The sequence below is a fragment of the Pseudomonas sp. P179 genome (genome assembly GCF_000478485.2).
GTDB lineage: Bacteria > Pseudomonadota > Gammaproteobacteria > Pseudomonadales > Pseudomonadaceae > Pseudomonas > Pseudomonas aeruginosa.
The window spans coordinates 4,064,718-4,174,793 of sequence record NZ_KI517354.1; the positions used below are offsets into that span (position 1 = coordinate 4,064,718).

General features: G+C 67.0%; 104 protein-coding genes, 3 tRNA genes and 2 pseudogenes (2 of these 109 running past the window's edge). 69 read left to right on the plus strand and 40 right to left on the minus strand.

Going from position 1 to position 110,076, the window contains the following annotated elements; all coding sequences use genetic code 11:
* The 4 genes in view from cntO to cntI are tightly spaced (at most 29 nt apart) and all read left to right on the plus strand, a layout consistent with a single transcriptional unit that may run on beyond the window.
* On the plus strand, window positions 1–980 hold the final stretch of the coding sequence (gene cntO, locus HMPREF1224_RS31140; protein WP_010793725.1) for a pseudopaline transport outer membrane protein CntO. 1,147 nt of this gene lie to the left of the window's left edge; only the last 980 of its 2,127 coding nucleotides appear in the window; the start codon falls outside the window, past its left edge; its stop codon occupies window positions 978–980.
* Window positions 981–1,009: 29 nt separating this feature from the next.
* Window positions 1,010–1,801, plus strand: coding sequence for a pseudopaline biosynthesis protein CntL (gene cntL, locus HMPREF1224_RS31145; protein ID WP_003104339.1), 792 nt, complete (start codon window positions 1,010–1,012; stop codon window positions 1,799–1,801).
* Window positions 1,798–3,099, plus strand: a complete 1,302-nt coding sequence (cntM, locus tag HMPREF1224_RS31150; RefSeq protein WP_003161329.1) for a pseudopaline biosynthesis dehydrogenase CntM — start codon at window positions 1,798–1,800, stop codon at window positions 3,097–3,099. The genes cntL and cntM overlap by 4 nt, the downstream gene beginning before the upstream one ends.
* Window positions 3,081–3,935, plus strand: coding sequence for a pseudopaline transport inner membrane protein CntI (gene cntI / locus HMPREF1224_RS31155; RefSeq protein ID WP_003104336.1), 855 nt, complete (start codon window positions 3,081–3,083; stop codon window positions 3,933–3,935). Before cntM ends, cntI begins: the two co-directional genes overlap by 19 nt.
* A 44-nt stretch (window positions 3,936–3,979) precedes the next feature.
* Here cntI and HMPREF1224_RS31160 read toward each other — a convergent pair whose 3' ends face one another.
* Window positions 3,980–4,597: a PAQR family membrane homeostasis protein TrhA gene (locus tag HMPREF1224_RS31160; protein WP_003095352.1), complete on the minus strand. Its 618-nt coding sequence runs from the start codon at window positions 4,595–4,597 to the stop codon at window positions 3,980–3,982.
* Between the two features lie 230 nt (window positions 4,598–4,827).
* Here HMPREF1224_RS31160 and HMPREF1224_RS31165 point away from each other — a divergent pair, with 230 nt between their 5' ends.
* On the plus strand, window positions 4,828–5,625 hold the full coding sequence (locus HMPREF1224_RS31165; RefSeq protein ID WP_003095350.1) for an SDR family NAD(P)-dependent oxidoreductase: 798 nt from the start codon (window positions 4,828–4,830) through the stop codon (window positions 5,623–5,625).
* Window positions 5,626–5,629: 4 nt separating this feature from the next.
* Here the strand turns inward: HMPREF1224_RS31165 and HMPREF1224_RS31170 are convergent, their stop codons facing one another.
* Together HMPREF1224_RS31170 and HMPREF1224_RS31175 are read right to left on the minus strand one after the other, a co-directional pair.
* Window positions 5,630–6,190, minus strand: coding sequence for a TetR/AcrR family transcriptional regulator (locus HMPREF1224_RS31170; protein ID WP_003095348.1), 561 nt, complete (start codon window positions 6,188–6,190; stop codon window positions 5,630–5,632).
* Window positions 6,191–6,257: 67 nt separating this feature from the next.
* Entirely contained in the window at window positions 6,258–6,797 is a 540-nt protein-coding gene (locus HMPREF1224_RS31175) for a PaaI family thioesterase (protein ID WP_003095346.1), read from the minus strand.
* 172 nt (window positions 6,798–6,969) lie between these two features.
* On the opposite strand from HMPREF1224_RS31175, the gene lpdA reads away from it, so the two are divergent.
* Window positions 6,970–8,373 carry a dihydrolipoyl dehydrogenase gene (gene lpdA / locus HMPREF1224_RS31180; protein ID WP_003095344.1) on the plus strand — a complete coding sequence of 468 codons (1,404 nt, stop codon included), beginning with the start codon at window positions 6,970–6,972 and terminating at the stop codon, window positions 8,371–8,373.
* Between the two features lie 4 nt (window positions 8,374–8,377).
* Here the strand turns inward: lpdA and HMPREF1224_RS31185 are convergent, their stop codons facing one another.
* Window positions 8,378–8,833 carry a DUF2214 family protein gene (locus HMPREF1224_RS31185; RefSeq protein ID WP_003095342.1) on the minus strand — a complete coding sequence of 152 codons (456 nt, stop codon included), beginning with the start codon at window positions 8,831–8,833 and terminating at the stop codon, window positions 8,378–8,380.
* Between the two features lie 124 nt (window positions 8,834–8,957).
* Here HMPREF1224_RS31185 and HMPREF1224_RS31190 point away from each other — a divergent pair, with 124 nt between their 5' ends.
* From HMPREF1224_RS31190 to HMPREF1224_RS31220, 7 genes are all read left to right on the plus strand, one after another.
* Window positions 8,958–9,797 (plus strand): arylamine N-acetyltransferase family protein, encoded by an 840-nt coding sequence (locus HMPREF1224_RS31190; RefSeq protein WP_003110506.1) that lies wholly within the window; start codon window positions 8,958–8,960, stop codon window positions 9,795–9,797.
* A gap of 329 nt (window positions 9,798–10,126) precedes the next feature.
* Window positions 10,127–10,345 carry a hypothetical protein gene (locus HMPREF1224_RS31195; protein ID WP_003095337.1) on the plus strand — a complete coding sequence of 73 codons (219 nt, stop codon included), beginning with the start codon at window positions 10,127–10,129 and terminating at the stop codon, window positions 10,343–10,345.
* 226 nt (window positions 10,346–10,571) lie between these two features.
* Window positions 10,572–13,283: a magnesium-translocating P-type ATPase gene (gene mgtA / locus HMPREF1224_RS31200; protein ID WP_003095335.1), complete on the plus strand. Its 2,712-nt coding sequence runs from the start codon at window positions 10,572–10,574 to the stop codon at window positions 13,281–13,283.
* Window positions 13,284–13,380: 97 nt separating this feature from the next.
* On the plus strand, window positions 13,381–14,157 hold the full coding sequence (locus HMPREF1224_RS31205; protein WP_003095332.1) for a hypothetical protein: 777 nt from the start codon (window positions 13,381–13,383) through the stop codon (window positions 14,155–14,157).
* 50 nt (window positions 14,158–14,207) lie between these two features.
* Window positions 14,208–14,417 (plus strand): hypothetical protein, encoded by a 210-nt coding sequence (locus HMPREF1224_RS31210; protein ID WP_003104324.1) that lies wholly within the window; start codon window positions 14,208–14,210, stop codon window positions 14,415–14,417.
* A 42-nt stretch (window positions 14,418–14,459) separates the two neighbouring features.
* The gene (locus HMPREF1224_RS31215; RefSeq protein ID WP_010793726.1) at window positions 14,460–16,127 is read left to right on the plus strand and encodes a Na/Pi cotransporter family protein; all 1,668 of its coding nucleotides are present in this window, start codon (window positions 14,460–14,462) and stop codon (window positions 16,125–16,127) included.
* Window positions 16,115–16,483, plus strand: coding sequence for an SLOG family protein (locus HMPREF1224_RS31220; RefSeq protein WP_003161331.1), 369 nt, complete (start codon window positions 16,115–16,117; stop codon window positions 16,481–16,483). Before HMPREF1224_RS31215 ends, HMPREF1224_RS31220 begins: the two co-directional genes overlap by 13 nt.
* On the opposite strand, the gene HMPREF1224_RS31225 is transcribed toward HMPREF1224_RS31220, so the two are convergent.
* A complete protein-coding gene (locus HMPREF1224_RS31225) occupies window positions 16,459–17,820 on the minus strand; it encodes an MATE family efflux transporter (protein ID WP_003095327.1) in 1,362 nt (453 codons plus the stop codon). The genes HMPREF1224_RS31220 and HMPREF1224_RS31225 overlap by 25 nt on opposite strands.
* 236 nt (window positions 17,821–18,056) lie before the next feature.
* Here HMPREF1224_RS31225 and HMPREF1224_RS31230 point away from each other — a divergent pair, with 236 nt between their 5' ends.
* From HMPREF1224_RS31230 to HMPREF1224_RS31240, 3 genes are read left to right on the plus strand one after another with little or no spacing between them, the layout of a single operon-like run.
* Entirely contained in the window at window positions 18,057–18,419 is a 363-nt protein-coding gene (locus HMPREF1224_RS31230) for a GtrA family protein (RefSeq protein ID WP_003116095.1), read from the plus strand.
* The gene (locus HMPREF1224_RS31235) at window positions 18,416–19,390 is read left to right on the plus strand and encodes a glycosyltransferase family 2 protein (protein ID WP_010793727.1); all 975 of its coding nucleotides are present in this window, start codon (window positions 18,416–18,418) and stop codon (window positions 19,388–19,390) included. The genes HMPREF1224_RS31230 and HMPREF1224_RS31235 overlap by 4 nt, the downstream gene beginning before the upstream one ends.
* Window positions 19,387–20,823, plus strand: coding sequence for an ArnT family glycosyltransferase (locus HMPREF1224_RS31240; RefSeq protein WP_003162670.1), 1,437 nt, complete (start codon window positions 19,387–19,389; stop codon window positions 20,821–20,823). The genes HMPREF1224_RS31235 and HMPREF1224_RS31240 overlap by 4 nt, the downstream gene beginning before the upstream one ends.
* A gap of 2 nt (window positions 20,824–20,825) precedes the next feature.
* On the opposite strand, the pseudogene HMPREF1224_RS31245 reads toward HMPREF1224_RS31240, so the two are convergent.
* From HMPREF1224_RS31245 to HMPREF1224_RS31260, 4 genes and pseudogenes are all read right to left on the minus strand, one after another.
* Window positions 20,826–21,319: pseudogene (locus tag HMPREF1224_RS31245) on the minus strand (YkgJ family cysteine cluster protein).
* The gene (locus tag HMPREF1224_RS31250; RefSeq protein ID WP_010793728.1) at window positions 21,295–22,530 is read right to left on the minus strand and encodes a DUF1835 domain-containing protein; all 1,236 of its coding nucleotides are present in this window, start codon (window positions 22,528–22,530) and stop codon (window positions 21,295–21,297) included. Before HMPREF1224_RS31250 ends, HMPREF1224_RS31245 begins: the two are co-directional and overlap by 25 nt.
* 156 nt (window positions 22,531–22,686) lie before the next feature.
* Window positions 22,687–23,136 (minus strand): DMT family transporter, encoded by a 450-nt coding sequence (locus HMPREF1224_RS31255; RefSeq protein ID WP_003095321.1) that lies wholly within the window; start codon window positions 23,134–23,136, stop codon window positions 22,687–22,689.
* Between the two features lie 208 nt (window positions 23,137–23,344).
* Complete coding sequence (locus HMPREF1224_RS31260) at window positions 23,345–25,390, minus strand: NADPH-dependent 2,4-dienoyl-CoA reductase (protein ID WP_003116092.1); 2,046 nt, start codon at window positions 25,388–25,390, stop codon at window positions 23,345–23,347.
* Between the two features lie 359 nt (window positions 25,391–25,749).
* Between HMPREF1224_RS31260 and lipC the strand changes: the two genes are divergently transcribed.
* The 7 genes from lipC to selB all read left to right on the plus strand — a co-directional run bounded on the left by lipC (window position 25,750) and on the right by selB (window position 36,172).
* Complete coding sequence (lipC, locus tag HMPREF1224_RS31265) at window positions 25,750–26,679, plus strand: lipase LipC (protein WP_003095318.1); 930 nt, start codon at window positions 25,750–25,752, stop codon at window positions 26,677–26,679.
* A 307-nt stretch (window positions 26,680–26,986) separates the two neighbouring features.
* On the plus strand, window positions 26,987–30,067 hold the full coding sequence (gene fdnG, locus HMPREF1224_RS31275) for a formate dehydrogenase-N subunit alpha (protein WP_078451210.1): 3,081 nt from the start codon (window positions 26,987–26,989) through the stop codon (window positions 30,065–30,067).
* Window positions 30,068–30,075: 8 nt separating this feature from the next.
* Window positions 30,076–31,005 carry a formate dehydrogenase subunit beta gene (gene fdxH / locus HMPREF1224_RS31280; protein ID WP_003106793.1) on the plus strand — a complete coding sequence of 310 codons (930 nt, stop codon included), beginning with the start codon at window positions 30,076–30,078 and terminating at the stop codon, window positions 31,003–31,005.
* Window positions 31,006–31,076: 71 nt separating this feature from the next.
* The gene (locus HMPREF1224_RS31285; RefSeq protein WP_003095316.1) at window positions 31,077–31,703 is read left to right on the plus strand and encodes a formate dehydrogenase subunit gamma; all 627 of its coding nucleotides are present in this window, start codon (window positions 31,077–31,079) and stop codon (window positions 31,701–31,703) included.
* A 132-nt stretch (window positions 31,704–31,835) separates the two neighbouring features.
* Complete coding sequence (gene fdhE, locus HMPREF1224_RS31290) at window positions 31,836–32,765, plus strand: formate dehydrogenase accessory protein FdhE (RefSeq protein WP_010793730.1); 930 nt, start codon at window positions 31,836–31,838, stop codon at window positions 32,763–32,765.
* Window positions 32,766–32,843: 78 nt separating this feature from the next.
* Window positions 32,844–34,250, plus strand: a complete 1,407-nt coding sequence (gene selA, locus HMPREF1224_RS31295) for an L-seryl-tRNA(Sec) selenium transferase (RefSeq protein WP_010793731.1) — start codon at window positions 32,844–32,846, stop codon at window positions 34,248–34,250.
* The gene (selB, locus tag HMPREF1224_RS31300; RefSeq protein WP_003102294.1) at window positions 34,247–36,172 is read left to right on the plus strand and encodes a selenocysteine-specific translation elongation factor; all 1,926 of its coding nucleotides are present in this window, start codon (window positions 34,247–34,249) and stop codon (window positions 36,170–36,172) included. Before selA ends, selB begins: the two co-directional genes overlap by 4 nt.
* A gap of 3 nt (window positions 36,173–36,175) precedes the next feature.
* Here the strand turns inward: selB and HMPREF1224_RS31305 are convergent, their stop codons facing one another.
* Window positions 36,176–36,859, minus strand: a complete 684-nt coding sequence (locus tag HMPREF1224_RS31305) for a helix-turn-helix transcriptional regulator (RefSeq protein ID WP_003123516.1) — start codon at window positions 36,857–36,859, stop codon at window positions 36,176–36,178.
* A 281-nt stretch (window positions 36,860–37,140) separates the two neighbouring features.
* On the opposite strand from HMPREF1224_RS31305, the gene HMPREF1224_RS31310 reads away from it, so the two are divergent.
* The 4 genes from HMPREF1224_RS31310 to HMPREF1224_RS31325 all read left to right on the plus strand — a co-directional run bounded on the left by HMPREF1224_RS31310 (window position 37,141) and on the right by HMPREF1224_RS31325 (window position 40,932).
* Window positions 37,141–38,547, plus strand: a complete 1,407-nt coding sequence (locus HMPREF1224_RS31310) for an aminotransferase (RefSeq protein ID WP_003111398.1) — start codon at window positions 37,141–37,143, stop codon at window positions 38,545–38,547.
* A gap of 48 nt (window positions 38,548–38,595) precedes the next feature.
* Window positions 38,596–39,993, plus strand: a complete 1,398-nt coding sequence (locus tag HMPREF1224_RS31315) for an APC family permease (RefSeq protein WP_010793732.1) — start codon at window positions 38,596–38,598, stop codon at window positions 39,991–39,993.
* Between the two features lie 94 nt (window positions 39,994–40,087).
* Window positions 40,088–40,705 (plus strand): class I SAM-dependent methyltransferase, encoded by a 618-nt coding sequence (locus HMPREF1224_RS31320; RefSeq protein ID WP_003095305.1) that lies wholly within the window; start codon window positions 40,088–40,090, stop codon window positions 40,703–40,705.
* A gap of 131 nt (window positions 40,706–40,836) precedes the next feature.
* Window positions 40,837–40,932 (plus strand) — tRNA-Sec (locus tag HMPREF1224_RS31325).
* A gap of 40 nt (window positions 40,933–40,972) precedes the next feature.
* Here HMPREF1224_RS31325 and HMPREF1224_RS31330 read toward each other — a convergent pair.
* Window positions 40,973–41,695: a carbon-nitrogen hydrolase family protein gene (locus tag HMPREF1224_RS31330; RefSeq protein ID WP_003102286.1), complete on the minus strand. Its 723-nt coding sequence runs from the start codon at window positions 41,693–41,695 to the stop codon at window positions 40,973–40,975.
* Window positions 41,696–41,957: 262 nt separating this feature from the next.
* On the opposite strand from HMPREF1224_RS31330, the gene HMPREF1224_RS31335 reads away from it, so the two are divergent.
* The 3 genes from HMPREF1224_RS31335 to HMPREF1224_RS31345 all read left to right on the plus strand — a co-directional run bounded on the left by HMPREF1224_RS31335 (window position 41,958) and on the right by HMPREF1224_RS31345 (window position 43,997).
* The gene (locus HMPREF1224_RS31335) at window positions 41,958–42,326 is read left to right on the plus strand and encodes a hypothetical protein (RefSeq protein ID WP_003114628.1); all 369 of its coding nucleotides are present in this window, start codon (window positions 41,958–41,960) and stop codon (window positions 42,324–42,326) included.
* A gap of 295 nt (window positions 42,327–42,621) precedes the next feature.
* Entirely contained in the window at window positions 42,622–43,422 is an 801-nt protein-coding gene (locus tag HMPREF1224_RS31340) for a class I SAM-dependent methyltransferase (protein ID WP_010793733.1), read from the plus strand.
* Entirely contained in the window at window positions 43,392–43,997 is a 606-nt protein-coding gene (locus tag HMPREF1224_RS31345) for a P-loop NTPase family protein (protein ID WP_196495816.1), read from the plus strand. Before HMPREF1224_RS31340 ends, HMPREF1224_RS31345 begins: the two co-directional genes overlap by 31 nt.
* Before the next feature lie 22 nt (window positions 43,998–44,019).
* Here the strand turns inward: HMPREF1224_RS31345 and HMPREF1224_RS31350 are convergent.
* The 5 genes and pseudogenes from HMPREF1224_RS31350 to HMPREF1224_RS31370 all read right to left on the minus strand — a co-directional run bounded on the left by HMPREF1224_RS31350 (window position 44,020) and on the right by HMPREF1224_RS31370 (window position 46,742).
* Window positions 44,020–44,747 (minus strand): annotated as a pseudogene (locus HMPREF1224_RS31350) (GrpB family protein).
* A 116-nt stretch (window positions 44,748–44,863) separates the two neighbouring features.
* Complete coding sequence (locus HMPREF1224_RS31355) at window positions 44,864–45,331, minus strand: glycine cleavage system protein H (RefSeq protein WP_003102267.1); 468 nt, start codon at window positions 45,329–45,331, stop codon at window positions 44,864–44,866.
* Window positions 45,328–45,705 (minus strand): DsrE family protein, encoded by a 378-nt coding sequence (locus tag HMPREF1224_RS31360; RefSeq protein WP_003095286.1) that lies wholly within the window; start codon window positions 45,703–45,705, stop codon window positions 45,328–45,330. The genes HMPREF1224_RS31355 and HMPREF1224_RS31360 overlap by 4 nt, the downstream gene beginning before the upstream one ends.
* Entirely contained in the window at window positions 45,695–46,177 is a 483-nt protein-coding gene (locus tag HMPREF1224_RS31365; RefSeq protein ID WP_003111411.1) for a GNAT family N-acetyltransferase, read from the minus strand. The genes HMPREF1224_RS31360 and HMPREF1224_RS31365 overlap by 11 nt, the downstream gene beginning before the upstream one ends.
* Before the next feature lies 1 nt (window position 46,178).
* A complete protein-coding gene (locus HMPREF1224_RS31370) occupies window positions 46,179–46,742 on the minus strand; it encodes a DUF4136 domain-containing protein (RefSeq protein ID WP_003095282.1) in 564 nt (187 codons plus the stop codon).
* A 131-nt stretch (window positions 46,743–46,873) separates the two neighbouring features.
* Here HMPREF1224_RS31370 and HMPREF1224_RS31375 point away from each other — a divergent pair, with 131 nt between their 5' ends.
* On the plus strand, window positions 46,874–47,809 hold the full coding sequence (locus tag HMPREF1224_RS31375) for a glycerophosphodiester phosphodiesterase family protein (RefSeq protein WP_003102260.1): 936 nt from the start codon (window positions 46,874–46,876) through the stop codon (window positions 47,807–47,809).
* On the opposite strand, the gene HMPREF1224_RS31380 is transcribed toward HMPREF1224_RS31375, so the two are convergent.
* The 4 genes from HMPREF1224_RS31380 to HMPREF1224_RS31395 all read right to left on the minus strand — a co-directional run bounded on the left by HMPREF1224_RS31380 (window position 47,794) and on the right by HMPREF1224_RS31395 (window position 50,470).
* Window positions 47,794–48,414, minus strand: a complete 621-nt coding sequence (locus tag HMPREF1224_RS31380) for a DUF4136 domain-containing protein (protein WP_003102259.1) — start codon at window positions 48,412–48,414, stop codon at window positions 47,794–47,796. The two genes, HMPREF1224_RS31375 and HMPREF1224_RS31380, sit on opposite strands and share 16 nt — an antisense overlap.
* A 65-nt stretch (window positions 48,415–48,479) precedes the next feature.
* Window positions 48,480–49,229 (minus strand): methyltransferase, encoded by a 750-nt coding sequence (locus tag HMPREF1224_RS31385; RefSeq protein ID WP_003111303.1) that lies wholly within the window; start codon window positions 49,227–49,229, stop codon window positions 48,480–48,482.
* Window positions 49,226–49,531: a nucleotide pyrophosphohydrolase gene (locus HMPREF1224_RS31390; protein ID WP_003102255.1), complete on the minus strand. Its 306-nt coding sequence runs from the start codon at window positions 49,529–49,531 to the stop codon at window positions 49,226–49,228. The genes HMPREF1224_RS31385 and HMPREF1224_RS31390 overlap by 4 nt, the downstream gene beginning before the upstream one ends.
* Window positions 49,532–49,612: 81 nt before the next feature.
* Window positions 49,613–50,470, minus strand: a complete 858-nt coding sequence (locus tag HMPREF1224_RS31395) for a MaoC family dehydratase (RefSeq protein WP_010793737.1) — start codon at window positions 50,468–50,470, stop codon at window positions 49,613–49,615.
* 260 nt (window positions 50,471–50,730) lie between these two features.
* Here HMPREF1224_RS31395 and HMPREF1224_RS31400 point away from each other — a divergent pair, with 260 nt between their 5' ends.
* Window positions 50,731–51,732 carry an AraC family transcriptional regulator gene (locus HMPREF1224_RS31400; RefSeq protein WP_003095270.1) on the plus strand — a complete coding sequence of 334 codons (1,002 nt, stop codon included), beginning with the start codon at window positions 50,731–50,733 and terminating at the stop codon, window positions 51,730–51,732.
* 74 nt (window positions 51,733–51,806) lie between these two features.
* Here the strand turns inward: HMPREF1224_RS31400 and HMPREF1224_RS31405 are convergent, their stop codons facing one another.
* Window positions 51,807–53,162: a 3-oxoacyl-ACP reductase gene (locus HMPREF1224_RS31405; RefSeq protein ID WP_003146159.1), complete on the minus strand. Its 1,356-nt coding sequence runs from the start codon at window positions 53,160–53,162 to the stop codon at window positions 51,807–51,809.
* A 254-nt stretch (window positions 53,163–53,416) separates the two neighbouring features.
* On the opposite strand from HMPREF1224_RS31405, the gene HMPREF1224_RS31410 reads away from it, so the two are divergent.
* Entirely contained in the window at window positions 53,417–54,694 is a 1,278-nt protein-coding gene (locus HMPREF1224_RS31410) for an acetyl-CoA C-acetyltransferase (RefSeq protein ID WP_003102247.1), read from the plus strand.
* Between the two features lie 168 nt (window positions 54,695–54,862).
* On the opposite strand, the gene HMPREF1224_RS31415 is transcribed toward HMPREF1224_RS31410, so the two are convergent.
* Window positions 54,863–55,330, minus strand: a complete 468-nt coding sequence (locus tag HMPREF1224_RS31415) for an Lrp/AsnC family transcriptional regulator (RefSeq protein WP_003095262.1) — start codon at window positions 55,328–55,330, stop codon at window positions 54,863–54,865.
* A gap of 154 nt (window positions 55,331–55,484) precedes the next feature.
* Between HMPREF1224_RS31415 and yedA the strand changes: the two genes are divergently transcribed.
* The 6 genes from yedA to HMPREF1224_RS31445 all read left to right on the plus strand — a co-directional run bounded on the left by yedA (window position 55,485) and on the right by HMPREF1224_RS31445 (window position 60,506).
* Entirely contained in the window at window positions 55,485–56,375 is an 891-nt protein-coding gene (yedA, locus tag HMPREF1224_RS31420) for a drug/metabolite exporter YedA (RefSeq protein WP_003102245.1), read from the plus strand.
* A gap of 33 nt (window positions 56,376–56,408) precedes the next feature.
* Window positions 56,409–56,654 (plus strand): hypothetical protein, encoded by a 246-nt coding sequence (locus HMPREF1224_RS31425; RefSeq protein WP_003102243.1) that lies wholly within the window; start codon window positions 56,409–56,411, stop codon window positions 56,652–56,654.
* A 107-nt stretch (window positions 56,655–56,761) separates the two neighbouring features.
* Window positions 56,762–57,943 (plus strand): cyclic di-GMP phosphodiesterase, encoded by a 1,182-nt coding sequence (locus HMPREF1224_RS31430; protein WP_003102241.1) that lies wholly within the window; start codon window positions 56,762–56,764, stop codon window positions 57,941–57,943.
* 123 nt (window positions 57,944–58,066) lie between these two features.
* The gene (locus tag HMPREF1224_RS31435) at window positions 58,067–58,960 is read left to right on the plus strand and encodes a PA4780 family RIO1-like protein kinase (RefSeq protein ID WP_003095255.1); all 894 of its coding nucleotides are present in this window, start codon (window positions 58,067–58,069) and stop codon (window positions 58,958–58,960) included.
* Between the two features lie 89 nt (window positions 58,961–59,049).
* On the plus strand, window positions 59,050–59,943 hold the full coding sequence (locus HMPREF1224_RS31440) for an EamA family transporter (protein ID WP_003161352.1): 894 nt from the start codon (window positions 59,050–59,052) through the stop codon (window positions 59,941–59,943).
* Window positions 59,940–60,506 carry a nucleotidyltransferase family protein gene (locus HMPREF1224_RS31445; protein WP_010793738.1) on the plus strand — a complete coding sequence of 189 codons (567 nt, stop codon included), beginning with the start codon at window positions 59,940–59,942 and terminating at the stop codon, window positions 60,504–60,506. Before HMPREF1224_RS31440 ends, HMPREF1224_RS31445 begins: the two co-directional genes overlap by 4 nt.
* Here the strand turns inward: HMPREF1224_RS31445 and cueR are convergent.
* The 9 genes from cueR to HMPREF1224_RS31485 form a co-directional block, all read right to left on the minus strand.
* Window positions 60,475–60,873 (minus strand): Cu(I)-responsive transcriptional regulator, encoded by a 399-nt coding sequence (cueR, locus tag HMPREF1224_RS31450; protein ID WP_003095248.1) that lies wholly within the window; start codon window positions 60,871–60,873, stop codon window positions 60,475–60,477. The two genes, HMPREF1224_RS31445 and cueR, sit on opposite strands and share 32 nt — an antisense overlap.
* 63 nt (window positions 60,874–60,936) lie before the next feature.
* A complete protein-coding gene (pmrB, locus tag HMPREF1224_RS31455; protein ID WP_003112923.1) occupies window positions 60,937–62,370 on the minus strand; it encodes a two-component system sensor histidine kinase PmrB in 1,434 nt (477 codons plus the stop codon).
* Between the two features lie 23 nt (window positions 62,371–62,393).
* A complete protein-coding gene (pmrA, locus tag HMPREF1224_RS31460; RefSeq protein ID WP_003095244.1) occupies window positions 62,394–63,059 on the minus strand; it encodes a two-component system response regulator PrmA in 666 nt (221 codons plus the stop codon).
* A 12-nt stretch (window positions 63,060–63,071) separates the two neighbouring features.
* The gene (locus HMPREF1224_RS31465; protein ID WP_003102235.1) at window positions 63,072–63,932 is read right to left on the minus strand and encodes an RMD1 family protein; all 861 of its coding nucleotides are present in this window, start codon (window positions 63,930–63,932) and stop codon (window positions 63,072–63,074) included.
* Window positions 63,933–63,934: 2 nt separating this feature from the next.
* On the minus strand, window positions 63,935–65,062 hold the full coding sequence (locus tag HMPREF1224_RS0112305) for a fused MFS/spermidine synthase (RefSeq protein WP_003102234.1): 1,128 nt from the start codon (window positions 65,060–65,062) through the stop codon (window positions 63,935–63,937).
* Window positions 65,062–65,544 carry an adenosylmethionine decarboxylase gene (gene speD, locus HMPREF1224_RS31470; RefSeq protein ID WP_003095236.1) on the minus strand — a complete coding sequence of 161 codons (483 nt, stop codon included), beginning with the start codon at window positions 65,542–65,544 and terminating at the stop codon, window positions 65,062–65,064. Before speD ends, HMPREF1224_RS0112305 begins: the two co-directional genes overlap by 1 nt.
* Window positions 65,545–65,871: 327 nt before the next feature.
* Window positions 65,872–68,688, minus strand: coding sequence for an FAD-binding and (Fe-S)-binding domain-containing protein (locus HMPREF1224_RS31475; RefSeq protein WP_003123510.1), 2,817 nt, complete (start codon window positions 68,686–68,688; stop codon window positions 65,872–65,874).
* Window positions 68,689–68,754: 66 nt separating this feature from the next.
* Window positions 68,755–69,900 (minus strand): FMN-dependent L-lactate dehydrogenase LldD, encoded by a 1,146-nt coding sequence (gene lldD / locus HMPREF1224_RS31480; RefSeq protein ID WP_003100494.1) that lies wholly within the window; start codon window positions 69,898–69,900, stop codon window positions 68,755–68,757.
* A gap of 154 nt (window positions 69,901–70,054) precedes the next feature.
* Window positions 70,055–71,737: a lactate permease LctP family transporter gene (locus HMPREF1224_RS31485; RefSeq protein ID WP_003163444.1), complete on the minus strand. Its 1,683-nt coding sequence runs from the start codon at window positions 71,735–71,737 to the stop codon at window positions 70,055–70,057.
* A 328-nt stretch (window positions 71,738–72,065) separates the two neighbouring features.
* On the opposite strand from HMPREF1224_RS31485, the gene HMPREF1224_RS31490 reads away from it, so the two are divergent.
* Window positions 72,066–72,839, plus strand: coding sequence for an FCD domain-containing protein (locus HMPREF1224_RS31490; protein WP_003095221.1), 774 nt, complete (start codon window positions 72,066–72,068; stop codon window positions 72,837–72,839).
* 22 nt (window positions 72,840–72,861) lie between these two features.
* Here HMPREF1224_RS31490 and smpB read toward each other — a convergent pair whose 3' ends face one another.
* Window positions 72,862–73,341, minus strand: a complete 480-nt coding sequence (gene smpB, locus HMPREF1224_RS31495) for an SsrA-binding protein SmpB (protein WP_003100496.1) — start codon at window positions 73,339–73,341, stop codon at window positions 72,862–72,864.
* Between the two features lie 275 nt (window positions 73,342–73,616).
* Between smpB and HMPREF1224_RS31500 the strand changes: the two genes are divergently transcribed.
* Complete coding sequence (locus tag HMPREF1224_RS31500; RefSeq protein WP_003100497.1) at window positions 73,617–74,051, plus strand: type II toxin-antitoxin system RatA family toxin; 435 nt, start codon at window positions 73,617–73,619, stop codon at window positions 74,049–74,051.
* Window positions 74,044–74,349, plus strand: coding sequence for an RnfH family protein (locus HMPREF1224_RS31505; RefSeq protein ID WP_003095218.1), 306 nt, complete (start codon window positions 74,044–74,046; stop codon window positions 74,347–74,349). Before HMPREF1224_RS31500 ends, HMPREF1224_RS31505 begins: the two co-directional genes overlap by 8 nt.
* Window positions 74,350–74,416: 67 nt before the next feature.
* Here the strand turns inward: HMPREF1224_RS31505 and HMPREF1224_RS31510 are convergent, their stop codons facing one another.
* Window positions 74,417–74,947, minus strand: a complete 531-nt coding sequence (locus tag HMPREF1224_RS31510) for an outer membrane protein assembly factor BamE (RefSeq protein WP_003109323.1) — start codon at window positions 74,945–74,947, stop codon at window positions 74,417–74,419.
* A 97-nt stretch (window positions 74,948–75,044) separates the two neighbouring features.
* Between HMPREF1224_RS31510 and fur the strand changes: the two genes are divergently transcribed.
* Window positions 75,045–75,449: a ferric iron uptake transcriptional regulator gene (gene fur, locus HMPREF1224_RS31515; RefSeq protein ID WP_003095216.1), complete on the plus strand. Its 405-nt coding sequence runs from the start codon at window positions 75,045–75,047 to the stop codon at window positions 75,447–75,449.
* A 69-nt stretch (window positions 75,450–75,518) separates the two neighbouring features.
* Here fur and recN read toward each other — a convergent pair whose 3' ends face one another.
* On the minus strand, window positions 75,519–77,195 hold the full coding sequence (gene recN / locus HMPREF1224_RS31520) for a DNA repair protein RecN (RefSeq protein ID WP_003100507.1): 1,677 nt from the start codon (window positions 77,193–77,195) through the stop codon (window positions 75,519–75,521).
* A 167-nt stretch (window positions 77,196–77,362) separates the two neighbouring features.
* On the opposite strand from recN, the gene grpE reads away from it, so the two are divergent.
* The 9 genes from grpE to HMPREF1224_RS31565 all read left to right on the plus strand — a co-directional run bounded on the left by grpE (window position 77,363) and on the right by HMPREF1224_RS31565 (window position 88,151).
* Window positions 77,363–77,923 (plus strand): nucleotide exchange factor GrpE, encoded by a 561-nt coding sequence (grpE, locus tag HMPREF1224_RS31525; RefSeq protein WP_003095213.1) that lies wholly within the window; start codon window positions 77,363–77,365, stop codon window positions 77,921–77,923.
* Between the two features lie 89 nt (window positions 77,924–78,012).
* Window positions 78,013–79,926 (plus strand): molecular chaperone DnaK, encoded by a 1,914-nt coding sequence (dnaK, locus tag HMPREF1224_RS31530; protein ID WP_003095212.1) that lies wholly within the window; start codon window positions 78,013–78,015, stop codon window positions 79,924–79,926.
* A gap of 115 nt (window positions 79,927–80,041) precedes the next feature.
* On the plus strand, window positions 80,042–81,175 hold the full coding sequence (gene dnaJ / locus HMPREF1224_RS31535) for a molecular chaperone DnaJ (RefSeq protein ID WP_003095211.1): 1,134 nt from the start codon (window positions 80,042–80,044) through the stop codon (window positions 81,173–81,175).
* Between the two features lie 56 nt (window positions 81,176–81,231).
* The gene (dapB, locus tag HMPREF1224_RS31540) at window positions 81,232–82,038 is read left to right on the plus strand and encodes a 4-hydroxy-tetrahydrodipicolinate reductase (protein ID WP_003095210.1); all 807 of its coding nucleotides are present in this window, start codon (window positions 81,232–81,234) and stop codon (window positions 82,036–82,038) included.
* A gap of 182 nt (window positions 82,039–82,220) precedes the next feature.
* On the plus strand, window positions 82,221–83,357 hold the full coding sequence (gene carA / locus HMPREF1224_RS31545) for a glutamine-hydrolyzing carbamoyl-phosphate synthase small subunit (protein ID WP_003095209.1): 1,137 nt from the start codon (window positions 82,221–82,223) through the stop codon (window positions 83,355–83,357).
* A gap of 11 nt (window positions 83,358–83,368) precedes the next feature.
* Window positions 83,369–84,019, plus strand: coding sequence for a leucine efflux protein LeuE (gene leuE / locus HMPREF1224_RS31550; protein ID WP_003095208.1), 651 nt, complete (start codon window positions 83,369–83,371; stop codon window positions 84,017–84,019).
* Window positions 84,020–84,038: 19 nt separating this feature from the next.
* Window positions 84,039–87,260 carry a carbamoyl-phosphate synthase large subunit gene (gene carB, locus HMPREF1224_RS31555; protein WP_003095207.1) on the plus strand — a complete coding sequence of 1,074 codons (3,222 nt, stop codon included), beginning with the start codon at window positions 84,039–84,041 and terminating at the stop codon, window positions 87,258–87,260.
* Complete coding sequence (greA, locus tag HMPREF1224_RS31560; protein WP_003095206.1) at window positions 87,257–87,733, plus strand: transcription elongation factor GreA; 477 nt, start codon at window positions 87,257–87,259, stop codon at window positions 87,731–87,733. Before carB ends, greA begins: the two co-directional genes overlap by 4 nt.
* A 10-nt stretch (window positions 87,734–87,743) precedes the next feature.
* Complete coding sequence (locus HMPREF1224_RS31565) at window positions 87,744–88,151, plus strand: DUF4149 domain-containing protein (RefSeq protein WP_003109321.1); 408 nt, start codon at window positions 87,744–87,746, stop codon at window positions 88,149–88,151.
* A gap of 40 nt (window positions 88,152–88,191) precedes the next feature.
* Here the strand turns inward: HMPREF1224_RS31565 and yhbY are convergent, their stop codons facing one another.
* Complete coding sequence (gene yhbY / locus HMPREF1224_RS31570; RefSeq protein ID WP_003095204.1) at window positions 88,192–88,506, minus strand: ribosome assembly RNA-binding protein YhbY; 315 nt, start codon at window positions 88,504–88,506, stop codon at window positions 88,192–88,194.
* Window positions 88,507–88,600: 94 nt separating this feature from the next.
* Here yhbY and rlmE point away from each other — a divergent pair, with 94 nt between their 5' ends.
* The 17 genes from rlmE (at window position 88,601) to HMPREF1224_RS31650 (ending at window position 104,614) form a co-directional block, all read left to right on the plus strand.
* The gene (rlmE, locus tag HMPREF1224_RS31575; protein ID WP_003095202.1) at window positions 88,601–89,224 is read left to right on the plus strand and encodes a 23S rRNA (uridine(2552)-2'-O)-methyltransferase RlmE; all 624 of its coding nucleotides are present in this window, start codon (window positions 88,601–88,603) and stop codon (window positions 89,222–89,224) included.
* A gap of 198 nt (window positions 89,225–89,422) precedes the next feature.
* The gene (gene ftsH / locus HMPREF1224_RS31580) at window positions 89,423–91,342 is read left to right on the plus strand and encodes an ATP-dependent zinc metalloprotease FtsH (protein ID WP_003095200.1); all 1,920 of its coding nucleotides are present in this window, start codon (window positions 89,423–89,425) and stop codon (window positions 91,340–91,342) included.
* Window positions 91,343–91,351: 9 nt separating this feature from the next.
* Window positions 91,352–92,203, plus strand: a complete 852-nt coding sequence (gene folP / locus HMPREF1224_RS31585) for a dihydropteroate synthase (RefSeq protein ID WP_003121077.1) — start codon at window positions 91,352–91,354, stop codon at window positions 92,201–92,203.
* 16 nt (window positions 92,204–92,219) lie between these two features.
* The gene (glmM, locus tag HMPREF1224_RS31590) at window positions 92,220–93,557 is read left to right on the plus strand and encodes a phosphoglucosamine mutase (RefSeq protein ID WP_003116076.1); all 1,338 of its coding nucleotides are present in this window, start codon (window positions 92,220–92,222) and stop codon (window positions 93,555–93,557) included.
* Window positions 93,558–93,622: 65 nt separating this feature from the next.
* Window positions 93,623–94,378 carry a triose-phosphate isomerase gene (tpiA, locus tag HMPREF1224_RS31595; RefSeq protein WP_003100513.1) on the plus strand — a complete coding sequence of 252 codons (756 nt, stop codon included), beginning with the start codon at window positions 93,623–93,625 and terminating at the stop codon, window positions 94,376–94,378.
* 2 nt (window positions 94,379–94,380) lie between these two features.
* Window positions 94,381–94,770, plus strand: a complete 390-nt coding sequence (gene secG, locus HMPREF1224_RS0112310) for a preprotein translocase subunit SecG (RefSeq protein WP_003095194.1) — start codon at window positions 94,381–94,383, stop codon at window positions 94,768–94,770.
* Window positions 94,771–94,783: 13 nt separating this feature from the next.
* Window positions 94,784–94,869, plus strand: a tRNA-Leu gene (locus HMPREF1224_RS31600).
* 90 nt (window positions 94,870–94,959) lie between these two features.
* Window positions 94,960–95,036, plus strand: a tRNA-Met gene (locus tag HMPREF1224_RS31605).
* Between the two features lie 126 nt (window positions 95,037–95,162).
* Window positions 95,163–95,621, plus strand: coding sequence for a ribosome maturation factor RimP (gene rimP / locus HMPREF1224_RS31610; RefSeq protein ID WP_003095193.1), 459 nt, complete (start codon window positions 95,163–95,165; stop codon window positions 95,619–95,621).
* A 44-nt stretch (window positions 95,622–95,665) separates the two neighbouring features.
* Window positions 95,666–97,147 (plus strand): transcription termination factor NusA, encoded by a 1,482-nt coding sequence (nusA, locus tag HMPREF1224_RS31615; RefSeq protein WP_003095192.1) that lies wholly within the window; start codon window positions 95,666–95,668, stop codon window positions 97,145–97,147.
* A gap of 27 nt (window positions 97,148–97,174) precedes the next feature.
* Entirely contained in the window at window positions 97,175–99,697 is a 2,523-nt protein-coding gene (infB, locus tag HMPREF1224_RS31620; protein ID WP_003113908.1) for a translation initiation factor IF-2, read from the plus strand.
* A gap of 102 nt (window positions 99,698–99,799) precedes the next feature.
* Window positions 99,800–100,189, plus strand: a complete 390-nt coding sequence (gene rbfA, locus HMPREF1224_RS31625) for a 30S ribosome-binding factor RbfA (RefSeq protein WP_003095188.1) — start codon at window positions 99,800–99,802, stop codon at window positions 100,187–100,189.
* Between the two features lie 2 nt (window positions 100,190–100,191).
* Window positions 100,192–101,106: a tRNA pseudouridine(55) synthase TruB gene (truB, locus tag HMPREF1224_RS31630; protein WP_003100522.1), complete on the plus strand. Its 915-nt coding sequence runs from the start codon at window positions 100,192–100,194 to the stop codon at window positions 101,104–101,106.
* Between the two features lie 95 nt (window positions 101,107–101,201).
* The gene (gene rpsO / locus HMPREF1224_RS31635; protein WP_003095184.1) at window positions 101,202–101,471 is read left to right on the plus strand and encodes a 30S ribosomal protein S15; all 270 of its coding nucleotides are present in this window, start codon (window positions 101,202–101,204) and stop codon (window positions 101,469–101,471) included.
* Between the two features lie 173 nt (window positions 101,472–101,644).
* Complete coding sequence (pnp, locus tag HMPREF1224_RS31640; RefSeq protein WP_003095181.1) at window positions 101,645–103,750, plus strand: polyribonucleotide nucleotidyltransferase; 2,106 nt, start codon at window positions 101,645–101,647, stop codon at window positions 103,748–103,750.
* Between the two features lie 272 nt (window positions 103,751–104,022).
* Entirely contained in the window at window positions 104,023–104,367 is a 345-nt protein-coding gene (locus HMPREF1224_RS31645; protein ID WP_003095177.1) for a BON domain-containing protein, read from the plus strand.
* Window positions 104,368–104,416: 49 nt separating this feature from the next.
* Window positions 104,417–104,614, plus strand: a complete 198-nt coding sequence (locus HMPREF1224_RS31650) for a CsbD family protein (protein ID WP_003095174.1) — start codon at window positions 104,417–104,419, stop codon at window positions 104,612–104,614.
* A 59-nt stretch (window positions 104,615–104,673) separates the two neighbouring features.
* Here the strand turns inward: HMPREF1224_RS31650 and HMPREF1224_RS31655 are convergent, their stop codons facing one another.
* The 5 genes from HMPREF1224_RS31655 to acs form a co-directional block, all read right to left on the minus strand.
* Window positions 104,674–104,988, minus strand: a complete 315-nt coding sequence (locus HMPREF1224_RS31655) for a DUF2845 domain-containing protein (protein WP_003100526.1) — start codon at window positions 104,986–104,988, stop codon at window positions 104,674–104,676.
* Window positions 104,985–105,278: a DUF2845 domain-containing protein gene (locus HMPREF1224_RS31660; protein ID WP_003100541.1), complete on the minus strand. Its 294-nt coding sequence runs from the start codon at window positions 105,276–105,278 to the stop codon at window positions 104,985–104,987. Before HMPREF1224_RS31660 ends, HMPREF1224_RS31655 begins: the two co-directional genes overlap by 4 nt.
* Before the next feature lie 4 nt (window positions 105,279–105,282).
* The gene (locus HMPREF1224_RS31665; protein WP_010793739.1) at window positions 105,283–108,549 is read right to left on the minus strand and encodes a DUF748 domain-containing protein; all 3,267 of its coding nucleotides are present in this window, start codon (window positions 108,547–108,549) and stop codon (window positions 105,283–105,285) included.
* Window positions 108,550–108,673: 124 nt separating this feature from the next.
* On the minus strand, window positions 108,674–109,555 hold the full coding sequence (locus HMPREF1224_RS31670; RefSeq protein WP_003113910.1) for an oxygenase MpaB family protein: 882 nt from the start codon (window positions 109,553–109,555) through the stop codon (window positions 108,674–108,676).
* Between the two features lie 97 nt (window positions 109,556–109,652).
* Window positions 109,653–110,076, minus strand: the final stretch of a protein-coding gene (acs, locus tag HMPREF1224_RS31675) for an acetate--CoA ligase (protein ID WP_003095161.1). The gene runs 1,514 nt beyond the window's last position; only the last 424 of its 1,938 coding nucleotides appear in the window; the start codon falls outside the window, past its right edge; it ends in the stop codon at window positions 109,653–109,655.

The window sequence follows — 110,076 nt, forward strand, 5'->3', positions numbered from 1 at the left end:
TGCGTAGCATCCCGTCGCGCAACCCCTATGCCATCGACATCCGCCGGCCGGTCTACGGCCAGCCGAAACCACCCTTCGGACGCGACGACCGCAACCACGAGGAAGTCGACGCGATGGCCCTCAACCTGCAGGACCAGATCGAGTTCAACGAGAAATGGCGCGGCCTGCTCGGCGTGCGCTTCGACCGCTACCGCCAGGACATGAACGCCACGCGCCTGAACAATGGCCGCTTCCGCGACACCAGCTCGCAGCAGACCCAGCGTGCCGCCACCCCGCGCATCGGCGTGCTGTACCAGGCGACCCCGGAGGTCGGCCTGTTCGCCAACGCCTCGAAATCCTTCAAGCCCAATGGCGGTACCGACATGGCCGGCAAGGCCTTCGACCCGGAGGAGGGGCGCGGCTACGAGGCGGGGGTGAAGCTCGACCTGCTCGATGGCCGGCTGGGCTTGACCCTCGCCGCGTTCCACCTGAAAAAGAAGAACGTGCTCACCGCCGACCCGAGCAATCCCGGTTACCAGCAGACCGCCGGCGAGGCGCGCAGCCAGGGCTTCGACCTGCAGTTCAGCGGCCAGCTCACCGAGCAGTTGCGGCTGATCGGCGCCTACGCCTATATCGACGCCGAAGTGACCAAGGATGAGAACATCGCTCGCGGCAGCCGCCTGCTCAACGTGCCGAAGCACAGCGGCAGCCTGATGGGCGTCTACGAGTTCCGCGAAGGCTGGCTGCACGGCGCCGATGCCGGCGCGGCGGTCAACTATGTCGGCGAGCGCGCCGGCGACAGCAGCGACAGCGGCTTCGAACTGCCGACCTACACCACCGTCGACCTGCTCGCGCGCTATCCGCTGGCGAGCAATGCCACCCTCGGGGTGAACGTCAACAACCTCTTCGATCGTCGCTACTACGAGCGTTCCTATAACAACGTCTGGGTCGCCCCCGGCGAGCCGCGCAACCTGACCATGAGCCTGACCCTGAACTACTGAGCCCTCTACCGCCGCCAGGAAGCCATGCCATGCAAGGACGCACACCGCTGCTGGAAACCCTCCGCGAACTGGAATGCGAGATTCGCCTGCTCACCGTCTATGCCCGCGAGTGTTGCGGCTGCTACGAGATCCTCAGGCGCAAGCTCGACCGTCTGAGCGGACTGATCGGGGAGGATTGCAGCCGGGCGCAGTGGCAGGCCGATTCGGACGATCCTGCGTTGCAGGCGCTCGGCCTGCGCCTGCGCGACGCGGCGGTGCAGGCCCTCTGCGAACTGGAGAAGCACCTTTGCCAGGGCGTGCTGCATGAACCCGGCGAGATGGGCCGCTACCTGGGTAGCCTGCTGGAATCCATCCGCGGCGAACTCGACAGCGCCGGGATAGATGCCGATGCACGGGTCCTGTTCGTCGGCTCCGGTGCCCTGCCGACCTCGGCCCTGGTGCTGGCGCGGGAGGTCGGCGCACATTTGTGCTGCCTGGACATCGACGAGGAGGCCCTGGGCTGTGCCCGCGAGATCGCCCGCTGCCAGGGGCTGGAGGCGCGCATGCAGTTTTCCTCGCTGCCGCCGGCGGAACTGGCGTTTTCCCGCGATGCCACGCATTTCCTGATCGCTTCGCTGGTGCAGCAGAAAAGCGCGGTGCTGGCGCAGATCCGCCAGGTCATGCGCGCCGACGCCAAGGTCCTGCTGCGTCACGGCAGCGGCATCAAGGGACTGTTCAACTACCCGGTGGAACCGGCCGAACTGGAGGGCTGGCGGGTTTGCGCGGAGCGGGTCAGCCAGCCGCTGTACGACACCCTGATCCTGGAGAAGGCCGGTCGATGAATGCCGCTGATGAGAGCCTGGGCAACGTCCTGCTGGTCGGTCTGGGCGCGGTGGCGATCCAGGTCGCGCTGGACCTGCGCCGCCACGGTGCCGGTCGCCTCGGCGCGCTGAACCATCCCGGCCGGCGCAGCCAGCGGATCGCCGAGGCCCTGGCGCGCGGCGCCTGCCTGCAGCTGGAAGGGCAGGGGCAGCATCGCTGGCTGTCCGGCAACGCCGCGCTGGACGTCTTCCACCAGGACCCCGCTGAGCTTCGCGACGATTGGCAGACCCTGGTGCTCTGCGTGCCGGCCGACAGTTACCTGGACGTGGTCCGCGGGTTGCCCTGGGAGCGACTCGGCGGGGTGCGCACGCTGCTGCTGGTGTCCGCCTTCATCGGCGCCAACCTGCTGGTGCGCAGCGCCCTGCCGGCGGGGTGCCAGGCGACCGTGCTGAGCCTGTCCAGCTACTACGCGGCGACCAAGGTGATCGACGAGACACAACCGCTGCGGGCCCTGACCAAGGCGGTCAAGCGCAGGGTCTACCTGGGTTCCAGCCGGCCGGACTGCCCGGCGCGGGAGACCTGGCGGCGAGTCCTGGCCGGCAGCGGGGTGGAGGTGGTACCCCTGGCGACGCCGGAAGCGGCGGAGGGCCGCAACGTCACCACCTACGTGCACAGTCCGTTCTTTCTCGGCGAGTTCGCCCTCGCCCGGATACTTTCCGAGCAGGGGCCGCCCGGTTTCATGTACAAGCTCTACCCGGAGGGACCTATCACCCCCGGGGCCATTGGCGCCATGCGGCGGCTGTGGTGCGAGCTGAGCGAACTGTTGCGGCGGATGGGCGCCGAGCCGTTGAACCTGCTGCGGTTCCTCAACGACGACAACTACCCGGTGCACGAGACGATGCTGCCGCGCGCGGCCATCGACGGCTTCGCCGAGGCCGGCGCCGAGCGCCAGGAATACCTGCTGTTCGTGCGCTACGCGGCGTTGCTGGTCGATCCGTTCTCTCCGGCCGACGAGCAGGGTCGCCACTTCGACTTTTCCGCCGTGCCGTTCCGCCGCGTCAGTCGCGACGAAGACGGACTCTGGCGGCTCCCGCGGGTGCCGCTGGAGGACTATCGCAAGCTGGCGCTGATCGTCGCGCTGGCCGCCCACTTCGACCTGGCCATGCCGCAGGCGCGCAGCCTGTTGGCGAGCTACGAGAACGCCGTGTCCCGATTCATCGATTGCCAAGGAGCGAGCCAGTGCCATCCAAGCCTGTATCCGATCGACAGCCGTCCGGAGGCGGACGCCATCTATCGCCAATGGTGCTCGACCTGCTGAAGAGCGGGGTGCTGCTGGCGGTGCTGGCGTCCTTCACCTTCAGCGTGATGAACGCCCTGGTCAAGGAAGCCAGCGCCACCCTGCCGGCTGCCGAGATCGTGTTCTTCCGCAGCGCCATCGGTACCCTGCTGATCTATCTGCTGATGCGCCAGGCCGGTGTCGCCCTGTCGCGCCAGGGCGTGCCGATGCTGCTGGTGCGCGGGGTGATGGGGGCGCTGTACCTGGTCTGCTATTTCTACGCCATCGCCCATATCCCGCTGGCGGACGCGAGCATCCTGGCGCACATGTCGCCGTTCTTCGTCATCCTCTTCTCCGCGCTGTTCCTCGGCGAGCGGATTCCCCGGGCGGTCTATTGGCTGTTGCTGGTGGTGGTGCTCGGCGCGCTGATGATCGTCAAGCCGTTCAGCTATTCCAGCTACTCGGTATACGCCGTGGTCGGCCTGCTCAGTGCGGTGTTCGCCGCCGGTGCCTCGGTGGCGATCCGCCAACTGAGCGCGCGGCACCATACCTACGAGATCGTCTTCTACTTCCTGGCGGTGGCCACCCTGGTGGCCATCCCGCTGATGTGGAACGACTTCGTGGTGCCGGCGACGCTGCGCGAGTGGGGGCTGCTGCTGGCCATCGGGGTGGTATCGCTACTCGGCCAGGTGTTCCTAACCCGCGCCTTCAGTCACGAGAGCGCGACCATCGTTGCGGTGACCCGCTATATCGGCATCGTCTTCAACGCCGGCTGGGGCTGGCTGTTCTGGAGCGAGGTGCCGGACGCGCTGACCATCGCCGGCGGCGTGCTGATCGTGGTGGCGTGCATCGCGCTGTCGCGGACGAAGAAGGGCTGAGCCTCCGGCGCGACCAGCTCCCGCTGCTTCGCGCCGGACCGCGCCTAGAGTACGTAGCGCCAGATCGCCACGAAGTGGAGGAGGCTGCCGGCGATCACGAACAGGTGCCAGATGCCATGCCAGTGGCGGAAGCGGTGGTCATAGGCATAGAAGACGATCCCTACGGTATAGAGCACGCCGCCGGCCGCCAGCCAGGTGAAGCCGGCGCTGCCGAGGGCGGCGAGCAGCGGTTTCACCGCGATCAGCACGATCCAGCCCATCACCGCGTAGATCACCACCGACAGCACTCGCGCCTCGGAGCGTGGCTTGATCTCCTGGAGCATGCCGAGTACCGCCAGGCCCCAGACGATGCCGAACAGCGTCCAGCCCCAGGGACCGCGCAGCGTGACCAGGCAGAAAGGCGTGTAGCTGCCGGCGATCAGCAGGTAGATGGACAGGTGGTCGAGCTTGCGCATCACCACCTTCGCTCGCCCGCGCACGCTGTGGTAGGCGGTCGAGATGCTGTAGAGCAGCGTCAGGGTGACGCCGTAGACGCCGACCCCGACGATCTTCCACGGACTGCCGTTGAGGCTCGCCTGGACCGTCAGCCATACGGCGCCGGTACAGGCGGCGACCGCACCGATCAGGTGGGTCCAGGCATTGAGTCTTTCACCGTGATACATGACGCATGATCCTCCCGCGATGGACAACGCCATGGTAGGGCATGTCGGGGTGGTGTGGGTCCTGACCTTTTATTGGCGTTTTCCGTGACGGTTGCATGAAGGTTTTCCTCATCCCTCCCTGCTCGTTGGAACGGATAAAGGCTTGACGGTTTTAATTATGGTCATAATATTAAGTGTGTAATATAAACAGCCGCTGTCAGCGGTCAGGCTTTTTTCCAGCGAGAACCCACATGAACGAACAGATTGGCAATGGCGTCGCCCTGGTCACCGGCGCCTCTTCCGGAATCGGCGCGACCTACGCCGAGCACTTGGCCCGCCGTGGCCACGACCTGTTGCTGGTGGCGCGCGACCGGCAACGCCTGGAAGCCCTGGCGGATCGACTTCGCCAAGCCCACGGGGTCAGGGTGGAGATCCTGCGCGCCGACCTGTCCGAGCGCGACGATAGGTTGCGGGTCGAGCGACGGTTGCGCGACGACGCCTCGATCGCGTTGCTGGTGAACAACGCCGGCGTGGCGATGAACGGTCCGCTGGCCGATGCCGACATGGACCGGGCGGAGCGGATGATCGCCCTCAACGTGGTGGCCCTGACCCGCCTGGCTGCCGGCGCGGCGGAGGGGTTCCGCCGGCGTGGCGGCGGCGCCATCGTCAACCTTGGTTCGGTGGTGGCGCTGGCGCCGGAGTTGTTCAATGCCGTCTATAGCGCGACCAAGGCCTACGTGCTGAGCCTGAGCCAGTCGCTGCAGCACGAGCTGGCCGGCAGCGGCGTTTACGTCCAGGCGGTGCTGCCCGGCGTCACCCGTACCGAGATCTGGGAGCGCAGCGGCACCGGAATCGCCGGGATTCCCGCGGAGATGGTGATGGAGGTCGAGGACCTGGTGGAGGCGGCGCTGGTCGGTTTCGATCGGCGTGAAGCGGTGACCATCCCGTCGTTGCCGGATGCGGCCGATTGGCAGGCGCTGATGACGGCGCGGGCCAGGCTCGCGCCCAATCTGTCGCGGCAGCGGCCGGCCGAGCGCTACCTCGGCTGAGGCCCTAGCGCTCCATCTGCTCCAGCAGCTTCTTGCGCGTCGCTTCCAGTATCCGTTGCGACAGCGCCTCATCCTGCACGCTGCGCGACAGTTGCAGCGCGCCGACCAGCGAAGCGAGCAGCAGCACGGCGCGCTCGCCTGCGTCCTCGCCCTCCAGGGACGCTTCGATCATCGCCAGGCGCTTGCGCACGATGCTGTCGGTGGTCGGGCTCGGCGTGCCGCGCTGGCCGAGTTCCGCCGACAGGGTCGGCAACGGGCAGCCGGCGCCGGGGTTATCGCGGTGACGCGGCGACAGGTACTGCTCTATCAGCAGCGCCAGCGGTCGTTCCGCCTCCGCCAGGGGCGCGGTGATTTCGTCGAGTTGCGCCGCGGCATGCCGCAACGCGGTTTCCACCAGGTCGTCCTTGGACTTGAAGTGCGCGTAGAAGCCGCCATGGGTCAGGCCCAGGGCCTTCATCAGCGGTTGCAGCCCGGTGGCGCCGACGCCGTCCTGGCGGAACAGCCGGGCAGCCTCCTCGACGATACGCCGGCGGGTCTTCTGCTTGTGGTCTTCGGGATAACGCATGGCTTCGATACCTTGGAATGCAGGTCGTCATCTTAACGCCTGGCGGCCTTCCCTGGCGAAGCCGCGTTCATCCGGCCATGTGCAGGACCAGGCAGGTGGTCGAGCCGACGGCGTAGAGACGGTCGTCGACATCGTACAACCGGCCCTCGGCGACCGCCGTCGAGCGGCCGAGGTGCACCACCCGGCCTTCGGCGCGCACCGGGCCGACCTTGTCGGTCAGCGCGCGCAGGTAGCTGATCCGCAGGTCGGTGGTGGTATAGCCCTGGCCGGCCTGGAGCCGGGTATGGATCGCGCAGCCCATGCAGGAGTCCAGCAGCGACGCGGCGTAGCCGCCGTGCACGCTACCCAGCGGATTGTAGTGGCGGCGGTCCGGGGTGCCCTGGAACAGGAAGCGCCCTTCGGACCACTCGATGGGAACGAAGTCGACCAGTTCGCCGTAGGGCGGACAGGGCAGTTGGCCGCTGCCGATGCGGTCGAAGAACTCCTGCGGGGAGAGCGCGGCGACTTGCGCCAGCTCCAGGGTTCCGCTGGCGCCGAGGCGGGCGCGGGCGGCCCGCTCGGTGGCGATCCAGGCGTTCAGGCGATCTTCGCGGCCGGGCTGTTCCATGGTAGTGCTCCTGTCGTGGTGGGAAAGGGTTGCAGGAAAATTACGGTCATCATATAAGCTTTGCATGACGAGCGAAATACAATCGCTTTCGGTCCCTCTACGCGGCGTTTCCTCTATTTGCGCCGGCGTCGCCTACGCTGAGGGGGCCGTGGCGGGACAACCGAGGAGCAGGATGATGGAAAGCTATGACGTGATCGTGATCGGCGCCGGTCCGGGGGGCTACAACGCTGCCATTCGCGCCGGCCAGCTGGGCCTGAAGGTGGCCTGCGTGGAGGGTCGCGAAACCCTCGGCGGGACTTGCCTGAACGTCGGCTGCATGCCGTCCAAGGCCCTGTTGCACGCCTCGGAGCTATACGCCGCGGCGAGCGGCGGCGAGTTCGCCCGGCTCGGCATCCGGGTCAGCCCGGAACTGGACCTGGCGCAGATGATGAAGCAGAAGGACGAGAGCGTCGCCGCCCTGACCCGTGGCGTCGAATTCCTCTTCCGCAAGCACAAGGTGCAGTGGATCAAGGGCTGGGCGCGCTTGCAAGGCGAGGGCCGGGTCGGCGTGGCCCTTGCCGACGGCGGCCACGCGCAACTGGAGGCGCGCGACATCGTTATCGCCACCGGTTCGGAACCGGCGCCGCTGCCCGGCGTGCCTGTGGACAACCAGCGCATCCTCGACTCCACCGGCGCCCTGGAGTTGGTCGAAGTGCCTCGCCACCTGGTGGTGATCGGCGCCGGCGTGATCGGCCTGGAGCTTGGTTCGGTCTGGCGCCGGCTGGGCGCACAGGTCACGGTGCTGGAGTACCTCGAGCGGATCTGCCCGGGGCTGGATGGGGAAACCGCAAGGACCCTGCAGCGCGCCCTGACCCGCCAGGGCATGCGGTTTCGCCTCGGCACCCGCGTGGTCGCCGCGCGCAGTGGCGAGCAGGGCGTCGAACTCGACCTGCAACCGGCCGCCGGCGGCGCTACGGAATCGCTGCAGGCGGACTACGTGCTGGTGGCCATCGGCCGGCGCCCCTATACCGAAGGACTGGGGCTGGAGACGGTCGGCCTGGCCAGCGATCGTCGCGGCATGCTGGAGAACCAGGGACAGCGCAGCGCGGCGCCGGGCGTCTGGGTGATCGGCGACGTGACCTCGGGACCGATGCTGGCGCACAAGGCCGAGGAAGAGGCGATCGTCTGCATCGAGCGGATCGCCGGGCATGCGGCGGAGATGAACGCCGAGGTGATTCCGTCGGTCATCTACACCCAGCCGGAAGTGGCCAGCGTCGGCCTCGGCGAGGAGCAGCTGCAGGCGGCGAGGCGCGAGTACAAGGTCGGACGCTTCCCGTTCAGCGCCAACAGCCGGGCGAAGATCAACCACGAGAGCGAAGGCTTCATCAAGATCCTCTCCGATGCCCGCAGCGACCAGGTGCTCGGCGTGCACATGATCGGGCCGGGCGTCAGCGAGATGATCGGCGAAGCCTGCGTGGCCATGGAGTTCAGCGCTTCGGCGGAGGACCTCGCGCTGACCTGCCATCCGCATCCGACCCGCTCCGAGGCGCTGCGCCAGGCGGCGATGGACGTGCATGGCCGGGCCATGCAGAACTGAGGGCTCAGCCGCGCATGCCGAAGCCGCGCGCCATCAGCGTAGCCAGCAACGGAATGACCAGCAGCAGGAGCAGTTGCAGGCGCACCGCCAGGACCACCCGCCGGCCCCGGGCCGGCGTCACCGCCGGCACTTCGCCGGCCTTGAGGGCGCCGCGCCAGCCAAGGAAGGTAACGGTCGGCAACAGCGAGACCAGGGCAGCGAGGACGAATAGCCCGACCTTGGCGTGGAACAGGCCATTGTGCAGGTAATAGTCGAGGCCCTTGCCGTACCACAGCACCCGCGCCAGCCCGCTGGCCAGTACCGCCAGGGCGCAGAGGCCGTAGCCGCGGTCGATCGCCGCCAGGCTGCGGGCGCGCTCCAGGTCCAGCGGCAGGCGCAGCAGGCGGTGCTGCAACACCAGCAGGGCGAACAGCAGGAAGATCGACAGGTAGTGCAGGTAGGCGACGATTGCCTGGGCCATGGCGGCGCTCCTCGGGGTGGGATGGGCACAGTCAAGCAGACCCCGGGCCAATGTGCCTGACGGCGCTTCCGGTATTCCCCGAGAATGCGTCTAGAATCGAGCTGGCCATTTTCCGGAGCCCGCCATGACCCCGCTGACGCCCGAGCAGACCCATGCCTACCTGCACCATATCGGCATCGACGATCCCGGTCCGCCGAGTCTGGCGAATCTCGACCGACTGATCGACGCGCATCTGCGCCGGGTCGCCTTCGAGAACCTCGACGTGCTGCTCGACCGTCCCATCGAGATCGACGCCGACAAGGTTTTCGCCAAGGTCGTCGAGGGCAGCCGCGGCGGTTATTGCTTCGAACTCAACTCGCTGTTCGCCCGCCTGCTGCTGGCCCTCGGCTACGAGCTGGAACTGCTGGTGGCACGGGTACGCTGGGGACTCCCGGAGGACGCGCCGCTGACCCAGCAATCGCATCTGATGCTGCGTCTGTACCTGGCGGAGGGCGAGTTCCTGGTGGATGTCGGCTTCGGCTCGGCCAATCCGCCGCGAGCACTGCCTTTGCCGGGCGACGAGGCGGACGCCGGACAGGTGCATTGCGTGCGCCTGGTCGACCCGCACGCCGGTCTCTACGAAAGCGCCGTGCGCGGTCGCAGCGGCTGGCTGCCGCTGTACCGCTTCGACCTGCGCCCGCAGTTGTGGATCGATTACATCCCGCGCAACTGGTACACCTCGACCCACCCGCACAGCGTATTCCGCCAGGGCCTGAAGGCCGCCATAACCGAGGGCGACCTGCGCCTGACCCTGGCCGACGGGCTGTTCGGCCAGCGCGCCGGCAACGGCGAGACGCTGCAGCGCCAACTGCGCGACGTCGAGGAACTGCTGGACATCCTGCAGACCCGTTTTCGCCTGCGCCTCGACCCGGCCTCCGAAGTGCCGGCGCTGGCGCGACGGCTGGCGGGACTGATCTCCGCCTGAGCGCTTTTGGCCAGTGTCTTTTCGCCGGACTCCTGCGGGAATTTTCCGATGTTCCATAGAAGCCTGAACGAAACGGCTTTTTCGGTTGACCTCGTCTGGCAAGAGGTCTATAAAACCCCCGCCCGCAGAGCCGGGCACTTTCTTTCCCCCTACGAAGAGAGCCATGGACAGTATTCCCAGTAGTCGTCGCCCGGCCCAGCAGATGCCGGCTGGTGCGATGACCCAAACCAACGCACGACGGAACCCGCAACGGGTCGGTCGGTTGAGCGGCATCCTGGGCTGACCCACTGCTTCTCACCCGTGTCCGGCACGCCGGGTACAGGTGAGTCATGAACTTCGAGAATTCGGTATCCCCCGGCGTATCCGCCTTCGTGGCGAAGATGCGCGTGCGCGCCGCGCAGTCCCCCGGCGCGATCCTTCCCGGCCACGGCCATCCTGCGAGCCTCGCCTGGCGTGTCGACCCGGCCGGCGGTCGCCTGGAGTATCGCCGCCTGGAGACGCAGGTCGAAGAGAACCCTGAGAGCGGTCGCCGCCCGATGCGCGGCTGACGCTTTCTCCTGCCTAACCCTTCGCACAAGGAGCCTGCCATGGACGAACCACCAAGTCGGCCTGCTGCGTGCCGCCTGAGCGGCCGCGCGCAGTGGGCCTCACCCGGACAAGCCGAACATTCTTCCCACCGATCGCGAACATCGCGACCCGGCACGCCTTTGCCTGTCACCTGACCGGCAACCGACTCGTGTCGCCGTCGCGCAGCTCGCGACAGGAGACCGAGTCATGAGCGTAGCGACCCAACGCAATACCCAGCTCGACACCGAGCGCCGCAACGACCGACTGTCCATGCGCGCCGCCCGCGAAGCGCAGAACAGCCTGGAAACCACCCTCACCAACGTCCGCGGTCGCCAGGACGGCCTCGACCAGGCCGAGGCCGCCGCCCGGCTGCACGCCGACGGCCCCAACGAAGTGGCCCACGACCGTCCGCCACACGTCCTGGTGCAATTGCTGCAGGCGTTCAACAACCCCTTCATCTACGTGCTGATGACGCTCTCTGCGATCAGCTTCTTCACCGACTTCTGGCTGCCCCTGCAGGACGGTGAGGAAACCGATCTCACCGGCGTCATCATCGTCCTCTGCATGGTCCTGGTCAGCGGCCTGATGCGCTTCTGGCAGGAATACCGTTCGGGCAAGGCCGCCGAGGCGCTTAAGGCCATGGTGCGGAACACCGCCACCGTGCTGCGCCGCGACGAGCGCGGGATGCGCGGCGAGCTGCGGGAAATCCCCATGGGCGAACTGGTGGTCGGCGACATCGTGCGCCTGTCCGCCGGCGACATGATCCCCGCCGACATCCGCCTGATCGAATCGCGCGACCTGTTCATCAGCCAGGCCGTACTCACCGGCGAGGCGCTGCCGGTGGAGAAATACGACACCCTCGGCGCGGTCCGCGAGAAGTCCGCCAAGCGGATCGCCGCCGACCAGCAGGACCTGCTCGAACTGCCGAACATCTGCTTCATGGGCACCAACGTGGTCAGCGGCACGGCCACCGCGGTGGTGGTCGCCACCGGTGCGCGCACCTATTTCGGTTCGCTGGCCCGTTCCATCGTCGGTTCGCGGGCGCAGACCGCCTTCGACCGTGGGGTGAACAGCGTCAGTTGGCTGCTGATCCGCTTCATGCTGGTGATGGTGCCGATCGTGCTGCTGATCAACGGTTTCACCAAGGGCGACTGGACCGAGGCGTTCATGTTCGCTCTCGCCGTGGCGGTCGGCCTGACCCCGGAAATGCTGCCGATGATCGTCAGCGCCAACCTGGCCAAGGGCGCGGTGGCGATGTCGCGGCGCAAGGTGGTGGTCAAGCGCCTCAACGCGATCCAGAACTTCGGCGCCATGGACGTGCTCTGCACCGACAAGACCGGTACCCTGACCCAGGACCGGATCATCCTCGAGCATCACGTCGACGTTGCCGGCCGGCGCTGCGACCGGGTCCTGCAAATGGCCTGGCTGAACAGCTTCCACCAGTCCGGGATGAAGAACCTGATGGACCGCGCGGTGGTCGCCTTCGTCGAACAGAACCCGCGCATCACGCCGTCGGATGCCTGGCGCAAGGTCGACGAACTGCCCTTCGATTTCGTCCGTCGGCGTCTCTCGGTGATCCTCGAGGGCAAGGACGGCGAACACCTGCTGGTGTGCAAGGGCGCGGTCGAGGAAATGCTCGAGATCGCCACCCGCGTGCACCAGGACGGTGTCGACCTGCCGCTCGACGAGGAACGCCGCCGGGCCCTGCTGGCGCTGGCCGAGCAATACAACCGCGACGGCTTCCGCGTGCTCCTGCTCGGCACCCGCAGCCTCTCGCGCACGGAGTCCCAGGCCCAGTACGGCGCCAGCGACGAGCGCGACCTGGTGATCGCCGGCCTGCTGACCTTCCTCGATCCACCGAAGGAAACCGCCGGCCCGGCCATCGCCGCGTTGCGCGAGAACGGCGTGGCGGTGAAGGTGCTCACCGGCGACAACCCGGTGGTCAGCGCGAAGATCTGCCGCGAGGTCGGCCTGGACGTCGGCGAGCCGCTGCTCGGTCGCGACATCGACCTGATGGACGATGCCACCCTGCAACGCCTGGCCGAGGAGCGCACGGTGTTCGCCAAGCTGACGCCGCTGCAGAAGTCGCGGGTGCTCAAGGCCCTGCAGGGCAACGGACACACCGTTGGCTTCCTCGGCGACGGCATCAACGACGCCCCCGCGCTGCGAGATGCCGATGTCGGCATCTCGGTGGACAGCGGCACCGACATCGCCAAGGAATCGGCCGACATCATCCTCCTGGAAAAAAGCCTGATGGTCCTGGAGGAGGGCGTTATCAAGGGCCGCGAGACCTTCGGCAACATCATGAAGTACCTGAACATGACTGCCAGCTCCAACTTCGGCAACGTGTTCTCGGTACTGGTGGCCAGCGCCTTCATCCCCTTCCTGCCGATGCTGGCGATCCACCTGCTGCTGCAGAACCTGATGTACGACATCTCCCAGCTGTCGCTGCCGTGGGACAAGATGGACAAGGAGTTCCTCGCCAAGCCGCGCAAGTGGGACTCGAAGAACATCGGCCGCTTCATGGTCTGGATCGGCCCGACCTCGTCGATCTTCGACATCACCACCTACGCGCTGATGTGGTTCGTGTTCGCCGCCAACAGCCCGGAAATGCAGTCGCTGTTCCAGTCCGGCTGGTTCATCGAGGGCCTGCTCTCGCAGACCCTGGTGGTGCACATGCTGCGTACCCAGAAGATTCCCTTCATCCAGAGCACCGCGGCGCTGCCGGTGATGCTGATGACCGGGCTGGTGATGGCGCTGGGCATCTACGTGCCGTTCTCGCCGCTGGGGGCGATGGTCGGCCTGCAGCCGCTGCCGTGGGAGTACTTCCCCTGGCTGGTGGGCACGCTGCTCTGCTACTGCGTCACCGCGCAGACCATGAAGACCCTCTACATCCGCCGCTTCGGCCAGTGGTTCTGAGCGATCGGCCGGGCTTCGTCCCGGCCTTTCCCGGCGCGTCGGCAAGCCTCGCCGCGCCGCGCAACGCACACCGGACCCACGCATGGAGAGACGCATCATGACCCTGCACGACCGGCGCCCGCGGGCGCCCCTTTTCCAACCGCTGCCGGCCGCGCTGCGACGCGCCCTGTCCTGGCGCCTGGGCTTCGTCGCCGCCGCGCTAGCCTGCGTCCTGCTGCTGGCGCTGCTGTCCGAGGCTCGCGCCGCGGGCGGCGCCTACCGGGTCGACGACGGCGAGATCGACCCCGTCGGCGAATGCAACCTGGACGCCTGGCACCAGCGCGAACGCCACCACGGCAACCGCTACCAGTCGGTGCTGTCGCCAGCCTGCACCTTCTCCGCCCTACCATCGGTGCAGCTCGGCGCGGCGCTGGTGCGCGAGGGCGACGCAGGCGATCGGCACAGCCGCCTCAGCCCCGAGCTGAAGACACCGCTGCTGGCCCGCGACGACCTCGGCCTGGCGTTGGCCTTCGCGCTCTCGGCGGATCTCTACCTGGACCGCCGGCACGCCTTCGAAGGCGCCGGCTTCAACCTGCCGCTGAGCTACCAGCCGTTCGAGGCCCTGCGCCTGAACGCCGGGGTCGGCCTGGGGCATGCCTACGCCGAGGGCGAGCGCCGGCATCGCTGGAACTGGGGCGTGGGCATGGAATACCGGGTCGGCCAGCCGTTGACCCTGATCGCCGAACGCTTCGGCGAGTCGGCCGGCGACAGCGGCTGGCAGGCCGGACCGCGGCTGCACCTGGGCGAACGGCTGGACCTCGATCTGCTGGTCGGCGGCCACCTGCGCGGCGAGCGCGAGCGATGGCTGGTCTCGGGAGCGACCTTGCGTTTCTGAGCCCAAGGGCGTGCCGCGCTGCGGCGCGCTCCTCCACCGAGGAAGCAGCCATGAACGTCGTACGCAAATGCCTGGGCGCGTCTCGCCGCGCGCTCTGTGGCCTGGCAGCACGGCTGCTGGCGAAGGCCGCGCACCTGCTGATGGTGGTCAGCGTGCGCGCATATGCCAGCGGCCGCCTGAGCCAGGTCGAAGTGAAATACCTGCTGGACTGCTCGAGCGCGCTCAACCGTGCCTCGCTCAGGCTGGCCATGGGTCAATGAGCCCGTTCCCTTCACGATCCATTCCGAACCGGGAGTTCCGCCATGCTGGGAACCATCCTCCTGATCAACCTGGCCGGTGCCGTGGCCCTCCTGTTGTGGGGCACGCACATGGTCTCCAGCGGCGTGCTGCGCGGTTTCGGCACTGTGCTGCGCAACTGGCTCGGCCGCCACCTGGGCAACCGCTGGCTGGCCCTGCTCGCCGGGCTCGGCATCACCGGCCTGCTGCAGAGCAGCACCGCCACCAGCCTGATGGCAGCGTCCTTCACTGCCAGTGGCACCCTGGGCCTGGCGCCGGCGCTGGCAGTGATGCTCGGCGCCAACGTCGGCACCACCCTGGTGGTGCAACTGCTCAGCTTCGACACCTCGTTGCTGGCGCCGCTGGCCCTGCTGTCCGGCCTGCTGCTGTTCCGCCTGGGCGACGGTCCACGCCTGGAGAGCCTTGGCCAGTGCCTGATCGGACTCGGCCTGATGCTCCTGGCGCTGGCGTTGCTCGGCCATTCCCTGCAGCAGATCGAGGCCTCGCCAGCCTTTGTCGCGGTGATCCACTGCCTCGAAGGCGATCCGCTGATCGCCCTGCTGCTCGCCGCGCTGCTGACCTGGGCCTGCCATTCCAGTGTCGCGGTGGTACTGCTGGTGGCGTCCCTGGCCCAGGCCGGACTGGTCTCGCTGCCCATCGCCCTGGCCCTGGTGCTCGGTGCCAACCTCGGCGGCGCCTTGCCGGCGCTAGGGGTGGCCGGTAGCCGGGTGGCGCGGCGCCTGCCGTTGGGCAACCTGCTGGTGCGCCTGCTCGGTTGCCTGCTGGTGCTGCCCTGGCTGACGGCGCTGGCGCAACCGGCCAACGCACTCGGCGGTGCGGCGGCGGTCTGGTTCCACAGTGCTTTCAACCTGGCTCTGGCACTGCTGGCGATCGGCTTCACCGGACCCCTTGCGGCGCTGCTCGCGCGCCTGTTGCCGGAAGAGGCACAGTCCGACGAGCCGGGCATGCCGCGCTACCTCGACGAAGCCGGGCTGGAGGTGGCCAACATCGGCCTGGCCAACGCTACTCGCGAAGTCCTGCGGCTGGCCGACATGGCCAGTCTGATGCTGCGCGCCACCAGCGGCCTGTTGCAGCGACCGGAGGCGAAGGTGGCGGCGGAAATCCGTCGCCAGGACCAGGCCCTCGACCAGTTGAGTGCGGCGATCCGCGCCTACCTGGCAGACCTCGGCCAGGACGGCCTCGGCGACAGCGACGCCGATCGTGCCCAGGAAATCCTTCTGTTCGCCATCAACATCGAGCACATCGGCGATCTCGTCGCCAACAGCCTGCTGCCCCTGGCGATGCGCTGGGCCGGGCGCAGTCGCGCCGGCAGCGAGTTCGAGCTGGGCCGCATGCTGCCGTTGCAGGCGGCGATCGAGGAGAGCCTGCACCTGGCGATCAGCGCGTTCCTTCGCGAAGACCTGGACGCCGCGCTGCGCCTGGTGGCGCGCAAGAAGTTGCTGCAGCGACTGGAGGCCGATGCCAGTCGCGAGCGCTTCCGTCGCCTGCGCGACGATCGCGGTGCCTGGGTGGAGTCCGGTGACGTGTTCCAGCGCATTCTCCGCGACTACCGACGCATCCACCATCATGTCACCGCCCTGGCCTATCCGCTGCTCGAACGCAGCGGCATCGATCCGATGGCGAAGCGGCCGGACGAGCCAGGGCAAGGGGAGGGATCGGCATGCGCCTCCTGATCTGCGCCGGACGCCATTTCAAGGACGCCGAACGCCTGCGCCTGGCGCTCGACCAGTGCCACGGCCTGCAACCGGTGGCGCTGCTCGGCCACCTGCTGCATGCCGGCAGCGGCCGGCCGGACGAGGCCGAGCGCTGGTGCCGCGAGCGTGGCGCGGATTCGCGCGCCTACGATTATCCGGAGCGCAGTGGCAGCGACAACGCCCTGCGCGAGTATGGCGAGGCCGTCCTCGGCGATGCCGCGCCGGACCTGGTGCTGGTGTTTCCCGGCGGGCGCCTGGCCAGCGAACTGATACAGGTCGCGCACGCTGCCGACGTCCCGCTGATGCTCGCCTATCGCCCGCTGTCGGCGCCCTGAGCGGCGAACCAGCCATCGCGGCGGGTCAGGCGCCAGCCGTAGGCGGCCAGGACCAGCCCGCGCAGCAGCATGAAGGCGAGGAACGCCAGCCATAGCCCGTGGTTGCCCAGCCCCTGCAACAGCCAGCCGAGGGGCAGGCTGGCGGCCACCGCGACGAGCATCGCGTTACGCATCTCGCGGGCGCGGGTGGCGCCGATGAACAGGCCGTCGAGCAGATAGCTCCACATCCCCAGCAGCGGCAGGCAGGCCAGGTACGGCAGATAGGCGTAGGCGACTTCGCGGACGCCGGCGATGTCGCTCTGCAGGTCGATGAACAGGTGGCCGAACAAGGCGAACAGCGCGGCGAACGCCAGGCTTGCCAGCAGCGACCAACCACCGGCTACCACCAGCGCGCGGCGCAGGGCGGCTCGGTCGCGGGCGCCGATGGCGTGGCCGCAGAGCGCCTCCACCGCGTGGGCGAGACCGTCGAGGGCGTAGGACGTCAGGAGCAGGCCGTTGAGCAGCAGGGCGTTGGCGGCTACCGTGGCGTCGCCGAGGCGGGTGCCCTGTACGGTGAGCAGGAAAAACACCAGTTGCAGGGCCAGGCTGCGGATGAAGATATCCCGGTTGACCATCAGCAGCGGCAGCCAGGACAGCCAGTGGCGCAGGCGTTGCCACTGCGCCCGCCCGGGGCGCCGGGCCAGGTCGCGGCGGGTCAGGGCCAGGCCGAGCAGGGCGCCGCTCCATTCCGCCAGCACCGAGGCGCGGGCCGCGCCTTGCACGCCCCAGTCGAGGCCGTGGACGAACCAGAGCACCAGGGCGATGTTGCTCAGGTTGGTGGTCAACAGGATCGCCAATGGCGCCCGTGCGTTCTGCGTGCCGAGGAACCAGCCGACCAGTGCGTAGCTGGCCAGGGCCGCCGGCAGGCCGAGCAGGCGGGTATGGAAGAAGGCGCGGGCCTCGCCGGTCAGTTCCGCCGAAGGTTGCATCAGTTGCAGGGCCCAGCCGCTCAGGGGCAGGGCCAGCGCGCCGAGCAGCAGGGCCAGGAGCAGCGCCATGCCCAGGCCCTGGGCGAGGATCAGGCGCAGCGCGCCGCCATCGTCGCGGCCGGCGGCCTGGGCGGCGAAGCCGGTGGTGCCCATGCGCAGGAAGCCGAGCACGCCGACCATCAGGGTGTACAGGCTGCCGCCCACGGCTACCGCGCCGAGCTGGTAGGCGTGCGGCAGGTGGCCGACCACCGTGCTGTCCACCAGGTGCACCAGGGGAACGGAAACGTTCGACAGAATCATCGGCCCGGCCAGCGCCCAGACCCTGTGGTGGGTCGGGGCGTGGCGCCAGGCATCGCGCAACAGGCTCATGGGGTCCTCCGGATCGGCCGGGCAGTATAGCGACGGCGGCGAGGCCTGCGGAAAACCCGTTTTTCATATCCGGTAACAGACCTCTGCCTGCCGTGTATTCCTTGTCCGACGCGGCTTCCAGGCCTGCCGCGGGGAACCCTGCGAAAACCTGTCAGGAAGCTTGCGCAGCGCTAACCGCGGGGCTTTGCGCACCTTCCTAGAATGCCGGCGTCGGTTGTTTCCAGAGGAAGCCATGCATGCTCCTGGGGCGTTTCGTCTCGGTCGGCGCCGGTGCCACCGCCGTTCATTACCTGGTGCTGACCCTCCTGGTCGAGGGCTTCGCCGTCGGCGCCGCCGTGGCCGCCGCGACGGGAGCAGGCTGCGGGGCTCTGGCTGCCTACCTGGGGCATCGCTGGAAGACTTTCCGCCACCGTGGCCCGGTGTTCCGTTCGCTGCCGCGCTTCTTCGCCGTCAGCCTGCTTTGCGTACTCGGCAACGCCGTCCTGGTGTTGCTGCTCGGCGACCTCGCCGGACTCGACTACCGCCTGGCCCAGCTCGCCGCGACCGGCGCACTGCTGTTGGCGACCTATCACCTTCATCGACTCTGGACCTTCTCATGATGATCGAACCTTCCCTGGCGTCGAAGCTCGAGGCCCCCTGCCTGCTCAGCGTGGTAGTGCCGGTGTTCAACGAGGAGGCGGTGCTGCCGGCCTTCCACCAGCGCCTGGGCGCCGTGCTCGGCGACCTTGGCGACGATTGCGAGGTGCTCTATGTCGACGACGGCAGCACCGACCGCAGCGCGGTGATCCTCGCCCAGCTACAGGCCGCCGACCGCCGGGTGGGCGTGGCCCGCTTCACCCGCAACTTCGGCAAGGAACAGGCGATGAGCGCCGGGCTCAAGCTGTCGCGCGGCGCCGCGGTGATCGTCATCGATGCCGACCTGCAGGATCCCCCGGAACTGATCCCGCAGATGCTCGACGCCTGGATCGGCGGCGCCGAAATGGTCAACATGCGCCGCCGCAGCCGGGCCGGCGAAAGCTGGCTGAAGCGCGCCTCGGCGAGCGCCTTCTACCGGCTGATCAACCGCCTCAGCGAGGTGCCGATCCCGCGCGACGTCGGCGACTTCCGCCTGCTCGACCGGCGGGTGGTCGATGCCCTTTGCGAGCTGCCGGAAGGCAATCGCTTCATGAAGGGACTGTTCGCCTGGGTCGGTTTCCGCCAGGTCGATATCGCCTATAGCCGCGCCGCCCGCGTCGCCGGCCACAGCAAGTGGCGCTACTGGCGGCTGTGGAACTTCGCCCTGGAAGGCATCACCGGGTTTTCCACCGCGCCGCTGAAGGTCGCCGGCTACCTCGGCCTGCTCAGCCTGTTGGCGGCCCTGGCGACCCTGCTCGCCGGGATCTTCGGCCAGCAGGAGATCCACGAACACTGGCCGGTGATCGCCGCGCTGTTCCTGATCGGCGGCCTGCAACTGCTGGCCATCGGCGTGTGCAGCGAATACCTCGGGCGGATGACCATGGAAGCGCGGCGCCGCCCGCTCTACCTGATCGACCGCTACCTGCCGGCTCAGGTCGGCGGGGCCAATCCGTGAGGGCGCTGCGCGGCTGGCCGCTGGCCTGGTTCCTGCTCGCCCTGGCCTTCGCCATCCGCCTGCTGAGCCTGGGCAGCTATCCGCTGATGGACACCACCGAGGCCCGCTATGGCGAGGTGGCGCGGAAGATGGCCGAACTGGGCGACTGGATCACGCCCTGGTACGACGTCGGCGTGCCGTTCTGGGGCAAGCCGCCGCTGGCCTTCTGGCTCAGCGCCGGCGGCCAGCTTCTGCTCGGCGCCAACGAGTTCGCCAGCCGCCTGCCGCACTGGTTGCTGGGCGTGCTGGTGCTGTGGCTGGTATGGGACTGGCAGGCTCGCGAAGATCGTCGGCAGGCGCGGATCGCCTGCGTCCTGCTGGGCAGTTCGGCGCTGTTCTTCGTCGCCTCCGGGGCGGTAATGACCGACATGGCCCTGGCCCTGGCGCTGGTCCTGGCCATGCGCGGCTTCTGGCTGGGCCTGCATGGCGCGGAGGGAATCCGGCGCCGCGAGGGCTGGCTGATGTTCCTCGGCCTCGGCCTCGGGCTGCTGGCGAAGGGGCCGCTGACGCTGATCCTCGCCGGACTGCCGATCGGCCTGTGGACCTTGCTGGAGTGGCGCTGGCGCGCGCTCTGGCGGGGCCTGCCATGGATCCGCGGAAGCCTGCTGATGCTCCTGGTGGCCGCGCCCTGGTACCTGCTGGCGGAGTTGAAGACGCCGGGCTTCCTCGAGTACTTCCTGCTCGGCGAGCATTGGCAGCGCTTCGTCACCGCCGGCTGGGACGGCGACCGTTACGGCAATGCCCACGCCTATCCCTACGGCAGCGTCTGGCTGTTCCTGCTGGCCGCCGCGTTTCCCTGGAGCCTCTGGCTGCCGCTGCTGCTCTGGCTGGGCTGGCGCCAGCGCGGGGAGGTGGTCGATGGCGTCGCCTCGCGCAGGCGCTACTGGCTGTTCTGGGGACTGGCGCCGTGCCTGTTCTTCACCTTCGCCGGCAACGTCCTCTGGACCTACGTGCTGCCCGGCCTGCCGGCTCTGGCGTTGCTCGCCGCCGACCTGCTGCGCGCGCCGCTGGCGCGCAGCGCCTGGCTGCGGCGTGGTGGGTTGGCTTGCCTGGCACTGACCCCATTGCTGTTCGCGCTGTTCCTCGGCTCCCTGCTGCTGGGCTCGCGCGCCGAGCAGAAGTCCACCGCCGCGCTGCTGGCCAGCGACGCCGGCTGGCGCGAGCGGCCGCTGGTGTTCTGGCCGAAGCGGCCGTACTCGGCAGTGTTCTACAGCGGCGGGCGGGCGCAACGGGCGGAGGACAGCGAGCTGGCCGGCTGGTTGCGTCGCGACGCCCTGCTGGCGATCCGCTCGCGTTCGTTCGGCGCCTTGCCCGACGAGGTGCGCCAGCGCTTGCGCTGCCGGCCGCCGGTGGGACAATACCAGCTATGCCAGGGCGTGGCGCCGCCTGGCTGAGACTACCTCGGCCGGTAGGCGCAGTAGCCGGGACGCGGGCCGATGCGCGGGTGGTTGCGGCAGGTGTCCGGGCGGCGGGCATAGATGGTGCACAGGCGGGTCTTGCGGTCGAGGTACAGGCAGTCGCCGTTGGCCATGCGGGTGAGGGTGAAGATCTCGCGCTTGTGGTTGAAGTGCTCGATCACGCCATCCTTTTCCAGTCGCTTGGCGATTCGCTTGGCCGGCTCCTCGCGCTCGAACTCGTCGACCAGTCCCATGCGGATCAGGTCGTCGATGCGCACTTCCACCGGCAGCGTGCAGCAGGTCGCGTTGCACTCGCCGCACAGGCCTTCGCGGTATTTCACCCAGGTATCCAGGCGGTCGGGGTCGGCGGCGGCGAGCGGGATTTTCTTCATCGGCGGGCGGGTGCGGGGAAAACGGGCGCGCATGATAGTGGCTGCGCGCCCGTTGCGCTCGTCCGGGCGATGAGCGTCAGTGCCGTGGGTCCTCCCGCCATACCGGCCGGTCCTGCTCGTCCAGCGCCCAGTGCGCGGTGCCGGCGCGCAGGCATACGCCGCCGACCCAGCGTTCGGGGGCGCCGAGGTCGAGGCGGTAGCGCCGCCCGGCCAGGACCTCGCGGCCCGCAGCGGTCAGGGCCAGCGGCTGGCGTTCCCAGGGCAGTTCCGGTGCCGGCGTGCGCAGCAGCGCGCCGGGCTCTTCCAGCAGCGCGCGGAGCAGGACGCGGAACATCAGGTCGCCGAGATAGGGCAGCGGCTCGCGCCGTGCGGTCAGCTCGGCGAAGACCTGGCCGGCGCTCGGCCGCTCGCTGTCGCGGACGATCTCCAGGGTCAGCCGTTCGCTCAGCGACAGGCCGTCGCGCAGGGCCGGCAGTTCATGCAGTTGCCGACGCAGCGCCGGCCCCAGCAACGGTAGCGCCGGGGTCGGCGCGGCGGCCAGTTGCGCCCAGCGCAGTGGCGCCGGATCGCGGTAGGCGTCCCAGGCCGCGCGGGCCAGCGCCAGGGCTTCGGCGTCCAGCGGGCGACGCCGGGTCCATAGCCAGGCGAGCAGCTCAGGCGCCAGTTGGCCGATGCCGACGAAGCGCTCGACGCCTGGCACGCGGTCGATCTCGATCAGTTCCAGGTGCTCCGGCGGCGTCTGCATTCCTGCCAGCACCCGGACCAGGAACAACTGGTCGTAGGCATCCGCCTCGCACCAGAGCGCCACCCGCGAGTATTCGCCGAGCCGCTCGAGCCCGGCGTATTCCTGGCGCTGGCGGGCCTGGGCGTCGGCCGGGTCGAGGTCGAAGGCGCGGCTCAGGTAGTCGCTGCGCAGGGCGAGGAACTCGGGCAACGGCAGGTTCGGCACCGGTCCCATGGTCAGCGGGTCGGCGAACATCCGGAAGCCGCCGCGAAAGCCGGCGAGCTTCAGGCCGTGGGCGATGTCGTTGCCGCAGCGCAGGTGCAGGGTCGCGGCCTCATCGCCGCCGACCAGATCGGGATGGCGGCTGGCGAAGGCGATGGCGTCGACATGCGCCTTGAGTCGCGGCCAACTGGCGAAGCCCAGTTCGCGCGCCACCTGCCACTGGGCGTCGGCCAGGCGCGGCTCCTGCCCCGGAAGCCCTGTACGGCTGGCCGGGTCGCGGCGCCACTGGCGCAACAGCTCCTTGGCGCGCTTGCGTTGCTGTTCGAGATTGATCCGGCCGTCGCCGAGAGTGCGGGAAAAGGACATACGATCTCCTCTGCAGCCTTGTCCGCCATCAGGCCTGGAGTCGCATGCGCGATGCGTGGGGTGGATCGCCTGGGCGCTGCCCTTTCCGCGGACGGGAGGCGTGGAGAACGCCGAGGCCGACTATAGGCCGGCCGACGCGTCCGCGGCAAGACGCACTCAGCCCTTGCGGATCATCCAGATGCCGGCGCCGATCAGTGCCAACCCGCCCAGCTTCAGCGCGCTGATCGGTGCCTCGCGGAAGCCGGCCCAACCGAAGTGGTCGAGGCTCATGGCCATGCCCAGCTGGCCGGCAAGCACCAGCACCATGAACATCAGCGCGCCGATGCGCGGTGCGGCGAAGGCGGCGATGAAGATGAAGAACATGCCGAGGAAACCGCCGCACCAGTGCCACCAGCTCAGCCCGCGCAATGCCGCCAGGCCGGGAAACTCGCGCTGCGAGAGGGTCAGGGCGAGCAACCCGAGGGTGCCGACGAAGAACGAGATCAGTGCCGCGGCGAGGACGCTGGACACCTGCTTGGCCAACTGGCCGTTGATCCCTGCCTGCAGCGGCAGGCAGGCGCCGGCGAGCAGGGGCAGGACGAACAGCCACCAGGGTGGAGTGGGCATGCAAGACTCCTGGAACGATGACGGCGAGCGCGCCCCGCGCATGGCGAGGGACGGGCCGGAGTGGTACGGGGAGTCGCACAGTATGCACCAGGCGGGGGCGGAGGAGGAAAACGCGAGACCCCATCGCACGCCCTCGGATTCCGCCCGGCGGGTAACCGCGAGCGGTTGTTCGCTCTACGGCAGCCATACCGCCAGCGGCGTTATCCCCCTACAAGCGCGCCGCCAGCATGGCCCCCTCGCGAATCGCCCGCTTGGCATCCAGTTCCCCTGCCACCCGCGCCCCACCGATCAGGTGGAAGCGCAGGCTTTCCGCCGCCTGGCTGATCTGCAACTCGCGCAGCGGCTCCTGGCCGGCGCAGATCACCACGTTGTCCACCTCCAGCCAGCGTTCCTCGCCGTCGACGCGGATCAACAGGCCGCGTTCGTCGATCTTCAGGTACTCCACCCCGCCGAGCATCCGTACGGCGTTGTGCCTGAGGTGCGCGCGGTGTACCCAGCCGCTGGTCTTGCCGAGCTGCGCGCCGGGAGCGCCGGGCTTGCGCTGGAGCAGCCAGACCTGGCGCGCCGGCCGCGTCGGAGCGGGTTCGCGGAGGCCGCCGGGCTGGCTGTTGTCGAGGTCCACGCCCCATTCCGCGAGCCATTCGCCGAGCGCCCGCGGCTGGCCGTCGCTGGGCGCGGCGACGAGGAAGGCGGCGACGTCGAAGCCGATGCCGCCGGCGCCGACGATGGCGACCCGCGCGCCCACCGGCGCGCCGCGCAGCACGTCCACGTAGCTGAGTACGGTCGGTCCGCCGATGCCGTCGATCCTTGGCCGGCGTGGCTGGATGCCGGTGGCCACCACCACGTCGTCGAACTGACCGTCCAGCTCGCCCTGGCGCACCCGGTGGCCGAGGCGCAGGTCGACGCCGAGGCGTTCCAGACGCACGCGGAAGTAGCGCAGGGTTTCGCGGAACTCCTCCTTGCCGGGAATCCGCTTGGCCAGGTTGAACTGCCCGCCGATTTCCCCGCTCGCCTCGAACAGGCTGACCCGATGCCCGCGCTCGGCGGCCACGCAGGCGGCGGAGAGCCCGGCGGGGCCGGCGCCGATCACCGCGATGCGCTTCTGCGTGCGCGCCTTGCGGTAGCGCAATTCGGTCTCGAAGGCCGCCCGCGGGTTGACCAGGCAGGTGGCGCGGCGGTTGGCGAAGGCATGATCGAGGCAGGCCTGGTTGCAGGCGATGCAGGTGTTGATCTCCTCGGCCCGGCCGGCGCCGGCCTTGGCCACGAACTGCGGGTCGGCCAGCAGCGGCCGGGCCATCGACACCAGGTCGGCCTTGTCGGTGGCGAGCAGGGATTCGGCGACCTCGGGGGTGTTGATCCGGTTACTGGCGATCACCGGCACCTTCAGCTCGTGGCGCAGCCGTGCGCTGACCTCGGCGAAGGCCGCGCGCGGCACCGAGGTGACGATGGTCGGCACGCGCGACTCGTGCCAGCCGATGCCGGTGTTGAGCAGGGTGATTCCGGCTTCCTCCAGGGCCAGGGCGATGCGCCGCACCTCGTCCCAGGTATTGCCGCCCTCGACCAGGTCGAGCAGCGACAGGCGATAGCAGAGGATGAAGCGTTGGCCGACGATCCGCCGGATGCCGCGGACGATCTCCAGCGCCAGGCGCATGCGGTTTTCCAGCGGGCCGCCCCACTGGTCGTCGCGGCGATTGGTGCGCGGGCAGAGGAACTGGTTGAGCAGGTAGCCTTCGCTGCCCATCACCTCCACGCCGTCGTAGGCGGCGGCCTTGGCCAGCCGCGCGCAACGGACGAAGGCGCGGATGGTCTTGCGGATGCCGCGCTCGGAGAGCTCGCGCGGGGTGAACCAACTGATCGGCGACTTCAACGGCGAGGCGGACACCGCCATCGGGTGGTAGCCATAGCGCCCGGCGTGGAGGATCTGCAGCAGGATCTTGCCGCCCTCGGCATGCACCGCCTGGGTCAGGCGACGATGGGCGGGCACCTCCAGGGCGCTGGTGAGGCTGCTGCCGAAGGGCAGCAGCCAACCTTCGCGGCAGGGCGCGAAGCCGCCGGTGACGATCAGCCCGACGCCGCCCCGGGCACGCTCGCGGTAGTAGGCAGCGAGCTTGCCGAAGTCCCACAGACGATCCTCCAGCCCGGTGTGCATCGAACCCATCACCACGCGGTTGCGCAGACGGGTGAAGCCCAGGTCCAGCGGGGCCAGCAGGTGCGGATAGGGAGCGGCGGCGAGCGGCGGGTAGGGGTTGCGCATGGCGCGGTTCCGGTAGCCAGGGACGCTTCACCATAGGAAGTTGCGCCGCCGCCGAATGCGGCCCGCTTGCCGGAACCGCCAGGCATTTCGGTCAAGCCGGCGGACTGGCTGATCGGATAGGTGCTCGCTGCGCTGCACCGCTGTGGCCCCGGGTGACAGGCATCGAAAGCTCTCCGACAGCACTTGCGGCGCGGCGGGCGGAATGGGAACGGCGGCGCTGTTACCCGGGGTAATGGCGTGCGCCGGAAGCCCAACTTAAGCACGGCTCGACGCCTTTGGCGGCGCTGTCAGGCTGGGGTTCCGGCCCGCTCAGCACGTGCCTTGCCAACTGCCTGTCCAATCCGAACGGAGTCTCGACGATGAACAAGAACAAGACGTTCCTCGCGGCGGCGCTGGTAGCGCTGGCCGCCAGCCTTCCCGTGCACGCTGCGACCGACTACACCCGCACGCGCTATCCCATCGTGCTGTCCCACGGTCTGTTCGGCTTCAAGAGCGTCGGCCCGGTGGACTACTGGCACGCTATCGTGCCGGCCCTGGAGAAGGACGGCGCGAAGGTCTTCGCCACCTCGCAGTCGCCGGTGAACAGCAACGAGGTGCGCGGCGAACAGCTACTGGCGCAGGTGGAGGAAGTCCTGGCCCTGACCGGCGCGGAGAAAGTCAACCTGATCGGCCACAGCCAGGGCGGCATGACCGTGCGCTACGTCGCCGGGGTGGCGCCGCAACTGGTGGCCTCGGTCACCACCATGGGCACGCCGCACAAGGGCACGCCGGTAGCCGACGCGGTGACCGGCTTCAGCGAGTTCCTCGGGCCGATCGGCACCGAGGTGATCGCCTCGGCGGTGGAGGCGCTGTTCTCGGTGGTCGACATCGTCGACGGCGGCGAGTGGGTCAAGGGCGACGCGCTGGCTGCCCTGAACAGTCTCAACACTCCCGGCACCGCGCGGTTCAACCAGCGCTTCCCGCAGGCGATCCCGGCCAGCGCCTGTGGCCAGGGCGCGGAGACGGTAGCCGGGGTGCGCTACTACTCGATGAGCGGCACCGGCTCCCTGACCAATGCGCTCGACCCGAGCTCCGCCGGCCTGGCGGTGACCGGGCTGCTGTTCGGCGAGGCCAACGACGGTCTGGTCGGCCAATGCTCCAGCCACCTGGGCAGCGTGGTGAAGGACAACTACCGGATGGACCATCTGGACGAAGTCAACCAGTTGCTCGGCCTGGTCAGCCTGTTCGAGAGCGACCCGACCCAGGTCTATCGGCAGCATGCCAATCGCCTCAGGAACGTCGGACTCTGATCCGCTCGCCGGGTCGCCGCAGCCCTAGGCGACCCGGCATTAGTCTTTGGTCTAATGGCACCTGGATATCACCTCCTGTTCGCGCGCCTCGCGGCGTTCGGACCTGTCCCGATTCCGCGCACCTTGCTGGACAAGGTTTGCGCCGCCGTGTAATGACTCCGGTCAAGGCAGAAAAACCCAGCGTTCGTGTAGGGTTCGCTGCCCCGTAGCCATGCCCGGCTGGCGTACCTCGCCAGGCTGGCTATCTTTTAACCAGAGACATCCGGCCATGTCCCGGGTGTCCTTTGCCTGATGCAGGAGATGCACGATGGATATGAACCGTCGGCAATTCTTCAAGGTCTGCGGTATAGGCCTTGGAGGATCGAGCCTTGCGGCGCTCGGGATGGCCCCCACGGAGGCCTTCGCCGACCAGGTCCGCCACTTCAAGCTGGCGCACACGGTCGAGACCCGCAACACCTGTACCTACTGTTCGGTCGGTTGCGGCCTGATCATGTACAGCCAGGGCGACGGCGCCAAGAACGTCGCGCAGAACATCATCCATATCGAGGGCGACGCCGACCATCCGGTCAACCGCGGCACCCTCTGCCCGAAAGGCGCCGGCCTGCTGGACTACATCCACAGCCCGAACCGCCTGAAGTATCCGGAAGTGCGCGAGGCCGGCTCCAGCGAGTGGAAGCGCATCGAGTGGGACGAAGCCCTCGAGCGCATCGCCAAGCTGATGAAGGAAGACCGCGACGCCAACTTCGTCGAGAAGAACGAGCAGGGCCAGACCGTCAACCGCTGGTTGACCACCGGCTTCCTCGCCGCGTCCGCCTCGTCCAACGAGGCCGGCTACATCACCCACAAGGTGATGCGCTCCCTCGGCATCCTGGGATTCGACAACCAGGCGCGTGTCTGACACGGCCCGACGGTGGCAAGTCTTGCCCCGACGTTTGGCCGTGGAGCCATGACCAACCACTGGACCGACATCAAGAATGCCGATCTGGTGCTGATCATGGGCGGCAACGCCGCCGAAGCCCACCCGTGCGGATTCAAATGGGTCACCGAAGCCAAGGCGCACAACAAGGCGCGGCTGCTGGTGGTCGATCCGCGTTTCACCCGTTCCGCCTCGGTCGCCGACTACTACGCGCCGATCCGGACCGGCACCGACATCGCCTTCCTCGGCGGCCTGATCAACTACCTGCTGGAAAACGACAAGATCCAGCACGAATACGTGCGCAACTACACCGATGTCTCGTTCATCGTGAAGGAAGGCTTCAGCTTCGAGGACGGCCTGTTCAACGGCTACGACGCCGAGAAGCGGACCTACCCGGACAAGTCCTCCTGGGGCTACGAGATCGGTGAGGACGGCTATGCCAAGGTCGACCCGACCCTGACCCACCCGCGCTGCGTGTTCAACCTGCTCAAGCAGCACTACAGCCGCTACACCCCGGACGTGGTGAGCAACATCTGCGGTACGCCGAAGGACATGATGCTCAAGGTCTGGGCGGAAATCGCCGAGACCTCCAAGCCGGGCAAGGTCATGACCATCATGTACGCCCTGGGCTGGACCCAGCACTCGGTAGGCGCGCAGATGATCCGCACCGGCGCGATGGTCCAGCTGCTGCTGGGCAACATCGGCATGCCCGGCGGCGGCATGAACGCCCTGCGCGGCCACTCCAACATCCAGGGCCTGACCGACCTCGGCCTGCTGTCCAACTCGCTGCCGGGCTATCTGACCCTGGCGATGGACGCCGAGCAGGACTACGACACCTACATCGCCAAGCGCACGGCCAAGCCGCTGCGCCCGGGACAGCTGTCCTACTGGCAGAACTACGGCAAGTTCCACGTCAGCCTGATGAAGGCCTGGTTCGGCAAGTCGGCGACCAAGGAAAACAACTGGTGCTACGACTGGCTGCCCAAGCTCGACATGCCGGGCGCCGGCTACGACGTGCTGCGCTACTTCGACATGATGTACCAGGGCAAGGTCAACGGTTACTTCTGCCAGGGCTTCAACCCCATCGCCTCGTTCCCCAACAAGGCCAAGGTCGGCGCCGCGCTGGCGCGCCTGAAGTGGATGGTGGTGATGGACCCGCTGGTGACCGAGACCTCGGAGTTCTGGCGCAACGTCGGCGAGTACAACGACGTCGACACCGCCAGCATCAAGACCACGGTGTTCCGCCTGCCCACCTCCTGCTTCGCCGAGGAAGACGGCTCGATCGTCAACAGCGGCCGCTGGTTGCAGTGGCACTGGAAGGGCGCCGAGCCGCCGGGCCAGGCGCGTCCGGACATCGCCATCATGGCCGGGCTGTTCCACCGCCTGCGCGAGATGTACCGCAAGGACGGCGGGGCCTTCCCCGACCCGATCCTCGGCCTCGACTGGTCCTACCTCAAGCCCGACGAACCGGGCCCGGACGAACTGGCCCGGGAGTTCAACGGCAAGGCCCTGAGCGACCTGGTCGACCCGGCCAACGGCATGATCCTGGCCAAGGCCGGCGAGCAGTTGCCGGGCTTTGCCCTGCTGCGCGACGACGGCAGCACGGCGAGCGGCTGCTGGATCTTCGCCGGCTCCTGGACCCAGCAGGGCAACCAGATGGGCCGCCGCGACAACAGCGACCCCTACGGCATGGGCCAGACCCTCGGCTGGGCCTGGGCCTGGCCGGCGAACCGGCGGATTCTCTACAACCGCGCCTCGGCCGACGTCAGCGGCAAGCCGTGGGACCCGGAGAAGAAGCGCCTGGTGTGGTGGAACGGCAAGTCCTGGGGCGGCACCGACGTGCCCGACTACAAGGCCGACGTACCGCCGGAAGCCGGGATGAACCCGTTCATCATGAACCCCGAAGGGGTGGCCCGCCTGTTCGCCGTCGACAAGATGGCCGAAGGCCCGTTCCCCGAGCACTACGAGCCGTTCGAGACGCCGATCGGGGTGAACCCCTTGCACCGCGACAACCGCAAGGCGATCAGCAACCCGGCGGCACGGGTGTTCAAGAACGACATGGAACTGTTCGGCACGGCCGACGAGTTCCCCTACGCGGCGACCACCTACCGGCTCACCGAGCACTTCCACTACTGGACCAAGCACTGCCGGCTGAATGCGATCACCCAGCCCGAGCAGTTCGTCGAGATCGGCGAGGCGCTGGCCAAGGAGCTGGGCATCAATGCCGGCGACAAGGTCAGGGTCTCCTCCAACCGCGGCTACATCAAGGCGGTGGCGGTGGTGACCAAGCGCATCCGCCCGCTGCAGGTGGACGGCAAGACCGTGCACCACGTCGGCATCCCGATCCACTGGGGCTTCGCCGGCATGGCGCGCAACGGCTTCCTGGCCAACACCCTGACCCCCTTCGTGGGCGACGGGAATACCCAGACGCCGGAGTTCAAGTCGTTCCTGGTCAACGTGGAAAAGGCGTGAGGTGAAACATGAGTAGTCAGGACATCCACGCCCGCTCCGCGACCACCACGCCGATGCCCTCGGTGCGGAACCAGGAGGAAGTGGCGAAACTGATCGACGTGTCCAAGTGCATCGGTTGCAAGGCCTGCCAGGTCGCCTGCTCGGAATGGAACGAGCTGCGCGACGAGGTCGGCCACAACCACGGCACCTACGACAACCCCATGGACCTGACGGCCGACTCGTGGACGGTGATGCGTTTCACCGAGCACGAGAACGAGGCCGGCAACCTCGAGTGGCTGATCCGCAAGGATGGCTGCATGCACTGCGCCGAGCCGGGCTGCCTGAAGGCCTGCCCGAGCCCGGGGGCGATCGTGAAGTACGCCAACGGCATCGTCGACTTCAACCAGGACAAGTGCATCGGTTGCGGCTACTGCATCACCGGTTGCCCGTTCGACATCCCACGGATCTCGCAGAAGGACCACAAGGCCTACAAGTGCAGCCTGTGTTCCGACCGCGTCTCGGTGGGCATGGAGCCGGCCTGCGTGAAGACCTGCCCGACCGGCGCCATCGTCTTCGGCAGCAAGGAGGACATGAAGGAACACGCCGCCGAACGCATCGTCGACCTGAAGAGCCGCGGTTACGAGAACGCCGGCCTGTACGACCCCGAAGGGGTGGGCGGCACCCACGTGATGTACGTGCTGCACCACGCCGACAAGCCGTCGCTCTATGCCGGCCTGGCCGACCAGCCGAGCGTCAGCCCGCTGGTCAGCCTGTGGAAGGGCGTGACCAAGCCGCTGGCGCTGCTGGCCATGGGCGCCACGGTGCTCGCCGGGTTCTTCCACTATGTGCGCGTCGGTCCCAACCGCGCGGACGACGAGGAAGACCACGGGCAAGCCGAGGCACCGGTGCACCAGGTCGATCCGTCGGTACACACCTTTGACCCGCACGAGCGTCGTTGAGCCTGCGCGCGGGCGTTGCCGCCGGTCCTCCGCGACCCGGCGGCAGCGGCGGCGCTCTCGAGGAGTCGGAAATGAAAAATGAAATCCAGCGCTACAACGCCAACGAGCGCAGCAACCACTGGGCCGTGGCGATCCTGTTCTTCATGGCCGGGTTGTCCGGGCTGGCGCTGTTCCACCCGGCGCTGTTCTGGCTGACCAACCTGTTCGGCGGCGGTCCCTGGACGCGTATCCTGCACCCCTTCCTGGGGCTGGCGATGTTCGTCTTCTTCCTCGGCCTGGTGGTGCGCTTCGCCCACCACAACCGGGTGCAGAAGAGCGATATCCAGTGGCTCAAGCAGTGGCGCGACGTGGTCAGCAACCGCGAGGAGAACCTCCCGGAAGTCGGCCGCTACAACGCCGGGCAGAAGCTGTTGTTCTGGGTGCTGCTGCTGAGCATGCTGACCCTGCTGGTCACCGGCATCGTGATCTGGCGCCAGTACTTCAGCGCCTGGTTCGGCATCGAGGCGATCCGCCTGTCGGCGCTCCTGCACGCCTTCGCCGCCTTCGTCCTGATCGCCAGCATCATCGTGCACATCTACGCCGGCATCTGGGTCAAGGGCTCGATGGGCGCGATGCTCTACGGCAAGGTCAGCCGCGCCTGGGCGCGCAAGCACCATAACGGCTGGCTGAAGGAAGTCGGCAAGGGCGAGGAGCACTGACGCGTATAGTGTCGCCATCGCCCGACCGGAGGCCCCAGCGATGGGGCCTTTGCATTCATTCCGCGCCCCTCCGGGCGCCCGATCGTTGCGGCGCGGCCCACCGGCCCGCCGGCGCAGACCCGAGGAGTTCCCGTGTCACGCACCATTCTTCAGCCGGGGCAGATCGAAGCCGCCGCCAACATTCCCCCGCACCTGCACCAGCTGTCGCGCGACCTGTTCGCCCGCCGCGGCGAGCGTCTGCTGCAACTGGCCGAGGGGCACCCGATGGGCGACTACCTGCGGCTGGTCGCCGGTCTCTGCCGGCTCCAGCAGGCGCTGCTGGACAACCCGCCGGCCCTGGCCCCGCTCGACCCCGAGCGCCTGCGCAAGAGCCGCGAGCACGGCATGCCGCCGCTGGCCTACGACCTGCTGGTGCGCGAAGGCGCCTGGCTGCCCTGGCTGGATGCACTGCTCGCGGGCTACCCGGCACCGGCCAACGCCGCCGTCGGCGCGGCACTCGAACAATTGCGCGAAGCCGATGAAGGCCAGCGCAAGGCCTGGGCCATCGCCTTGCTCAGCGGTCAGTTCGACCTCCTGCCGGCGGCCCTGGTGCCGTTCCTCGGCGCCGCCCTGCAGGTAGCCTGGAGCCATTGGCTGCTGGGACTGGAGGAGGGCGCGGTGGTCGAGACCGAGAGCCGGACCCTGTGCCCCGCCTGCGGCTCGCCGCCGATGGCCGGGATGATCCGCCAGGGCGGCAAGGAAACCGGTCTGCGCTACCTGAGCTGCTCGCTGTGCGCCTGCGAATGGCACTACGTGCGGATCAAGTGCAGCCACTGCGAGGAAAGCAAGCACCTGGCCTACCTGTCCCTGGAGCATGACGGGCAGCCGGCGGAAAAAGCCGTGCTGCGCGCCGAGACCTGCCCCAGTTGCCAGGGCTACCTGAAGCAGTTCTACCTGGAGTTCGACCGCCACGCCGATGCCCTTGCCGACGACCTGGCCAGCCTGGCGCTGGACATGCGCCTGGCCGAGGACGGCTACCTGCGGCGTTCGCCGAACCTGTTGCTGGCCCCCGGCGGCGAATAGCCGAAGACGCTGCGGGCATGCGCCGACGCGTCTATGATGGGCGTGTCGGTGACCCTACCCTGTGGATAAGGTTTCTCCATGAGTTCCGTTCGCTTGCCTTCGGTCGACCGCCTGCTGCGCAGCGCGGCGGCCGCTCCCCTGCACCAGCGCTACGGCCGCGAGGCGTTGCTGGCGACCCTCCGCGACCTGCTCGACGAACTGCGCGAGCCGGCCCGACGCGGTGCCCTCGCCGAGATCGAACTGAGCGAGGCGGTGCTCGCCGGGCGCGCCGGCGAACGCCTCGCCGCGCAGCATGCCAGCCGCGTGCGGCGGGTGTTCAACCTGACCGGCACGGTGTTGCATACCAACCTCGGCCGCGCCCTGCTGCCGGACGAGGCCGTCGAGGCGATCACCCTGGCCGCGCGCTACCCGCTGAACCTGGAGTTCGACCTGGCCAGCGGCAAGCGCGGCGACCGCGACGACCTGATCGCCGGGCTGATCCGCGAACTCACCGGCGCCGAGGCAGTCACCGTGGTCAACAACAACGCGGCGGCGGTGCTGCTGGCGCTGAACAGCCTGGGGGCGCGCAAGGAAGGGATCATCTCGCGCGGCGAGCTGATCGAGATCGGCGGTGCCTTCCGCATTCCCGACATCATGGCCCGCGCCGGCGTGCGCTTGCACGAGGTGGGCACCACCAACCGCACCCACGCCAGGGACTACGAAGCCGCCATCGGCCCGCGCAGCGGCCTGCTGATGCGCGTGCATACCAGCAACTACAGCGTCCAGGGCTTCACCGCCAGCGTGCCCACCGCGCAACTGGCGGCCATCGCCCATGGCCATGGCCTGCCGCTGCTGGAAGACCTCGGCAGCGGCACCCTGGTGGACCTGACCCGCTGGGGCTTGCCCAAGGAACCGACGGTGCAGGAAGCCCTGGCCGACGGCGCCGACATCGTTACCTTCAGCGGCGACAAATTGCTCGGCGGGCCCCAGGCCGGGCTGATCCTCGGCAACCGAGAACTGATCGGGCGGATCAAGAAGAACCCGCTCAAGCGCGCCCTGCGCGTCGACAAGCTGACCCTCGCCGCCCTCGAGGCGGTGCTCGGCCTGTACCGCGATCCGGACCGCCTCGCCGAACGCCTGACCACCCTGCGCCTGCTCAGCCGCCCGGCGGCGGAGATCCGCGCCCAGGCCGAGCGTCTGGCGCCGGCGCTGGGCGAGGCGCTCGGCGAGGGCTGGGAGGTCGCTGTGGTCGACGCCCTGGGCATGATCGGCAGCGGCGCGCAGCCGGTGGCGCGGCTGGCCAGCGCCGCGCTGTGCCTGCGTCCGCGGCAGCCCAGGCGCCTGCGCGGACGCGCCCTGCGCAACCTCGAGGAAGCCCTGCGCGGGCTGCCGCTGCCGGTGATCGGTCGGCTCGACGACGACGCCCTCTGGCTCGATCTGCGCCAGCTCGACGACGAGCCGGCGTTCCTCGCCCAGTTGCCGCGACTGCGGAGCGAGCTGTCGTGATCGTCGGCACCGCCGGGCACATCGACCACGGCAAGACCTCGCTGCTGCGCGCCCTCACCGGCATCGAGGGCGACCGCCGCCCGGCCGAGCGCCAACGCGGGATCACCATCGACCTGGGCTATCTCTACGCCGACCTTGGCGACGGCAGCCCCACCGGCTTCATCGACGTGCCCGGCCACGAGCGCTTCGTCCACAACATGCTGGCCGGCGCCAGCGGCATCGATTGCGTGCTGCTGGTGGTGGCCGCCGACGACGGCCTGATGCCGCAGACCCGCGAGCACCTGGCGATCGTCGAACTGCTCGGTATCCGCCGGGCGCTGGTGGCGCTGACCAAGATCGACCGGGTCGAGCCGCAGCGGGTGCAGCAGGTGCGGACCCAGGTCGAACACCTGCTGGCCTCCGGCCCGCTGGCGCGCTCGCCGATCTTCCCGCTCTCCAGCAGCACCGGGGAGGGCGTCGAGGCGTTGCGCGAAGCACTCGGCGGGCTCGCCGGCGAAGTCCGCGAGCGTAGCCGCGAGGGATACTTCCGCCTGGCGGTGGACCGGGCCTTCAGCGTCGCCGGCAGCGGCATCGTGGTCACCGGTACGGCCTTCTCCGGACAGGTCGCGGTGGGCGACGAACTGCTCCTCGGCAACGCCGGACGGCCGGTGCGGGTGCGCGGCCTGCACGCGCAGAACCGGCCCGCGCAACAGGCCTGGGCCGGCCAGCGCGTGGCCTTGAACATCGCCGGCGAGCGCCTCGCGCTGGAACAGATCCAGCGCGGCGACTGGCTGCTGCAGGCCGCGCTGCACGCGCCGACCACGCGGGTCGACATCGACTTCCGCCTGTTGCCCGACGAACTCCGCGACTTCACCCACTGGACCCCGGTGCACCTGCACCTGGGCACCCAGGACGTCACCGGGCGCCTGGCCCTGCTCGAAGGCGAACAACTGGAGCCTGGCCACCGCGCCTTCGCCCAACTGGTGCTGAACGCGCCGATCCAGGCCCTGCATGGCGACCGCCTGGTGCTGCGCGACCAGTCGGCGCAGCGCACCCTTGGCGGCGGGCGGGTGCTCGACGGCGCCGCGCCGGCGCGCAACCGACGAACGCCGGCACGTCTGGCACAGCTTCAGGCGCTGCGCCAGGAAAGCCTGGAGGAGGCGCTGCCGACCTTGCTCGGCGCGGCCGAGAACGGCCTCGACCCGCAACGCCTGGTGCAATCCTTCAACCGCCCGCGCGAGCACTGGCGGCTGCCGGAAGAGGTGGTCGAGGTGCAGACCCGCCTCGGCCCCCGGTTGTTCGCCGGGGAGCGCTGGTTCGCCCTGGTCGAGCAACTGCTCGCCGGCCTGCGGCGCTTCCACGAAGAGCTACCGGACGAACTCGGTCCCGACCGCGACCGCCTGCGTCGCTACGCCTTGCCGCAGCTGGAGCGGCCGGTGTTCATCGCCCTGCTCGACGCCGCCCTGGCCGGCGGCGATGTGCACAGCAGCGGGCCCTGGCTGCACCTGCCCGGCCACGAAGTGCGCCTGAGCGATAGCGAGGAGCAACTGCGCGCGCGCCTCTGGCCGCTGCTCGAAGCCGGCCGCTACGACCCGCCCTGGGTCCGCGACCTGGCCCGCGAGCTGCGCCAGGATGAAGCCGTCATGCGCAACCTGCTGCGCAAGCTGGCACGCCTGGGCCAGTTGCAGCAGGTGGTGCGCGACCTGTTCTACCCGGAAGCCACCCTGCGTCAATTGGCCGAGATCGCCGTGCAGGTGCGCGACCCCGCCGGGCTGATCCGCCCGGCGGAATTCCGCGACCGCCTGGGCATCGGCCGCAAGCGCAGCATCCAGATCCTCGAGCACTTCGACCGCATCGGCCTGACCCGCCGCATCGGCAACGACCGTCGCCTGCGCGAGGGCTCGGCGCTGGCCGAACAGTTGCTCGGCGGCGTCTCGCCCTGAGTCTCAGGGGCCGACGCGCTGCCCCTGGCTCAGGCACTCGATGAACAGCGCGAACAGTTCCGACTGCGAGCCGACTTCCAGCTTGGTGTAGAGATTCTTCCGGTGCATGCGCACGGTCTCCGGGGAGATGTCCATCAGCCGCGCGCTGGATTTCGCCGAGTGGCCGCTGAGCAGCAGGTGGCAGGCCTCGCGTTCGCGGTCGGTGAGCACGTCGCGACCGAAGCCGCGCAGCACTTCCTGAAGGCGCGGGGCGAGGTCGGCCTGCGGGTTCGGCGAGAGGTCGGCGCGCCCGGCGCAGAACTGCCGGGCCAGCTCCAGCACCGGCGGCGCCAGGCCGGCGAGGGCGGCGACCTGGGCGTCGCTGTAGCGGCTCGCCGAAAGGCCGTTGTAGAGACAGATCGAGAGCTTCTCGGTAGGGCCGAGGTCGAGGATGTAGTAGACGTCCTCCACCGCTCCGGCGCCGAGGTAGTAGGTCTGGTAGTAGGCGCTCTGGAAGAAGTCGTCGGGGGCGATCTCGCCGAGGGTGTAGAAGCCTTCCGGAAGGCCTTCCTCCACCGCCAGGCAGAAAGGGTCGAGCAGGTAGCCGCGGGAGAAGTAGCGGCGGATGATCGCCTCGCGGAAGCGCTCGGCGATGCCGCGCTCGTAGAGCAGGGTGGGCGCGTGGCCCTTGCGTTCCAGGCTGATCATGCTCGACTCGATCGGCACCAGTTGGTGGATGGCGTCGACCAGCGCGGCGAGGAAGTCGGGTTGGCGCAGGCGCCGGATCGCCAGCGCCAGGTGTTCGTGCCAGCGGTCGAGCGCGTTCGGGGCGATGGCCTGCATGGACGGTACGGCTCGTTCTTGTCGTTGTCGCCGCAGGATAGCAAGCCGCGTCGGCCGCACCCAGCGCTTACCCCAAAATGGGGTATGGCCCGCCGCGCGGTGCTCTTGCACCCTCGGAGCATCCATCCGAGAAGAGCGACAGCCCGATGAACGCAAGACTGCACGCCACGTCCCCCCTCGGCGACGCCGACCTGGTCCGTGCCGACCAGGCCCACTACATGCACGGCTACCACGTGTTCGACGACCACCGCGTCAACGGCTCGCTGAACATCGCCGCCGGCGACGGCGCCTATATCTACGACACCGCCGGCAACCGCTACCTCGACGCGGTGGGCGGCATGTGGTGCACCAACATCGGCCTGGGGCGCGAGGAAATGGCTCGCACCGTGGCCGAGCAGACCCGCCTGCTGGCCTATTCCAATCCCTTTTGCGACATGGCCAACCCGCGTGCCATCGAACTCTGCCGCAAGCTCGCCGAGCTGGCCCCCGGCGACCTCGACCACGTGTTCCTCACCACCGGCGGTTCCACCGCCGTGGACACCGCGATCCGCCTCATGCACTACTACCAGAACTGCCGCGGCAAGCGCGCCAAGAAGCACGTCATCACGCGGATCAACGCCTACCACGGCTCGACCTTCCTCGGCATGTCGCTGGGCGGCAAGAGCGCCGACCGGCCGGCCGAGTTCGACTTCCTCGACGAGCGCATCCACCACCTTGCCTGTCCCTACTACTACCGCGCTCCGGAAGGAGTGGGCGAGGCCGAGTTCCTCGATGGCCTGGTGGAGGAGTTCGAACGCAAGATCCTCGAACTCGGTGCCGACCGGGTGGGGGCGTTCATCTCCGAGCCGGTGTTCGGCTCCGGCGGCGTGATCGTCCCGCCCGCGGGCTACCACCGGCGGATGTGGGAGCTGTGCCAGCGCTACGACGTGCTGTACATCTCCGACGAAGTGGTGACCTCCTTCGGCCGCCTCGGCCACTTCTTCGCCAGCCAGGCGGTGTTCGGCGTACAGCCGGACATCATCCTCACCGCCAAGGGCCTCACCTCCGGCTACCAGCCGCTGGGCGCGTGCATCTTCTCCCGGCGCATCTGGGAGGTGATCGCCGAGCCGGACAAGGGCCGCTGCTTCAGCCATGGTTTCACCTACTCCGGCCACCCGGTGGCCTGCGCGGCGGCGCTGAAGAACATCGAGATCATCGAGCGCGAGGGCTTGCTCGCCCACGCCGACGAGGTCGGCCGCTACTTCGAGGAGCGCCTGCAAAGCCTCCGCGACCTGCCCATCGTCGGCGACGTGCGCGGGATGCGCTTCATGGCCTGTGTCGAGTTCGTCGCCGACAAGGCGAGCAAGGCGCTGTTTCCGGAAAGCCTGAACATCGGCGAGTGGGTCCACCTGCGGGCGCAGAAGCGCGGCCTGCTGGTTCGTCCGATCGTCCACCTGAACGTGATGTCGCCGCCGCTGATCCTCACCCGCGAACAGGTCGATACCGTGGTCCGGGTGCTGCGCGAGAGCATCGAGGAAACCGTGGAGGATCTTGTCCGCGCCGGTCACCGGTAAGCGCCGGGGCGCCGCCGGCGCCCCACCCGAACATTCAGGAGAACCCCAATGGACGACAACAAGAACAAGGTCCTGCGGTTGCGCGATGTGGTGCTCTACACGGTCTCGGCGATGCTCTTCATGGACCAGATCGCCCTGGCTTCCTCCCTCGGTCCGTCGAGCCTGTTCTGGTGGCTCTACGTGCTGGTCCTGCTGTTCCTGCCGATGGCCATGATGACCTCCGAGCTGGGCACCGCCTTCCCCGCCAACGGCGGCGTCTACCACTGGGTGCGCAGCGCCTTCGGCTTCCGCTGGGGGGCCCGGGTGTCATGGATGTACTGGGTCAACAACGCACTGTGGATGCCTTCGGTCTACACCCTGTTCGGCAGCATGCTCGGCGCCTTCTATTTCCCCGAGCTGAGCCTCTGGGGCAAGATCGCCATCGGCATAGCCCTGGCGCTGCTCACCGCGGCGTTCAACGTGGTCGCGCTGCGCCTGGGCAAGTGGCTGCCGAACCTCGGCGCGCTGCTCAAGCTGATCGCGGTGCTCGCCCTGGGCGTCGGCGGCCTGCACTTCGGCTGGAACCATGGCTTCGCCAACGACTTCAGCCTGGACTCCATCGTCCCGTCCTCGCCGGGCCAGATGGCCGCGCTGGGAGTGATGGTCTATGGCATCATGGGGACCGAGCTGGCCTGTTGCAGCGCCGCGGAGATGCGCAACGCGCGCCGCGACATCCCGCGCGCGGTGCTGATCTCCGGGCTGATCGTCGGCGCCTTCAACATCTTCGGCACCCTCGGCGTGCTGGCCGCGGTACCGGCCGAGGAAACCGACGTCACCCGGATCTTCGCCCATACCCTCTACAACATCTACGGCCACGACGGCGCCGGCGGGATGCTCGCCGACCTGGTCGGCGCCTTCGTCCTGTTCACCCTCTTCACCAACATGGTCACCTGGAGCATGGGCACCAACCGTGCCGCGGTGGAAGCGGCCAAGGCCGGCGAGCTGCCGGCGCTGTTCGGCGTGGTCCATTCGCGCCACGGCACGCCGATCGGCTCGGCGGTGCTGGCCTCGGCGGTGAGCATCGTCCTGCTGCTGCTCTACGGCCTGGTGGCGCACACTGCCGAGGAACTGTTCTGGACCCTGCTGTCGATCTTCGCCATGGTTTTCATGATGCCCTATGTGCTGATGTGCCTGGCCTTCGTCCGCCTGCGCCGCGCCGACCCGCGTCCACGGCCCTACCGGATGCCGCTGGGCGACCGCCTGGCCAGTCTCTGGGCGCTGTTCGTCGCGCTGCATGTGCTGGCCGGCATCTGCCTGTTCGTCGTCACCCCCGGCGCGCCGATGGACTGGGCCTACGCCGGCAAGATCGTCGGCGGCGTGGCGCTGGCCCTGGCAGTGGGCGAACTGCTGATCCGCCAGGCGGCGCGAAGGCGCGGCGTGATGTCACTGCGCGGTGCCTACGGTTGAGGAGCGGCCCTGTCGCAACAGCGCCTATGGCGTTAATGTGCCGTTAACGCCCTTGGTGGGTAATGGGTCGCAGCGCAACACGGAGAAGGTCGTCATGTCCGAACGAGAGCACTGGCAACGGGTATACGAGAGCAAGCCGTCCGACGCGGTGAGCTGGTTCCAGGCCGAGGCCACGCTGTCTCTCGACCTGATCCGACGCATCGGCGCGCCCCGCGAGGCGGCGATCATCGATGTCGGCGGCGGCGCCTCGACCCTGGTCGACGGCCTGCTCGCCGAAGGCTTCGGCGACCTGACGGTGCTCGACCTTTCCGACGCCGCCCTGCGTGTCGCCCGCAACCGCCTCGGCGCGCGCGGCGAAGAGGTGCGCTGGATCGCCGGCGACATTACCGGCGTCGACCTGCCGGAAGCCACCTACGATGTCTGGCACGACCGCGCCGTGTTCCACTTCCTTACCACTGCCGAAGCCCGCCGCGCCTACGTGCGCCAGGTGATGAAGGCGGTCCGCCACGGCGGCCACGTGATCGTCGCCACCTTCGCCGCCGACGGCCCGACCGAATGCAGCGGCCTGCCAGTCATGCGCTACGACGCCGACGAACTGCACGCCGAGTTCGGCTCCGCCTTCCAGCTCACCGAGCACCGCGACGAACACCACGTCACTCCCGCCGGCCGGGTCCAGCACTTCGTCTACTGCCATTGCCTGAAACGCCTGTGAAGTGCTCCGAGGCTGGGCTACGCTCTGCTCGCCCGGCCATGCGAACGACTTTCCATGACATCCGGCATTTCTTCTTCGGACCCCGGCCTGATAAGCTCCCGTCTCGAGGAAAACCTCTTGCAAATCAAAGAGGAAGGCAATCACGCCCGGTGGCGTGGCCGGACTTCAAATCCGGTGGGGGACGGCAGCCGTTCCTGGGTGGGTTCGACTCCCACTGCCTTCCGCCAATTCTCCGCTCGCTTTCGGCGGCCATCGTGTCTCACAGGATCAAGCGTCTATCTCGGTCCGTTCCAGCAGAAGCAGCGTCTCACCCGTCCCCGTCGTCTCCCTGACCAGCGCTCCCCGCTCATTCCAAAACGCACTCCTGCCCGCCGCCTTCCAGCCACCCGTCGGCCCGCCATGGTTGGCCAGCAGCACGCCCATTCCGTGCTCGCGGGCATAACCGGCCAGTAGGGCCGAGTCGGCCGGGTAGCCGTTTTCTCCGATCAGCGCGCTGGCGATGTAGAGGCGAGCGCCGGCACGGGCGGCGTGGGCCGGGTGGCTGGGTTGGCTGAAGTCGGCGCAGACCGCCAACGCCATCGGCAGGCCGTCGATCTCCAGCAGGGGGCCGCCGTCGCCGGCTGAGAAGTGGCGTTCCTCGCCCGCGTGCAGGTGCTGCTTGGCATAGACGCCGAGGCTGCCGTCGGCTCCGAGGATCAGGGCGGCGATCAGCGGCTTGGCATGCTTCGGCGAGCGCAGCGGCAGGCCGACCACCGTGGTCATCCGTGCCTGCTCGGCGAGCTGGCGCAGCGGTTGCAGCAGGGGCGTGTCCGCCGGCTGGGCGAGGGCGGCGGCAGCGCTGGGTTCGTAGCCGGTGAGCGACAGTTCGGGAAACACCAGCAGGCGCACGCCCCGTGCCTGGGCGATACGCATCAGGCGCAGGTGGTCGTCGAGGTTGCGTGGCAGGTCGGCGGGGTGGGCGCAGCTCTGGGCGGCGGCGATCAGCGTCATGGGGCTGTCTCGGGTATGGATGGCACAAATTCGCCAGTAGAGCCGAAGGCAGCATTTCCGGGAAGAGGCGATTAGCGGCTGCGCTACGTTTGGCTGGGGAGGGCGCTTTCGTCGCCGCGAAGCCGTAAGATAACGCGCTTCATGGCGCGCCCGACGGACGGGTGCGCACGCTTGCCTCGGGAGAACAGGGATGGCCGAGATCAATCCGCTTTCAACGGACCTGCAACAGCAACTGGCGGAGCTGCAGGCACAGGGGCTCGCCTTGCTTGGCGTCGCCGCGGACGAGACGCCGGCGCAGATCGTCGCCGCCGTCACCGACTACGTGCGCGATGCGAGGGAGCAGGGGCGCAGCCTCGACGACGAGGCGGTCTTCGCCCTCGGCGCGCTGATCGGCGCGCAGTACGTGCGTGGCCTCGGCTGGCACTGGGGCGACGTGACCTGGGACGGCGACCCGGACAGCGCCGCCGTCGGCGTGCTCAGCCCCGACGAATCGCTGTTCAACAACCCCATCGGCTGGGTAGGCCAGATCGCAGAAAGCGGCGGCGGGGTGCCGTTCATGCTCAGCTACAACATGATCCTGGCCAACCAAGTGCCGCTGTTCGAGCGGGGCAGCGCCACCGGTCTCTATTGAGCATGCAGGCGGATCGCCGCGACGCGCCGGCGCATCCCGCCAGGCGGGGCCGACAACCTGAACGGCCGGCGTCAGGCGCCGCGACCCGCCGAGCAGCGCCAACCGGCGAACGAGGTGCGGGTGACCGTGGTGGAACAGACGCTGCCTCTGAGAAACCGCGCCTGCGGCGCTTTCCAGGAAGGCAGCCTGGAACGACGCGACTGCCGAGCCCATATCGGGCTGCAATTCCGCGATTGAGTGGGCTGCGGGTTCGCGACTCGGCTGGCCTTCCTGGGAACACTTCTGAGGTTTTCGCATGACGGATCTTGAACACGCGGTGGAAAGCAACCGACGCGCCTGGGACGCGTCCGCCGACAGTCACCTGCGTGGCAGCGGCTGGCAGGAATTGTCGCTGGCGGTACAGGAAACCGGCTTCAGTTGCCTGGACAAGACCCTGGCTGGCGTGCTGCGCAATCTGGACCTGGCCGGCAAGGCGGCGGTCCAGGTCGGCTGCAACAACGGCCGGGAAGTGCTTTCGCTGTACGCCTTCGGCGTCGCGCGGGCGGTGGGGATCGACCAGTCCGCCGCCTTCCTCGCCCAGGCGCGGCAACTGGCCGAGCGCTCGCCGCATCAGCCGCGTTTCGTCGAAGCCAATGCCTACGAGCTGCCGGCCGAGCTGAACGGTCAGTTCGACCTGCTGCTGATCACCATCGGTGTGCTCAACTGGATGCCCGACATCGCGCGCTTCTTCGCCTCGGTGAGCGGCCTGCTGAAGCCGGGCGGGCAATTGGCGATCTATGAGACCCACCCGTTCCTGGAGATGCTCGAACCCGAGTCGGAGCGACCGTTCGAACTGCGCAACGACTACTTCACCGACACGCCCCACGTATCCCGGGAGGCCATCGTCTACGAAGGCAGCGGCAGCGATACCGGCATCGCCAGCTACTGGTACGTCCACCCGCTCGGCGACATCCTCGGCGGGTTGCTCGGCGCCGGCCTGCGCCTGAGTCACTTCAAGGAGTACCCGCACTCGAACCGCGAGGAACTCTACGACCTCTACGAGGACGGACCGCTGGCGATCCCGATGTGCTACACGCTGGTCGCGGTCAAGGCATGACCTGCGTCGAGGCCGGGCGAGGCGCGCCGCTGCGTGTGGTGGTGGTCGGCACCAGCGGGGCCGGGAAGTCGACCTTCTCCGCCGCGCTGGCCGCCAGGCTGGGTTGTACGCATGTCGAACTCGACCGACTCTACTGGGGCCCCGGCTGGCAAGCCGTGCCCCACGAACGCTTCGAGCACGCCGTGGAGCGGGCGACGACGGCGCCGCGCTGGGTCGCCGACGGCAACTACAGCGCCGTCCGCGAGTTGCTCTGGGGCCGCGCCACCCACGTGGTATGGCTGAATTTCGGGCGCTGGACGGTGTTCTCCCGGGTCCTTCGCCGCACCCTGGCCCGGGGCCTGCTGCGCACCCGCCTGTCCCACGGCAACCGTGAATCGCTGCGGATGGCGTTCTGCTCCAGGGATTCGATCCTGCTCTGGTCATGGACCACCTTCGCAGGCAACCGCCGCAAATACACCGGCCTGCGCGAGGATCCGCGGTTCGCGCATTTGCGCTGGGTGGAGGTTGGCGAGCCGGGGAGGGTGGGGGAGGTGATCGAGAGGTTGGTGGAAGCCGCGCTCGCACAGTCGCAGTAGTGAGCGAAGCACGCTATCCGCCTCAGTCCTGGGGCTTGCTTACCCGGCTGCGCAGCGACTCGAAATAGGCTGTATCGGCGGGGCCGCCTGGCGTCGATTCCGCGCCGGCGACCAGCGTTTCACGCAGTTCCCTGGCGTGCATTTCGCGTTCTCCCCTTACCAGGCCACTCTGTATCATTGGGTGCGCGTCGCCGCCAGCGCCCGGCCGAGAATCCTTGCGACGACTTCGTCCTTGCCACGGGTATAGGCCTCGCGGTCGGTGGGGTAGCGGCGGGCCAGGGCGTGCTTGGTTTCGGCGTAGAGGCGGGCGTCGTCGGGGTGGTTGCGCAGCCAGTCGCGGAACAGCAGGTAGCGGTCGGCCTGGGCCAGGGGCATGACATGGACATGGTGGGTGCGGCCATGGCCGAAGGGCGGCATGCCTTTGACGAAGAACATCCGCTGGGTGTTCGGGTTCTCGCGCCAGAACTGGTAGCCGAGGCCCTCCAGCGGGGCTACCAGCCGCTGCGGATCGTGGCCGGGCGGCGGCAGCAGGAGGATGTCGATGATCGGCTTGGCGTCGAGCCCGGGCACCGCGGTGCTGCCGACATGCTCGATGCCCAGCCCGGGCAGCGCCAGCGCCGTGCGGATGGCCTCGGCTTCGGCGGCGAAGTGTTGTGGCCAGGCGGGGTCGGCAGGCAGCACCTCGATGCGGTCGTCGTCGGCGTTGCTCCAGCGTTGGCCGTCGAAGCGGGGCGGTTGGGGTGAGGACATGGCGGACTCCGGGGATATGCGGGAGATTGGCGGCGATGGAGAGCTGGGGTAGGGCGAATAACGCCAGCGGCGTTATCCGCCTTCCGCGAGCGGGGTGCGGGTAAAACCCGGGAGTCTCAGAAGTCCAGTGCCTGCACCCCTGGATGCTGCGGATCGAACCCATCCAGGCGCATGCGCTCGGCGAATGCCTCCCGAGCCGCGTCTCCCTGGAGAAACGCGCTCCGCGCCGAGGCCCAGTCGTCCGGTTGCAGCCGTACCATCCAGCCCTCGCCGTAGCAATCCCGGTTGATCAGCGCCGGGCGCTTGACCACCGCCGGGTTGCTCGCCAGCAGGGTCCCGGCCAACGGGCTGCGGGCCGAGGAGGCAGCCTTGGCGAACTCGACCACGCCGAAGCTGCGGTCGCGTTCGATGTGCCAGCCGTCGCGCTTGGGGGTGAAGGCGAAGATTTCGCCATACAGCGCGCAGCCGTAGGCGCTCAGGCCCAGGGTCAGGCTGCCGTCGACTTCCTCGCGCAACCACAGGTTGTAGTCCGGGGCGTAGAACAGCCCGTCGGGGAACTCCAGGCCGTGCAGGTTCGCGCTCATAGGGTCAGCACCCGCTCGGATTCGAGGATCAGCCGTGCCAGTTCGCCGCCGCTGGAGATTTCGTCGAGTTCCTCGATCAGTTCGCTTTCGTCGATGTTCACCCCGGGTTGGCGGCACATCAGCAGGCGCGCGCCGGCCTCGCGGGCCTGGCGGATGAAGTGGCGCAGCGGCTCGCCGCCGTCCAGCGCGCGCAACTGGTCGGCGACGGCGCGGCGGGCCAACTGCACGCCTTCGCCGCTGAGGAACAGGGTCACCTCGGCGTCCATGCAGGCCAGCAGGGTGGCGGTGTGGAAGGGCGCGGCGCAGCGGGCCGGGGTGCTCGGGCCGCTGGAGACGATGATGAGGACGCGCTGGGCGTGGGTGTCAGGGTTCAAGGGGCTTGTCCATCTGGATCAGCGCCACGCGCCGGCCGTCCGGATCGTGGCGTTCGGCGATGGCGCGCGGCTGGTAGCCGAGCTGGGTATAGAGCAGCAGCCCGGCGGCGTTGGCGTTGAAGCAGGAAATCTTCATCAGGCGCGCTTTGTACTGTTCGCGGGCGAGGTTTTCCATGACCCCGATCAGGTAGCGGGCCACGCCCAGACCGCGCGCGGCGGGCGCCACCATCATGTTGCCGAGGGCGCAGAAGTCGCCGTGCTGCCACTGGTAGAAGTTGGCGAAGCCGAGCACCTGTCCGTCGTGCACGGCCACGGTGCTGCCGCGGCGTTCGGCGATGGCGGCGGCCAGCTGGGCGACGCTGAACGGCCAGATCGCCTTGGGGTAGCAATAGAAGAGTTCGTCGCGGTCCTGGGGGAAGCCGGCGACCGTCTCCAGGTCACCGGTCTCCGCCGGGCGGTGGCTGAGCTGCATGTCAGCGCGGCGGGTATTGCGACATGACTTTCTGCACCGTCTCGCGGATCGCCTGCTCGCGCTCGGCCGGGCTCGGCGGGCTGGTGCGCATGATCTGCTCGCCGCTGCCGCGCCAGACCAGCTTGCCGTCCTTGCCGTCGAACAGGTCGACCTGGAGGGTGGCAACCTTGTAATTCACGGTGCGCGTCTCGGCCATCGCCGGGCCGCCCCAGTATCCTCCCCAGTAGCCGCCCCAGTAACCGCCGCCGTAGTTGGTGGTGATCTGGTCCTGGCGATCGTCGACGATCAGGTAGGCGCGCACCGTGACGTCGCCCCTGGCGTTGCCCTGGGCCGGACGCAGGCCGCGCTGGTCGAGCTGCTGGGCGACGGCTTCGCGGATGCGTTGCTCGGTGAGGTCGCTCTTGATGCGTGGGTCGTCGGGGCGGTATTCGAAGGCGGGTTGCGACCAGCTCCAGCTACGGTAGGCGGCGAAGTCGCGGGAGCTGTCGAAGTCGCGGTCGAGCTGGGTGGTTTCGCAGGCTGCGAGGCTGAGGAGCAGGCCGAGCAGCAGGATTCGGCGGATCATGGTTTTTCTCCAGTCAGAGTTCACATCCAAGCTCAGCGCCGGATGAAAGGCAAGAGGAAACGCGGGTTTGAAGCGTCTCCACAAGTAACGTTGGCGAGCACCCGCCCTATAGGGCGCGACGGGAGAATGAAATGAATCGAAGTATTGCGATCCTGCTGCTGGGCCTGTCGCTGACCGGCTGCGTCGAGGCACGCTCGGTGGTACCGGCGGATGGCCCGGGCCCGCTGCTGGTGGCCCATCGCGCCGGCACCGCGGACTACCCGGAGAACACCCTGCTGGCGATCCGCAAGGCGCTGGACAACGGCGCCGACGCGCTATGGTTGTCGGTGCAGTTGAGCGCCGATGGCCATCCGGTGCTCTATCGCCCCGCTGACCTGGCGGTCCTGACCCAGGGCGCCGGCGCGGTCGGCCAGTCGAGCCTGGCCGAGCTGGCGCGCTTGAACGCCGGCTATATGTTCAAGGCCGAGGACGGCAGCTATCCCTACCGCCAGAAGCCGCTGCGGATTCCTACGCTGCGCCAGGCGCTGCGGGCGATCCCGCCGCAGGTGCCGGTGTTCCTCGACATGAAGTCGCTGCCGGTGGAGCCGCTGGTCGATGCCGTGGCCGGCGAGCTGGAGCGGCAGAAGGCCTGGTCACGGGTGCGTTTCTATTCCACCGAGAAGGCCGCCAACGACTACCTGACGCAGCGCTACGCGGACCGCGCGCGACAGTTCGAAAGCCGCGATGCGACGCGCAACCGCCTGGTCGGCCTGGCCTTCGGCGAGCGCTGCGAGGCACCGCCGGCCGGCGGCACCTGGATGGGCATCGAGCTGCGCCGCGAACTGACGGTGACCGAGCGCTTTACCCTTGGCGAGTCTTCCTACAAGGTGCCGGCGGCGCAGTTGTGGACGCGCAAAGCGATGGACTGCGTGCGCCGCGAGCCGGTGAAGGTGGTGATGTTCGGCATCGAGACCGCCGAGGACTACCGCACCGCGCGCGCCCTGGGCGCCGATGCGGTGATGAGCAACTCGCCCAGGAAGATGGAGGCGATCCGCCGCCGGGTGCTCGCCGATCAGCCCGGCGGGTAGCTCGACAGCGCCCGTTTCACCGCTTCGCGCAGGGCCTTGGCCTGTTCGCTGGCGGAGTCGCCGGAGTCGAACTCGGCGCTGTTGCCCCACACCGGCTGGCCGCTGCGGGCGTCGTTCAGCTCGACGCGGACCACGGTGACCTGCACGGTGTAGCTGCGGGTCACCGGGTAGCTGGCGCCATAGCCGTACCAGGGATCGCGCCAGCCGCCGTAGTTGCCGTAGTAGCCGCCGTAGTAGTCGGTGACCTGGCGGGTGCGCAGTTCGTTGCGCAGGAACGCGCTGACCTGCAGGTCGGCCGCGCTGCCCGGCCGCGCCGGGCGCAGGCCGCGCTGGTCGAGCTGCTGGCTGACGGCGTCGCGCAACTGGTTGTCGTCCAGGCCCTGGGGAAAGCCGCTGACCCCGGCGGCGGCCCAGCTCCAGCTACGGTAGCGGGCGTAGTCGCGCGGCGCCGCCGGATAGGCGCCGGGATCGAGGCCGGGATTGGCCGCGGTGGCCGGCTGCGGCGGGTAGGGCAGGGAGCTGGCACGGTAGGGATTGTCGCCCTGGCAGGCACCGAGGGCGGCCAGGCTGGCGAGTAACGGCAGGATCAACAGTCGCGATTGCATGCTCGACGCTCCGTGGCCGCGCTACGTCGGCGGCCCTTGCAGGCTCAGACTGCATTCTGCGCCTTTCATTGCGGGCGGCACAGCCAGTGCAGGTAGCGGCCAAGCCCGGCAAAGGCCGGGTGGCGGCGGTAGGCCAGTTCCATTTCCACCAGGTCGAGCCGTTCGGCCTTGGCCTGGAACTCGCTCGGCATGTAGTCGTGGAACACCCGCACGCCGCTGCGCGCCTCGATGCGCCAACGCGCTGCCAGCGCCTGTTCCAGCTCGCGCGGGTCGAGCGGGCGCTGCGGGGTCAGGCTCTGCCCCTCGCCAGCGAAGCGTTCCTTGCGCAGCTTGCGGAAGTGGCCCTTGAGCAGGTTGCGGTAGATCAGCGCGTCGCGATTGTAGAAGGCCAGCGACAGCCAGCCGCCGGGTGCGCAGAGTTGGTGCAGCACCGGCAGGATCGCATGGGGTTCGGCCAGCCACTCGAGCACGGCGTGGCAGAGCACCAGGTCGTAGGGCTCGGTGAGCTGGCCGAGCAGTTCCTGCCAGGGCGCCTGGATGAATTCGGCGGCCTGCCCGGCTTCGGCGAAGCGCTGGCGGGCGCCGTCGAGCATGGGTTGCGCTGGCTCGGCGAGGGTTACGCGGTGGCCGCGAGCGGCCAGCCAGAGCGACATGTGGCCGAGCCCGGCGCCGATGTCGAGGACCCGCAGAGGTCGCTCCGGGAGGGCCTCGGCGAGGTCGGCCTGGAGTACCGCGAGGCGGATCGCACCCTTGGCGCCGCCATAGATCTTTTCGGCGAAGCGCGTCGCCAGTTCGTCGAAATGGCGGTCGCTCATGGCAGGAAGCGCCGTTCGCAGTCGGCCAGCTTGGCGCGCACCACCTGTTCCAGGTCGAGGCCGGTTTCCCCGCAGAACAGCAGCAGATAAAGGACGATGTCGCCAACTTCCTGGCCAGCGTGTTCGAGCTGCTCGGCCGACAGCGTGCGCGACTGGTCTTCCGTCAGCCACTGGAAGATCTCCACCAGTTCGGCCATCTCGACGCTGGCGGCCATGGCCAGGTTCTTCGGGCTGTGGAATTGGCGCCAGTCGTTGCGGTCGCGGATGGCGTGCAGGCGCGCGGTGAGTTCGTGCAGGTCCATGGGGGATTCTTCGCGGTGGCGGTAAGCAGCCGCATAGCTTCGGGCTTTGCGCCCGAAGCTTCAAGGCATGGCGGACCGGCGTCAGCCCTGTAGCCGGCTCCAATGCCCGGCCATGTGCGGCAGGTCGTCCTTGCCGCGCAGGCTGAACTGGCCGTCCGCCGCCGCCGCGCTGGCCAGCAGGGTGAGGCTGGCCGGCAGCAGCACCGGCTTCTGGAAGCGCACCTCGACCCGATAGCCCGAGGCCGGCAGCCGCTCGCCGAGGGCGGCCAGGCTGCGAGCCTTGTTCCACAGGCCGTGGGCGATGGCGCGGGGAAAGCCGAACAGCTTGGCGCTGGGCGCCGACAGGTGGATCGGGTTGTAGTCGCCGGCGGCACGGGCATAGCGCCGGCCGATGTCGGCGGGCGCCTTCCAGTTGTCGATCGGCTCCAGCGGCAGCGGCTCCTGCTCGGCTTTCGGCGGAATTTCGCCGGGCACCTTGACGCCGCGGCAGAGCACCTTGCTGTCGCCGACCCAGAGCAGGCCAAGCTGGTCTTCCAGGCGGGTGACGATGCTGAAGGTGGCGCCCTTGTCGTGCGGTTGCAGGTTTTCCACCGCGACGCTCACGGTGAACGGGCCGAGGCCGCCGAGCGCGCGCAGCACGTCGATGCGGTTCTCCAGGTGGACCAGGCCGAGCAGCGGGAAGGGGAAGCGCTTGTCGGTGAGCAGCGCCATCTGCAGCGGGAAGGCGAGGATGTGCGGGTAGGTCGGCGGCAGCAGGCCGTCGTCGCGGAAGCCGCAGACCTGGCGGTAGCGCTCGAGGTGCTTCGGGTCCACCGTGACCTCGCTGCGCAGGCCGCGCTCGGGCAGGGCCTTGCCGCGGATGCCGCGGCGCAGTGCGGCGCGCAGGAACAGGCCGGGCAGGGCGGGTGGGGCGGGCAGGTCGAGCCAGGCGGTGGGCATTGGACATCTCCTCGAAATAGGTGGCTGTCAGCTTAGTCGAGCACCCGCAGCAGGCATTGGCCGCCTGGCCGACGCCGCTGGCAGGGCGGTCAATCGGCTCCGGGATGCGTCTGCATCGAGATTTTCGACCACGCCGGCGGCTAGTCGATCTGAGGGTTTTTCCGTCATGCGGGATGGGTTATTTCTATGGCCTCTCCTTGAGAGGGGATGGCAAAGCTGCCTAAGATGGGCCCGCCCCATGGATAACTAGAAAAAACACCATGCGTGATCTGACCGACGATGTAGCGCTGATGCGCCCGGTGATCGACGCCCTGCGCGCCAGCGGCTGCGATCCGGACCGGGTCCTGGTCCGTGTCGGGCTGCCGCCGGGTGGCCTGCCGGCCGGCCGTTTCCCCCATTCCGCACAGAACCTGTTCTGGAAGGCCGCCGCCGACGAGTGCGGCGAAGAGCATGTCGGCCTGCACCTGGCCGAGCACCTGCCGGCGTTCCACGGCCTGCTCCTGGAATACCTGTTCCTCTCCAGCGATACCTTCGGCGCCGGCCTGCGCCATTCCCTGCGCTACGTACGCCTGCTGTCCGACACCCTGCAGGCGCAACTGGAGGTGGAGGGCGAGCGCGCGGTGCTGTCGCTGGGCGAATCGCCGGCGATCAACCGCCACTTCCCGGAAATGCTCGCCGGCGCGGTGATCCGCCTGTTCGGCGCGCTCACCGAGGGCGAGTTCAAGCCGCTGGAAGTGCAACTGATGAACGAAACCGGCGCGCCGATGGAGCGCTACCGTGCGGTCTACGGCTGCCCGACGATCCTCGGCATGCCGCGCTACGCGCTGGTATTCGATGCCGCGGTGCTGGACAAACCCTCGCGCCACGCCGCCCCGGAACTGCTGCGCATGCACGAGTCGCTGGCGCGCCGGCAACTGGCCGAAGTGGAGCGCCTGGACCTGGTGCGCCAGGTCCGCGAACTGATCGGCGAGTTGCTGGTGGACGGAGGCGCCACCCTGGAGCAGGTCGCCGCGCGCCTCGGCATGCCGGCCCGACGTCTGCGCGAACGCCTGGCGATGGCCGGGGTGCGCTTCAACGACCTGGTCACCGACTACCGCTGCCGACTGGCCAAGGAACTGCTGCTGAAGACCGACGAGCGCATCGAAGTGATCGTCGAACGCACCGGGTTTTCCGAGCCGAGCACCTTCTATCGCGCCTTCAAGCGCTGGGTCGGCGAGACGCCGGTGGAGTTCCGCCGGCGCGGGCAGCAGGGGCGCGGGTAGGGCCTGTCCGAAGGGGCTACCGGTGTTTTCCTGGTGCAGGGCGCCTGCCCGTCGCCGGGGAGTCAGGGGCCGCCTCAGGCCCCCAGCAGGCTCTGCCCGCACACCCTCAGCACCTGGCCGCTGACCGCGCCGGACGACGGCTGGGCGAACCAGGCCACCGTTTCGGCGACGTCCTGCGGCAGGCCGCCCTGGCTCATGGAGTTCATCCGCCGGCCGGCCTCGCGGATGGTCAGCGGAATGGCGGCGGTCATCTGCGTCTCGATGAAGCCCGGCGCCACCGCGTTGATGGTGATGCCGCGCTTGCCCAGCGCCGGCGCCCAGGCCTGGGCCAGGCCGATCAGGCCGGCCTTGCTCACCGCGTAGTTGCTCTGCCCGAGGTTGCCGGCGATGCCGCTGATCGACGCCAGCAACACCACCCGGCCGTTGTCATGCAGCTTGCCGCCGTCGAGCAGGGCCTGGGTCAGCACCTGCGGGGCATTGAGGTTGACGTTGATCACCGAGTTCCAGAAGTCGCTGCTCATCTTCGCCAGGGTCTTGTCGCGAGTGATCCCGGCGTTGTGCACGACGATATCGACGCCCTCAGGCAGCACGTCCACCAGTTGCTGCCCGGCGTCCGCGGCGCAGATGTCGAGGGCCACGGCACGACCGCCGAGGCGCGCGGCGAGGCCTTCGAGGGCCTCCCTGGCCGGCGGAACGTCGAGCAGCACCACTTCCGCGCCGTCGCGCGCCAGGGTTTCCGCGATGGCCGCGCCAATGCCGCGGGCGGCGCCGGTGACCAGTGCGCGCTGGCCGGCCAGCGGCTTGCTCCAGTCGTGGACCTGGGCGCTGTTGGCGGCAAGACGGATCACCTGGCCGGAGACGTAGGCGCTCTTCGGCGAGAGGAAGAAGCGCAGTGCGCCTTCCAGTTGGTCCTCGGCGCCCTTGCCGACGTACAGCAACTGCACGTTGCCGCCGCGACGGATTTCCTTGCCCAGGGAGCGGGTGAAACCTTCCAGGCTGCGTTGCACGCTGGCGGCGACCGGGTCCTTGAGAGACTCGGGGGGGCGTCCGAGGACCACCACCTTCGGGCATGTGTCGAGGCCCTTGAGCACCGGCTGGAAGAAGTCGCGCAGCGCCACCAACTGCTCGAAGCGGGTCAGGCCGCTGGCGTCGAACAGCACCGCCTTGGCCCGCGGGCTGTGCTCGGCGGTCCAGCGCGGCAGCTCGAACTGTCCCTCGACGGCGGCGAACACCGCGTCGGTCAGCTTGCCGGCGAAGGGCAGCACGGCCTCGGCCAGCGCGCCGCTCCCGCCGATCACCAGCGGGCCGTCCACCGGGCGCACCCGGCCGGCCTGCCAGCGCTCCAGGCGCAGCGGGGAGGGAAGGCCGACGGCGCCAACCAGGCGGCGGCCGACGGGGGAGTTGGCGAAGGCGATGTAACGATCGGTCATGGAACGGGCTCCCGGTGGAAAGGCTCCAAGGCTGAAGGTGGATTCCGCCGGCCAACGATGCCGAGGGAACGCGGGTAACAGTGTGGACAACTCTACGCAGCCACCTGTTCGCCGCAATTGACCGCGCTGACCGGGATAACGGCAGGGCGGCCAATGCGACGCGACCGGCTAAGGTTAGCCTGTGCGCCACTGACCGCTCAGTTAACGGGTCGAGCCTCGGCTCGGCGTAAACGATTCCAGCAAGGAGTTCTTCCATGACCCAGCTGCGCCGGGTCGCCATTGTCGGCGGCAACCGTATTCCCTTCGCCCGCTCGAACACCGTGTACGCCACGGCGAGCAACCAGGAGATGCTCACTTCCGCCCTGGAAGGCCTGGTGGAGCGCTACAACCTGCACGGAGAGCGCCTTGGCGAGGTGGTGGCCGGCGCCGTGCTGAAGCATTCGCGCGACTTCAACCTGACCCGCGAATGCGTGCTCGGTTCGCGCCTGGCCCCGGAAACCCCGGCCTACGATATCCAGCAGGCCTGCGGTACCGGCCTGGAGGCGGCGATCCTGGTGGCCAACAAGATCGCCCTCGGGCAGATCGACAGCGGCATCGCCGGCGGCGTCGATACCACTTCCGACGCGCCGATCGGGGTCAACGAGGGCCTGCGCAAGATTCTCCTCGAGGCCAACCGCGGCAAGAGCAACCTGGACAAGCTCAAGAGCCTGCTGAAGATCCGCCCGCGCCACGTGGTCCCGGCCATCCCGCGCAACGGCGAGCCGCGCACCGGGCTGTCGATGGGGGAGTCCTGCGAACTGATGGCGCAGACCTGGCAGATTCCCCGCGACGAGCAGGACAGGCTGGCCTTCGAGAGCCACCACAAGCTGGCCGCGGCCTATGAGGAGGGCTGGCAGAACGACCTGATGACGCCGTTCCGCGGCCTGACCCGCGACCAGAACCTGCGCCCGGATATCGACCTGGAGAAGATCGGCACCCTCAAGCCGGTGTTCGAGCGCGGTTCGCGCGGCACCCTCACGGCGGCCAACTCGACGCCGCTGACCGACGGCGCCTCGGTGGTACTGCTGGCCAGCGAGGAGTGGGCGAAGGCGCGCGGCCTGCCGATCCTGGCCTATTTCAAGGACGGCGAGGCGGCGGCGGTGAACTTCGTCGATCGCCAGGAGGGCCTGCTGATGGCGCCGGTCTACGCGGTGCCGCGGCTGCTGGCACGCAACGGCCTGAGCCTGCAGGACTTCGACTACTACGAGATCCACGAGGCCTTCGCCGCCCAGGTGCTCTGCACCCTGAAGGCCTGGGAAGACCCCGAGTACTGCAAGACCCGCCTCGGCCTCGACCAGCCGCTGGGCTCCATCGACCGCAGCAAGCTCAACGTCAAGGGCAGCTCACTGGCCGCCGGCCACCCGTTCGCCGCCACGGGAGGACGGATCGTCGCCAACCTGGCCAAGCTGCTCTCGCTGGCGGAGCAGGGACGCGGGCTGATTTCCATCTGCGCCGCCGGTGGGCAGGGTGTGACCGCGATCATCGAGCGGTAATCCAATAGGGCGAGCGGCCTTGTCGCTCGACGATGTAAGCAACTCCGTGACTTGGGCGGTGCCGTGCGAACGGGACCGCCTTTTTTTTGCTGGCGCCCTACGGTTCGGGTTCGTGGCGGCGATGAAGGTACGGATCCCGACGCCTGCCGGATAACCCCGGCGAAGGGCTCACGCCGCACATCCGCCATTGCCGTCCTGCCCCCGCAGGCTTGCCGGCTGGCGGTCGGCGAAGGGGGTGGAGAGGATCATCGAGGTCTTGCTGATGCCGAACTTCATCAGCCGGTCGATCAGGTCCTGCAACTCCGGCATCGAAGCCACAGCGGCCTTCATCAGCACGCAGGCGTCGCCGGTGATCCGGTGGCAGAGGGTCAGTTGGGGGATCCGGGCCAGTTCGTCGAGCACCGACTGGCAATCCTTCTCGGTGATCCGCAGTTCGATCACGCACTCGATGGGCAGGCCGAGCTTGGCCAGGTTCACCGAGGCGTGGTAGCCGGTAATCACCCCTTCGGCCTCCAGCTTGGCCACCCGGTCGGCCACCGCCGGGGGCGACAGGTTGATGCGCCGGGCCAGTTCGGCGAAGGTCAGGCGGCCGTTGTCGATCAGGGCGGCGAGGAGCGCACGGTCGTATTTGTCCATCATGGGTCCCGGTTGTCGAATCGACGGAAAGCATGGCCGATTTCCATGGAAAGAAAAGTGTTACGTCCCGATAACCAGCGGCTGTGCCTTAACCGGCGGGTGGCGACCTCATAAAATGAAGTCTTTCTCCCGCCTGCCCTGTCGAGTGCTTTCCATGCCTGCCCGTCGCATTCCGCTGTTGCTTTTCGGTGCGTTCTTCGCCCTGTACTTCATCTGGGGCTCCACTTACCTGGCGATCCGCTTCGGCGTCGAGTCCTGGCCTCCGATGCTGATGGCCGGGGTGCGCTTCGTCATCGCCGGCGGCCTGATGTTCGCCTGGTTGCGCTGGCGCGGCGCGCCGTTGCCGACCTGGCGCGAGTGGCGCGGCGCGGGGATCGTCGGAATCCTCCTGCTCAGTTGCGGCAACGGCGGGGTGACGGTGGCCGAGCACTGGGGCGTGTCTTCCGGGGTGGCGGCCCTCGCGGTGGCTACGGTGCCGCTGTTCACCCTGCTGTTCAGCCAGTTGTTCGGCCAGCGCAACACCACCCTGGAATGGGGCGGCATCGTGCTCGGGCTGTTCGGCATCGTCCTGCTCAACCTCGGTTCGAACCTCCAGGCCAGCCCTGCCGGCGCCGGCTTGATCCTGTTCGCCGCCGCGTCCTGGGCCTTCGGCTCGGTGTGGAGCCGGCGCCTGTCGCTGCCGGCCGGACCGATGGCCAGCGCCGCGGAAATGCTGGTCGGCGGCGCGGTGCTGCTGGTCGGCAGTCTGGCCAGCGGCGAGCGCCTGGAGCATTGGCCGAGCACCAGCGGCTGGCTGGCGCTGGTGTACCTGATCCTGTTCGGCTCGATCATCGCCTTCAGCGCCTACCAGTACCTGCTGCGCAACGTGCGGCCGGCGGCAGCCACCAGCTATGCCTACGTCAATCCGGCGGTGGCGGTGTTGCTCGGCACCCTGTTCGCCGGCGAGCGGATCGGCGGTATCGAGGGGCTGGCGATGCTGGTGATCATTAGCGCCGTGGTGCTCATCGGCCTGCCCCAGTGGCGCGCCAGCCGCGCCGCCGCCTGAATGCCTTAAGCGATCCCTAAGGCGGGCTGCGCCATGCTGCGGCGCAGCGCCCGGATGGGCCGGGCTGACGGGGGTACGAAGATGAAAGCGCTGGTCATCGGTGTGGTCCTGGTGTTCCTTGGCGGTTGCGCCAGTCACGTGAGCCCCGGCGGCAAGGCCATCGAGTCGCCGATCAAGGAGTATTTCGGCCAGGACCCCATCGAGCGCCGGGCCTTCGGCGAGAGCGAGAACGGCGCCGAGGCCGAGGATTCGCCACTGCGTTTCCGCCTGACGCCCTGAACGGTCGCCCCGGGCGCCTGACCGGACGTGCAGAAGTCGTCTCCAGCGTCTTCAATACGGAATGACGGTCGCCGCCAGGCGGCCCCGTAGCGAAGGCCGGAGGGGCGATGGAGAGCATGCTGGACAGGCCCGAGCAGGAACTCGTGCTGGTGGTGGACGACACCCCGGACAACCTGCTGCTGATGCGCGAGCTGCTCGAGGAGCAGTACCGCGTGCGCACCGCCGGCAGCGGCCCGGCCGGGCTGCGGGCGGCCGTCGAAGAGCCGCGCCCGGACCTGATCCTGCTCGATGTGAACATGCCGGGCATGGACGGCTACGAGGTCTGCCGACGGCTCAAGGCCGATCCGCTGACCCGCGACATCCCGTTGATGTTCCTCACTGCCCGCGCTGATCGCGACGACGAGCAACAGGGCCTGGCCCTGGGCGCGGTGGATTACCTGGGCAAGCCGGTGAGCCCGCCGATCGTCCTGGCGCGGGTGCGCACCCACCTGCAATTGAAGGCCAATGCCGATTTCCTGCGCGACAAGAGCGAATACCTGGAACTCGAAGTGCGCCGTCGCACGCGCCAGCTGCAACAGTTGCAGGACGCCGTCATCGAAGCCCTGGCGACCCTTGGCGATCTTCGCGACAACCCGCGCAGCCGCCATCTTCCGCGTATCGAGCGCTATGTCAGGCTGCTCGCCGAGCACCTGGCGGCGCAGCGGGCGTTCGCCGACGAGCTGACTCCGGAGGCTGTCGACCTGCTGAGCAAGTCGGCGCTGTTGCATGACATCGGCAAGGTCGCGGTGCCCGACCGGGTCCTGCTCAACCCCGGGCAACTGGACGCCGCCGACACCGCCCTGCTACAGGGCCATACCCGCGCCGGGCGCGACGCCCTGGCCAGCGCCGAGCGGCGGCTCGGCCAGCCTTCCGGATTCCTCCGCTTCGCCCGGCAGATCGCCTACAGTCATCACGAACGCTGGGATGGCCGGGGCTTTCCGGAAGGCCTTGCGGGCGAGCGGATTCCCCTGGCGGCGCGGATCGTCGCCCTGGCCGACCGCTACGATGAACTGACCAGCCGGCACGCCTACCGGCCGCCGCTGGCGCATGCCGAGGCGGTGCTGCTGATCCAGGCCGGCGCCGGCAGTGAATTCGACCCACGGCTGGTGGAGGCCTTCGTCGCCGTGGCCGACGCTTTCGCCGAGGTTGCCCGGCGCTACGCCGACAGCGCCGAGGCGCTGGACGTGGAGATGCAGCGGCTGGAACAGGCGGTGGCGGAAAGCATCGAACTCACCGCGCCACCGGCCTAGTACGCCGATCGGTGCGCAGTCCGGCGGAAAGCCGGCGCGTCCGGCTGTGCTCGGCACGGCGTTTGCCGTATAACGTCAGACCCTTTGCCTTACACATTGGCCCCGAGGAACCGCGTAGCACCGATGAAGACACCCAGACGCCTGGAACCGTTGATCGAAGACGGTCTGATCGACGAGGTCGTGCGCCCGCTGATGAGCGGCAAGGAAGCCTCGGTCTATGTGGTGCGTTGCGGCGACAGCCTGCGTTGCGCCAAGGTCTACAAGGAAGCCAACAAGCGCAGCTTCCGCCAGGCCGCCGAGTACCAGGAGGGCCGCAAGGTCCGCAACAGCCGCCAGGCGCGGGCCATGGCCAAGGGCTCGAAGTATGGCCGCCGCGAACAGGAGGAAGCCTGGCAGAATGCCGAAGTGGCGGCCCTGTTCCGTCTCGCCGGGGCCGGTGTGCGGGTGCCGAAGCCCTATGATTTCCTCGATGGCGTGTTGCTGATGGAACTGGTGGCGGACGCCGACGGCGATGCTGCGCCGCGTCTCAACGACGTGACGCTGGAGCCCGACGAGGCACGGCGCCATCACGCTTTCCTGATCCGCCAGATCGTCGCCATGCTCTGCGCCGGCCTGGTGCACGGCGACCTCTCCGAGTTCAACGTCCTGCTCGGTCCGGACGGCCCGGTGATCATCGACTTGCCGCAGGCGGTCGACGCGGCCGGCAACAACCATGCGTTCAGCATGCTCGAACGCGACGTCGGCAACATGGCCGCCTACTTCGGCCGCTTCGCCCCGGAACTCAGGCAGACCCGCTATGCCAAGGAAATGTGGGCGCTCTACGAAGCCGGCGAGCTGACAGCGGAAACCCCGCTCAGCGGCACCTTCGTCGAAGCCGAAGAGGCCGCCGACGTGCGCGCGGTGCTCCGCGAGATCGAGGCCGCGCAGCGCGAGGAGGCGCGTCGCCAGGCGCTGCGCCAGGCCGACGACGCGCCGCGTGGCGAGCGCGAGGAACCGCCGCCGCCCTGGTTGCAGTGAGCGGCTGGCGGATGTTTTTTCCCGCCAACTGTATCGCGACCCTTGCGCACGCAACTGCTAGCGTGGCCTGAAGTTTTCCGGAGGCCGCCATGCCTGTTGCACATATCCTGCTCGCCCTGCTGGTGACCCTGATCTGGGGTCTGAACTTCGTCGTGATCAAGGTCGGCCTCGGCGACTTCCCGCCGCTGCTGTTCTGCGCCCTGCGCTTCGCCCTGGCGGCGCTGCCGCTGCTGGTCCTGCGCGGGCCGATGCCGGCGCCGTTCGGACGCATCCTGCTGATCGGCGTGCTCCTCGGGGTGGTCAAGTTCGGCCTGCTGTTCGTCGGCATGGCCCAGGGCATGCCGGCCGGGCTGTCGTCGCTGGTGCTGCAGAGCCAGGTATTCTTCACCATCCTCATCGCCGCCCTATGGCTGGGCGAGCGGCCGTCGCCGCGCGGGTTGTTCGGCCTCCTGCTGGCGGCGGCGGGGCTGGTCCTGATCGGCCTGGAACGGCCGCTGGGAGACAGCCTGCTGGCATTCCTGCTGGTGGTCGCCGCAGCGCTGGCCTGGTCCTTCGCCAATATCGCCACCAAGCGTTCCGGGGCCACCGACATGCTGCGCCTGATCTGCTGGGTCAGCCTGGTCCCGCCTTTGCCGCTGCTGGCGCTTTCCTATCTATTCGAAGGTCCGCAAGCCATCGAGCGCGCAGTGCTGAACATGAGCTGGGGCGGCTTCGGCGCGCTGCTCTACATCGCCTTCGGCGCGACCACGGTGGGCTTCGCCATCTGGAGTTTCCTCCTGCGCCACTACCCGGCCAGCCTGGTGACCCCGTTCGCCCTGGCGGTGCCTGTGTCGGGCATGCTCGCCGGCTGGCTGCTGCTCGGCGAACGCCTCGACCTGGACAGCCTGCTGGCCTGCGCGCTGGTGTTCGTCGGGCTGGCCATCACCCTGTTGCCGGCCAGCCTGCTGCGACGCTTCGCCTGGCCGGTGCGGCGGTTGGGATGAAAACGGCGGAAGACATCCTCGCGCTGTTCGCCGCCGATTCCTCGCGCCTGCATCTGCTCCGCGTGCTGCGCGAGGTCGGCCCGGAGGGCGCCTGGATCGGCGCCGGCTTCGTGCGCAACGCGGTATGGGACCATCTGCATGGCTACGGCGAAGCCACGCCGCTGGCGGACATCGACGTACTTCATTTCGCCCCGCGGGCCCTCGACCCGCAGGCCGACGCCGACTTCGAGGCCGCGTTGCGCCGTCGCTGCGAGGTACCCTGGTCGGTGAAGAACCAGGCGCGCATGCACCTGCGCAACGGCGACCGGCCCTACCGGGATTGCGCCGATGCGCTGTGCCACTGGGCGGAAACATGCACGGCGGTGGCGCTGCGGCTCGTCGGCGAACGCCTGGAGCTACTGGCACCGCTGGGCGTCGACGACCTGCTGGCGCTGAAGGTGCGGCCCACCGCGCATTTCGCCGGCAAGCCGGAGGTCTACCGGCGGCGCCTGCGGGAGAAGAACTGGACGGCGCGCTGGCCGCTGCTGGATATCAGTGGCAGCAGCCAGACGCCAGGTCCTTGAGGATCGGGCAGTCGGGGCGGTGGTCGCCCTGGCAGTGCTCGACCAGGTCCTGCAGGGTGTCGCGCAGGGTGCTGAGCTCCTCGATCTTGCGATTCAGCTCGCGCACGTGCTGCGCCGCCAGGGCCTTGACGTCGGCACTGGCACGCTGGCGATCCTGCCAGAGGGTGAGCAGCTTGCCGACTTCGTCGAGGGAGAAACCGAGGTCCCGCGAACGGCGGATGAACGCCAGGGTATGCAGGTCGTTCTCGTTGTAGTGGCGGTAGCCGCTGGCGCTGCGTCCGGCTGGGCGGAGCAACTCGATGGACTCGTAGTAACGGATCATCTTCGGCGTCAGTCCGCTTTTCTTCGCCGCTTCACCGATGTTCATCCGGGTCTCCTGGGAGGTTGCGAAGCCGCTAGCCTATCCCTTTCCCGGCCAATGCGCAGGCTATCAGATATGTGACCGCCCGCTGTCCGGACCTCTGGCCGGCGGCCGCGTCGCGTCCGGCTGGGTCTTCGGCAGGAACACCTGCACTTCCAGCCCTTTGCCCTCCAGTCCCTTGCCCAGGCCGATACTGCCGAAGTGCAGTTCGACGATGCGCTTGACGATCGGCAGGCCCAGTCCGCTGCCCTCGCCGCTGCTGGTGGCGGGGCTGCGGTAGAAGCGGGTGAAGATCGCCTGCTGCTCTTCCAGGGCGACCCCGGGGCCGTTGTCGCGCACCCGCAGCACGGCGTGCTGGGCGCGATTCTCGACGCGGATCTCGACCTGGCCCCCGGCCGGTGTGTAGCGCAGGGCGTTGCCCACCAGGTTGCCGACCATCGCCTTCAGCCACAGGTCGATGCCCATCACGTACACGGTCTCCTGGTGCAACGACAGCTCGATGTCCTTGTCGATGGCCTGGCGCGCCAGTTCGGAGAGTACGTCTTCGGCCAGGGTGGCGAGGTTGACCGGGTGGAATTGCTCCAGCAGGGCGTCGCCGTCGAGGCGGGCGAGGAGCAGGATCTGCTCCATCAAGGTGCTGATCCGCTCGACGCTGCGACTGACTTGCAGCAGGCCGCGGGCGTGGGCCTTGGGGTCTTCCGAACGCAGCGCGACCTGGGCATGGGTGCGCAGGCTGGCCAGTGGCGTGCGGATTTCATGGGCGGCGTCGCTGGTCAGTCGGCGTTCGGCCTCGAGGGCGGTGCGCAGACGCTCCAGCAGGAGGTTGAGTTCGTCGATGAGGCCGCGGATCTCCAGCGGCACCGCTTCCACGGCGATCGGCTGCAGGTGTCGCGCGGAGCGCTGCTGGACCTCGGCCTGCACTTCGCGTAGCGGCGCCAGGCCGCGGGCAACGCCGAACCAGACCAGGCCGCCGAGCAACGGCAGCGCCAGCAGCAGTGGGAACAGCGAGTAGAACAGCAGCAGGTTCATGGTGTGCTGGCGGTAGATCAGGTTTTCGCTGATCCAGATCTGGAAGCCGTCGATGTTCAGCTGGAGCACCCGCCAGTGGGTGCCCTGGGCTTCCACGGTGCTGAAGCCGGGGCCCTGGGCCGTGATCTCCGGCGGCAGGTTGAGGCTCGACAGCAGCGGCTGGCCGTCGCGCCACAGGGCGTAGCCGAGGGCGCTTTCGCGGCGCAGCAGGGGCAGACCCTGGATCGCTTCGCGGCTGCGTTCGATGATCTCGGTGATGGAGCCGTCCTCGCCGGCCTGGTCTTCGGTGGCAAGGTCGAGCAGGCGCAGGGCGGCTTCGCCGAAGTCCACCATGTCGTCGTCGAACAGGCGGTTCACTTGCTTCAGCGAGAGGTGGTAGGTCAGCGCCGCCACGCTCAGCCAGCACAGCACGAAGCCGACCAGCAGGTTGACCAGCAGGCGCCGGCGGACGGAGGGGACGGCGGCACGGGACATCGGGGGACTCCGGTAGGCGGTTTTCAGGGCGCCGGCTGGTCGATGCCGTAGCCGATGCCGCGGACGGTGCGGATCAACTGGTTGCCGAGCTTGCGCCGCAGGTGGTGGACGTGGACTTCGATGGCGTTGCTCTCGACGTCGCCGCTCCAGCCGTAGAGGCTCTGCTCCAGTTGGTTGCGCGAGAGCACCTTGCCGCTGTTCTCCAGCAGCAGGCGCAGCAGTGCGTATTCGCGCGGCGCCAGTTCCACCGCCTGCCCGGACAGGGTCACCTGGTGGGTCGCCGGGTCCAGGCGCAGCTCGCCGTGCACCAGTTGCGGCAGGGCGCGACCGGTGGTGCGGCGGGTCAGGGCGCGCACCCGTGCCTGCAGTTCGTCGAGATCGAAGGGCTTGGTCAGGTAGTCGTCGGCACCGCTGTCGAGCCCGGCGACCCGGTCGGCCACCTTGTCCCGCGCGGTGAGCAGCAGCACCGGGGTGAGCCGGCCCTGGTGGCGCAGGTTACGCAGGATGTCCAGGCCGCTGCGGCGCGGCAGTCCGATGTCGAGCACCAGCAGGTCGAACTCGTCGGTGACCAGCGCGTTCTCCGCGGCCACGCCGTCGGTCACCCATTCCACGGTATCGCCTTCCAGGCGCAGCCCGGCGCGGATGCCGTCGCCGAGCAGCAGGTCGTCCTCGGCCAGCAGTATTCTCATGGCAGCCTCGTTTCAGTGATTCCACAATTCCCACAGGCTCAGGCCGGCCTCCAGCAGGAGGATGGCGACGATCAGCCATTCGACCCGCAGTTCGCCCCGGAAGTAGCGGTATTCGCCGAGGCGGTCGGCGGCCAGTTCGTAGAGGTCCTGCAGCACTTCGATGCGGTCGTCCAGGGTCGCCAGGCGATCGTGCACTTCGGCCTGCATGGCCAGTTCGTTGTAGAGCCGGCGCACAGCGCCGTTCAGTTGCAGCGGCGGCTTCTCCAGGTGCGACTCCAGGCGGGCATAGGCCATGCGCCAGAGTGTAGTGCGTCGCACCTGCCGGTTCACATGTTCCTGGCGCCGCAGGGCGGCACGGCGCGGTAGCTGGGTCAGTTCGACATCGGCCTGGGCCGGTTCCCAGGCCGCCGCGGTCTCGCCTTCCAGGCGGCGCAGGTGACCTTCGTGCCAGGCGAACACGGCCAGGCCTTCGAGCAGCTCCCGGCAGCGCTCGGGGTTGCCGATGACCAGCGCGCGGCCGGGGCGCCACAGCACCCGCTCGCCGAACGAGGGCGCTTCCAGGGTCGGCTGGCGCTCGTCCTCGCCGGCGGCCATCCAGGCTTCCAGGCGCTGGCGCCAGGCGTGCCCGGTCTGTAGCCCGGCGTTGGCGAAGATCACCAGCAGCTCGTCGTCGACGGCGGTCTCCGGCAGTTCCGCGTCTTCGCTCAGCTCGATGCGTTGCGCCAGGACGGCCAGCGCCGGCTGCGGATCGCGCAGGGTGGCCAGTAGCGGCAGGCCGCCGCCGTCCGCGGCGGAGCGGAAGCGTACCCGGTGCAGCAGGCAGGGCGCGCCGTTGACGGCCAGCGGTACGCTGGCCAGGGGAGCGGCGGACATCTTCAGGTCCTCGCCAGGGCCGGCAATTGTGCCGGGCCGAACTCGATCTCCTCGATATCCGGCGGTGCGACGAAGGGTACGCCGTCTTCCAGTACCGGTCCCGGTTGGGCGAGCAGGAAGCGGGTTTCCCGGTCCATCACGAAGCAGGCCTTGAGGTAGTCGCCGTCGAGGTGGTCGAGCCACAGCGGGCCGAGCTTGCGTTCGATGCGTCGGTCGATGTCCTCGGCCTGCCAGTGGTTCGTGTCGAGCCAGTCGGAAGCCAGCAGGAAGCCCCAGGAGGAGAGGAACGAGGGTACCGTGGCGCGGTAGCTGTGGACCTGGGAGAAGACACTGCGCAGGGTGCGGGCGAGGGCCGCGTGGGGCTTGTCGTCGCTGTGGGAGAACTCCAGCCCCTGCACCGCGACCACCCCGCCCGGTCGCAGGCGCGAATGCAGCAGCTCGTAGAACTGGCGGGTATAGAGAGCCTGGGCCGGGCCGTTGTCGAGCATGTCGACGACGTCGATGATGACCACGTCATAGAGCGACGGGTCGCGCTCGAGATAGGCCCGGCCGTCCTCGGCGAGCAGTTCGCAGCGTGGGTCGTCGAAGGCGCCCTGGTGCCACTGGAACAGGTGTTCGCGACACAGTTCCACCAGCTCCCGGTCGAGATCGACCATCACCGCCCGCCGCACGCTGGCATGGGACAGCACCTCGCGCAGGGTGGCGCCTTCGCCGCCGCCGATGATCAGTACGTCGCGCGGCTCGTCGTGGGCGAGCATGGCCGGCTGCACCAGCAGCTCGTGGTACAGCGACTCATCGCTCTCGGCGCTCTGGATCGCGCCGTCGAGCATCAGCACGCGGTCGTAGTTGTAGGTGTCGGCGATCAGCACGTTCTGCCAGCGCGTGCGGCCCTGGTAGAGCACCCGGCGCAGGCGGTAGACGTACTGGTCGAAGGGGTCGCTGTCCTCGATCGCGGTGATCGCGCCGTCGCCTTCCAGCAGCGGGTCCGGCGGATAGAAATAGAAGTGGTTCGGCGGCAGCGGCGGCAGCCCGGCGGCGACCTCCGCCGGCACCAGGCCGGTGAGGTCGACGGCGTAACGGGCCTGGCTCAGGTCGGGAGCCAGCGGGGCGCGTTCGATCGGCGTATCCATCAGGCCACCCCCGTGCCCTGGCCCAGCGCCCAGCGCAGGGTCGGGCTGTCTTCGTCGACCGGGCCATTGCCGGCCAGGCTGCGGCTGAGCAGCCCCAGGCGATGGCCGCCGAGGCCGCGGTCCATGCTCGAGATCAGGTGCCGACGGCTGCCCAGGCGTTCGCTGAGCACGCGCACGGCCTGGGCGCCATCGAGCACGTCGCCGCAGGTGAACACGTCGACCGCGGCATAGCCGTACTCCGGCCAGGTATGGATCGCCAGGTGCGATTCGGCGATCACCACCACGCCGGAGATGCCGATCGGGCTGAACTTGTGGAACGCCGAGGTGATGATGGTGGCGTTGGCCTGGCGGGCGGCCTCGAGCATGCTTTCCTCGATCCACTGGATATCGTCGAAGCGCTGGTCGACGCAGTCGAACAGCTCGATGACCAGTTGCTTGCCGAGCACGGTGATCGGATCGAGTCGCAACGGTTGAATTGCCATGAAGGCCTCCTGCTTCCGTTTCGGCGAGGGATGTCCTCGCGGTGGAAGGCACGATAGGCGCGGCTGACTTAAGAGGTGCTTAACGACGGATTTTTTGCCCGACCCGGCGCGGGCCGACGACGCCGGAGCAGCCATTTCGCCTGACGTAGGGCGAATAGCGCCAGCGGCGCTATCCGCCGCTTCTGCGGAGCATGGCCCGGCGGATAACCGCGAGCGGTTATTCGCCCTACCGGTGGGAGTCGTGAGGTAGGGCGAATAGCGCCAGCGGCGCTATCCGCTGCTTCTGCGGAGCATGGCCCGGCGGATAACCGCGAGTGGTTATTCGCCCTACCGAGGCGCGCCCTTCGCCTGCGTCACCCGGTCCACCAGGTAGACCACCCCGCGGTAGTCGATCCCGCCGTGCTCGCTGAGGCCGATCTCGCAGGTACGGCTGGTGGATACGCCTTCCTCGCAGAACTGCACGGCATCCTTCAGGCTGCGCAGGGAGTGAGCGTTCAGTTCCGGCGTGGTGAAGCCCTTGTCGCCGGCGAAGCCGCAGCAGTGGATGCCTTCCGGGATCACCACCTTGCGGGTGCAGCGGCCGACCAGGTCGATCAGCGCCTGGCTCTCGCCGAGGTGCTGGGTGCTGCAGGTGACGTGCACCGCTACCGGTTTGTCCTGCGGGATGAACTCCAGGCGATCGAGCAGGTGACTGCGGATGAATTTCACCGGGTCGTGGATCTGCAGCCGCGGATCGTCCAGACCCTGGACCAGGCGCAGGGTGCAGGGACTGGTGTCGCAGTAGATCGGGTCGAGGCCGCCGCGGCTGGCCTGGAGCAGGGCGGCGAGCAGCTCGTCGCGCTTGTCGTCGGCCTGCTTCGCATACCCCTTGGACGCGAACGGCTGGCCGCAGCAGAGGTTGTCCAGGTTATCCGGGAACACCACCTGGTAGCCGGCCTTTTCCAGTAGACGGCGGGTCTTGTCCAGCAGCGGCTCGCGCTCTTCGTCGCCGAAGGCCGGGCCCATGGCACGCGAGACGCAGGCGGCGAGATAGACCACCCTCGGCCGCTCGTCGTCGAGCGGGGCGGTCGGCGGCGCCAGGCGTACCGGCTGCGGCAGCGCCGGCGTCCATTGCGGCACGCGGCCGCCGCTGGCCTGGCTGAGGCCGCGGCTGGCCCTGGCCAGCAGGGGCGCGCCAAGCAGGCGCCGGGCGCCGTCGGCAGCGAGCAGGGCGAAGCGCGCAGCACGCATGGCTCCGGCAAAGTTGCGCGCCAGCCAGGTGGCGCCTTCGGCGTGGCGGGCGTCGGCGCCGCGCAGCTTGCGGATCAGCTCGCCGGTGTTGATGTTCACAGGACAGCGCTGGGCGCATAGGCCGGTGGCGGCGCAGGTGTCGATGCCCTGGTAGCGGTAGTCGCGCTCCAGCGCCGTGGTGTCGACGCCGGCGCGCTTCTTCGCCTGGATGTCGCGCCACAGGACGATGCGCTGGCGTGGCGTTAGGGTCAGTCCGCGCGACGGGCAGACCGGTTCGCAGAAACCGCACTCGATGCACTTGTCGACGATCTCGTCGGCAGCCGGCAGCGGCTTGAGGTTCTTCAGGTGGCTCTGCGGGTCGTCGCTGAGGACCACACCCGGGTTGAGGATGCCGCGCGGGTCGAGCAGGCGCTTGAGCTGCCACATCAAGCGATAGGCGTCCTCGCCCCACTCCAGTTCGACGAACGGCGCCATGTTGCGTCCGGTGCCATGCTCGGCCTTCAGTGAGCCGCCGTACTCCACCGCCACCAGGTGCGCCACGTCGTCCATGAACGCCGAGTAGCGGGCGATCTGCTCGGGCGAGTCGAAGCCCTGGGTGAAGACGAAGTGCAGGTTGCCCTCCAGCGCGTGGCCGAAGAGGATCGCCTCATCGTAGCGGTGCTTGTCGAACAGCTCGATCAGGCGGTTGACTCCCTCGGCCAGTCGTTCGACGGGGAAGGTGACGTCCTCGATGATCACCGTGGTGCCGGTCTCGCGCACCGCGCCGACAGCCGGGAAGGTGTCCTTGCGGATGCGCCAGAGCTGGTTGTAGACCGCCGGGTCTTCGCTGAAGTCGACCTGCTTCTCCAGCGGATATTCGGCGATGGAGGCCATGATCCGCCCGAGCTGTTCGTGCAGCAGCGTGCGGCTCGCCGCGCGGGACTCGATGAGCAGGGCGCAGGCACCGGCGGAAAGACTCTTCACCCATTCCGGCATGCCCTGCATGTTCTCAACCGAGCGCAGGCTGCGCCGATCGAGCAGTTCCACCGCCGAGACCGGCTGGCGCTTGAGCACCGCGACCGCCGTGCAGCAGGTTTCCACCGTGGGGAAAACCAGCAGCGCCGAGGCCTTGTGCGGGTGTTCCGGGACGGTGTCGTAGGTCACCGCGCTGATGAAGCCGAGGGTGCCCTCGGAGCCGACCATCAGGTGGGTGAGGATGTCCAGCGGCTCGTCGTAGTCGACCAGCGCGTTCAGCGACAGGCCGGTGGTGTTCTTCAGCCGGTACTTGTGGCGGATCTTCGCGGCCAGTTCGGCATTGGCGCGGGTCTCGCGGCCGAGTTCGGCAAGCCGTTCAAGCAGCTCGCCGTGGCTGGCGCGGAAGGCCGCGACGCTGGCCGGGTCCTCGCTGTCCAGGCGGGTGCCGTCGGCCAGCAGCAGGCGCAGGCCGGCGAGGGTGTGGTAGCTGTTCTGCGCGGTGCCGCAGCACATGCCGCTGGCGTTGTTGGCGACGATGCCGCCGATCTTGCAGGCGTTGATCGAGGCCGGGTCGGGACCGATCTTGCGGCCGAACGGCGCCAGCCAGGCGTTCGCCTGGGCGCCGATGACACCCGGCTGCAGGCGGATCTGCGCGCCGTCGGCGCGGATTTCCCGGCCGTTCCAGTTGTCGCCGAGGACGAGCAGCACCGAGTCGCTGATGGCCTGGCCGGAGAGGCTGGTGCCGGCGGCGCGGAAGGTCACCGGGACCTGCTCGCGGTAGGCGGCGGATAGGATCGCGGCGACCTCGTCCTCGCTTTCGACGCGCAGCACCAGCTTGGGAATCAACCGGTAGAAACTGGCGTCGGTGCCGAAGGCCAGGGTCGACAGCGGGTCGTCGAAGCGGCGTTCGCGCGGTATCAGCCGCTCGACGGTCTCGAGAAAGGGAATCGGCAGGCTCATCGGCTTTCCTCGGCCCTGGGACGACGGTCACGCCCCGGGCGTTTTCAGGCTTTTCTGGTGGGCGTCTCAGGCGCCCAGTTCGCGGACCAGCGAGTCGGCGCTGATCTCGCCGATCGACTTGGCCCCGGTGAGGACCATGGCCACGCGCATTTCCTTTTCGATCAGTTCGAGCAGGTTGCGCACCCCGGCCTCGCCGGCGGCGGCCAGGGCGTAGACGAAGGCGCGGCCGAGCAGCACGCTGTCGGCGCCGAGGGCGATCATCCGCACCACGTCGAGACCGGTGCGGATGCCGGAGTCGGCAAGGATCGCCAGTTCGCCCTTCACCGCATCGGCGATCGCCGGCAGCGCGCGGGCGCTGGACAGCACGCCGTCGAGCTGGCGCCCGCCGTGGTTGGAGACGACGATGCCGTCGGCGCCGAACTTCACCGCATCCCTGGCATCCTCCGGGTCGAGGATGCCCTTGATCACCATCGGGCCGTCCCAGAACTCGCGGATCCACTCCAGGTCCTTCCAGGAAATCGACGGGTCGAAGTTGGCGCCCAGCCAGCCGATGTAGTCCTCCAGTCCGGTCGGGTTGCCGCGGTAGGCGGAAATGTTGCCGAGGTCGTGGGGCTTGCCCAGCAGGCCGACGTCCCAGGCCCAGGCCGGGTGGGTCATGGCTTGCAGGATGCGGCGCGGCGCGGCGTAGGGGCCGCTCATGCCGGAATGGGCGTCGCGGTAGCGGGCGCCGGGGACCGGCATGTCGACGGTGAACACCAGGGTGGTGACGCCGGCGGCCTTGGCCCGCTCCAGGGCGTTGCGCATGAAGCCGCGGTCCTTCAGCACGTAGAGCTGGAACCACATCGGCCGGTCGATGGCCGGGGCGACCTCCTCGATCGGGCACACCGATACCGTCGACAGGGTGAAGGGCACGCCCTTCGCCGCCGCCGCGCGCGCCGCCTGGACCTCGCCGCGGCGGGCGTACATGCCGGTGAGACCGACCGGGGCGAGCGCCACCGGCATCGCCAGGGTCTCGTCGAACAGGCGGGTTTCCAGGCTCAGCTCGGACATGTTCTTCAGCACCCGCTGACGCAGGGCGATGGCCGACAGGTCCTCGACGTTGCGGCGCAGGGTGTACTCGGCGTAGGCGCCGCCGTCGATGTAGTGGAAGAGGAACGGCGGCAGCTTGCGTTGGGCGGCGGCGCGGTAGTCGGTGGAAGCGGAAATGATCATTGGGCTCTTCCGTTGTGTCGAAAGGTTTTGCATCGAGCGCAGTGGAGCGGGATACGGCGGAAATGGCCAAGGGAGCCGGGCCTACGATCGTAGGCGAGCCTCCCCGGGCCATTTCCTGCGCAGTATCGCCGACGCGCGGCCGATCAGGGCGCGGTCAGTGCACCAGCATGCCGGTGAATAGGTATGCCTGGGCCAGGGTGATCAGTCCGACCAGCGCGGCGAAGATCAGGCTGTGCTTCAGGGTGAAGCGGAACAGGTCGGATTCCTTGCCGACCATCCCGGTCGCGGCGCAGGCCACGGCGATGGATTGCGGGGAGATCATCTTGCCGGTCACGCCGCCGCTGGTATTGGCGGCCACCAGCAGGGTGTCGCTGACCCCGATCTGGTGCGCGGTGGTCGACTGCAGGGAACTGAACAGGGCGTTGGAGGACGTATCCGAACCGGTCAGGAATACCCCCAGCCAGCCGAGGAACGGCGAGAAGAACGGGAACGCCGCGCCGGTACCGGCCAGGACCAGGGCCAGGGTGGTGGACATGCCCGAGTAGTTGGTGACGAAGGCGAAGGCCAGGACCATGCCGATGGACAGGATCGGCCACTTCAGCTCCACCAGGACTTCCTTGAAAGTGGTAATACCAATTTTCGTTCCAATGCGCAGGATGAGCATCGATACCAACGCCGAGAGGAAGATCGCCGTGCCGGTGGCGGAGATCGGGTCGAACTTGAATACCGCGGCGATCGGCGTGGCGCTGGTGGCGATCGGTGCGCCCTTGACCACCAGTTGGTCGAGGTGCGGGATGGCGAAGTTGAACACCAGCCAGTAGAGCTCGCCGCCCGGGGCGAACAGGGCCTTGAAAGGTTTCAGGGTCCAGATGGTCACCAGTACGGTGAGCACCAGGAACGGCGACCAGGCCTTGAGGATCTCGCCGAAGCTGTAGGCGGACGGTTCGACGCTGCGTTGCCCGCCGAAGCCGCCACCGGCCACGGCCGCGCCGCCGCCTGCGGCGAGCGCTTCGCTGGCGCCCTGCGGCTGCCAGACCTTGAGGAACAGGGTCAGGGAGACCAGGCTGACCAGTGCCGAGGTGATGTCCGGCAACTCCGGGCCGATGAAGTTGGACGTCAGGTACTGAGTGATGGCGAAGCTGCCGCCGGCGACGATGGCGGCCGGCCAGGTTTCGCGGATGCCGCGCCAGCCGTCCATCATGAACACCAGCCAGAACGGTACCAGGATCGACAGGAACGGCAGTTGGCGGCCGGTCATGGCGCCGATCTTGAAGGCGTCGATACCGGTCACCTGGCCGGCGACGATGATCGGGATGCCCAGTGCGCCGAAGGCCACCGGCGCAGTGTTGGCGATCAGGCACAGGCCGGCGGCGTAGAGCGGATTGAAGCCGAGGCCGACGAGCAGGGCGGCGGTGATCGCCACCGGCGCGCCGAAACCGGCGGCGCCTTCGAGGAAGGCGCCGAAGGAGAAGCCGATCAGCAGTACCTGCAGGCGCTGGTCGCCGGTAATCGACAGCACCGAGCTGCGGATCACCTCGAACTGGCCGCTCTTCACCGTCAGTTTGTAGAGGAAGACCGCGGCGACGATGATCCAGGCGATCGGCCAGAGACCGTAGAGGAAGCCGTAGCCGGCGGCGGCGAAGGCCATGTCGGCGGGCATGTGGAAGGCGAAGATGGCCACCGCGATGGCCAGCGCCAGGGTGATGCTGCCGGCGATGTGGCCCTTGAGGCGGAATACCGCCAGGGCGAGGAAGAAGAACACGATCGGGATGACGGCCGCGGCGGCCGACAGGCCGAGACTGCCCAGGGGGGTATAGAGTTGTTGCCAGGCTTGCATGGGGGTTGGCTCCCTAATTGTTGTTGGGTTTGCCTGTGACCAGATCGGATACGCGCCAAGACCTGTGTGTGCAAGGGCGCTGGGCAGCCGAACCTGGCAAAGTTCGCATAATTGGTAAGACCAATTTACAAAAGCGAGCGCTCAGGTTAAGAGTCGAGCGTTCGGCGTGTCAATTTGCCCGTCTACGACTTTTGTCTAAGGATGCTCGTGCGGGGCTCGTGGCGCCTCGCTTGTGGTGCGGGGAGCGGCTCGGTACGCTTCCTCTCTTTTTCGCGCTGGGCGCATGGCAGAGGCTTTGCGACGAAACTTCGGGTAAGGGTGTCGGGATATGGAATTTGGTCAGGTCAGGCAGCGCCGTCTGTCGGATGACATCGTTGCGCAACTGGAGGCGATGATCCTGGAGGGCACGCTGAAGTCCGGCGAGCGGCTGCCCGCCGAGCGCGTGCTTGCCGAGCAGTTCGGGGTTTCCCGGCCGTCGCTGCGCGAGGCGATCCAGAAACTGGTGGCGAAGGGGCTGCTGGTCAGCCGCCAGGGTGGCGGCAACTATGTGACCGAATCGCTGGGTGCGACTTTCAGCGATCCGCTGCTGCACCTGCTGGAAGGTAACCCGGAGGCCCAGCGCGACCTGCTGGAGTTTCGCCACACGCTGGAAGGGTCCTGTGCCTACTACGCGGCGCTGCGTGCGACCTCCCTCGATCACCAGCGCCTGACCGAGGCCTTCGAGGCGCTCCAGGCCTGCTATGCGCGCAACGACCAGGTCAGCGCGGAAGAGGGCGCCGCCGACGCGCGCTTCCACCTGGCGATCGCCGAGGCCAGCCACAACACCGTGCTGCTGCACACCATCAAGGGCCTGTTCGACTTGTTGCGGCGCAACGTGGTGACCAATATCGGCGGGATGTACGCGCAGCGCACGGAAACCCGCGCGCAACTGATGGAGCAGCACCAGCGCCTATACGACGCGATCATCAGCGGTCAGGCGGAGCTGGCCCGGGAGGTGTCCAACCAGCACATCCACTATGTGCAGGAGGTCCTGGCGGAGGTCCAGGAAGAGGCGCGCAGGATGAAGCGCTCGCAGCGCCGGCGCAGCGTGCAGGAAGACTAGCGAGGCGCGTGCAGGGACGCGCTCAGTCGTCCTTGCCGTGGCGCATGGCGCGCTGGATCTCCCGATCGGAGTCGCGCTCCTTCTCGGTGTGGCGCTTGTCGAAGTCCTTCTTGCCCTTGGCCAGGGCGATCTCGCACTTGACCAGGTGCTTCTTCCAGTACATCGACAGGGCGACGCAGGCGTAGCCCTTCTGTTGCACGGCGCCGAACAGCTTGCCCAGTTCGCGCTTGTGCAGCAGCAGTTTGCGCGTGCGCACCGGGTCGGCGATCACGTGCGTGCTGGCGGTGGTCAGGGGCGTGATGTGGCTGCCGAGCAGCCAGGCCTCGCCATCCTTGAGCAGCACGTAGCTGTCGACCAGCTGGGCCTTGCCGGCGCGCAGGCTTTTCACTTCCCAGCCCGCCAGGGCGACGCCCGCCTCGAAGCGTTGTTCGATGAAATAGTCGTGCAGAGCCTTCTTGTTCTGCGCGATGGTCCCCGAAGGGTGTTTCTTCTGCTTAGCCATAGGCGGCGCATTATAGGGAGTCGCCGGCTTCACCGCTATGGGGCGGCGTCGCGCTTGAGGGATAGAGGTGAATTTCGGACAATGCCCACTCTTTTCCTGGCCGCTGGCCAAGGTTTTGTAAGAAAAGTCTTCAAGTGGCGTCAGGCTGCGCTGAGCGTTTTTTCTGCCGAACCCTGGCCCCGGTCGACGGGCGCAGCGCGCCGCCGTGGCGGATGCCGCCGTCCCGCCGGCTATGCTTGGGGAGTCGCCCGCTCGACAGCAGAAGTGAGAGTTCTATGAGCACCCATATCCAGCGTTCGGCGCTGTTGCCTTATCCCGCCCGCGCGCTGTTCGATCTGGTGAACGACGTGAAGCGCTATCCGGAGTTCCTGCCCTGGTGTTCGGCCAGCCAGGTCCTGGAGGAGAGCGAAAGCCTGATGCGCGCCGAGCTGACCGTGGCCAAGGGTAGCCTCAGCCAGCGCTTCACCACCCGCAACGTGTTGGTGCCGGGAGCTTCCATCGAGATGAACCTGGAAAACGGACCGTTCACCGAACTGCATGGCGTCTGGCAGTTCAAGGCGCTTGGCGAGAAGGCCTGCAAGATCACCCTCGACCTGACCTTCGATTACGCCGGGCCGCTGGTCAAGGCGACCCTCGGGCCGCTGTTCACCCAGGCCGCCAACACCATGGTCGACGCGTTCTGCCAGCGCGCCAAGCAACTCTATGGCTGAGATCGCCGTCGAGGTGGTCTACGCGTTGCCGGAGCGACAGGCGTTACTGCGCCTGAGCGTGCCGGCAGGTACCAGCGCACGCGAGGCCGTGCTGCTCTCCGGCATCGCCGAGGCCTTTCCAGGGCTGGATGTGCAAGGTTGCCCGCTGGGTATCTTCGGCAAGCTCCTGGCACGCCCGGAGGAGCGAGTGCTGGAGGCCGGCGAACGGGTGGAGATCTACCGCCCGCTGATCGCCGATCCCAAGGAGGTGCGCAAGCAGCGTGCCGCACGGGCCCGGAGCGAACGCGAAGGCGGTTAGCCGAGGGGTTTCCTGCGGAAATGAAAAAGCCCGGCGAATGCCGGGCTTTTTCGTGGAACGCCAGCCGTCATTGCGGGCTGGGGTCCAGAGGTTCGGGAGTCGGAACCGGTACCGGCTGGGCTTCGTCCACTTCGCGCTGGAGCTGTTCCAGGGTGGAGCCCGGTTTCGGCGGCTCTTCCTTCTGCTCTTCCGGTTTCTGCTGGTCGGCCGGCTGGGTGACGGTGGTGCTGCCTTCCTTGCCGAGGATCGCTTCGTCGCGGCTGACGCCGGGCATGAAGTCGCCGTTCAGGCCGGCCAGTTGGTCGCTGTCGTTGAAGAACAGGCTGACGCGTTCCTGTTGGCGACGACCGCCGCCCGGCTGGATGCTGTAGAGGTAGTCCCAACGATTGGCGTGGAAGGTATCGACGATGAGCGGGTTGCCCATGATAAACCGCACTTGGCGTCGGGTCATTCCGGGACGCAACTGGTCTATCATGTCCTGCGTTACGACGTTGCCTTGCTGGATGTCGATTTTATAGACGCCAGGAAACGAGCAACCGGCGAGTGCGGCAAGCCCCGCGAAAGCGAGACAGGTCAGCATGAGCTTGGCGTTTTGCATCGGTGAGCGACTTCCACTATCTTGGCTGGGCAAATAAAAGCCCGATCATACCCGTATTCCGGGATACTGCGAAACATCCCGCGCTGAGAAAGCAGACATGGTTGAAAATAGCGAACTTCGAAAAGCCGGCCTTAAAGTGACCCTGCCGCGGGTCAAGATCCTGCAGATGCTCGACTCGGCCGAGCAACGCCACATGAGCGCCGAAGACGTGTACAAGGCGCTGATGGAAGCAGGCGAGGACGTGGGCCTGGCAACCGTCTATCGGGTGCTGACCCAGTTCGAGGCCGCCGGCCTGGTGGTGCGTCACAACTTCGATGGCGGCCATGCCGTGTTCGAGCTCGCCGATAGCGGCCACCACGACCACATGGTCTGCGTCGATACCGGCGAGGTGATCGAGTTCATGGATGCGGAAATCGAGAAGCGCCAGAAGGAAATCGTCCGCGAGCGCGGCTTCGAGCTGGTCGATCACAATCTGGTGCTCTACGTGCGCAAGAAGAAGTAGTCGCGCAACGGTTCCATGCGAAAACGGCGACCCTGGGGTCGCCGTTTTCATTTTCCATTGAAGGAACGTTCAGTTCTGGGCGGCCAGGTTGACCAGTTTCTTCGCGTGGGCCAGGGATTCCTTGGTCAGGTCGACGCCGCCGAGCATGCGGGCGATCTCCTCGATCCGCTGGGCCTTGTTCAGGGTGGCGACCGCCGTACGGGTTTCGCTGCTGCCGCGTTCCTTGTGCACGAACAGGTGCTGGTGGCCCTGGGCGGCGACCTGCGGCAAGTGGGTCACGGTGAGGACCTGGCCGCGTTCGCCGAGGCGGCGCAGCAACTGTCCGACCACTTCGGCGGTGGGGCCGCCGATGCCGACGTCGACTTCGTCGAAGACCAGGGTGGGGATGCGCGAGGTCTGTGCCGTGATCACCTGGATCGCCAGGCTGATCCGCGACAGTTCGCCGCCCGAGGCGACCTTGGCCAGCCCTTTCAGCGGCTGCCCGGGGTTGGCGCTGACCAGGAACTCCACGCTTTCCAGTCCGTTGGCCTGCGGCTCGGCGCTGTCGCCGGGATGCAGGACGATGGCGAAGCGCCCCCCGGGCATGCCCAGGCGCTGCATTTCCTGCTCCACGCTGGCGGCAAGAGGTGCGGCCGCGGCCTGGCGCAGGCGGCTCAGTTCTTCGGCTTTTTCCTGGTAATGCCGGGCGTAGGCGGCCAGCTCGTCGCCCAGGCGTCCGACTGCTTCGTCGTCGGCGTTCAGCGCCTCCAGTTCGTCGAACAGGCGCTGCTGCAGGTCGGCCAGTTCGGCGGGCTGGACCCGGTGCTTGCGCGCCAGGGAGTAAATGACGTCCAGGCGCTCCTCGACCTGCTGCTGGCGATTGGGATCGGCATCGAAGTGGTCGACGAAGCGGTTCAGTTCGCCGATCGCCTCCTCGACCTGGATCTGCGCGCTGGACAACAGGTTGACCGCTTCGCCGAGAGCGGCGGGCTGGCCGCTGAACGAGGTCAGGCGGTTGAGGCTGGCATTGAGCGCGGAAAGGACGTTGCCGGCATCGCTCTCGCTGCACATTTCCACGACTTGGCGGCAGGCGGCGAGCAGGCTTTCGGCGTTGCTCAGGGTCTTCTGCTCCTGCTCCAGGCTTTCCAGTTCGTTTTCGCCGAGGGACAGGTTTTCCAGTTCTTCCAGCTGGTAGCTGAGCAACTGGTGGCGGGCGCGTTGTTCGTCGCCGCTACGCGACAGGCGTTCGAGTTCCTGGCTGGTCTGCTTCCAGCGTTGCGCGGCGAGCTGCACCTGGCGCGCCAGCTCCTGGCAGCCGGCGTACTCGTCGAGCAGGCGCCGGTGGGTCTCGCTCTTCAGCAGCGACTGGTGCTCGTGCTGGCTATGGATGTCGATCAGCAGTTCGCCCAGGCTCTTCAGGTCGCCCAGCGGGCAGGGCGTGCCGTTGATGTAGGCACGCGAGCGACCTTCGGCAGTGATCACCCGGCGCAGGATGCACGGACCGTCCTGTTCCAGGTCGCGCTCGGCGAGCCAGTCGCGGGCCTCGGCGATGGCACTGACGTCGAAGCTGGCGAGAATGTCGGCCTTGTCCGCTCCGGGACGTACCGCGCCGCTGTCGGCGCGGTCGCCGAGGGTAAGGCCGAGGGCGTCGAGCATGATCGACTTGCCCGCACCGGTTTCGCCGGTGATCACGCTCATGCCGGTAGCGAGTTCGAGATCCAGGTGCTCGACGATGGCGTAGTTGTGAACGGACAGGTGAACCAGCATGGCGGGCGGCTCCGTGGGTTTTGTCTGGTTATTTATACAGTATTTTTTCCGGCTGGCAATTGCCGCTCGCCCCTTGAACCGTGGAAAGCCGTCCCCATATAGCCGGCAACGTTGCGAACTTATGCGTTCGCCTTGTATTTGCCAGCTTATTTTTGAAGGAGAGTGGCATGGCTGACGAACAGCAGACCCTGGATCAACAGACCCCCGAGCAGCCCACCGGCGCCGCCGAGGACCTGACCGCCCGCGTGCAGGAACTGGAAGAGCAGCTGGCTGCCGCCCAGGACCAGGCGCTGCGCATGGTCGCGGATCTGCAGAACGTACGCCGGCGTGCGGAGCAGGATGTCGAGAAGGCGCACAAGTTCGCGCTGGAGAAATTCGCCGGCGACCTGCTGGCGGTGGTCGACACCCTCGAGCGCGGCCTGGAGATGTCCGATCCCAACGACGAGGCGATCAAGCCGATGCGCGAAGGGATGGAACTGACCCTGAAGATGTTCGACGACACCCTGCGCCGCTACCAGGTGGAGGCGCTGAACCCGGAAGGCGAGCCTTTCAACCCCGAGCAGCACCAGGCGATGGCCATGCAGGAAAGCGCTTCGGCCGAGCCGGGCAGTGTCCTCAAGGTGTTCCAGAAAGGCTACCTGCTCAACGGCCGCCTGCTGCGTCCGGCGATGGTGGTAGTCAGCAAGGCGCCGGCGGAAACCCCGCCGTCCATCGACGAGCAGGCTTGAAATTCGACGCGACGACCCCATCTGGGTAGTCAACCGAGCACGAGACCCACGGGCGGGTCGCACGGAATCAAAGTTTCTGGAGAGTGAATATGGGCAAAATCATTGGCATCGACCTGGGTACCACCAACTCCTGCGTGGCTATCCTGGAGAACGGTAACGTCAAGGTCATCGAGAACGCCGAGGGCGCGCGTACCACCCCCTCGATCATCGCCTACACCAACGATGGCGAAACCCTGGTGGGCCAGCCGGCCAAGCGCCAGGCGGTCACCAACCCGCAGAACACCCTGTATGCGGTGAAGCGCCTGATCGGCCGTCGCTTCGAAGAGAACGTGGTTCAGAAAGACATCCAGATGGTGCCGTACAGCATCGTCAAGGCCGACAACGGCGACGCCTGGGTGGAAGTGAAGGGCCAGAAGATGGCGCCTCCGCAGATTTCCGCCGAAGTGCTGAAGAAAATGAAGAAGACCGCCGAAGACTACCTCGGCGAGCCGGTCACCGAAGCGGTGATCACCGTTCCGGCCTACTTCAACGACAGCCAGCGCCAGGCCACCAAGGACGCCGGCCGCATCGCCGGCCTCGACGTCAAGCGGATCATCAACGAGCCGACCGCGGCGGCGCTGGCCTATGGCCTGGACAAGGCCAAGGGCGACCACACCGTGATCGTCTATGACCTGGGCGGCGGTACCTTCGACGTGTCGGTGATCGAGATCGCCGAAGTCGACGGCGAGCACCAGTTCGAAGTGCTGGCCACCAACGGCGACACCTTCCTCGGCGGCGAAGACTTCGACATCCGCCTGATCGACTACCTCGTCGACGAGTTCAAGAAGGAAAGCGGCATCAACCTGAAGGGCGACCCGCTGGCCATGCAGCGTCTGAAGGAAGCGGCCGAGAAAGCCAAGATCGAGCTGTCCTCGACCCAGCAGACCGACGTCAACCTGCCGTATGTGACTGCCGACGCGAGCGGTCCGAAGCACCTGAACGTCAAGGTTTCCCGCGCCAAGCTGGAGTCCCTGGTCGAAGACCTGGTGCAGCGCACCATCGAGCCGTGCCGCACCGCGCTGAAGGATGCCGGCCTGGATGTTTCCGATATCCATGAAGTGATCCTGGTCGGCGGCCAGACCCGCATGCCGCTGGTACAGAAGACCGTTGCCGAGTTCTTCGGCAAGGAAGCGCGCAAGGACGTCAACCCGGACGAAGCCGTGGCTGTCGGTGCCGCCATCCAGGGCGCGGTCCTGGCCGGCGACGTGAAGGACGTGCTGCTGCTCGACGTGACCCCGCTGACCCTCGGCATCGAGACCCTGGGCGGCGTGATGACCGGTCTGATCGAGAAGAACACCACCATCCCGACCAAGAAGTCGCAGGTGTTCTCCACCGCCGACGACAACCAGGGCGCGGTGACCATCCACGTGCTGCAGGGCGAGCGCAAGCAGGCCGCGCAGAACAAGTCGCTGGGCAAGTTCGACCTGGCCGACATTCCGCCGGCTCCGCGCGGCGTGCCGCAGATCGAGGTGACCTTCGATATCGATGCCAACGGCATCCTGCACGTCTCGGCGAAGGACAAGGCCACCGGCAAGCAGCAGTCCATCGTGATCAAGGCATCCTCCGGCCTGTCCGAGGATGAGATCCAGCAGATGGTCCGCGATGCCGAGGCGAACGCCGAGGAGGACCGCAAGTTCGAGGAACTGGCTGCCGCTCGCAACCAGGGCGACGCGCTGGTCCACGCGACCCGCAAGATGATCACCGAGGCGGGCGACAAGGCCACCGCCGAGGACAAGGCGACCATCGAGAAGGCGCTGGGCGAGCTGGAAGCGGCGGTGAAGGGCGACGACAAGGCCGAGATCGAGGCCAAGATGAACGCTCTGTCCCAGGCTTCCACCCCGCTGGCGCAGAAGATGTACGCCGAACAGGCCCAGCAGGGCGAAGACGCTCCCCAGGGCGAGCAGGCGAAAGCCGCTGACGACGTGGTGGACGCCGAGTTCGAAGAGGTCAAGGACAACAAGTAAGCCCCGGCTTGCTTCTGCCCCGCGTGCCGGCCAGGCCGGTACGCATGATCCGCCACGCGGGAGCCTGCTCCCGCGTTGGCGTGTCTGGAGGGTCCTTAATTGAGACGGAAAGGTTATGGCGAAACGAGACTTTTACGAGGTTCTGGGGGTTGAGCGTGGCGCCAGCGAGGCGGACCTGAAGAAGGCCTACCGCCGCCTGGCGATGAAATATCACCCGGACCGCAATCCTGGCGACAAGGAAGCCGAGGACAAGTTCAAGGAGGCCAACGAGGCCTACGAGGTCCTCTCCGATGCCAGCAAGCGGGCGGCCTACGACCAGTACGGCCATGCCGGCGTCGATCCGAATATGGGTGGGGGCGCTGGCGCCGGTTTCGGCGGGGCGAGCTTCTCCGACATCTTCGGCGATGTGTTCAGCGATTTCTTCGGTGGCGGCGGTGCCCGCGGTGGCTCGCGCGGCGGCGCGCAGCGCGGCGCGGACCTGCGCTACACCCTGGACCTCGACCTGGAGGAGGCGGTACGTGGCACCACCGTCACCATCCGCGTGCCGACCCTGGTCGGTTGCAAGACCTGCAACGGCAGCGGCGCCAAGCCCGGTACCACACCGGTCACCTGCACCACTTGCGGCGGTATCGGCCAGGTGCGCATGCAGCAGGGCTTCTTCTCGGTCCAGCAGACCTGCCCGCGCTGCCACGGCACCGGCAAGATGATTTCCGATCCCTGTGGCTCCTGCCATGGCCAGGGGCGCGTGGAAGAGCAGAAGACCCTGTCGGTGAAGGTGCCGGCCGGCGTCGACACCGGCGACCGCATCCGCCTCACCGGCGAAGGCGAGGCCGGCAGCATGGGTGGTCCGGCGGGCGACCTGTACGTGGTGGTCAATGTGCGCGAGCACCCGATCTTCCAGCGCGACGGCAAGCATCTGTACTGCGAAGTGCCGATCAGTTTCGCCGACGCTGCGCTGGGCGGCGAGCTGGAAGTGCCGACCCTGGATGGCCGGGTCAAGCTGAAGATTCCGGAAAGCACCCAGACCGGCAAGCTGTTCCGCCTGCGCGGCAAGGGCGTGGCCCCGGTGCGCGGCGGCGGCGCCGGCGACCTGATGTGCAAGGTGGTGGTGGAAACCCCGGTGAACCTGGACAAGCGCCAGCGCGAGCTGCTCGAGGAGTTCCGCAAGTCGTTGCAGAGCGACACCTCGCATTCGCCCAAGGCCAGTGGCTGGTTCGAAGGCATGAAGCGTTTCTTCGACGACCTATAAACAAAGCCATGGGCGCGGCCTGACAGCCGCGTCCGGGTTCCGCGTGGAGTGGTTTTATGCGACGTATAGCCGTAGTGGGCGCCGCCGGGCGCATGGGCAAGAACCTGATCGAGGCCGTTCAGCAGACCGGCGGTGCCGCCGGGCTGACGGCGGCGGTGGATCGTCCGGATAGCACCCTGGTGGGGGCGGACGCCGGCGAGCTGGCCGGTCTCGGCCGGATCGGCGTGCCGTTGTCCGGGGACCTGGGCAAGGTCTGCGAGGAGTTCGACGTCCTGATCGACTTCACCCATCCCTCCGTAACCCTGAAGAACATCGAGCAGTGCCGCAAGGCGCGCCGGGCGATGGTCATCGGCACCACCGGCTTCAGCGCCGACGAGAAGCTGCTGCTGGCCGAGGCGGCGAAGGATATCCCGATCGTCTTCGCTGCCAACTTCAGCGTCGGTGTGAACCTTTGCCTGAAGCTTCTGGATACCGCGGCACGGGTGCTGGGCGACGAAGTGGATATCGAGATCATCGAGGCCCATCACCGGCACAAGGTCGATGCGCCGTCCGGCACCGCCTTGCGCATGGGCGAGGTGGTAGCCCAGGCGCTCGGCCGGGACCTTCAGGAAGTGGCGGTCTACGGACGCGAGGGGCAGACCGGCGCGCGGGCGCGGGAAACCATCGGCTTCGCCACCGTGCGCGCCGGCGACGTGGTGGGCGACCACACCGTGCTGTTCGCCGCCGAGGGCGAGCGCGTGGAGATCACCCACAAGGCTTCCAGCCGCATGACCTTTGCCCGTGGCGCGGTGCGTGCGGCGCTGTGGCTGGAGGGCAAAGAGAATGGCCTGTACGACATGCAGGATGTGCTCGGTCTACGCTGAGACGCTGCCGCACGTCGTCTTATTGGTGGACCGGAATGTCGCGATTCTGTAAACTACAGCTTTAGTGTGTCCACTAAAAGCAGCGCAGCATGAATCGAAAAAAAGCGGGATGACTCTTCACGGTGTCATCCCGCTTTTTTACACCTGCGCGACCAGTCAGGCTTGATTTACGGGAGGTCTTCTTGACTAAGCCAGCCATACTTGCACTTGCCGACGGCAGCATTTTTCGCGGTGAAGCCATCGGTGCCGACGGTCAGACCGTTGGCGAGGTGGTGTTCAACACCGCCATGACCGGCTACCAGGAAATCCTCACCGATCCTTCCTACGCCCAGCAGATCGTCACCCTGACCTACCCGCACATCGGCAATACCGGTACCACCCCGGAAGACGCCGAGGCCAACCGTGTCTGGGCCGCCGGCCTGATCATTCGCGACCTGCCGCTGATCGCCAGCAACTGGCGCAGCAAGCAGTCGCTGCCTGACTACCTGAAAGCCAACGGCACCGTCGCCATCGCCGGCATCGATACCCGTCGCCTGACCCGCATCCTCCGCGAGAAGGGTTCGCAGAACGGCTGCATCCTGGCTGGTGCCGACGCTACCGAGGAACGCGCGCTGGAGCTGGCTCGCGCCTTCCCCGGCCTGAAGGGCATGGACCTGGCCAAGGAGGTCACCACCGCCGAGCGCTACGAGTGGCGCTCCAGCGTCTGGAACCTGGAAAGCGACAGTCACCCGGAGATCCCGGCCGGTGAACTGCCGTATCACGTGGTGGCCTACGACTACGGCGTCAAGCTGAACATCCTGCGCATGCTGGTGGCGCGCGGCTGCCGCCTGACCGTGGTGCCGGCGCAGACACCGGCCAGCGAAGTGCTGGCGCTGAACCCTGACGGCATCTTCCTTTCCAACGGCCCCGGCGACCCCGAACCGTGCGACTACGCGATCCAGGCGATCCGCGAATTCCTCGATACCGAGATCCCGGTGTTCGGCATCTGCCTCGGCCATCAGTTGCTGGCCCTGGCCTCTGGCGCCAAGACCCTGAAGATGGGCCACGGCCACCACGGCGCCAACCACCCGGTGCAGGACCTGGACAGCGGCGTGGTGATGATCACCAGCCAGAACCACGGTTTCGCGGTCGACGAGAGCACCTTGCCGGACAACCTGCGAGCCACTCACAAGTCGCTGTTCGACGGTACCCTGCAGGGTATCGAGCGCACCGACAAGGTCGCTTTCAGCTTCCAGGGCCACCCCGAGGCGAGCCCCGGTCCGCATGACGTCGCCCCGCTGTTCGACCGCTTCATCTCGGCGATGGCCGAGCGTCGCTGAGGAGCAGAGCCATGCCGACCCTGGGGATAACCGATTTCTGGACCTACGTGCTGGGTGTGGTTTTCGTGATCCTGTTGCCCGGGCCGAACTCGTTGTTCGTCCTCGCGACTTCGGCCCAGCGTGGCGTGGCGACCGGCTACCGGGCCGCCTGCGGCGTGTTCCTCGGCGACGCGGTGCTGATGCTGCTGTCGGCCCTTGGCGTGGCGTCCCTGCTGAAGGCCGAGCCGATGCTGTTCATCGGCCTGAAGTACCTCGGTGCGGCCTACCTGTTCTATCTCGGCGTCGGCATGCTGCGGGGCGCCTGGCGCAAGCTGCGCAATCCCGAAGCGACGGCGGCGCAGGCCGAACAGGTGGATGTCCACCAGCCGTTCCGCAAGGCGCTGCTGCTCAGCCTGTCGAATCCCAAGGCGATCCTGTTCTTCATCTCCTTCTTCATCCAGTTCGTCGATCCCGGCTATGCCTATCCGGGCCTGTCGTTCCTGGTGCTGGCGGTGATCCTGGAACTGGTCAGCGCCCTTTACCTGAGCTTCCTGATTTTCACCGGTGTGCGGCTGGCGGCCTGGTTCCGCCGGCGGCAACGGTTGGCTGCCGGCGCCACTTCGGGCGTCGGCGCCCTGTTCGTCGGCTTTGGTGTGAAGCTGGCCACCGCAACCCTGTCCTGATTATTGCAACGAGAGTCCCATGCCAAAACGTACAGACATAAAGAGCATCCTGATCCTCGGTGCCGGCCCCATCGTGATTGGCCAGGCCTGCGAATTCGACTACTCCGGCGCCCAGGCCTGCAAGGCCCTGCGCGAGGAGGGCTACCGCGTCATCCTGGTGAACTCCAACCCCGCGACCATCATGACCGATCCGGCGATGGCCGACGCGACCTACATCGAGCCGATCAAGTGGGCCACCGTGGCCAAGATCATCGAGAAGGAACGCCCCGACGCGCTGCTGCCGACCATGGGCGGCCAGACTGCGCTGAACTGCGCCCTGGACCTGGAGCGCCACGGCGTGCTGGAGAAGTTCGGCGTGGAGATGATCGGCGCCAATGCCGATACCATCGACAAGGCCGAGGACCGCTCGCGCTTCGACAAGGCGATGAAGGATATCGGCCTGGCCTGTCCGCGCTCGGGCATCGCCCACAGCATGGAGGAGGCCTACGGCGTGCTCGAGCAGGTCGGCTTCCCCTGCATCATCCGTCCGTCCTTCACCATGGGCGGCACCGGCGGCGGTATCGCCTACAACCGTGAAGAGTTCGAAGAGATCTGCGCCCGTGGCCTCGACCTGTCGCCGACCAACGAGCTGCTGATCGACGAGTCGCTGATCGGCTGGAAGGAATACGAGATGGAGGTGGTCCGCGACAAGAAGGACAACTGCATCATCGTCTGCTCCATCGAGAACTTCGACCCGATGGGCGTGCACACCGGTGACTCGATCACCGTGGCACCGGCGCAGACCCTGACCGACAAGGAATACCAGATCATGCGCAACGCCTCGCTGGCGGTATTGCGCGAGATCGGCGTGGAAACCGGCGGTTCCAACGTGCAGTTCGGCATCTGCCCGAACACCGGGCGCATGGTGGTGATCGAGATGAACCCGCGGGTTTCCCGCTCCTCGGCCCTGGCCTCCAAGGCCACCGGTTTCCCGATCGCCAAGATCGCCGCCAAGCTGGCGGTCGGCTACACCCTCGACGAACTGCAGAACGACATCACCGGCGGTCGCACCCCGGCGTCGTTCGAGCCGGCCATCGACTACGTGGTGACCAAGATCCCGCGCTTCGCCTTCGAGAAATTCCCGAAAGCCGATGCCCGCCTGACCACCCAGATGAAGTCGGTCGGCGAAGTCATGGCCATCGGCCGGACCTTCCAGGAGTCGGTGCAGAAAGCCTTGCGCGGCCTGGAAGTCGGCGCCACCGGCTTCGATCCGAAGCTCGACCTGAACGACCCGGAGGCCGACAGCATCCTCAAGCGCGAGCTGACCGTGCCCAGCGCCGAGCGTGTCTGGTACGTCGCCGACGCCTTCCGCGCCGGCAAGAGCGTCGAGGAAGTGTTCGAGCTGACCCGCATCGACGAATGGTTCCTGGTGCAGATCGAGGACCTGGTCAAGGACGAGGAGAAGGTCAAGACCCTCGGCCTGTCCTCCATCGATCGCGAGCTGATGTACAAGCTCAAGCGCAAGGGCTTCTCCGACGCGCGCCTGGCCAAGCTGCTCGGCGTCACCGAGAAGAACCTGCGCAGCCATCGCCACAAGCTGAAGGTGCTGCCGGTCTACAAGCGTGTCGATACCTGCGCCGCCGAGTTCGCCACCGACACCGCCTACATGTATTCGACCTACGAGGAAGAGTGCGAGGCCAACCCGTCGAGCCGCGAGAAGATCATGATCCTCGGCGGCGGTCCGAACCGCATCGGCCAGGGCATCGAGTTCGACTACTGCTGCGTGCACGCGGCGCTGGCGATGCGCGAAGACGGCTACGAGACCATCATGGTCAACTGCAACCCGGAAACCGTCTCCACCGACTATGACACCTCCGACCGCCTGTACTTCGAGCCGGTGACCCTCGAGGACGTCCTTGAGATCGTCCGCGTCGAGCAGCCCAAGGGCGTGATCGTCCAGTACGGCGGCCAGACCCCGCTGAAGCTCTGCCGCGCCCTCGAAGAGGCCGGCGTGCCGATCATCGGCACCAGTCCGGACGCCATCGACCGTGCCGAAGACCGCGAGCGCTTCCAGCAGATGGTCCAGCGCCTGAACCTGCGCCAGCCGGCCAACGCCACCGCGCGCAGCGAAGACGAGGCCCTGGCCGCGTCCAAGGCCATCGGTTATCCGCTGGTGGTACGCCCGTCCTACGTGCTGGGCGGGCGGGCGATGGAAATCGTCTACCAGGAAGAAGAGCTCAAGCGCTACATGCGTGAGGCGGTTCAGGTTTCCAACGACAGCCCGGTGCTGCTCGACCACTTCCTCAACTGCGCCATCGAAGTCGACATCGACGCGGTATGCGACGGCGAGATCGTGGTGATCGGCGCGATCATGCAGCATATCGAGCAGGCTGGCGTTCACTCCGGCGACTCCGCCTGTTCGCTGCCGCCGTACTCGCTGCCGCAGCACATCCAGGACGAGATCCGCGAGCAGGTCAAGAAAATGGCCCTGGAGCTTGGCGTGGTCGGCCTGATGAACGTGCAGATGGCGGTGCAGGGCGAGGATATCTTCGTCATCGAGGTCAATCCGCGCGCCTCGCGTACCGTGCCGTTCGTCTCCAAGTGCGTCGGCGAGTCGCTGGCCAAGGTCGCCGCCCGCGTCATGGCCGGCAAGACCCTGGCCGAGGTCGGCTTCACCCAGGAAATCATCCCGCCGTTCTTTAGCGTCAAGGAAGCGGTGTTCCCGTTCGCCAAGTTCCCCGGCGTCGATCCGATCCTCGGCCCGGAAATGAAGTCCACTGGTGAAGTGATGGGCGTCGGTGATAGCTTTGCCGAAGCCTTTGCCAAGGCTCAGTTGGGGGCCAGCGAGATCCTCCCGACCGCCGGTTGCGCCTTCATCAGCGTCCGCGAAGACGACAAGCCGTTCGCCGCCCAGGTGGCTGGCGACCTGGTCGCGCTGGGCTTCGAAGTGGTAGCCACCGCCGGTACCGCGCGTGTCATCGAGGCCGCGGGCCTGCCGGTGCGTCGCGTGAACAAGGTGACCGAAGGTCGCCCGCACGTGGTGGACATGATCAAGAACGACGAGGTCACCCTGATCATCAACACCACCGAGGGCCGGCAGTCCATCGCTGACTCCTACTCCATTCGTCGAAACGCCCTGCAGCACAAGATCTGCTGCACCACCACCATTGCGGGTGGGCAGGCGATCTGTGAGGCGCTCAAGTTCGGTCCCGAGAAGACCGTTCGGCGTCTGCAGGATCTCCACGCAGGAATCAAGGCATGAGCAAGTTCCCCATGACCGTCCAGGGCGCCCGCGCCCTGGAAGAAGAAGTGAAACACCTGAAGGGCGTGCTGCGCCCGCAGATCAGCCAGGCCATAGCCGAAGCGCGTGAACTGGGCGACCTCAAGGAAAACGCCGAGTACCATGCGGCGCGCGAACAGCAGGGCATGGTCGAGGCGCGTATCCGCGACATCGAGGCCAAGCTGTCCAACGCTCAGGTCATCGATGTCACCGCCATCCCGCACAGCGGCAAGGTGATCTTCGGCACCACCGTCGACATCGCCAACGTCGAGACCGACGAGACCGTGACCTACCAGATCGTCGGCGACGACGAGGCGGATATCAAGGGTGGCAAGATCTCGGTGAATTCGCCGATCGCCCGTGCGCTGATTGGCAAGACCGAAGGCGATGCCGTGCTGGTGAGAACCCCGGGCGGCGACGTCGAGTACGAGATCGTCGAGGTTCGCCATATCTAAGCGCGCTCCGTTGCGCGCAGGCGCGATCAGTTGGCTGCTGGCCCAGACGTTCTGGGTCGGCGGCCTCTGGTTGCTGCAGTTCGTGGTCCTGCCTGCGTTGGCCAAGACCGGACTGGCGCCGTTACTGGTGGAAACCGTAGCCGCGGCGTTGACGCCGCTGCTGATCGGCTTCGCCGGATTCTGTGCGGTGCTGCAGGCGCTGGTGTTGGTGTCGAGCCACGGGCCGAGGAGCCTCTGGCGAGACCTTCGCGGTCAGTTGTTGCTCGCCGTCGCGCTGCTCTGCCTGGTGTATTTCCTGGTGCGTGGGCTGGCGCCCGAGGCGGTGCGCTGGCTGCTGTTCAACTACCTGGCGGTGGCGATGTGTGGCCTGCTGCTGGTGTTGCAGCCGGTACCGGGGCGGGACGAGGAAGGCGTCTGAACCAGGTCGGGAAGTTTCCCGACCTTGGTTGGATGGGGCATCAGATGCCGGCGAAACGGCTGATGTTCGAGAGATTCTTGTTCGGCTTCGGGTTCTTCCGATAGACCAGCGCCATCTTGCCGATGCTTTGCACCAGGTCGCTGCGCGACTGCGCGCAGAGTTCGTCGAGCAGGGCGCGGCGATCGTCGCGCTCGGCCAGCGCCAGTTTCACCTTGATCAGTTCGTGATCGTTGAGTGCGCGCTCGAGTTCGGCGAGAACGCCTTCGGTCAAGCCGTTCTCGGCTACGATCAATACCGGTTTCAGGTGGTGACCGATAGATTTGAACTGTTTCTTCTGCTCTTGAGTGAGCGCCATAATCAGACCCCTGGGAAAAAGTCGTCTATTTTACCCCAGTTTTAGTCCAAGTGATGCTGCCCCCGCCGACCGGGGGTGCCCGAAGAGGTATTCCGTGGCCCGCTCCAAAACCAGCCAGCGTTGGCTGAAAGAACATTTCGACGATCCCTACGTGAAGATGGCCCAGCGCGATGGCTATCGCTCGCGCGCCAGCTACAAGCTGCTGGAGATCCAGGAGAAGGACCGCATCCTGCGTCCGGGCATGACCGTGGTCGACCTGGGCGCCGCGCCGGGCGGGTGGTCGCAGGTCACCAGCCGGGTGATCGGCGACCGCGGCCGGCTGATCGCTTCGGACATCCTCGAGATGGACAGCATCCCCGACGTCACCTTCATCCAGGGCGACTTCACCGAGGACGCGGTGTTCGCGCGGATCCTCGAGGCGATCGGCGACCATCCGGTAGACCTTGTGATTTCCGATATGGCCCCCAATATGAGTGGAGTGCGGGCCGCCGACCAGCCGCGCGCCATGTATCTCTGCGAACTGGCGCTGGACCTGGCCGGCCGTGTGCTGCGGCCGGGCGGCGATTTCCTGATCAAGATCTTCCAGGGCGAAGGTTTCGACCAGTACCACAAGCAGGCCCGGGAAATGTTCGACAAGGTACAGATGCGCAAGCCCCTGTCGTCGCGTGATCGTTCGCGGGAACAGTATCTGCTCGCACGCGGCTTTCGCGGGGAATAGACTGGAATGATTGACCCTATAGCCTGTCTATTGGTCGATGACCTGTTGTGCCGGGACGGGCGAGGGTTCATAAAGGGTTACAGACAACGCCTGCGTGCGCGGGCGCTTGTGTAGTACTTTTGGCCGGAAGGAGTCTGGCCGTCGTGTGAAGCGGTTTCCAGGACGGAGCCGGCTTCAGAGGGTAGTCAATTGAACGACATGGCAAAGAATCTGATTCTGTGGCTGATCATCGCGGCGGTACTGGTGACCGTGATGAACAATTTCTCGAGCCCGAGCGAGCCACAGACGCTGAACTACTCGGACTTCATCCAGCAGGTCAAGGATGGCAAGGTCGAGCGAGTGACCGTGGATGGCTATGTCATCACCGGCAAGCGTAGCGACGGCGATACCTTCAAGACCATCCGCCCGGCGATCCAGGACAACGGCCTGATCGGCGACCTGGTCAACAACAACGTCGTGGTCGAGGGCAAGCAGCCCGAACAGCAGAGCATCTGGACCCAGTTGCTGGTCGCCAGCTTCCCGATCCTGGTGATCATCGCCGTCTTCATGTTCTTCATGCGCCAGATGCAGGGCGGCGGCGGCGGTCGCGGCGGCCCGATGAGCTTCGGCAAGAGCAAGGCGCGCCTGCTGTCCGAGGACCAGGTCAAGACCACCTTCGCTGACGTCGCCGGCTGCGACGAGGCCAAGGAGGAGGTCAGCGAACTGGTCGAGTTCCTTCGCGATCCGGGCAAGTTCCAGCGCCTGGGCGGCCGTATCCCGCGCGGCGTGCTGATGGTCGGCCCGCCCGGCACCGGCAAGACCCTGCTGGCCAAGGCCATCGCCGGCGAAGCCAAGGTGCCGTTCTTCACCATTTCCGGTTCCGACTTCGTCGAGATGTTCGTCGGCGTGGGCGCCTCCCGTGTCCGCGACATGTTCGACCAGGCCAAGAAGCACGCGCCGTGCATCATCTTCATCGACGAGATCGACGCCGTCGGCCGCCATCGCGGCGCCGGCTTGGGCGGCGGTCACGACGAGCGCGAGCAGACCCTCAACCAGTTGCTGGTGGAGATGGATGGCTTCGAGATGAACGATGGCATCATCGTCATCGCTGCCACCAACCGTCCGGACGTTCTGGACCCGGCGCTGCTGCGTCCGGGCCGCTTCGACCGCCAGGTGGTGGTCGGCTTGCCGGATATCCGCGGGCGCGAACAGATCCTCAAGGTGCACATGCGCAAGGTGCCGCTGGGCGACCATGTCGATCCTGCCGTCATCGCCCGCGGTACGCCCGGTTTCTCCGGCGCCGACCTGGCCAACCTGGTCAACGAGGCCTCGCTGTTCGCCGCGCGCTCCAACAAGCGCATCGTCGACATGCGCGAGTTCGAGCTGGCCAAGGACAAGATCATGATGGGCGCCGAGCGCAAGACTATGGTCATGTCCGAGAAGGAGAAGCGCAACACCGCCTACCACGAGGCCGGCCACGCCATCGTCGGTCGCCTGGTGCCGGAGCATGACCCGGTCTACAAGGTGTCCATCATTCCGCGCGGACGCGCCCTGGGCGTGACCATGTTCCTCCCCGAGGAAGATCGCTACAGCCTGTCCAAGCGCGCGCTGGAAAGCCAGATTTGCTCGCTGTTCGGCGGCCGTATCGCGGAAGAGATGACCCTCGGCTTCGAAGGCGTCACCACTGGCGCTTCCAACGACATCATGCGTGCTACCCAGTTGGCGCGGAACATGGTGACCAAGTGGGGTCTGTCCGAGAAGCTCGGCCCGCTGATGTACGCGGAGGAGGAGGGCGAGGTGTTCCTCGGCCGTAGCGCCGGCAGCCAGCACGCCAATGTGTCGGGCGAGACCGCCAAGATGATCGACCAGGAAGTCCGGCGCATCATCGACGACTGCTACGGTACCGCCAAGCGACTGCTCGACGAGAACCGCGACAAGCTGGAGATGATGGCCGACGCACTGATGAAGTACGAAACCATCGACTCCGACCAGATCGACGACATCATGGCCGGTCGCGTGCCGCGCGAGCCGCGTGACTGGCAGGGTGGTTCGGGTACCGGCACCCCGCCGGCCAACCTGGAAGAGTCGGGCCGCCGCGAGAACACCCCTCCCATCGGTGGGCCGGCCGGCGAGCACTGAGAGCCCTGAATGAGCAATCCGCAATACCCGACCCGACTGCCTTGCGGCAGTCGGGTTCTTGATTTGGCCCGCCCACATGTCATGGGCATCCTCAATGTCACCCCCGATTCCTTTTCCGATGGCGGCCGTTACGACCGGCTGGACGATGCCCTGCGGCATGCCGAGCGCATGGTGCGGGAAGGCGCAACGCTCATCGACGTCGGCGGCGAGTCGACCCGTCCCGGTGCGCGCAGCGTTTCTCCGACGGAGGAGCTGGAGCGGGTCGCTCCGGTAGTCGAACGCATCGCTCGCGAGCTGGACGTCGTGATTTCGGTGGATACCTCCACGCCCGCGGTCATGCGCGAAACTGCGCGTCTCGGAGCGGGTCTGATCAACGACGTCCGTTCGCTGCAGCGCGACGGTGCGCTGGATGCTGCGGTGGATAGCGGCCTGGCGGTCTGCCTCATGCACATGCGTGGAGAACCGCAGACCATGCAGGATGCGCCTGCCTACCAGGATGTGGTGGCGGAAGTCGGCGCGTTCCTGCAGGAGCGTGTGAATGCCTGCGTGGCGGCCGGAATCGACCGCGAGCGGCTGTTACTGGATCCGGGTTTCGGTTTTGCCAAGACACTGGAGCACAACCTGGTGCTGTTCAGGCATCTGCAGGCGCTCCATGGCCTGGGCCTGCCGTTGTTGGTCGGCGTTTCGCGCAAGAGCATGATCGGCAAGGTACTGGGGCGGGAGGTGGACGAACGCCTCTACGGCAGTCTCGCGCTGGCGGCCCTGGCGCTGGCCAAGGGCGCACGGATAATTCGAGTGCATGACGTGGCGGCGACCGTCGACGTGATGCGAATGATCTCCGCCGTTGAAATGGCGGATTGAGCACGGAAGACAAAAGATGAGCAGAAAATACTTCGGGACTGACGGTATCCGTGGTCGTGTTGGCGAGTTTCCGATTACTCCGGACTTCGTTCTCAAGCTGGGCTGGGCGGTGGGCATGGCCTTCCGCCGGCAGGGCAACTGCCGGGTCCTGATCGGCAAGGACACGCGCAGCTCGGGTTACATGTTCGAGTCGGCCTTCGAGGCCGGGCTCTCCGCTTCCGGCGCCGATACCCTGTTGCTGGGACCGATGCCTACCCCCGGCATCGCCTACCTGACGCGGACTTTCCACGCCGAGGCCGGGGTGGTGATCAGCGCTTCGCACAATCCCCACGACGACAACGGCATCAAGTTCTTCTCCGGGCAGGGGACCAAGCTGCCGGACGACGTCGAGCTGATGATCGAGGAACTGCTCGATGCGCCGATGACCGTGGTGGAGTCCGCCCGTCTCGGCAAGGTTTCGCGGATCAATGACGCGGCGGGGCGCTACATCGAATTCTGCAAGAGCAGCGTGCCGACCAGCACCGACTTCAACGGTCTCAAGGTCGTGCTCGACTGCGCCAACGGCGCTACCTACAAGATCGCTCCCAGCGTCTTCCGGGAACTGGGCGCGGAAGTGACGGTGCTGGCGGCCAGCCCGAATGGCCTGAACATCAACGACAAGTGCGGCTCCACTCACCTGGATGGCCTGCAGGCTGCGGTGGTCGAGCACCATGCCGACCTCGGCATCGCCTTCGACGGCGACGGCGACCGGGTGATGATGGTCGACCATACCGGTGCGGTCGTGGATGGCGACGAACTGCTGTTCCTCATCGCGCGTGACCTGCAGGAAAGCGGGCGGCTGCAAGGTGGTGTGGTCGGCACCCTGATGAGCAACCTCGGCCTGGAGCTGGCTTTGCAGGAACTGCATATCCCGTTCGTGCGGGCGAAGGTCGGCGATCGCTATGTGATGGCCGAACTGCTGGCTCGGAACTGGATGCTGGGAGGGGAGAATTCGGGACATATCGTCTGCTGCCAGAACACCACGACGGGCGATGCCATCATCGCTGCGCTACAGGTGCTGATGGCGCTCAAGCATCGCGGCCAGACCCTGGCCGAGGCGCGCCAGGGGATTCGCAAGTGCCCCCAGGTGCTGATCAATGTGCGCTTCAAGGGCGAAAGCGATCCGCTCGAGCACCCCTCGGTGAAGGAGGCCAGCGTCCGCGTCACCGAGCAAATGGGCGGGCGCGGTCGTGTCCTGCTGCGCAAATCCGGCACAGAGCCGTTGGTCCGGGTGATGGTCGAGGGCGACGAGGAAGCTAGCGTTCGTGCCCACGCCGAACAGCTGGCAAAAATTGTTTCTGAGGTATGTGCTTGATTTTGCTTGCCAGTCTGGAAACTGTTGAGTAACATCTGCGCCCACTTTGCCCCGCGAGGTACAGCATGCGTCGACCCTTGGTGGCCGGTAACTGGAAAATGCACGGTACGCATTCCAGTGTGGCCGAGTTGATCAAAGGCCTGCGTCAGCTGGCGTTGCCGAGCGGAGTCGATGTAGCTGTGATGCCGCCTTGCTTGTTCATCAGCCAGGTCATCCAGGGCCTGGCCGGCAAGGCGATTGATGTAGGTGCGCAGAACAGCGCCGTCGAGCCGATGCAAGGCGCGCTGACCGGTGAGACTGCTCCCAGTCAGTTGGCGGATGTCGGTTGTAGCATGGTCCTTGTGGGCCACTCGGAGCGTCGCCTGATTCTCGGCGAGAGTGACGAGGTTGTGAGTCGCAAGTTTGCCGCGGCTCAGTCGTGCGGCCTGGTGCCGGTGCTGTGTGTCGGGGAAACCCGGGCGGAGCGCGAGGCGGGCAAGACGCTGGAGGTTGTCGCAAGGCAGCTGGGAAGCGTGATCGACGAGTTGGGTGTTGGAGCTTTTGCTCGCGCAGTCGTGGCTTACGAGCCGGTCTGGGCGATCGGGACCGGGTTGACCGCGTCCCCCGCGCAAGCCCAGGAAGTGCACGCGGCGATCCGCGCGCAACTGGCAGCGGAAAATGCCGAGGTCGCAAAAGGTGTGCGACTCCTTTACGGCGGCAGTGTAAAGGCGGCAAGTGCAGCCGAGTTGTTCGGCATGCCGGATATCGATGGGGGGCTGGTAGGTGGAGCCTCCCTCAATGCGGATGAGTTCGGCGCGATCTGTCGTGCCGCGGGAAGCTGAAGATGCTGGAAAAGGTCGTAATTGTCGTGCATCTGCTGATGGCATTGGGTCTTGTTGGCCTGATCCTCGTTCAGCATGGCAAGGGTGCGGATGCAGGGGCTTCTTTCGGTGCAGGTGCTTCGGCAACTGTTTTCGGAAGCCAAGGTTCCGCTACCTTTTTGAGTCGGATTACTGGTATACTGGCAGCGGTTTTTTTCTTGACCAGCCTTGGCTTAGCGTACTTCGCTAAAGAAAAGTCTGATGCTCTGCAACACATCGGACTGCCGGATCCGGCAGTTCTGGAGCAGAAGCAAGAGAAAGCACCGGCCGCTGACGATGTGCCGGTTCTTCAGGAGCAGTCCAAGCCTGCGGAAAGTGCAGGCGATGTACCGGCGGCTCCTGAACAGAAGTAAGAGAAAGGTTTCTGCCGAGGTGGTGGAATTGGTAGACACGCTACCTTGAGGTGGTAGTGGCCATAGGCTGTAGGGGTTCGAGTCCCCTCCTCGGTACCATATAAGCAAGCCCCGTCCTGCGGGGTTTGTCTCCGCAAGGTTCGGTTGACCCATCAGGGTGTCGGTCGTATAATCTTGCACCAGCTTTGACGCGGGGTGGAGCAGTCTGGTAGCTCGTCGGGCTCATAACCCGAAGGTCGTTGGTTCAAATCCAGCCCCCGCAACCAGTTTTTCAGGGCCCCTTTTTAGGGGCTTTTTGTTAGCTGGACAGTCCATGCCACGGTTCCGAGTGGCAATTTAGGGATGGGCGTTTCGCCCATTTTTTGTTTCTACGACATACGCGAGGCGATCAGGTGTCGAGCAAGCTAGAACAGTTGCAGGCCTTGCTGGCCCCTGTGGTCGAGGCGCTCGGCTATGAGTGCTGGGGCGTCGAGTTCATTTCCCAGGGTCGTCATTCGGTGTTGCGCGTCTATATCGACCGCCCCGAAGGCATCCTCATCGATGACTGTGAAGCCGTCAGTCGGCAGGTCAGCGGTATTCTCGACGTCGAAGACCCGATCAGCGGCGAGTACACCCTGGAGGTGTCCTCTCCGGGCATGGATCGGCCGCTGTTCACCCTCGAACAGTTCGCCAAGCATGCCGGCGAGCAAGTGAAGATCAGGCTGCGTTCGCCCTATGAGGGGCGGCGTAACTACCAAGGCATTCTCCGTGGTGTGGAGGAGCAGGATGTGGTGGTCCTGGTGGACGATCACGAGTACCTGCTGCCGATCGATTCGATCGACAAGGCCAACATCATTCCCCGTTTTGATTGAGACGCGAATCCGCGGATCCAATGGATTGAAAGGCGAGGCGTACAATGAGCAAAGAAGTACTGCTGGTTGTTGAGTCGGTATCCAACGAAAAGGGCGTACCGGCCGGCGTGATTTTCGAGGCGCTGGAGCTGGCTCTGGCGACCGCCACCAAGAAACGTTTCGAGGACGAGGTCGACCTGCGCGTCGAGATCAATCGTCATAACGGCAGCTACGAGACTTTCCGTCGTTGGCACGTCGTCGCCGACGAGGACTACCAGGACCCCGCCACCGAGATCACCGTCGAGGACGTCCAGGAGCAGAAGCCGGGCGCGAAGGTCGGCGAGGTCATCGAAGAAAAGATCGAATCCATCGAGTTCGGCCGCATCGCTGCGCAGACTGCCAAGCAGGTCATCGTGCAGAAGGTCCGCGAGGCCGAGCGCGCCCAGGTGGTCGATGCCTACCGCGAGAAGGTCGGCGAGATCATTTCCGGTACCGTGAAGAAGGTCACCCGCGACAACGTCATCGTCGATCTCGGCAACAACGCCGAGGCGCTGCTGGCCCGCGACCAGATCATTCCACGCGAGACCTTCCGCGTTGGCACCCGCGTGCGTGCCCTGCTGAAGGAGATCCGTACCGAGAACCGCGGTCCTCAGCTGGTCCTGTCGCGTACCGCGCCGGAAATGCTGATCGAGCTGTTCCGCATCGAAGTACCGGAAATCGCCGAGCAGTTGATCGACGTGATGGCCGCCGCCCGTGACCCGGGCTCGCGCGCCAAGATCGCCGTTCGTTCCAAGGACAAGCGCATCGACCCGCAGGGCGCCTGCATCGGCATGCGCGGTTCGCGCGTCCAGGCGGTATCCGGCGAGATCGGTGGAGAGCGGGTGGACATCGTCCTGTGGGACGACAACCCGGCGCAATTCGTGATCAACGCCATGGCTCCGGCCGAGGTGGCGGCGATCATCGTCGACGAGGATACCCATACCATGGATATCGCCGTCGCCGAGGACAATCTGGCGCAGGCTATCGGCCGCAGTGGCCAGAACGTCCGTCTGGCCAGCCAGTTGACCGGCTGGACCCTGAATGTGATGACCGAGGCGGATATCCAGGCCAAGCAACAGGCCGAGACCGGGGATATCCTGCAGCGCTTCGTCGACGAGCTGGATGTCGACGAGGAACTGGCCCAGGTACTGGTGGAAGAGGGCTTCACGACTCTTGAGGAAATCGCCTACGTACCGATGGAAGAGATGCTCAGCATCGATGGCTTCGACGAAGACATCGTCAACGAGCTGCGCTCCCGTGCCAAGGATCGCCTGCTGACCAAGGCCATTGCGACCGAAGAGAAGCTCGCCGACGCACAACCGGCAGAAGACCTGCTCAGCCTCGATGGCATGAGCAAGGAGCTGGCCCTGGACCTGGCGCTGCGTGGCGTAACCACCCGTGAAGATCTGGCCGAGCAATCGATCGACGATCTGCTCGACATCGACGGCATGGACGAAGAGCGTGCCGGCAAGTTGATCATGGCCGCCCGGGCCCATTGGTTCGAGTAAGCAGTCGCGGCCTGAGGAGAGAAGTGCATGACGCAAGTCACGGTGAAAGAACTGGCCCAGGTGGTCGACACACCGGTGGAGCGCCTGCTGCTGCAGATGCGTGACGCAGGTCTGCCGCACACCAGTGCCGAACAAGTTGTAACGGATAGCGAGAAGCAAGCCCTGCTGACCCACCTGAAAGGCAGCCATGGTGATCGCGCCAGCGAGCCGCGCAAGATCACCCTGCAACGCAAGACCACTACCACGCTGAAAGTGGGTGGCAGCAAGACGGTGAGCGTCGAAGTTCGCAAGAAGAAAACCTATGTCAAGCGCAGCCCCGACGAGATCGAGGCCGAGCGCCAGCGCGAACTCGAGGAGCAGCGCGCGGCGGAAGAGGCGGAGCGTCTGAAGGCCGAAGAGGCCGCTGCCCGCCAGCGTGCCGAAGAGGAAGCGCGCAAGGCCGAGGAAGCTGCGCGTGCCAAGGCTGCCCAGGAAGCAGCGGCTACTGCCGGTGCCGAGCCTGCCGTGGTGGCGGATGTCGCGGTTGCCGAACCGGTGGCCAAGCCTGCCGCCGTGGAAGAGCGCAAGAAGGAAGAGCCGCGCCGCGTGCCCAAGCGTGACGAGGACGATGACCGCCGCGACCGCAAGCACACCCAGCACCGTCCCTCGGTCAAGGAGAAGGAAAAGGTTCCTGCTCCGCGCGTGGCTCCACGCAGCACCGACGAGGAAAGCGATGGTTACCGTCGCGGCGGTCGTGGTGGCAAGTCGAAGCTGAAGAAGCGCAACCAGCACGGGTTCCAGAACCCGACAGGACCGATCGTGCGTGAAGTGAACATCGGTGAGACCATCACCGTAGCCGAGTTGGCCGCCCAGATGTCGGTCAAGGGTGCCGAAGTCGTCAAGTTCATGTTCAAGATGGGCTCCCCGGTGACCATCAACCAGGTCCTGGACCAGGAGACCGCCCAACTGGTCGCCGAAGAGCTGGGCCACAAGGTCAAGCTGGTCAGCGAGAACGCGCTGGAAGAACAACTGGCCGAGTCCCTGAAGTTCGAAGGCGAGGCGGTCACCCGCGCCCCGGTCGTCACCGTCATGGGCCACGTCGACCACGGCAAGACCTCGCTGCTCGACTACATCCGTCGCGCCAAGGTCGCCGCGGGCGAGGCCGGTGGCATCACCCAGCATATCGGTGCCTACCACGTCGAAACCGAGCGTGGCATGGTGACCTTCCTGGATACCCCCGGCCACGCCGCGTTCACCGCGATGCGTGCCCGTGGCGCCCAGGCGACCGACATCGTGATCCTGGTGGTCGCGGCCGACGACGGCGTCATGCCGCAGACCCAGGAAGCCGTGCAGCACGCGAAAGCGGCGGGCGTGCCGATCGTGGTCGCGGTGAACAAGATCGACAAGCCCGAGGCCAACCCGGACAACATCAAGAACGGCCTGGCCGCTCTCGACGTGATCCCGGAAGAGTGGGGCGGCGACGCTCCCTTCGTCCCGGTTTCGGCGAAGCTCGGTACTGGCGTCGATGAACTGCTCGAAGCGGTCCTGCTGCAGGCAGAAGTGCTCGAACTGAAAGCCACTCCGTCGGCCCCGGGCCGTGGCGTGGTGGTCGAGTCGCGCCTGGACAAGGGACGCGGCCCGGTGGCCACCGTGCTGGTCCAGGACGGTACCCTGCGCCAGGGCGACATGGTGCTGGTCGGCATCAACTACGGTCGTGTCCGCGCCATGCTCGACGAGAACGGCAAGCCGATCAAGGAAGCCGGCCCGTCGATCCCGGTCGAGATCCTCGGCCTGGACGGTACGCCGGATGCCGGTGACGAGATGACCGTGGTCGCCGACGAGAAGAAGGCCCGCGAAGTCGCCCTGTTCCGTCAAGGCAAGTTCCGTGAGGTGAAACTGGCGCGAGCCCATGCCGGCAAGCTGGAAAACATCTTCGAGAACATGGGCCAGGAAGAGAAGAAGACCCTGAACATCGTCCTCAAGGCCGATGTGCGCGGTTCGCTCGAGGCTCTGCAAGGCTCGCTCAGCGGCCTGGGCAACGACGAAGTGCAGGTCCGCGTGGTCGGTGGCGGCGTCGGTGGCATCACCGAGTCCGACGCCAACCTGGCGCTGGCTTCCAACGCGGTGCTGTTCGGCTTCAACGTGCGCGCCGACGCCGGCGCGCGCAAGATCGTCGAAGCCGAAGGTCTGGATATGCGTTACTACAACGTGATCTACGACATCATCGAGGACGTCAAGAAGGCCCTGACCGGCATGCTCGGCAGCGACCTGCGGGAGAACATCCTGGGCATCGCCGAGGTGCGCGACGTGTTCCGCTCGCCGAAGTTCGGCGCGATCGCCGGCTGCATGGTCACCGAGGGCATGGTGCACCGCAACCGTCCGATCCGCGTGCTGCGCGACGACGTGGTCATCTTCGAAGGCGAGCTGGAGTCTCTCCGTCGCTTCAAGGACGACGTCGCCGAAGTGCGTGCCGGCATGGAGTGCGGCATCGGCGTGAAGAGCTACAACGACGTCAAGGTCGGCGACAAGATCGAAGTGTTCGAGAAGGTCGAAGTCGCACGCAGCCTTTGATGGCGAGTGCGTAACCACAGCGCCCGGGCCGGCTTCCAGCTGTCCCGGGCGTTTGTCGCTTTTTTTTCCAGTGACCGGGTGTCGCTGGAGGCAGGTTGAAAAATGGCAAAAGACTACAGCCGTACCCAGCGTATCGGCGATCAGATGCAACGCGAACTGGCTCAACTGATCCAGCGCGAGATCAAGGACCCGCGCCTGGGCCTGGTCACCATCACCGGTGTCGAGGTCAGCCGCGACGTGGCGCACGCCAAGGTGTTCATCACCGTCATGGGCCAGGACGATGCCGGCAAGATCGCCCTGAACATGGAAATCCTCAACGACGCCGCCGGCTACCTGCGCATGCTGCTGGGCAAGTCGATGAAGCTGCGCAGCGTGCCGCAACTGCATTTCCACTACGACGAAAGCATCCGCCGCGGCGCCGAGCTGTCGGCGCTGATCGAGCGTGCGGTGGCCGAAGACGGCCGCCGCCACGGCGACGAGACCGAGGACTGAGCGTGGCCCAGGTGAAGCGTATCCGCCGCTCCATCAGCGGCATCCTGGTGCTCGACAAGCCGCGCGGCATGAGTTCCAACCAGGCACTGCAGAAAGTCCGCTGGCTGCTCAATGCCGAGAAGGCCGGCCACACCGGCAGCCTCGACCCGCTGGCCACCGGGGTGCTGCCGCTGTGCTTCGGCGAGGCGACCAAGTTCTCCCAGTATCTTCTCGATGCCGACAAGGGTTACGAGACGGTGATGCGCATGGGCATCACCACCACCACCGGCGACGCCGAGGGCGAACTGCTCGCCGAGCGGGACGTGACCGTCGGTCGGGACGATCTCGAACAGGCCCTGCCGCGCTTCCGTGGCGACATAGAGCAGGTGCCGCCGATGTACTCGGCGCTGAAGAAAGACGGACAGCCGCTGTACAAGCTCGCCCGTGCAGGAGAGGTAGTGGAGCGCGAGGCGCGTTCTGTTACTATTACGCGCCTGGATTTGCTCTCCTTCGAGCCGCCCTGTGCGACCCTGGCCGTTTCCTGCAGCAAAGGCACCTACGTGCGTACGCTGGTGGAAGATCTCGGCCAGGTCCTGGGCTGCGGCGCGCACGTCGCGGCACTGCGGCGGACCCAGGCCGGGCCGTTCGCCCTGGCCCAGGCGATCACCCTCGAGACGCTCGAACGCGTGCATGCCGAAGGTGGTCCGGAAGCGCTGGACCAATTCCTGATGCCGGAAGACAGCGGCCTGTTGCATTGGCCGGTGTTGCAGTTGTCCGAGCACAGTGCGTACTACTGGCTGCACGGGCAGCCGGTGCGGGCCCCGGAAGCGCCGAAGTTCGGCTGGCTGCGGGTGCAGGATCACACAGGTCGTTTCATCGGTATCGGTGAAGTGACCGACGACGGGCGTATCGCCCCGCGTCGACTGATTCGGTCATAAGACCGATACGAGGGTGGCTGTCAGCAGGCACGGTCATTCCTCCTTTTAAAACACGGGAAGCGATTCCCGGCCTGTTCACTCAGAGGAAGCCCATCATGGCACTGAGCGTTGAAGAAAAAGCGCAGATCGTTAACGAATACAAGCAAGCTGAAGGCGACACCGGTTCCCCGGAAGTGCAGGTAGCCCTGCTGTCCGCCAACATCAACAAGCTGCAGGATCACTTCAAGGCCAACGGCAAGGATCACCATTCCCGCCGTGGTCTGATCCGTATGGTTAACCAGCGCCGTAAGCTGCTGGACTACCTGAAGGGCAAAGACGTGTCTCGCTACACTGCCCTGATCGGCCGTCTGGGTCTGCGTCGCTAAGCGACGCCGGTCGGCAGCTTGAAGCAAGGAGCTGGAAGTCTGGCGTCGATACCCGCACACGAGGCGGGTATCGGCGTCGGGCTTCCAGCTTCGCGCTTTCTAGGAATCGATTCGGGTCCGACTCCCGGCATTCCACCGATTTCCCCCAAGGCAACATAGAAGGTAAAGACACCGTGAACCCGGTAACCAAGCAATTCCAGTTCGGTCAGTCGACCGTCACTCTCGAGACCGGCCGTATCGCTCGCCAGGCCACCGGCGCCGTACTGGTCACCATGGACGACGTCAGCGTGCTGGTCACCGTGGTCGGCGCCAAGTCGCCGGCCGAAGGCCGCGACTTCTTCCCGCTGTCCGTGCACTACCAGGAAAAGACCTACGCCGCAGGCCGTATCCCCGGTGGTTTCTTCAAGCGTGAAGGACGTCCTTCCGAGAAGGAAACCCTGACCTCGCGCCTGATCGACCGTCCGATCCGTCCGCTGTTCCCCGAAGGTTTCATGAATGAAGTGCAGGTCGTCTGCACCGTCGTTTCCACCAACAAGAAGTCCGATCCGGACATCGCCGCGATGATCGGCACCTCCGCCGCCCTGGCGATCTCCGGCATTCCGTTCGCCGGCCCGATCGGCGCCGCCCGCGTCGGTTTCCACCCGGAAATCGGCTACATCCTCAACCCCACCTACGAGCAACTGCAGAGTTCCAGCCTCGACATGGTCGTGGCCGGTACCGAAGACGCCGTGCTGATGGTGGAGTCCGAGGCCGACGAACTGACCGAAGACCAGATGCTCGGTGCCGTGCTGTTCGCCCACGACGAGTTCCAGGCGGTGATCCGTGCCGTCAAGGAGCTGGCCGCCGAAGCTGGCAAGCCGGCCTGGGACTGGAAAGCCCCGGCGGAAAACACCGTGCTGGTCAACGCCATCAAGGCAGAGCTGGGCGAAGCGATCTCCCAGGCCTATACCATCACCATCAAGCAGGACCGCTACAACCGTCTGGGCGAGCTGCGCGACCAGGCCGTGGCCCTGTTCGCCGGCGAGGAAGAGGGCAAGTTCCCGGCTTCCGAGGTCAAGGACGTATTCGGCCTGCTGGAATACCGCACCGTTCGCGAGAACATCGTCAACGGCAAGCCGCGTATCGACGGTCGTGACACCCGTACCGTGCGTCCGCTGCGCATCGAAGTCGGCGTGCTCGGCAAGACCCACGGTTCCGCGCTGTTCACCCGTGGCGAAACCCAGGCCCTGGTCGTCGCGACCCTCGGCACCGCGCGTGATGCCCAGCTGCTGGATACCCTGGAAGGCGAGCGCAAGGACGCCTTCATGCTGCACTACAACTTCCCGCCGTTCTCGGTAGGCGAGTGCGGCCGCATGGGCAGCCCGGGTCGTCGTGAAATCGGCCATGGCCGTCTGGCCCGTCGTGGCGTCGCCGCCATGCTGCCGACCCAGGACGAGTTCCCCTACACCATTCGCGTGGTTTCCGAGATCACCGAGTCCAACGGTTCCAGCTCGATGGCCTCCGTGTGCGGCGCCTCCCTGGCGCTGATGGATGCCGGTGTGCCGGTCAAGGCGCCGGTCGCCGGTATCGCCATGGGCCTGGTCAAGGAAGGCGAGAAGTTCGCCGTCCTGACCGACATCCTCGGTGACGAAGACCACCTGGGCGACATGGACTTCAAGGTTGCCGGTACCGACAAGGGCGTCACCGCCCTGCAGATGGACATCAAGATCAACGGTATCACCGAAGAGATCATGGAGATCGCCCTGGGCCAGGCCCTGGAAGCTCGCCTGAACATCCTCGGCCAGATGAACCAGGTCATCGCCAAGCCTCGCGCCGAGCTGTCTGAGAACGCCCCGACCATGCTGCAGATGAAGATCGACTCGGACAAGATCCGCGACGTCATCGGCAAGGGCGGCGCGACCATCCGTGGTATCTGCGAAGAGACCAAGGCCTCGATCGACATCGAGGACGATGGCAGCGTGAAGATCTACGGCGAAACCAAGGAAGCCGCCGAGGCCGCCAAGCTGCGCGTCCTGGCGATCACCGCGGAAGCCGAGATCGGCAAGATCTACGTCGGCAAGGTGGAGCGCATCGTCGACTTCGGTGCCTTCGTCAACATCCTGCCGGGCAAGGACGGCCTGGTGCACATCTCGCAGATCAGCGACAAGCGCATCGACAAGGTCACCGACGTGCTGCAGGAAGGCCAGGAAGTGAAGGTCCTGGTGCTCGACGTGGACAACCGTGGCCGCATCAAGCTGTCGATCAAGGACGTGGCTGCCGCCGAAGCTTCCGGCGTGTAAGTCGAGTCGTGATCGATGAAAACAGGGCCCTCGGGCCCTGTTTTCGTTTCCGCGACACGCTTCTCGGCGAAGGGGGCGAATCCTTGCATTTTGCAAGCCCTGTCATCGCCAATTCGGCATTCTGCAACCGTCTCGCTTCCGACCTGTTTTTTAACCTATTGTTTTTAAAGGATTTTATTTTAGAGGAAAACTGGCACAGCGCTTGCGATATCTACTATGCAACTGACGCCAGGAATGGCTGCAGTTTTTCGAAATCCATAGGAGAAACCGCAATGAAATTCAGCAAACTCGCTATTGCCGCTGCTACTGCCACTGCTCTGAGCTTCTCGATGGCCAATGCGTTCGCTGCCCAACCCATCAGCCTGGCGGCCAACGACACTATGCAGAAAACCGAAGAAGCGGTTTCCGATACCTGGATCACCAGCAAGGTGAAATCCAGCCTGATCGCCAACAAGAATGTCAGTGGCGTCGATATCAAGGTCGAGACCAACAAAGGTGTGGTTTCCCTTTCCGGCAACGTGAAGAGCGATGCCGAGCGTGACCTGGCGATCGAGACCGCCAAGGGCATCAAGGGCGTGAAAGCCGTTTCCGCCGATGGCCTGAAATCGGTCGAGTAAGCGCCCGGGCCGAACGATCCCTTTTCCCTCGTCACCAGGAGGAAGACCGATGAATTCCGATGTGATCAAAGGTAAGTGGAAGCAACTCACCGGCAAGATCAAGGAGCGTTGGGGCGATCTGACCGACGACGATCTCCAGGCTGCCGACGGACATGCCGAATACCTGGTCGGCAAGCTGCAGGAACGCTATGGCTGGTCCAAGGAAAGGGCCGAACAGGAAGTTCGCGACTTCAGCGACCGCCTGTGAACAGGTAGAAAGAAGCCCCGCCGGGATTGCCCGGCGGGGCTTTTTCATGGGCGCTGGATTCAGTCGCCGCGCCGGCTCTGGATGGCGCTGAGGCGGTTGCCCTCGAAACGGACGAAATACAGCATGCCGTTCCATGGGCCATAGACCCATTCCTGGACCTCGACCTCGTAGCGCTTGCCCCATTCCCCGACGACCTCGCGATAACCCAGGCTGTCGCGGCTGCGTGGCTCGCCGCAGCGCGCAAGGACGTCGGCGCTGCTGTCGCCGGTACTCACCAGGCGGCTGCCGCAACGCAGCGAATCGGCCTGAGCATGTGCCAACGGCAGCAGGGACAGCAACGCCACCAGCCCGGTGCGCGGAAGCGAGCGATTCAACGCTTGAACTCGATGCGTTTCAGCTTGTTGGCTTCGAAGGTCAGGATGTAGGTCACTCCGTTGCGCGGGCCGTACACCCACTCCTCGACCTTGAATTCCCGCCGATCGTAGCTGCCCAGGGTATAGCCGACGTCGTCGCGGTGATCCGGATCGCCGCACTTTTGCTGTACTTCGAAGGCCCGGTCGCCGACGCTGACCAGCGCACTGCCGCAACGCATGGTGTCGGCCTGCGCGCTCGCGCAGGCAAGGTAGAGCAGGGGGGCCGCGAGGGCGGCGAATCGCTTGTGCAAGGTATCACTCGCTATCCAGGTGCAGTTGGGTGTCGACATTACCCTTGTCTTCGCCTTCGGCGAAACTGACGTCGATCAAGTAGATGCGATCGTCCGGCAACTGGCCTTTCTCCACCAGGTAATCCTTGATCCGGGTGGCCCGGGCCTGGCCGATCTGGCGCAGCAGCACCTGGCTCTTGGCCCAGGAAGCGATCACCGCTTCGCGCATCTTCGCGGTGCGTTCGTCGCTGTCCAGTTCCTTCCACTCGGCCGGTGGCTGCTGCTTCAGGCGGGTCCGGTAGATGCCTTCGAGCAGCGGTGCCTGCATGTTCTCCGGCACCTCAAGCTGCTTGGCGTCGCTCGGTACCTTGTCGCCGCGACGCTGGAGCATGCGGTAGTAGGTGTTCTGGTATTCCAGTTCGAGACGCTTGGCGCCGATCGAGGGACCGTCAGCCGCGGCGGAGGCCACGCCTTCCACTTCCAGGCGCAGCGCCGGCCGCTCCTTGAGCGCATCGGCGAGCTTGTCGAGGTTGGCCTGGGCTTCTGGCGTCAGCTCGTCGCTGCCCGCGGCGAAGGGTACCGTGCCGAGATCCTCGTTACCGCCGGCGGCGAGGCCGGCGATGAACTTGAACGGCGCCTGCACGGCGCGCAGGACCAGGTTGCGCAGGGTCTGCCAGACGATCGGCATGACGCTGAACTCCGGGTTGTTCAGATCACCGGCCACCGGCAACTGGATATCGATGTTGCCCTTGGTGTCCTTGAGCAGGGCTACCGCCAGCTTCACCGGCAGGTCCACAGCATCCGGGCTGTCGACCTTCTCGCCGAGTTGCAGGCCTTCCAGCAGGACCTTGTTTTCCGCCTTCAGTTGGCTACGTTCGATCTGGTAGTGCAGGTCCAGGTTGAGTCGCCCCTTACGGATGCGGTAGCCGGCGAACTTGCCGGAATAGGGCGTCAGGGTGGTCAGCTCGACGCGCTTGAAGCTGGTGGTGATGTCGAGCTTCTTCAGCGGGTCGAATGGGTCCAGTTCGCCGGCGATGGTCACCGGTGCGTACTTGTCGACCTTGCCCTTGATGTCCACCTTGGCCGGCTGCGAGTTGCGCGTGTCGAGGGTGCCGACTTCGCCGCTGAGCTGCTGGATGGCGGTACCGAACGGCGGCATCAGGGTCAGGTCGGCGAAGTTCGCCGAGCCGTTGTTGATCCGTACGCCGCCGATGTGGATGCCCAGCGGCTTGCTCGCCGGCGCATTCTTGCTTTCGGCGGCGGTCTTGCCGGACGAACTAGCCGGTTGCGGGATGATCAGCTCGCTGACGTTGGTGCTGCGATCTTCGTTGATGATGAAGCGGGCGTAGGGCTCCTCGAAGGACACGCTCTGGATCGACAGGCTGTCCTCGTGCCGGTAGGCGAGGCCGTTGAGGGTCAGTTTGGTCCATTTGACGAAGTCGCGGTCCTTGATGGTATCCAGGGTATGCAACTGGCTGACTTCGGCGCTGCCGTCGACGCTGAAGGCCAGCGGCTCGACGCTCTTCAGGTCGACCGCCAGCTCGCTGCCAAGGAAGCCGCTGCGCAGTTCCAGGCGGATGAACGGCGAGATGTAGGCCTGGGCCACGCGCAGGTCGATGTCGCGGGTACTGACCTTGAGCCTGGCGCTGACCGGGTCGAGCACCACCTGGCCGCTGGCCTGGACCTGGCCGCGGTTGCCGAGGCCGGTCTTGAGCTTGAGGTCGAAGGGGGTCTTGCCGAGGCTGTCGACGTTCTGCAGGTCGAGGTCCAGCGGGCCGACTTCCAGCGGGACCTCGGTGGCCGGCTGGCGATCCACCAGGTGCGCCTTGTAGCCGCGCAACTGGGCGTCGCGCAGGACGATGTGCCAGGGCTTGGCAGGCGTCTCCGCGGCGGCTTTCGTACTTTCCGGCGGAGGCGTCTTTGCAGTGTCGGCGAGCTGTTGCGGAGAGTCGCTGGCCGCCTTGTCGATTTCCGCAGTCTTGGTCGTTTCCTGCCCGGTTGCCTTGCCGGTCTTCGGAGCCTTGCTCGTCTCTTGCTTGGCTACCTTGTCGGCAGCACCTTCCGCGGCCTTGGCGGACTCTTTGTCGTCCGTTGCCCTTTCCGTCTCGGCGACGCTGGCGTCCTTCTCCGCCGGCCTGTCCTTGCTCGCTTCGCCCGAGGCTATCGCGGCTGCCTTGGCGGCACCGTTGGTTGCCGGTTCGCTGGTGGTCTTCGCCGCGTCGGTCGGGGCAGCGGCGGGATCGGTGTTTTCCGCCGGCTTGGGTGCAGGCGCCTTGCGTGGCGGCGGAGTGAAGTCGGCGAACAGTTTCTGCCAGTCGAGCTGGCCGTCCTTCTCGCGCGCGGCCCAGGCCTCCAGGCCCTGGCTACGGACTTCGCCGAGCACCACTTCCTGCTTGGCCAGGTCCAGGGTGGTAGCGGCCACGTCGAGGCTGGCGAGCTTGGCCAGCGGCTTGCCCTGGGGCGAATTGATGCTGAAGTCGGCGAGTTTCAGCGCGGCTTTGTCGAGCAGCAGTTGGGTGTCCTTGGACAGGTCCAGGCGATAGTCGCTGGAGAGGCTGACCACGCCGTTCTCCAGCACCAGCGGGGCATTGTCGCGGACATAGGGCCACCAGGCCTTGAGCTGGATATCCTTGACGCTCAGGTGGCCCCTGGACGTGATCGGCACCAGGGTCAGGTCGCCTTCCCAGTCGAGGCGGCCGCCGTTCGGGCCGGTGGCGACCAGGGTCATCTTCGCGCCGTCGTCGGGCAGGGTGCTGAGGTTGTGCAGCTCGAAGCCCAGCGGATCGAAGCTGAAGTCCACCGGCTCGCTCGGTCGCAGGTCCTGGAAGTGCAGGCTGCCCTCGGCCAGTTGGATGCGGTCGATGCGCAGCGGGAACGGGTCGCTCGGCTGTTCAGGCTCGGGCGATTCGCTCGGCGGGATCCTGAACAGGCTGGCCAGGTTGAGCTGGCCCTTCTCGTCGAACAGCAGTTCGGTATGCGGACCTTCCAGCTCGACGTCGGCCAGGTGCAGCTGGCGTTTCCACAGGCTGTCCAGCTGCAGGTTGGCGTACAGCCGGCGGAAGGCGAGCTGGGGGTTCTTCTCCTCGCCCAGGCGCAGACCCCAGAGGGTCAATTCCAGGCTGAAGGGGTTGAATTCGATACGTTCGAGACGTGCGGGGACGGTGGCGTATTGCGCCAGTTGCTGGTTGGCGACGCGCAGCCCGATGCCGGGTATGAGCAGAAAGCCCAGCAGGCAATAGACGAGGAAGGTGATCAGCAGGGCGCTGACAGCGCGTTTCAGTCCTTTGGGCATGGCTCTCTTTCGTTTTCCGTTCTAAGCGGTGCGTTGGAGTATGGCACGGCCTCAAGGTTCCGACCGTGATTCGCGCCGTTTCAGAGCCTTTGGACGGGTATTCTTGCTGTCACGGCACGAAAGTTCAGTGGCTCACCGGCGGCAGACCCATGCGCCGGCAGGCTCGATGCATCGAAGCGTTGCGCACCGCCCAGCGCAGCAAGGGTACGCTGCGCCTGACGCTGCCGCGGATCAGGCGGCGTTGCAGCGGACTGAACGGGAGGTCGAGCATCGATCCGGCCCATTCCGGCAACAGCTCGGCGCCTGCGCGCAGCATCAGCGCGCCGAACGGCCTGGCCAGGGTGCTGGGCGCTGGTGCGTTGAAGAGAATCCGCACCACTTCGCGGGTGCGTTCGTCGCAACGCAGGCGTGGACGCATCGCCTCCAGGTAGGCGGCGATCTGCTGGCGGTCGCGCGGTACCGCGCGGGCGCCGAGGCGTTCGGCGACCAGGGCGATTTCCGAGTAGTAACGGTCCTGCTCGCTGCCCGGCAGGTCGGGATTGAGATAGCGCAGGTAGGACTTGAGAAAGCTGCTGACCTCGGCGACATGCACCCAGGTCAGCAGGTCCGGGTCGCTGGCGGAGTAGGGCGTGCCGTCGGGCAACTGGCCGATGACGCTTTCGTGGATGCGCCGGACCCGCTCGATCAGTCGCTCGGCATCGGCCAGCGGGCCGTAGGTGGTGGCCGAGATGAACTGACCGGTGCGACGCAGGCGCCCGAGCAGGTCGTCGCGGAAATTGGAGTGGTCCCACACCCCCGCCAGGGCCAGCGGATGGAGCATCTGCAGGAGCAGCGCGCCGATGCCGCCGATCATCATGCTGCTGAAGTCGCCGTGGACCTTCCAGCAGGCGGCATCGGGGCCGAACAGGCCCGGATCGCCTTTCGGCGACTCGAAGTCGACACCGCCGACGGCGAGCCCGGTAAGGCTCAGCACCTGGCTTTCGATATGGCGACGGACGCTTTCCATGGGGGGCTCGCTACGACAGGGCAGGCACGAGCTTAACCCAGGTGCCGGAGAGACTGGAACCGTCCCGCGCCGCAGGGCGGCGGGACGGTTGCGCGGGTCAGCGGTTGAGGCGGTTGTCGATCAACCCCTGCACCACTCCCGGATCGGCCAGGGTCGAGGTATCGCCGAGACTGTCCAGCTCGTTGCAGGCGATCTTGCGCAGGATACGCCGCATGATCTTGCCGGAGCGGGTCTTCGGCAGGCTGGGCGCCCATTGCAGGTGATCCGGCTTGGCGAAGCTGCCGATCTCCTTGCCGACCAGGGCCAGCAATTCCTGTTGTAGCGCCTCGCTGGGCTGACTGCCGGCCATCAGGGTGACGAATGCGTAGATGGCCTGGCCCTTCACATCATGCGGGCAGCCGACCACTGCCGCCTCGGCCACCGCATCGTGCAGGACCAGCGCGCTCTCGACCTCGGCGGTGCCGATCCGGTGTCCGGAGACATTGATCACGTCGTCGACCCGGCCGGTGATCCAGTAGTAG

What these genes read in the sequence shown, in the direction of transcription:
- HMPREF1224_RS31445 (WP_010793738.1), top strand. Translation starts at nt 59,940, where the DNA reads ATGAAAACGGCGGAAGACATCCTCGCGCTGTTCGCCGCCGATTCCTCG.
- HMPREF1224_RS31285 (WP_003095316.1), top strand. Translation starts at nt 31,077, where the DNA reads ATGAAAAATGAAATCCAGCGCTACAACGCCAACGAGCGCAGCAACCAC.
- HMPREF1224_RS31310 (WP_003111398.1), top strand. Translation starts at nt 37,141, where the DNA reads ATGAACGCAAGACTGCACGCCACGTCCCCCCTCGGCGACGCCGACCTG.
- HMPREF1224_RS31330 (WP_003102286.1), bottom strand. Translation starts at nt 41,695, where the DNA reads ATGACGCTGATCGCCGCCGCCCAGAGCTGCGCCCACCCCGCCGACCTG.
- rbfA (WP_003095188.1), top strand. Translation starts at nt 99,800, where the DNA reads ATGGCAAAAGACTACAGCCGTACCCAGCGTATCGGCGATCAGATGCAA.
- cntL (WP_003104339.1), top strand. Translation starts at nt 1,010, where the DNA reads ATGCAAGGACGCACACCGCTGCTGGAAACCCTCCGCGAACTGGAATGC.
- HMPREF1224_RS31425 (WP_003102243.1), top strand. Translation starts at nt 56,409, where the DNA reads ATGCTGCGGCGCAGCGCCCGGATGGGCCGGGCTGACGGGGGTACGAAG.
- HMPREF1224_RS31355 (WP_003102267.1), bottom strand. Translation starts at nt 45,331, where the DNA reads ATGAGCGCGAACCTGCACGGCCTGGAGTTCCCCGACGGGCTGTTCTAC.
- HMPREF1224_RS31205 (WP_003095332.1), top strand. Translation starts at nt 13,381, where the DNA reads ATGACCCTGCACGACCGGCGCCCGCGGGCGCCCCTTTTCCAACCGCTG.
- HMPREF1224_RS31190 (WP_003110506.1), top strand. Translation starts at nt 8,958, where the DNA reads ATGACCCCGCTGACGCCCGAGCAGACCCATGCCTACCTGCACCATATC.
- HMPREF1224_RS31235 (WP_010793727.1), top strand. Translation starts at nt 18,416, where the DNA reads ATGATGATCGAACCTTCCCTGGCGTCGAAGCTCGAGGCCCCCTGCCTG.
- HMPREF1224_RS0112305 (WP_003102234.1), bottom strand. Translation starts at nt 65,062, where the DNA reads ATGGATACGCCGATCGAACGCGCCCCGCTGGCTCCCGACCTGAGCCAG.
- fdxH (WP_003106793.1), top strand. Translation starts at nt 30,076, where the DNA reads ATGAGTAGTCAGGACATCCACGCCCGCTCCGCGACCACCACGCCGATG.
- HMPREF1224_RS31415 (WP_003095262.1), bottom strand. Translation starts at nt 55,330, where the DNA reads ATGGACAAATACGACCGTGCGCTCCTCGCCGCCCTGATCGACAACGGC.
- lldD (WP_003100494.1), bottom strand. Translation starts at nt 69,900, where the DNA reads ATGATCATTTCCGCTTCCACCGACTACCGCGCCGCCGCCCAACGCAAG.
- HMPREF1224_RS31650 (WP_003095174.1), top strand. Translation starts at nt 104,417, where the DNA reads ATGAATTCCGATGTGATCAAAGGTAAGTGGAAGCAACTCACCGGCAAG.
- HMPREF1224_RS31510 (WP_003109323.1), bottom strand. Translation starts at nt 74,947, where the DNA reads ATGCAAAACGCCAAGCTCATGCTGACCTGTCTCGCTTTCGCGGGGCTT.
- yedA (WP_003102245.1), top strand. Translation starts at nt 55,485, where the DNA reads ATGCCTGCCCGTCGCATTCCGCTGTTGCTTTTCGGTGCGTTCTTCGCC.
- HMPREF1224_RS31465 (WP_003102235.1), bottom strand. Translation starts at nt 63,932, where the DNA reads ATGTCCGCCGCTCCCCTGGCCAGCGTACCGCTGGCCGTCAACGGCGCG.
- pmrB (WP_003112923.1), bottom strand. Translation starts at nt 62,370, where the DNA reads ATGTCCCGTGCCGCCGTCCCCTCCGTCCGCCGGCGCCTGCTGGTCAAC.
- dnaJ (WP_003095211.1), top strand. Translation starts at nt 80,042, where the DNA reads ATGGCGAAACGAGACTTTTACGAGGTTCTGGGGGTTGAGCGTGGCGCC.
- yhbY (WP_003095204.1), bottom strand. Translation starts at nt 88,506, where the DNA reads ATGGCGCTCACTCAAGAGCAGAAGAAACAGTTCAAATCTATCGGTCAC.
- recN (WP_003100507.1), bottom strand. Translation starts at nt 77,195, where the DNA reads ATGCTGGTTCACCTGTCCGTTCACAACTACGCCATCGTCGAGCACCTG.
- HMPREF1224_RS31395 (WP_010793737.1), bottom strand. Translation starts at nt 50,470, where the DNA reads ATGCCCACCGCCTGGCTCGACCTGCCCGCCCCACCCGCCCTGCCCGGC.
- HMPREF1224_RS31165 (WP_003095350.1), top strand. Translation starts at nt 4,828, where the DNA reads ATGAACGAACAGATTGGCAATGGCGTCGCCCTGGTCACCGGCGCCTCT.
- HMPREF1224_RS31365 (WP_003111411.1), bottom strand. Translation starts at nt 46,177, where the DNA reads ATGCAGCTCAGCCACCGCCCGGCGGAGACCGGTGACCTGGAGACGGTC.
- cntM (WP_003161329.1), top strand. Translation starts at nt 1,798, where the DNA reads ATGAATGCCGCTGATGAGAGCCTGGGCAACGTCCTGCTGGTCGGTCTG.
- HMPREF1224_RS31215 (WP_010793726.1), top strand. Translation starts at nt 14,460, where the DNA reads ATGCTGGGAACCATCCTCCTGATCAACCTGGCCGGTGCCGTGGCCCTC.
- ftsH (WP_003095200.1), top strand. Translation starts at nt 89,423, where the DNA reads ATGGCAAAGAATCTGATTCTGTGGCTGATCATCGCGGCGGTACTGGTG.
- pmrA (WP_003095244.1), bottom strand. Translation starts at nt 63,059, where the DNA reads ATGAGAATACTGCTGGCCGAGGACGACCTGCTGCTCGGCGACGGCATC.
- HMPREF1224_RS31175 (WP_003095346.1), bottom strand. Translation starts at nt 6,797, where the DNA reads ATGGAACAGCCCGGCCGCGAAGATCGCCTGAACGCCTGGATCGCCACC.
- HMPREF1224_RS31230 (WP_003116095.1), top strand. Translation starts at nt 18,057, where the DNA reads ATGCTCCTGGGGCGTTTCGTCTCGGTCGGCGCCGGTGCCACCGCCGTT.
- cueR (WP_003095248.1), bottom strand. Translation starts at nt 60,873, where the DNA reads ATGAACATCGGTGAAGCGGCGAAGAAAAGCGGACTGACGCCGAAGATG.
- rpsO (WP_003095184.1), top strand. Translation starts at nt 101,202, where the DNA reads ATGGCACTGAGCGTTGAAGAAAAAGCGCAGATCGTTAACGAATACAAG.
- HMPREF1224_RS31195 (WP_003095337.1), top strand. Translation starts at nt 10,127, where the DNA reads ATGAACTTCGAGAATTCGGTATCCCCCGGCGTATCCGCCTTCGTGGCG.
- grpE (WP_003095213.1), top strand. Translation starts at nt 77,363, where the DNA reads ATGGCTGACGAACAGCAGACCCTGGATCAACAGACCCCCGAGCAGCCC.
- HMPREF1224_RS31670 (WP_003113910.1), bottom strand. Translation starts at nt 109,555, where the DNA reads ATGGAAAGCGTCCGTCGCCATATCGAAAGCCAGGTGCTGAGCCTTACC.
- HMPREF1224_RS31490 (WP_003095221.1), top strand. Translation starts at nt 72,066, where the DNA reads ATGGAATTTGGTCAGGTCAGGCAGCGCCGTCTGTCGGATGACATCGTT.
- tpiA (WP_003100513.1), top strand. Translation starts at nt 93,623, where the DNA reads ATGCGTCGACCCTTGGTGGCCGGTAACTGGAAAATGCACGGTACGCAT.
- infB (WP_003113908.1), top strand. Translation starts at nt 97,175, where the DNA reads ATGACGCAAGTCACGGTGAAAGAACTGGCCCAGGTGGTCGACACACCG.
- HMPREF1224_RS31505 (WP_003095218.1), top strand. Translation starts at nt 74,044, where the DNA reads ATGGCTGAGATCGCCGTCGAGGTGGTCTACGCGTTGCCGGAGCGACAG.
- HMPREF1224_RS31255 (WP_003095321.1), bottom strand. Translation starts at nt 23,136, where the DNA reads ATGCCCACTCCACCCTGGTGGCTGTTCGTCCTGCCCCTGCTCGCCGGC.
- HMPREF1224_RS31500 (WP_003100497.1), top strand. Translation starts at nt 73,617, where the DNA reads ATGAGCACCCATATCCAGCGTTCGGCGCTGTTGCCTTATCCCGCCCGC.
- mgtA (WP_003095335.1), top strand. Translation starts at nt 10,572, where the DNA reads ATGAGCGTAGCGACCCAACGCAATACCCAGCTCGACACCGAGCGCCGC.
- HMPREF1224_RS31665 (WP_010793739.1), bottom strand. Translation starts at nt 108,549, where the DNA reads ATGCCCAAAGGACTGAAACGCGCTGTCAGCGCCCTGCTGATCACCTTC.
- greA (WP_003095206.1), top strand. Translation starts at nt 87,257, where the DNA reads ATGAGCAAGTTCCCCATGACCGTCCAGGGCGCCCGCGCCCTGGAAGAA.
- HMPREF1224_RS31475 (WP_003123510.1), bottom strand. Translation starts at nt 68,688, where the DNA reads ATGAGCCTGCCGATTCCCTTTCTCGAGACCGTCGAGCGGCTGATACCG.
- HMPREF1224_RS31315 (WP_010793732.1), top strand. Translation starts at nt 38,596, where the DNA reads ATGGACGACAACAAGAACAAGGTCCTGCGGTTGCGCGATGTGGTGCTC.
- HMPREF1224_RS31375 (WP_003102260.1), top strand. Translation starts at nt 46,874, where the DNA reads ATGAATCGAAGTATTGCGATCCTGCTGCTGGGCCTGTCGCTGACCGGC.
- leuE (WP_003095208.1), top strand. Translation starts at nt 83,369, where the DNA reads ATGCCGACCCTGGGGATAACCGATTTCTGGACCTACGTGCTGGGTGTG.
- glmM (WP_003116076.1), top strand. Translation starts at nt 92,220, where the DNA reads ATGAGCAGAAAATACTTCGGGACTGACGGTATCCGTGGTCGTGTTGGC.
- HMPREF1224_RS31400 (WP_003095270.1), top strand. Translation starts at nt 50,731, where the DNA reads ATGCGTGATCTGACCGACGATGTAGCGCTGATGCGCCCGGTGATCGAC.
- smpB (WP_003100496.1), bottom strand. Translation starts at nt 73,341, where the DNA reads ATGGCTAAGCAGAAGAAACACCCTTCGGGGACCATCGCGCAGAACAAG.
- secG (WP_003095194.1), top strand. Translation starts at nt 94,381, where the DNA reads ATGCTGGAAAAGGTCGTAATTGTCGTGCATCTGCTGATGGCATTGGGT.
- lipC (WP_003095318.1), top strand. Translation starts at nt 25,750, where the DNA reads ATGAACAAGAACAAGACGTTCCTCGCGGCGGCGCTGGTAGCGCTGGCC.
- selA (WP_010793731.1), top strand. Translation starts at nt 32,844, where the DNA reads ATGAGTTCCGTTCGCTTGCCTTCGGTCGACCGCCTGCTGCGCAGCGCG.
- HMPREF1224_RS31385 (WP_003111303.1), bottom strand. Translation starts at nt 49,229, where the DNA reads ATGAGCGACCGCCATTTCGACGAACTGGCGACGCGCTTCGCCGAAAAG.
- lpdA (WP_003095344.1), top strand. Translation starts at nt 6,970, where the DNA reads ATGATGGAAAGCTATGACGTGATCGTGATCGGCGCCGGTCCGGGGGGC.
- HMPREF1224_RS31305 (WP_003123516.1), bottom strand. Translation starts at nt 36,859, where the DNA reads ATGATCAGCCTGGAACGCAAGGGCCACGCGCCCACCCTGCTCTACGAG.
- carB (WP_003095207.1), top strand. Translation starts at nt 84,039, where the DNA reads ATGCCAAAACGTACAGACATAAAGAGCATCCTGATCCTCGGTGCCGGC.
- HMPREF1224_RS31370 (WP_003095282.1), bottom strand. Translation starts at nt 46,742, where the DNA reads ATGATCCGCCGAATCCTGCTGCTCGGCCTGCTCCTCAGCCTCGCAGCC.
- HMPREF1224_RS31340 (WP_010793733.1), top strand. Translation starts at nt 42,622, where the DNA reads ATGACGGATCTTGAACACGCGGTGGAAAGCAACCGACGCGCCTGGGAC.
- folP (WP_003121077.1), top strand. Translation starts at nt 91,352, where the DNA reads ATGAGCAATCCGCAATACCCGACCCGACTGCCTTGCGGCAGTCGGGTT.
- HMPREF1224_RS31645 (WP_003095177.1), top strand. Translation starts at nt 104,023, where the DNA reads ATGAAATTCAGCAAACTCGCTATTGCCGCTGCTACTGCCACTGCTCTG.
- HMPREF1224_RS31220 (WP_003161331.1), top strand. Translation starts at nt 16,115, where the DNA reads ATGCGCCTCCTGATCTGCGCCGGACGCCATTTCAAGGACGCCGAACGC.
- dapB (WP_003095210.1), top strand. Translation starts at nt 81,232, where the DNA reads ATGCGACGTATAGCCGTAGTGGGCGCCGCCGGGCGCATGGGCAAGAAC.
- HMPREF1224_RS31390 (WP_003102255.1), bottom strand. Translation starts at nt 49,531, where the DNA reads ATGGACCTGCACGAACTCACCGCGCGCCTGCACGCCATCCGCGACCGC.
- HMPREF1224_RS31210 (WP_003104324.1), top strand. Translation starts at nt 14,208, where the DNA reads ATGAACGTCGTACGCAAATGCCTGGGCGCGTCTCGCCGCGCGCTCTGT.
- HMPREF1224_RS31410 (WP_003102247.1), top strand. Translation starts at nt 53,417, where the DNA reads ATGACCCAGCTGCGCCGGGTCGCCATTGTCGGCGGCAACCGTATTCCC.
- speD (WP_003095236.1), bottom strand. Translation starts at nt 65,544, where the DNA reads ATGGCAATTCAACCGTTGCGACTCGATCCGATCACCGTGCTCGGCAAG.
- HMPREF1224_RS31250 (WP_010793728.1), bottom strand. Translation starts at nt 22,530, where the DNA reads ATGTCCTTTTCCCGCACTCTCGGCGACGGCCGGATCAATCTCGAACAG.
- HMPREF1224_RS31380 (WP_003102259.1), bottom strand. Translation starts at nt 48,414, where the DNA reads ATGCAATCGCGACTGTTGATCCTGCCGTTACTCGCCAGCCTGGCCGCC.
- HMPREF1224_RS31260 (WP_003116092.1), bottom strand. Translation starts at nt 25,390, where the DNA reads ATGCGCAACCCCTACCCGCCGCTCGCCGCCGCTCCCTATCCGCACCTG.
- nusA (WP_003095192.1), top strand. Translation starts at nt 95,666, where the DNA reads ATGAGCAAAGAAGTACTGCTGGTTGTTGAGTCGGTATCCAACGAAAAG.
- HMPREF1224_RS31485 (WP_003163444.1), bottom strand. Translation starts at nt 71,737, where the DNA reads ATGCAAGCCTGGCAACAACTCTATACCCCCCTGGGCAGTCTCGGCCTG.
- cntI (WP_003104336.1), top strand. Translation starts at nt 3,081, where the DNA reads ATGGTGCTCGACCTGCTGAAGAGCGGGGTGCTGCTGGCGGTGCTGGCG.
- dnaK (WP_003095212.1), top strand. Translation starts at nt 78,013, where the DNA reads ATGGGCAAAATCATTGGCATCGACCTGGGTACCACCAACTCCTGCGTG.
- HMPREF1224_RS31170 (WP_003095348.1), bottom strand. Translation starts at nt 6,190, where the DNA reads ATGCGTTATCCCGAAGACCACAAGCAGAAGACCCGCCGGCGTATCGTC.
- HMPREF1224_RS31225 (WP_003095327.1), bottom strand. Translation starts at nt 17,820, where the DNA reads ATGAGCCTGTTGCGCGATGCCTGGCGCCACGCCCCGACCCACCACAGG.
- HMPREF1224_RS31440 (WP_003161352.1), top strand. Translation starts at nt 59,050, where the DNA reads ATGCCTGTTGCACATATCCTGCTCGCCCTGCTGGTGACCCTGATCTGG.
- fur (WP_003095216.1), top strand. Translation starts at nt 75,045, where the DNA reads ATGGTTGAAAATAGCGAACTTCGAAAAGCCGGCCTTAAAGTGACCCTG.
- HMPREF1224_RS31185 (WP_003095342.1), bottom strand. Translation starts at nt 8,833, where the DNA reads ATGGCCCAGGCAATCGTCGCCTACCTGCACTACCTGTCGATCTTCCTG.
- HMPREF1224_RS31430 (WP_003102241.1), top strand. Translation starts at nt 56,762, where the DNA reads ATGGAGAGCATGCTGGACAGGCCCGAGCAGGAACTCGTGCTGGTGGTG.
- HMPREF1224_RS31320 (WP_003095305.1), top strand. Translation starts at nt 40,088, where the DNA reads ATGTCCGAACGAGAGCACTGGCAACGGGTATACGAGAGCAAGCCGTCC.
- HMPREF1224_RS31160 (WP_003095352.1), bottom strand. Translation starts at nt 4,597, where the DNA reads ATGTATCACGGTGAAAGACTCAATGCCTGGACCCACCTGATCGGTGCG.
- HMPREF1224_RS31405 (WP_003146159.1), bottom strand. Translation starts at nt 53,162, where the DNA reads ATGACCGATCGTTACATCGCCTTCGCCAACTCCCCCGTCGGCCGCCGC.
- HMPREF1224_RS31435 (WP_003095255.1), top strand. Translation starts at nt 58,067, where the DNA reads ATGAAGACACCCAGACGCCTGGAACCGTTGATCGAAGACGGTCTGATC.